This is a genomic window from Pseudarthrobacter sulfonivorans (assembly GCF_014712225.1).
Classification (GTDB): domain Bacteria; phylum Actinomycetota; class Actinomycetes; order Actinomycetales; family Micrococcaceae; genus Arthrobacter; species Arthrobacter sulfonivorans.
The window spans coordinates 173,014-286,958 of the sequence record NZ_JACXBW010000004.1; the positions used below are offsets into that span (position 1 = coordinate 173,014).

The window sequence follows — 113,945 nt, forward strand, 5'->3', positions numbered from 1 at the left end:
ATCGCCGTTGAGGAGGTCAGCCGGGCAGTCGCCGTCGCCATGAAGCGTGAAGGCAGCGGGGCACCCGCGTCGCCGGGAACCCCGTCCGGTGCTTCCGCTCCGGTGCGTGGCACCCAACCCGGCGGACCCGGTGTGGCCGCCGGACCGGCGTCGGGCGCCGTCCCTTCCTACCACCGCCCCGATCCGCGCGACCCGGTGGCGTCCATGGAGCGGCAGGCGCTGGAGGTGGCGCTGCAGGAGCCCGCATTCCTGGGCGGCGGCATCTGGGAGCGTTTCTCGGCTGCGCGGTTCGTGACGCCCGCATTCCAGGCCGTTCACGACGCCATGCGCGCCTCGGGTCCGGGACTGATCGGCGAGCCGGTGCGCTGGGTGGAGCAGGTCATGAACGAAGTCCCCGAACCCCTGCGTCCGCTGGTATCCGAACTCGCCGTGGTGCCGCTGCCGGCCAGCACCGCCGAAGCCGTCCAGAAGTACTGCAAGGACATCCTGGCCCGGCTGTTCGAGCTCCAGATCACTCGGGTGAAGGCGGACAAGATGGGCCAGCTCCAGCGGCTGGACCCTGCAGCCAATCCAGAGGACTTCCAACGGCTTAACCGCGAGCTGATGATGCTGGAAATGGAGCGCCGGGCGTTGCGCTCGGACGCCTAGCTTCCACGCTTCCGATCCCCGATTTCAGTTCTGATTTCGCTTCCAGCCGGGGTGTTTGCTAGGCTGATACCCGCTTCATTCCTCCTTAGCTCAATTGGCAGAGCATTCGACTGTTAATCGAAGGGTTGCTGGTTCAAGTCCAGCAGGAGGAGCGCGCAATCCCCGTTCCGGTTCTCCGGAACGGGGATTTTTCTTATACCAGGGGAGGGTATTCCAACCCATCCGGGAGCCGATTTCACATTGTCGGGAATCCTTTGCTAATGTCGTACCTGCTTCATTCCTCCTTAGCTCAATTGGCAGAGCATTCGACTGTTAATCGAAGGGTTGCTGGTTCAAGTCCAGCAGGAGGAGCCAACACCAAAAAAGTCCCGTCCTCCGTGTGAGGGCGGGACTTTTTTTGTCTTTCAGACGAAGTCCATTTCCACCTGCAGGAAACGTTCGGCCTCCGCGATCGCGGCCAGGAAGGCCTCCTGCTCGGTGGGGGACTTGCGGGGTTCGCGCGGGTGCCATTCGTGGGGCGCTGAGTGGACGCGGGCGAAGCCGGCGCCCGGCGGCGCGTAGAAGATCCCGAAGCGCTGCACCGGCCATTCAGGGGAGGTTTCCGGGGCCACCAGGAGGGCCGCGCTGAAGCCGGGGTTGAACCACTGGGCGATGGGCCGGCGTCGGTCTTCGGTAAAGAGCCCGGCCGCATAGAGGGCCGCGGATTGCTGGCCGGTCTGCGCGCACAGCCGGTCCCACCACAGTGGCAGGATGCCGGAGTCGCAACGTTGCCATGTGGCCGGGAGCGGCGAGGAGTACTGCCAGCTGGGCACGGAATTATTTTATCGCGGGAGCGTGCCTCACGGCAGGTGCCGGCACCCTACAGCGCCGTCACGACTGTTACCGGCGGTTCCAGGGACCCGGATTGACGCGGTACAGCAGGGCAGCGCCCGCCAGCGCGCCAACGATGATGCCCAGGGCAGCGCCGCCGAATATCCGGCCAACGAAGTAGCCGGCGACGGCGCCCAGCACCGCCCCGAGGAACAGACCCCGGGGGTTGCGGTGCGGTTTGCCTTTCACTGGATCGCCGGTACGGTCCGCGGCCTGACGATCAGCCAGAGACCGGCGATCGCCACCAGGATGCATGCTGCCTGGACGGCGCCCATGGGTGAGGCGCTGGTGATTCCCAGCCAGCCCACCACCGGCGAGATCAGGCCCGCCGTCATGAAGGTCGCGGCACCCAGGAGGGACGCCGCCGTCCCGGCCTGTGCGCCGTGGCTGGACAGCGCCAGGACCTGCACGCAGGGGAAGGTAAAGCCGGTGCCCATGATGTAGAACCAGAGCGGCACCAGCACGCCCCAGAGGCCAAAGCCGGCCTGGTCGAAAATGACGATCAACGAAGCCATCAGGAACATCCAGGCTGTCGAGCCGGCAAGGATCCACTGCGGCGGGACGCGCCTGATGAGCCTGGAACTGATCTGGACGCCGGCCACAATGCCCAGGGAGTTGATGCCGAAGAGCAGGCCGTACTCCTGCGCGGAAAAACCGAAAATGTCCTGGAACAGGAACGGCGAGGCCGACAGATAGGTGAAGAGGCCGGCGAAGTTCATACCGCCCACCACCAACAGGCCCACGAATATCCGGTCCGTGAAGAGGGCCTTGTAGCGCTGGCCTGCGGTCATGCCGGACTGGCCGCGCTTCTCCGGGGGCAGGGTTTCCTGGACCAGGACGAGCGATGCAACGATCACCAGGGCCCCGTAGCAGGCCAGGAACACAAAGATGCCCGGCCACGGCATCACCAGGAGAAGCTGGGATCCGATGACGGGAGCCAGGATCGGCGCCAGTCCATTCACCAGGGCCATGCGGGAGAACATCTTCACCATGGCGTAGCCGGAGAACAGGTCCCGCACCATCGCCATGGCCACCACGCCGCCGCCGGCGGCGCCCACCCCCATCAGGACACGGAAGAATCCCAGCGTGGCGATGTCGGTGGACAGCGCCGCCCCGACGGAGGAAGCGATGTGAACGGCGGTGGCCAGGATCAGCGGGAGCCGCCGGCCAAACTTGTCGCTGAAGGGACCCACTATCAGCTGTCCCAGGGCAAAACCGATGGTGGTGCCCGCCAATGTCAGCTGGACCTGCGCCTCGGAGACTCCAAGGCTGGCCTCAAGGGCAGGGAAGGCAGGCAGGTAGAGGTCGATCGTGAAGGGTCCCAAAGCGGTGAGCGCACCGAGCAAGAGGATGTACAGCAGTTTCCGTCGGCGGCTCAGGGCGTCGCCCGGATTGGAGTGAATGGTCACGGAGACCAATCCTAGGCCCGGCCCGGTCCGTCTTTGCGGTGTGACGGGCGCGCCGTGAGGCCACCCGGAAGTTTGGCCTGAGCCTGAATGATAGTTTTGGGGACGGGACCATGCTGGCGCACGCTCCCCCAGAACACGGCAGCCGAATCGACCAACCAACATGTAAGGCGGGAACCGATGAGCGGACGACACACCGGGCGCACCAGCCAGGGACTGCGCATCACCGCGCTGCCCAGAACGCTGAAACTACTTTTTCGCCTCGCGCCCCGCCAACTCAACGACGAAATCGCCTTCGCCAAGGTAGAGCTCAAGCGCAAGGGCATCCAGGTAGGGGTAGCAGCAGCGTTCCTCGCCGTCGCCCTCGTTTTCGTGGCCTTCCTGGTAGTCGGCCTCATCGTGGCTGCCATCATGGGCCTTGCCACCATCATGCCGGCCTGGCTCGCGGCCCTGCTGGTCTGTGCGGTGTTCCTGATCATCGCCCTCATCGGGGCCCTGATCGGCATGCGCAAACTTAAGAAGGCCATGCCCCTGATGCCGGAAGAGACCATCCGGGGCATCAAATACGATCTGGGGATCGCCAAGGAAGGCACGGGCTTCAACGCTGCCCTGCTTGACCCGGCGACCCCCGAGGCCAAGGCCGCAAAGGCCGCCAAGGATGAGGCCGCTGCGAAGGCCAAGGCGGAAAAGGAAGCCAAAGCCGAGGCGCAGAAGGTGGAATTCCCGCATGCATCCGAGCCCGAGCTTCACCGCAGGCTGGAGCAGCGGCGGCGGCACATCGCGGAGGTCCGGGACGAACTGGACACCGAGTTGGACGTCAAACCCCAGGTCAGGTTCCTGGTTGGCGCCGCCAAGGAAAAGCTTGGAGAGGGCAAAGCCGTTTTGGAACAGGGCAAAGCCGTTGCCGCCCAGAAGTTCGCCGCGTTGTCTGAGTCCACGGAAGGTGCCAGCCTTCGCTGGAAACCTCTGGCGGCCCTCGCGGCTTCAGCCGCTATCTTCGTGGTATTGCTGCGCAGGCTGCTCCGGAATCCGTAACGGACCGCCACGTTCACGCTTTGCTTTAGTTCCACGTTCACGCTGTGCTTTAGGAGGAGGAGGGGAGCGGAGTGAGGTTCATCGGCGCTGGTGCGCGTTCCGACCGCCCCCAGATCGACCACGACCGCGTCTTCACCGTCCCCAACGCCCTGACGGTGCTGCGCTTCATGGGTGTGCCGCTCTTCATCTGGCTGGTCCTCGCGCAGAAGGAATACGGCGTCGCCGTGGTTGTCCTGGCCGTCATGGCGGGCTCCGACTGGATAGACGGTTATGTCGCACGCCGCTTCGACCAGGCGTCCAAACTGGGCCGAGTCATGGACCCCCTTGCTGACCGGCTTGCCCTGATCACGGTGGCAGTCACCCTGGTGATCGCCGGCGTCCTCCATTGGCTTTATCTGGCTGCACTCCTGGTGCCCGACGCCGTGCTCCTGGCCATAACACTCTTCTTTTTCCGCGGCCATCCTGATCTCCCCGTGAGCAGGGTCGGCAAAGTCCGCACCGGGCTTCTGCTGCTCGGCACACCCCTGCTGGTCCTGTCACGGCTGGATTCCCCGTTCGGCGGGCCGCTGTTCCTGGCTGCCTGGATTGTCCTGGGCCTCGGCCTCGTCGGCCACTGGATTGCCGCCTACAACTACTTCTGGGCCATTCTGCGGAAGGGCAGAATGCAGTCACATCAGGACGCGGCGGGGCACGACGCCGCGGGGCACGACCGCGCGCGTCGCGGCGGCGAAAATAAAGACGGCGGCACCGCCTGATGGTGTGGGTCGCGGTCCTGCTGGCGGTGCTTGGGGCGTTCTGCCTTGCCTTGGGTGCCCAGAAGCAGGGCAGTGCGGTCAAGGCCGATACCGGGGGTCTGGCGCTGAGTTCAAACGGCTTCCTCCGCCTGCTGCGGAATCCCCGGTGGGTGATCGGGCTGCTCCTGCTGTGCCTGGGGATGGCAATGAACGCGGTGGCGCTGGTCTCCGCGCCGCTGACCGTGGTGCAGCCGATCGGGGCCATCGCGCTGGTCATCACCACCGTGGTGAATGCGCGCGACCAGGACATCACCATCAACCGGGCCACCATGGTGTCCATTGCGGCCTGCGTCACCGGTTCGGCGCTGTTTGTCCTCCTTGCGGTGAACGTGACCCAGGAGAACCACCATGTGAATCAGGAGGACGAGCTCACCATAGTGCTGCTGCTTGCCCTGGCAGTCGGGGTGTTCGGCACCCTGGCGGTGATGTTCCGGCACCGGATGAGTGCGTTTGTCTACATCCTTGGCGCCGGTGTTCTTTTCGGCTTTGTGGCTGTCCTGACGAGGATCATCGGCAAACACCTGCTGGATCCGAACGGGTTGTTCCTGCTCAATGTCCAGTGGTACTCGGTGGTGGCCATTGCGGCAGCGGGCGGCCTCGGTTCCTGGTTTGTCCAAAGCGCCTACTCGGGCGGGCCGCCGGACCTGGTCATCGCCGGCCTGACGGTCGTCGATCCGATCGTGGGAATCGCCATCGGCATCGTGATCCTGGGTGAATTGCGCCCTGACGTCCACGCCGTGATGGCGATTGCCATGGCTGCGGCAGCTTCCCTTGCTATCGTGGGGGTGATCGCTCTTTCCAGGCACCACCCCGAGGTCACCAAGCGCAAGAAAGATGCGCGCAAGGCGGCGGGCAGGGCATCCCACTAGCCTGCTGGCCTGACCAGTCCATTTCCATCACAAGACATTTCCATCCGCAGACTTTCCACCCAGCCGATTTCACCCAGCCGATTCTAAGAGGCCCCGCGCCACCGCGCCGGCGGCCACCCGGTGTTTTCAGCGTCAGCTGCGCACCGTGACCTTCAGGAGCTCTCCACGTGACAACGCCCGCCGACCAGCGTCCCCTGACCATCCTGATAGCCGCGGATACGTATCCGCCCCACGTCAACGGCGCCGCCCAGTTCAGCTACCGCCTGGCGAAGGGCATGACCGGCCGCGGCCACAACGTGAATGTGCTGGCCTGCCGCGCGGACAATGGCGCGAGCTTCACCGAATTCCGTTCAGAGGCCACTGTCCACAGGCTCCGCTCGCACGGCGTCTTCACGCACGAGTACTTCCGCATCTGCTTCCCGTGGGAGATCAAAAAGGAGATCAGCCTCCTCTTCGACCGGGTCAAGCCTGACGTGGTGCACATCCAGAGCCACTACATGATCGGCGAACACGTCCTGTATGAAGCTGTGAAGCGTGGCGTCAGGATTGTGGCCACCAACCACTTCATGCCGGAGAATCTGAACCCCTTCCTGCCGTTCCCGCAGTGGTTCAAGGACATCATCGGCAAGATCTCCTGGAAGGACATGGGCAAAGTCATGGGCCAGGCCGATGTCGTCACCACGCCCACACCCCTGGCGGCCAAGGCCATGCACCAGCACGCCTTCCTCCGCAAGGTGCTGCCCCTGTCCAACGGCATTGATTCGGCCGCCTATGAATTGCAGCCCGGTGAAGTCATCGAACCGCATGCCAACCCGACGGTGGTTTTTGTGGGCCGGTTGGCAGAGGAGAAGCACGTTGACGTCCTCATCAACGCGGTATCCAAGACCCCGGCAGAGCTGAATGTCCATCTGGAGATCGTAGGCGGCGGGGAAGTCCGCCCAGCCCTCGAGGCGCAGGCCAAACGGCTGGGCCTCGAGGACCGGGTAAGGTTCCTGGGCCTGGCCAGTGACGAAGACCTCCGGGAGACCTACATCAAAGCGGACCTGTTCTGCATGCCGGGCACCGCCGAGCTGCAGTCCCTGGTAACCCTCGAAGCCATGTCCGCCTCGACGCCCGTCCTCCTCGCGGATGCCATGGCACTCCCGCACCTGGTGCGCGACGGCGAGAACGGTTACCTGTTCATCCCCAACGACAGTGACGACCTCGCGAAGAAAATCACCCGCATCCTGGAGCTGTCCGTCGAAGAGCGCGCAGCGATGGGCCAGGCCAGCAGGCGGCTGGTGGAACAGCACAGCATCGAGGGCACCCTGCAGACCTTTGAGGACCTGTACCGCGGTGCAAGCTACGAAGACAAAGTGGTCTGAGGCCGGCAGGAAGTCGGCGCCCCGGCACCCGCCGCGACCTGACCAGCACCAGCCGTGGTCTGAGGAAGCGCCCCGGTTTGCTAGAGTGTTTTTGCCCTGCTGAAACCAAAGTCCTCATCGGACCGGGCAGGCAGCGGGCATGGGGCTATAGCTCAGCTGGTTAGAGCGCGGGACTCATAATCCTAAGGTCCTCGGTTCAAGTCCGAGTAGCCCTACCGTGCGGATGCCCTCCGGCCTGCGGGAACGCAGTCCGGAGGGCATCCGTGTCAGAACGATGCCGTTTCAAGAATCCCAGCCGTGAGCCTCTGGCGGATCACCTGTTCTTCTCCGCTCCCGGTAGTCGGTAGGCGCAGGAGCGGAATGCCATGCGTGCGGCAGATCGCGTTCTTGAGGCCGTCCCGGACGCTTTGCCGAGCATCGGCCTCGTGGAAGGCAAAACCGTCGACTTCCACAGCGAGGACAGGCATGTTGGTAATGCGGTTGTAAACGACGAAGTCGACCGTGGCCCGGTTCCTCACATAGGAGACCTGCTCTGGTGTGAGCCTGGAAAGGTCGGGGAGCAGATTGCGCAAAACGACCTGCTGGACAGCGGCAAAATCCTTGTAGGCTTCCTCGGCAAGCATTTCGACGAGCAGCGTCCACACGATGTTTTCCGAAGCAAACCTGGACGTGTTCTGCAGGCGGGATGCCAAGGGCGTGAGCAGCGCAGAGTATTCCTTGTAGAGGAGATCAAATACGGATAGGACTGTGCTTTCAAAGACGCCGTTTCCGGGGTCCTGGTACTGGATAAATTGGACCAGATCGCGAAGGTGACGGCTGGCTGGCAGCATGTCGTGATTGGTCACCAGAACAAACCGTTTCACCGCGCGGGAGACGGCCACGTTGACCAACTGCGGGTTATCCACGAATTCAACCCCGGAACGCCCGTTTCTGGTCTCGTCCAGGACCGTGCTCATGATGATGATTTCCTTCTCACGGCCTTGGAACTTATGGACTGTGTCAGCCTCGATATTGTTCTTGAGAGCTTCCGCGACTTTATCGACCTGCCGACGGTACGGCGTGACCACGCCAATGTCTTCGTGTCGTGCGCCGGAGCAGTAGAGTTCCAGCACCTCCTTCGCAATGACGTCCGCTTCCCGCTGGTTCGTGCGGCCGCCAGCGTGCTGCCGCATATGGTTTCCCTGGACAGTGCGGACGACCGCGAGCGCCCTATTTCCCGGGTCGCGGACGGTGTAAGGGACGAGTTGCCCACCATAAAACTTCCTGTTGCAGAAGTCGATGATTGCAGGATCGCAGCGGTAGTGTTCGCGGAGCATTGTGCGGGGGAGTCCAGCGCCGAAGCGCTCGATGATTGAGGACAGGATGTTGTGCTGCCCGTAGTCGTAACTGGGGGCAGGCGCCGGCCGGGCGCGCGCAGCAGCGCTCCTCTCCGGGATGTGCGGGAGTTGCATTAGATCGCCTACGACGATCACGTTCCGTGCGCAGGAGAGCGCCAGACCCGCAGCCAGCAGATCTACCTGGGAAGCTTCATCGATGATCAGGTAGTCCAGCATGAAGCCCGTTGGGATGCTTCGCCGAAGCGAGTGGCAGGTACTCAGAACCACTGGGTAATCGTTGGTAAACGACTTGAAGTGCCGGAAATAGGTGGCGTCCGAATAACTTGGCGACCGGGCGCCGGCATAGCGTTGAGACAAACTTGCTTTCAGTGCCTGCCGTGACACCTGCTGCAGTTCGTCCTCCAGAGCTGGATAGTTGCCCTGGTCGAGCTGCCCCTCGGCTTTCTCGATCTGCTGTTCCAATTCCGCGATTTTGTTGTCGTAGTAGGCAGCCTGAAGACGAAGGACGACGTCGGTGTCGTAGGGGTCTACGTTCCTCGTTGATCCATATCGGAAACGGCCTTTGAACCGTCGGAAAAGTCTTTTTAGGGGACGTTCGTTGGCGGGGACGGCCGCCGTCTCGGCTAAGTACTCGAGGATACGGCTGGATGGCAGCTTCAGGAGGGGCAAAGCCCGGAACGCTGGCAGCCCGTGACCATCGACGTGGCGGCTGAAGTGACGCCGTTCCAGACTGTAAGCATCCAGTTCCTGCCGCCGCAGGGCCAGTTCCCTGGCCACCGCCTGCAGGTGCTGAAGACGCTCGTCGAGGGCCGAAATCAGGCCGACTGGCGGCATCGGAACAGGGGAGCTTCCGACCCGGCGCTGCACCTCGACGTTTCCGGCGTGCTGTCCCGCGAAAAACTCACGTCGCAAGTCGCTCTTCCTCAAGTCTGCAACGACGTGGCCGAACCCTTCCCCGGCGAGCTTGTCCCGAACGTTCTCTACCGCAGCGTTGTTGAAAGAGACAATGCCCACGGTCTTCCCCTGTGAACGGATGATGTTGGCAACCAGGTTGAGTATTGTTTGCGTCTTTCCTGTGCCAGGCGGCCCATCGATGACGGAGACGCGGTGGGTGAACCCTTTCTTGAGGGCTTCGCGCTGGCTGAGGTTGGACGGGAACGGAAAGATGAGTTCTTCGACCCCGGCCGAGGCCTCCGGGGCTTCCCCGCGAAGATAGAGATCGAGGACGCTCCCGTGGGGGACTGTCTGAAAGTTCTTGTACAACGAGCGCAACGGATCGTTCTGCCCAAGATGGGACACAACGTCTTGCCAGTAGTTGAGGACTTCATAAGCCTCGGTTGGGAGCTCAGCTGCCCGGACGATGCTGAACTCGTCCTGCCCGCATGTTTGATAACTCTCGCGCCCGCCGGCTGAAGAGAAAACTCGCCACCACGTCTGGCCGTGCCCGTCGAAGCGCCACACCTCCGTCACGCCTTGCACGGGTTGGCCGTGAATGCTGACAGTGTCCATGTCGCCTATGGGTGCCTGCACTGGATTACGGAGGATCCGGACTTTCCGGGCCGAGTACCCGTACTTCTTCGGGCCGCCGGAAAGCTGGAAAGTTAAGTGGGTGAAGTCTGCGCCTTCCACGTATTCCAAGACTTCCGAGGTTTTGTCGTCAAAACCCGACTGATCCTGGCGTCGGATGAGAACGGCCTCGCGGCGCGGGTCAGTCATTGCGGTTCCCCCAACCAAAAGAGTGCATCCTTGCACCCCGACCATACCGAAAGGTTCGTCGCACGCCTGCCGTCTGCAGCGTTGAGGTCCAGCGTCCTTCCATCGCCGCCGTTGCAGAGGGTATGGCCAATGCAGTAAGTTACTCACCAGTAACTTTAGTGGGTTTCGGGATCTCCATCCCTTGGAACCCTTCGCCAGCACCGATCCCCAGCGAGGAACCCATGTCCACGAAATCCATTGACATCAACGACCTGCCGTACGCCGACGGTGACTTTTTTGCCTTTGAACAGTTGCTGACCGGCAAGGAGCAGGACCGGCTGGCCGAGATCCGGGGCTTCCTGTCCCGCGAAGTCCGGCCGATTGCCGTGGACTGCTGGAACCGCGGCGAATTCCCCATGGACCTCATCCCGAAGCTGGCCGAAATCGACTTGGTAAGCCCCGTGCGTCGCCAGGGCTATTCGAACGTGTTTGCCGGGCTGGTCCACGCCGAGGCCACCCGGGCCGACGCCTCCATTGCAACGTTCCTGGGCGTCCACGACGGTCTCTTTACCGGCTCAATCGAGGCCCTTGCCTCCCAGGAACAGCAGGAAGCCTGGTTGCCGGACATCTATTCGCTGAAGAAGATCGGCGCCTTCGGCCTCACGGAACCACTTGGGGGCTCAGACGTGGCCGGCGGCACCCGCACCACGGCACAGCGCGATGGCGACACCTGGGTCCTCAACGGCGCCAAGCGGTGGATCGGCAACGCGACCTTCTCCGACTGGGTGGTCATCTACGCCCGCGACATTGCAGACAATCAGGTCAAGGGCTTCCTGGTGGACACGGCGCTTCCCGGCTTCCGCGCCACAAAGATTGAAAACAAGATCTCACTCCGGACCGTCCAGAACGCCGACATTGTCCTGGACGACGTGGTGGTTCCGGACTTCTTCAAGCTCGCCGGTGCCAACAGCTTCCGCGACGCCAACAAGGTCCTCAAGGTGACCCGGCTCGCTGTCGCCTGGCAGGCGGTGGGCCAGCAGCTCGCTGCCTTCGATGTAGCGCGCCGGTACGCCGTGGAGCGCCACCAGTTCGGCCGTCCGCTGGCGTCCTTCCAGCTTGTCCAGAGCCAGCTGGTCCAGATCCTGGGCAACGCAGTCAGCTCCATGGGCATGATGGTCAGGCTTTCCCAGTTGGAGGACGCCGGCCAGGCCAAGGACGAACAGTCTGCACTGGCGAAGGCATTCACCACCGCCCGGATGCGCGAAAGCGTGGCAATCGGCCGCGGCCTCCTGGGTGGCAACGGAATCGTGACCGACTTTGAAATGGCCAAGATCTTCGCTGATGCAGAGGCTATCTACTCTTACGAGGGAACCCATGAGGTCAACACGCTGGTGACCGGCCGCGCCATCACGGGGATCTCAGCCATCGTCTAGCCGGTGATCACCGGTGCCGCGTCCACCCAGGTGACCGAATGACCGCTCACCGGGCCTGCCCGGATGACCGGCAGCAGGATGGACGGGCGCAGGTCCGTCACGAACTCCAGCGGATTGACGTAGTTATCGGCCCGCCTGACGCCCCAGTGCACGCATGGCACCGCTCCGCAGTGACCCGGCTGGAGGGTTCCAATGACATCGCCCTTCGCCACCAGGGATCCGGCTGTCAGCGGGCTTACAACGGGCTCAAAGCTGCTTCGCAGTCCGTCCCCGTGATCGATGGTGATCACGGGACGGTCAACCACCACGCCCACGAAGCTCACGGTGCCGGACGCCGGTGAGGTGACCGGGACGCCGTCGTGCGCTGCTCCAAGATCCACGCCGCGGTGCCCGCTCATCCACGGTTTGTCCGGCGGGTCGAAAGCGCGCAGGACTGCCGGTTTGGGGGAGAGCGGCCAATCCCAGTCAGGGCGCGGGGCTGCCGGCGGCGAGGCCGCGGCCACCGGCAGCAGAAGGGCGGCGGCAAGGACAAGTATCGCTTTCATCTGCCCAGCTTTCCGTGCCGGGTCTGCCGCCGCGAGTGTCCTGCGCCGCCATGTGGAAAACGCTGGCCGAAGGCCTGAATGTCCGGTGGATATCGGTGCCTGTAGTACACTTGGTGGAGCAGTTTGCTGTGCCCTCAACGCATTTGCGTCGGCACGCCTCATTCAGGAATGCGGGGGAGCAGCAACTGACTACGCGCATCCAGACCTCTAATTCCAAAGCCCCGGCTTTGTTTGAGGAGGATTGTGCCTCTTGCGGTCAGGGCCCCGGTCCTGATGAGAGTCGCAATGGGTGCCAGGAGCACGGCCCGCCTTGGGCCACGCTAATCAACCGTCAACTATTGGCAGGGTAAGAGGGCCGCGAGGCTTTCTCATGAATGACCTGCCGGAAGGAGCGTCGGCATGCCCGTCGTAACTATGCGCCAGCTGCTTGACAGCGGCGTCCACTTTGGACACCAGACCCGCCGTTGGAACCCGAAGATGAAGCGATTCATCTTTACGGAGCGCAACGGCATCTACATCATTGACCTTCAGCAGTCGCTGTCCTACATCGACCGCGCCTACGAGTTCGTGAAGGCCACCGTTGCACACGGCGGCACCGTTCTGTTCGTCGGCACCAAGAAGCAGGCCCAGGAAGCAATTGCTGAGCAGGCCACCCGCGTTGGCCAGCCCTACGTGAACCAGCGCTGGCTCGGCGGCATGCTGACCAACTTCCAGACCGTTTCCAAGCGCATCCAGCGCATGAAGGAACTGGAAGAGATCGACTTCGACGACGTCGCCGGTTCCGCGTACACCAAGAAGGAACTGCTGCTCCTTCGCCGTGAACTCACCAAGTTGGAAACCAACCTCGGCGGTATCCGCAACCTGACCAAGGCACCTTCCGTGCTCTGGATCGTGGACACCAAGAAGGAACACCTGGCTGTTGACGAAGCCAAGAAGCTGAACATCCCGGTTGTGGCCATCCTGGACACCAACTGCGATCCTGACGAAGTCGACTTCCCGATCCCGGGCAACGACGACGCCATCCGCTCCGTAAACCTGCTGACCCGCGTTGTCGCCGACGCCGTTGCCGAGGGCCTCATCGCCCGCAACCAGCGTGCAACCGGCACCACCGAAGCTCCGGAAGAGCCGCTGGCTGAGTGGGAGCGCGAGCTCCTCGAAGGCAGCAAGACCGAAGCTGCCGCTGCAGCTCCGGCAGCAGAAGAAGCCGCTCCGGCTGCAGAAGAAGCTGCCGCTCCGGCTGCAGAGGAAGCCCCGGCCGCTGCCGAGGCTCCCGCCGCCGACGCGGACAAGTAAGACAAGTAAATCCGGATTCTCCGACGCTGTCCGCAGCGCCGGATCACTGACAGGATGGCGGCTCACGCGGTGAGCCGCTGTCCTGTCGGTCCGTACACCACATAAATTTTCTAGACAGAGGGGTTCACATGGCGAACTACACTGCCGCTGATATCAAAGCTCTGCGCGAGCGCACCGGCGCCGGCATGATGGATGTCAAGAAGGCTCTCGACGAGGCCAACGGCGACGCCGAGAAGGCCATCGAGATCATCCGCATCAAGGGCCTCAAGGGCGCTACGAAGCGCGAAGGCCGCTCCACCGCTGAAGGCCTGGTTGCTGCCAAGGTCAGCAACGGCGTCGGCGTCATGATCGAGGTCAACTGCGAGACGGACTTCGTTGCCAAGGCTGACAAGTTCATCCAGCTGGCCGACAAGGTCCTGACCGTGGCTGTGGAGTCCGGCGCTGCCGACCTCGACACCCTCCTGGCCACCGAAGTTGACGGCAAGCCGCTGTCCGAGGTTGTCGTCGAAGAGGGCGCAATCCTGGGCGAAAAAGTTGTTGTCCGCAGGATCTCCCGCATTGAGGGCGGCACTGTTGACGCTTACCTGCACAAGACCTCCAAGGATCTCCCGGCGCAGGTCGGCGTCCTGTTCGCTGTCGACGGTGAAGGCGAAGCCGCCGCCACCGCCGCACACGATGTTGCAGTCCACATCGCCGCGATGTCCCCGAACTACCTGACCCGCGAAGACGTTCCGTCTGACCTGGTCGAGTCCGAGCGTCGCATCGCCGAAGAGACTGCCAAGGCTGAAGGCAAGCCCGAAGCCGCCATGACCAAGATTGTCGAAGGCCGTGTCACGGGCTTCTACAAGGGCGAGGTCCTCGTTGACCAGGCATTCGCCAAGGACGCCAAGAAGTCTGTGGCGCAGGTCCTCGAAGAGGCCGGCGTCAAGGGCACGTCCTTCGCACGCTTCCGCGTCGGCTCCTAGTCGAATCCGCAAAGGGGTGGCCACTTCGGTGGCCGCCCCTTTTGCATGCACCGGGCCAGGGCCGGATGAGACCTTTGACCGCCCGGCACGATAACCTTTTTCAGAGTTAACCAACGGGAAGGCACCCATGGAAGCCGTCAATACTTCAAGCCAGGCAGAAAAGAACCGGCGCCGCGTCCTCCTGAAGCTCTCAGGTGAGGTCTTCGGCGGCGGAAAGCTGGGCGTTGATCCTGACACTGTCCGCGGCGTCGCCAAGCAAATCGCTGCAGCAGTTCCCGACGTCGAAGTTGCCATCGTTGTTGGTGGCGGAAACTTCTTCCGCGGGGCGGAACTGTCCCAGAGCGGCATGGACCGTTCACGCGCAGACTACATGGGCATGCTCGGCACGGTCATGAACTGCCTGGCACTCCAGGACTTTTTGGAGCAGGCCGGCGTTGAGACCCGGGTCCAGAGCGCCATCACCATGGGGCAGGTTGCCGAGGCGTACATTCCGCGCCGGGCCATCCGGCACATGGAAAAAGGCCGTGTCGTGATCTTCGGTGCAGGCGCCGGACTGCCATATTTCTCCACAGACACTGTCGCCGCCCAGCGTGCACTGGAAGTCCATGCGGACGTTGTCCTGATGGCCAAGAGCGGCGTGGACGCCGTCTACACCGCTGATCCCAAGAAGGATCCCGGTGCCGAGCGCCTGGACACCCTGAGCTACGACGACGCCCTGCGCCGCGACATCCGTGTGATGGACCAAACCGCGATGACCATGTGCAAGGACAACAACCTGTCCATGGTGGTCTTCGGGATGGAAGGTGAAGGGAACGTTACCCGCGCCATCCGAGGCGAAAAGCTGGGTACCCTGGTGACCCCCTAGCTACGGCTAGGATGATTTCAGGACGGTTCCATCCCCGCTGGCGGGACCAGCGATGGAACCAGGAACACTGAACCAAGATTGTGCAGCCGGCATGCGTGCTGCACTGATTTCTGAGGAGAGACCGTGATCGAAGAAACCTTGCTCGAAGCCGAAGAGAAGATGGACAAGGCTGTCGAGGTAGCCAAGGAAGACTTCGCCTCGATCCGCACCGGACGGGCAAATCCCGGCCTTTACAACAAGGTGCTGGTGGACTACTACGGCTCACCCACCCCGCTGCAGCAGCTCGCATCTTTCGCCATCCCGGATGCCCGCACCATCCTCATCACGCCGTTCGACAAGACCGCGCTGCGCGACATCGAACGCGCCCTCAGTGACTCCGAGGTGGGTGCCAACCCCTCCAACGACGGCAACGTCATCAGGATCACCATTCCGGACCTGACCCAGGAGCGCCGCAAGGAATACGTGAAGATCGTCAAGACCAAGGGCGAGGACGCGAAGATCTCCATCCGCAACATCCGCCGCAAGGCGAAGGAAACGCTGGACAAACTCGTCAAGGACGGCGAAGCGGGCGAAGACGAAGGCAGCCGTGCCGAGAAGGAACTGGATGCCCTGACCAAGTCACACGTTGACGGCATCGATGAGCTGCTTAAGCGCAAGGAAGCAGAGCTGCTCGAAGTCTGATGAGCCAGGCAGAGCAGGCCCCCGCACAGAGGGCGCGCACAAAGGGGAAGCAGCCGCGGAACAACCCGACGCCCAAGGCGGGCCGGAATCTTCCGGCGGCTATTGTGGTGGGGTTGGCCATGCTCATCGGCGTGCTCGGGGGCCTGCTCTTTCTCCCGCTCGGATTCGTTGCCGTCACCACGGGGTTCGCTGTTTTCGGCGTCTGGGAGATTTTTCGCGCCCTCGAGGCCAACGGAACACGGATGCCAATCGTCCCGGTCATGGTGGGCACTATCGCCATGCCGTTCGCAGCATACTTTGGTGGCATGGAAAGCCTGCTCTTTGCCATGCTCCTGAGCTGCGTGGCGGTGCTGCTGTGGCGGTCGGTGGAAAGCCCCGCCGGATCGGCGAACAGCATCTTCGCCGGAGTTTTCACACTCGGCTGGGTGCCGTTCTTCATCAGCTTCGCGGCACTGCCGCTGCACGCCGTCGGTGTGGCCACCCCGGTGGGACTCTGGCCGGGCGGGACTATTCCTCCGGGAGCGTGGCAGGTGGCAGTCATGCTGCTGCTGGTGGTCTCTAACGATACATTCGGCTATCTGGTGGGCGCTTCCCTGGGCAAGCATCCCATGGCGCCGAAGATCAGCCCCAAAAAATCCTGGGAAGGCTTCGCCGGATCAATCGCCGGCGCCATGCTGATCGGAATCCTGGCCTGCATCTTCATTTTGGACAAACCCTGGTGGGTGGGCGTGATCCTGGCCGTGGGCCTCGTCGCGGCGTCCACCGCGGGAGATCTCGCCGAGTCGATGGTCAAACGTGAACTCGGCATCAAGGACATGAGCAGCATTCTGCCGGGACATGGCGGTGTCATGGACCGGCTGGACTCCATCGTTTTTGCCTCACCCGTGGCGTTTGTCCTCTTCTCCACAGTCTCGGGTGCCTGAACCAGCCCGCACCCACCTGATCACGCCCGCCTACCTCGCCGGACATCGGCGGCACCAATAGACTGGTGCCCAACCCGACCCAGCTGAAAAGCAACAAAGGAACAACAGTGGCATTGGATTTTCAACGGAAAATTCCCGCGTCGTTTGAGCGCGTGCGGGGCAACGAGTTTGGTTACAACGCCAAGCAGGTGGACCAGTTCCTGCAGCGGGCCAAGGTGGCGCTCGAGACACCCAAGGCCGCCATCCATGCTGTCAGCAGCTCCGATGTCCGCAGCGTCTCCTTTGACCCGGTCAAGGGGGGCTACTCCGCCGCCGTTGTGGACGCGGCATTGGACCGCCTTGAAGATGCCTTTGCGCGCCGCGAACGGGACGAATTGATCGCTGCGCGGGGCGAGGATGCCTGGCTCCGCGAGATCGGCAACCTGTCCGGGATCCTTCGTGGCCGCCTGCACCGGCCGGACGGGGAACGCTTCCGGCGCCCCGCCAAGAAGAAGGCCCGCAGCTACAACATCCTGGACGTCGACAAGCTTTGCTATGACCTGATCGGCTACCTCGAGGAGGACAAGCCACTCAGCGTTGACAGCGTACGCCGGGCCGTCTTCCGCCCCGCATCGGGCCATGAAGGCTACGAGGAAACCCAGGTTGACGCCTTCCTGGACCGCGTGGTCGAACTCATGGCAGCCATCGACTGACAGGTCTCGGGCCCGCGTCTTACCCAGGGGCCGGCCGCCGTCCCGCCCAGGGGCCCAGCGGCCTTGCGCAGGGCCGGCGGCCTTCCGAGGACGGGGGAGACACCCGGCGGGCTGGCGGCACATGGCGTCCCCGCTCAGCGTTCGGTGACCAGTGGCCGTTCCGGCGTGTGGAGCCGCGTCATGACCCGTGTCATGGTTTTGGGAATCCGGTCTTTTGTCCGGCGTGAGGCGAACACCATCACGGCGAACGCGGCCGGCACGGTCCACGCCGCCGGCTGGGCAAGCCAGAACGGGGTCTCGGCGCCCAGGACGGCACCGCACACCATGGCGCCGCCACAGAGGACCGCGCCGGTCACCATTCCGGCGATGGCGCCGGTGTCCGTGAGTCCGCGCCACCAGATGCCCAGCAGGAGGACCGGGCACACCGTGGAAGCGGTGAACGCGAACACGAGCCCCACACTGCCGGCGAGGGCCATGGAATCGGTGGTTACGGCGAAGCCCAACGGGACGATGGCGGAAACGACAGCCGCGAGCCGAAAACCGCGGATGCCGCCGCCAAGCACGTCCTGGCTGATAACGCCGGCCAGCGAAACCACCAGCCCCGACGTGGTGGATAGGAAGGCGGCAAACGCGCCGGCAACCACCAACGCCGAGAGCAGGTCGCCGGCAGTACCGCCAATCAGCTGTCCCGGCAGGAGCAGAACCACCGCGTCCGCCCGCCCTGACCGGGCGAGCTCCGGTGCGAACATCCTGCCCGCCAGCCCGTACGCGGTCGGAAAGAGGTAGAACACCGACAGCAGGCCAAGCACGATCAGGGTGGTTCGCCGCGCCGAGCTGCCGTCGGGGTTTGTGTAGAACCGCACCAGGACGTGGGGGAGTCCCAAGGTGCCGAACAGCAGTGCCACCAGCAGTGAGACGTTCTGGTACGCGCCGGCGGGAGCCATTGCAGTGGGGTTCACGGCTGCGGGGGCCACGGCAGCGGTCCCGTTGCCGGCCAGAGTGAAAACAATAAACAGGACGGGAACAGCCAGGGCAGTGAGCTTCAGCCAGTACTGGAACGCCTGCACAAAGGTGATGGAACGCATGCCGCCTGCCACTACAGTCAGGCACACCACGATCACCACGGCCGCTGAGCCCACCCACGGCGGCAAACCGGTGGTGATGCGGATGGTGAGGGCGGCGCCGTGGAGCTGCGGCACGATGTACAGCCAGCCGACCACCACCACCACCAGGCTGGTCACCCGCCGCACGGCTCGGGAATCCAGCCTGGCCTCCGTGAAGTCAGGGATGGTGTACGCCCCGGACCGGCGCAGCGGGGCTGCCACAAAAAGCAGCAACATCAGGTACCCGGCGGTGTATCCGACAGGGAACCACAGCGCGTCCGTTCCCGAGAGCAGGATCAGCCCGGCCACACCCAGGAAGCTGGCCGCGGACAGGTACTCGCCACCGATGGCCGAAGCGTTCCACCACGGCCGGACCGTCCGGGAGGCAACATAGAAATCGCCGGTGGTGCGGGAAATCCGCAGTCCGTAGAAGCCGATCACGGCCGTGGCCACCGAGACGACAACTAGGGCCACCACACCGACCGCAGGATTCATCGGGAGATCACTTGTCCCCGGCCAGATCGCGGTACCTGGCCTCATTCCGGGCGGCGGTGCGGATAAAGAGCCAGGCGCTGAGTCCAATGATCGGGTAAATCCCCGCACCCAGCAGCAGCCAGTCGAAGGGGATGCCCCAAATCCGGGTGTCGGCCAGGCCGGGCACTGCTGCCAGCAACACCGGGAAGGCGCCCAGGATCAGCATGAAGCCGACGGCCACCACCAGGGCAAGCCGAAGCTGGGAACGGATCAGGGACCGGACGAAAACCTGTCCCACCTCTGATTCCTCGGCAGCTTCGCGTGTTTCGCCGGCCGGGCGGGGCACCGAGCGCGGTGCGGTAACGCGGACGCGGGTCATGCCTGCGGCCGGATGCGGGTGGCTTCCAGCTTTTCCCTGACCGTGGGAAGGTGGCGGCGGCTGATGGGAAGGCTGGCGCCGGCCACCGAGACGCTGGGCCTGTCGGCAGCCAGCTTCATGGACGAGACGTGCTTCAGTGCCACCAGGTAGGACCGGTGTGTCCTGATGAAGCCCGCGTCCGCCCATTGCTGCTCCAAATCGGCCAGCGGCACCCGGATCAGGAAACTGGCGTCGGCAGTGTGCAGCCGGGCGTAGTCTCCTTGCGCCTGGACGTACGTGACGTCGTCGCGCCGGATCATCCTGGTGGTGCCGCCCTGGTCGACGGTGATCATCTCAGGTGCGGCGCCGCCGTCGCGCAGCAGCTCACTGATCCTGCCCACCGAGCGGGCCAGCCGCTCAGCCCGGATGGGCTTGAGCAGGTAGTCCACGGCGGCGAGTTCGAAGGCTTCCAGGGCGCAGTCCTCGTCCGCGGTGACAAACACGACGGCCGGCTTCTTGGTGCTGCGGGAGATGGCGCGGGCAACATCAAGGCCGGACACGGCAGGCATGTGGATGTCCAGGAAAACGGCGTCCACGGATTCGCTGGTGAGGGCCCGCAGCGCCTCGGAACCGGAGGAGGCCCGGTGAATGGTGCCGATGCGGTCGTCCCTGCCCAGCAGATAGGCCAGTTCCTCGACGGCGGGTAGCTCGTCGTCGGCGACGAGGACATTAATCATGGTCCTACATTATCTGCCGGAGGCGGTTGGAAGCAGGCGGCTGGATCAGGGCGCCGGATTCAGGCATCATGGCCGGGCTGGGACTTCGGTACGCGCAGGGTGATCAGCGTCCCTTCACCCGGTGCGGTCTCTATCACCAGTCCGTGCTGGTCCCCGTAAACCTGGCGGAGCCGGGCGTCCACGTTGCGCAGCCCCACGTGGTCCCCGTCCCGGTGCCCCGCGAGCATGGACTGGAGTTCGGCGGGATCCATCCCCACGCCGTCGTCCTCGATCGTTACCTCCGCGAAGGCACCCGAATCGTTGGCAGTGATGGTGATGTGGCCGGCGCCCTCCTTGGCCTCAAGGCCGTGCCGCACCGCGTTTTCCACCAGCGGCTGCAGGCTCAGGAACGGGATGACCGTGCCCAGCACCTCGGGCGCGATCCGCAGGCTGACCTGCACGCGCTCCCCGAACCGGGCCCGCTCCAGCAGAAGGTACCGGTCGATGCAGCGCAGTTCCTCGGCGAGGGTGGTGAAGTCACCGTGCCGCCGGAAGGAGTACCTTGTGAAGTCCGCGAACTCCACCACGAGTTCCCGGGCCCGCTCGGGGTCCGTGTTGATGAACGAGGCAATGGCGTTGAGCGAGTTGTAGATGAAATGCGGGCTGATCTGGGCCCGCAAAGCCCGAACTTCGGCCTCCATCAGCAGCGTCCGGGACGCGTCCAGCTCCGCGAGCTCCACCTGGACGGCCACCCAGTCGGCCACTTCGCTGGTGGCCCGCACCAGTCCGGCACCTGCCGAGGGGGCAAACGCCGCCACCGCGCCCACCACTCGTGAGCCGGCGCGCACCGGTGCGATGACGGCGGCCAGGGCGCCGGAGGCAGGCTCCGCACCCAGCTCCCTGGCCTGGAGCACAGTGGTGCGTCCACCAGTCAGGACGTCAGCGGCCAGGCCCATTAGCAGCGGCTTCAGCTCCTCGGCCGCCCCATCCCAGGCGAGCACGCCCGCTGTGTCTGTGATGGCCAGCGCATCGCAGCCCAGCAAGGCGCGCAGCTGCTTGCTCGCCTTCGCAGCGCCCGTCGGATTGAGTCCTGTGCGCAGGTGCTGCCCCGCCCGGGACGCCGCGTGGAGGGTCTTGTAGGTAGCCTGCTCGGCGTCGGTGCCCAGCTCGCGGAAAGACCGCAACAGCTTGATTCCCAGACCAACGACGACGGCGATCGCCAGGGTGATCACTGCAACTGCGGCGGCAGTCAGGAGGGGGGAGTCCGGCATGCTGCCAGCGTAGCGTCGGCTGCCGTTAGGCGCAGCATCGTGACCGTTGGGCGACCGTTCAGGCCGTCGCTATGGAATGCAGCCCCTGCGCGCGCGCACAGTGATTGCAGTCACATTGGCGGCACCCCTGTATGCAGGAGTGGCTGGCTGGTGGACCAGTCAACTCTCAACGAGGAGGAACGATGGGTAATGATGCCCGGATTCCGGACGCAGCGGCGCCCGTGGACTTCGAAGAAGTCCAGTCGACCGCGCGGTTCCAGGAATTGCGCAAACGTCACCGCAGTTTTGTATTCCCGATGGCCGTAGCGTTCCTGCTGTGGTATTTCGCGTACGTCCTGCTGGCGGACTACGCAGTCGGTTTTATGTCCACAAAGGTGTGGGGCAATATCAACATCGGCCTGATCCTGGGCCTCCTGCAGTTTGTGTCCACGTTCGCCATCACCGGCTGGTATGTCAGCTACTCCAACCGGAAACTTGACCCCATTGCGGCGGAGATCCGCCACGAGATCGAAGGCCATGAATTTGATAAAGACGGCAACCGCGTGACCGGAGTGAACAAATGATCGGGATTGCCACGTCAGTTGACGTCGCCCAGCTCAAGGAAACCACGCTCCTCAATATGGGGATCTTCGGCCTGTTTGTTGCCGTCACCATGGTGATCGTGCTGCGGGCAAGCCGGAACAACAAAACGGCCGCGGACTACTACGCGGCCGGCCGTTCGTTCACGGGCTCCCAGAACGGAACCGCCATTGCAGGCGACTACCTGTCCGCCGCCTCATTCCTGGGCATCACCGGGGCCATTGCCGTCAACGGCTATGACGGCTTTATGTACTCCATCGGTTTCCTGGTGGCCTGGCTCGTGGCTCTGCTGCTCGTGGCGGAACTGCTGCGGAACACCGGCAAATTCACCATGGCCGATGTCCTCTCGTTCCGGCTCAAGCAGCGGCCGGTCCGCATCGCGGCCGCCATTTCCACCCTGGCCGTCTGCTTTTTCTACCTGCTCGCGCAGATGGCCGGAGCCGGCAGCCTGATCTCGCTGCTGCTGGGCATCAGCGACTGGGGCGGCCAGGCTCTGGTGATTATCGTGGTGGGTGCGCTCATGATCATGTACGTCCTGATCGGCGGCATGAAGGGCACCACCTGGGTCCAGATCATCAAGGCGATCCTGCTCATTGCCGGTGCAGCCGTGATGACGCTGTGGGTGCTGGCCATCTACGGCTTCAACCTCTCCAGCCTCCTCGGCGCAGCCGTTGAAACCTCGGGCAACCCGGCCGTGCTGAACCCGGGCCTGCAGTACGGCAAGAGCGAAACGTCCAAGCTGGACTTCATGTCCCTGGGCCTCGCGCTGGTCCTCGGCACGGCTGCCCTGCCCCACGTCCTGATGCGCTTCTACACCGTCCCGACGGCCAAGGAAGCCCGCAAGTCCGTGGTGTGGTCGATCTGGCTGATCGGGCTCTTCTACCTCTTCACCCTGGTGCTCGGTTACGGTGCAGCCGCACTGGTTGGTGCGGAGACCATCAAGACGGCCCCGGGCGGCGTGAACGCGGCAGCACCGCTGCTCGCTTTCCACCTGGGCGGCCCGCTGCTGCTGGGCTTCATCTCGGCTGTGGCCTTTGCGACCATCCTCGCGGTAGTTGCCGGCCTCACCATCACCGCGGCCGCATCCTTTGCCCATGACATCTACGCCAACGTGATTTCCAAGGGCAAGGCCGACGCCGACACCGAGGTCAAGGTGGCCCGGCGCACCGTAGTGGTCATCGGCATCCTCGCCATCCTCGGCGGCATCCTCGCCAACGGACAGAACGTGGCCTTCCTGGTGGCCCTTGCCTTTGCCGTGGCGGCATCGGCCAACCTGCCCACCATCGTCTACTCCCTGTTCTGGCGGCGGTTCACCACCCAGGGTGCGGTGTGGAGCATGTACGGCGGTTTGGGCTCGGCCATCCTCCTGATCATCTTCTCGCCCGTCGTCTCCGGCGCCGCGACGTCCATGATCAAGGACGCCCACTTCGCCCTCTTCCCGCTCAGCAACCCGGGCATCGTGTCCATCCCGCTCGCGTTCCTGCTCGGCTGGCTCGGCACCGTGCTGGACAAGAAGCGCGAAGACACCGCCAAGCAGGCTGAAATGGAAGTACGGTCACTCACCGGCGTCGGTGCGGAGAAGGCCGTGGACCACTAACGGCAGGCAAACGAACGACGGCGGCCCGGAAGCCGCCGTCGTTCGCTTGGCAAGGCCCGCAGCCCCTTCGGGGGCCGCGGGCCTTTCCTGTGCCTTGAGTATGCCTTGGGCCCTATGCCTTGGGCTTGATCTTGATGTTGATCATCTTGAGTTCGTCGGTGCCCTCGAAGCGGTAGACGAGGTCGATGTTCTTGCCGTCATTGCACGCGATGAGGCCCGCCACGTCGGCTGCCTTGGCGCCGTTGTCCGTGCTGGCCTTGACCTCGTTGTACGTGGGCTTGCAGGAGTTGTCCATCTCCAGCGTCTTGATGCCGGCAATGAACGCTTCCTTGGATACCTGCTCCTGGAGGGCAGGGTCAAGGTAGTCGTCGTAGGCCCTGGACGTGTCGCCGGCAATCACGAGTTTCGTGAAGTTGTCCGCGAGGCTCCTGGCTTGGTTGGTGGGTCCGGCAACAACATTTGCCAGGATCACCACGCCGAGGATGACCAGCAGCAGGACGCCGCCCGCCACACCCAGGATGGTCCACAGCCGCCGGCGGCCCCGCGCGGGGGGCTGCTCACCGGGGAGCCCGAACGGCCCGTCGGCCGGGGGCTGCTTATCGGGGAGCCCGAACGGCCCGTCGGCCAGGGGTTGTGCGGGAGCGCCGTACTGTGCGGGAGCGCCGTATTGACCCGTGCCGCCGTATTGCCCGGGGGCCGCATACCGTCCGGCCCCAGCGTACTGTCCCGGCGCAGGATATTGACCAGGGGTGCCGTCCTGTCCCGGGGTCTCAGGCTGACCCGCCACTGGCTGTTGCTGCGGCTGCCGGGGCCAGGGCGCCGGCTGGACAGGCTGGTGCGGTTCCTGAGGGTTGCTCACATGGAGCCTTTCCGGCAACGCGGTGGCACTGCCTTTTTGCTGGGGGCCGCTGGGCGGTACCCGCGGATCTACCTGGGACCAGCCTATAGCCCCGTCCACGGGGTGGGCGTCGGCCAAAGTACCGCGGAAACACAATTTTGGGTCAGGTTTTCGGCGCCCTAGCTATCCTGGCCGGATCCCCGGTCCAGGAGTGGCTGGATGCGGAAGGGAATGAGTTCGCCCATCGCCAGCGCAGTATCGGTCCGGTCCACTCCGTCGCACGCCAGGATCTTTCCGTTGATCCGGAAGAGGTCTTCGGCGTCCAAGGCCACCACACGAAGCAGGAGATCGGCGGAGCCCGTCAGGCCATACCCTTCGAGTATCTCCGGTATGCCGGCAAGGTCATGGGCCAACTGTCCCAGCTTCTGCTGCTGGACGTGGACCGAGATGAAGGCCATCAGCGGGTACCCCAGCGATGCCGGGTTGATCCGGCGCTCGAAGGACAGGAAGACGTGTTTCTTCTCCAGCTGGGCCATGCGCGCCTGGACAGTGTTCCGGGACAGTCCCAGCTTCTGGGCAAGTGCCACCACCGTGCGCCGGGGGTCGCCGGCCAAGGCTGAGAGCAGCCGGGTGTCGGTGCCATCCAGAGTGTGCATAATGCGCAACGTTAGCACGGTAAAGCCACCCCAGACAGGGCATACTGCTCAGTATCCGCGGCGGTAGTTGTACCCATTGAACATTGTGAGTAGGGTCACAATTATCCGGGGCAACGGCGCCCGGGCGGCTGGCGGCCGGCGGGACCACAAGTCTCCAAGCTCCGGTCAAACGACGTGAGAAGGTTGCGTGCCATCGTGTCTACAGACGAAACGGGCCAGGGCGGAACGGCGGGGACTCCCGCCGGCAGTGCAGGAAGCCACAGTGGATCCGGCAGGAACCTGATCCAACTGATCACCCCGGAAGGGGAGCGGATCAGCCATCCGGAATTCGACCCCTGGGTCAAAGACATCGGGGACGAGCAGCTGTGCTCCCTCTTTGAAGACCTGACGGTCGTCCGGCGCATCGACGTCGAGGCGACCGCGCTCCAGCGCCAGGGGGAACTCGGTCTTTGGCCGCCGTTGCTGGGCCAGGAAGCTGCGCAGACCGGGTCGGCCCGGGCACTCCGCAGCGATGACTTTGTCTTCTCCAGCTACCGGGAAAACGGTGTGGCCTACTGTCGCGGCGTGGGCCTGACGGACATTTTGCGGGTCTGGCGCGGAAACGCCGCCTCCGGCTGGGACCCGTACACCGTGAACATGGCCACCCCCCAGATCATCATCGGTGCACAGACCCTGCATGCCACCGGGTATGCCATGGGCATCCAGAACGACGGCGCCGACTCAGTGGCGGTAACCTACTTCGGCGACGGTGCCACGAGTGAAGGCGACGTCAACGAGGCCATGGTCTTTGCCGCAAGCTTCCAGGTGCCGGTGGTCTTCTTCTGCTCCAACAACCACTGGGCCATCTCGGAACCGGTGCGGCTGCAGTCCCACGTGCAGCTCGCGGACAGGGCTGCCGGATTCGGAATTCCGAGCCTCCGGGTGGACGGCAACGACGTCCTGGCCGTGATGGCAGCCACGCGCGTGGCCCTGGACCGTGCCCGGCACGGCGGCGGACCCACGTTCATCGAAGCCGTCACCTACCGCATGGGGCCGCACACCACTGCTGACGATCCCACCCGCTACCGCGACGCCAATGAACTCGAAGACTGGGCCGCGAAGGACCCCATCGAGCGGATCAAGACCCTCCTGGACCGGAAGGGCCTGTTCACGGACCAGTTCCAGCAGCACGTCAGGGACAAAGCGGATGAAGTGGCCCGCGAACTGCGTGCCGGCTGCATCGGAATGCCCGAGCCTGAGCCACTGGATGTCTTCAAGCACGTGTACAGCTCACCCAACTCATGGCTTGACCGGCAGCAGGATCACTATGCCCGTTACCTTGCTTCTTTCGGCGACCCCGCAGAAGCCACGTCCCAGGAAGGTGCACGCTGATGACCCAGATGACCTTTGCCCGTGCCATCAATTCCGGCCTGCGCAAATCACTCGAAAATGATCCCAAGGTCGTCCTCCTGGGCGAGGATATTGGCACCCTCGGCGGTGTGTTCCGCGTGACGGACGGTCTGCAGAAGGACTTCGGCACACACCGCGTGGTGGACACACCGCTGGCTGAATCCGCCATCATCGGCACCGCCGTCGGCCTCGCCTACCGCGGCTACCGGCCCGTAGTGGAAATCCAGTTCGACGGATTCATCTATCCTGCCTTCGACCAGATCGTCAGCCAGGTGGCCAAGATGCACTACCGCACCCTGGGTACGGTGAAGATGCCCATCACCATCCGCGTCCCCTTCGGCGGCGGCATCGGTTCGCCCGAACACCACTCCGAGTCGCCCGAGGCGTACTTCACCCACACCTCCGGGCTGAGGGTGGTGACAGTCTCCAATCCGCAGGATGCCTACACAGTGATCCAGCAGGCCATTCGTTCTGATGACCCGGTCCTGTTCTTCGAACCCAAACGCCGTTACCACGATAAAGGCGAAGTGGACGAGGGCCTGGACCTATCGAACGCACTGCCGATGGACACTGCCCGTGTGCTTACCGAAGGCACCGATGTGACCCTCGTCGCCTACGGACCGCTGGTCAAGACTGCCCGGGATGCCGCCACCGCTGCCGCCGACGAAGGGATCTCCATCGAGGTCATCGACCTGCGCTCGCTGGCGCCGGTGGATTACGCCACCGTGGAAGCGTCCGTGCGGAAGACGGGCCGGCTGGTGATAACGCACGAGGCCGGCCAGTCAGGGGGCGTTGGCGCGGAGGTTGCTGCCAGCATCACCGAACGGTGCTTCTACCACCTTGAAGCGGCCCCCGTCCGCGTCACCGGGTTCGATGTTCCCTACCCCTATTCCAAGGTGGAGATGCATCACCTGCCCGGGCTGGACAGGATCCTCGACGGCGTGGACCGTGCACTGGGGCGGCCCAACTCACTCAGCGGGCTGGAAGGATGAGCGCCACCATGATCAAGGAATTCAGGCTCCCGGACCTTGGTGAAGGCCTCACGGAATCCGAAATCGTCAGCTGGAAAGTCGCGGTGGGGGACACTGTGAGCCTGAACCAGGTGATTGCCGAGGTTGAAACGGCCAAGGCTGTGGTGGAGTTGCCGTCTCCTTTCGCCGGCGTGATCGCTGCGCTTCACGAACAGCCCGGCACGGTGGTGGAGGTCGGTAAGCCGATCGTCTCGTTTGAGGTGCCGGACGACGCCGGCGCGTCACCTGCCGGGGCTGCTCCGGCTGAGGCGGAAACCCCCAAGCGGCAACCCAACCTGGTAGGGTACGGCGCCGTCGTCGAAAGTTCCGGCCGTCCGGCGCGGCGGCAGCGCAACTTTGGTACTCCCGCGGTTAAGTCCGTCGGAACCCAGCCTGCCGCCACCCCTGCGGTTGAGCCGGCCGAAACCAAGGCCGCTGAGACCCATTCCTTCGAGCGGCCGCGCTCAACACCGCCGGTACGGAAGCTGGCCAAGGACCTCGGCGTCGAGTTGGCAGCAGTCCCCGGCACGGGAGTCCATGGCCTGATCACCCGGGAGGATGTCCGCAATCACGTTGGCGGCGGAGACGTTCCGGTGGCGGCACGCCATCTGTCCGCCGTATCCGACGCCGCTGCCCCGGCCGGTCGGACCGCTGCCCAGGGCGGCAGGGAAGTCCGCACTCCCATCAAGGGCGTCCGGAAGTTCACTGCGGCCGCGATGGTGGCAAGCGCGTTCACCGCCCCGCATGCCACGGAGTTCCTCACGGTGGATGTCACCCCCACCATGGATCTGCTCGCCAAGCTGAAAACAAGCCGGGCTTTTGCGGACCACAGGCTGACTCCGCTGACCCTTGTGGCCAAGGCAGTGCTGGTCGCGCTCCGGCGGAACCCGTCGCTGAACTCGAGGTGGGACGAGGCCAACCAGGAGATTGTGCAGTTCAATTACGTGAACCTCGGCATTGCCGCAGCGACGCCCCGCGGGCTCACCGTTCCGAACATCAAGGACGCCGAAGCCATGTCGCTGCTGGAACTCTCGGAAGCGCTGACTGCGCTGACCGAAACAGCCCGGGCAGGCAAGACCGCTCCGGCTGAGCTGGCTGACGGGACCATCTCCATCACCAACATCGGGGTCTTCGGGATCGACGCCGGCACGCCCATCCTGAACCCGGGCGAGGCAGCCATCCTGGCCGTCGGCGCGGTCCGGAAGATGCCGTGGGCATTCCAGGACGAAGTGGCTCTTCGCCAGGTCATGACCCTGAGCCTCTCGTTCGACCACCGCCTGGTGGACGGGGAGCAGGGCTCACGGTTCCTTGCCGACGTCGGCGCCATCCTCGCCGACCCCGGCATGGTGCTCACGATGGTCTAAGCGGCAGGTCTACAGCAACGCGAGGTCACTTTCCGCCCGATAATCCGACTTTATGGGCAGGAAGTGACCCCGAGTTGCCGGGTGGAACCACAGGCATTGTCAGGCTGCCGGGCCGTCCACCGTCAGGGCCGCCAGCGCCATGCTTTCCAGCAACGGGCGGGCAGTCCTGGGCGCGATCTTGCGGCCGTGGCTGCGCACCGAGTGGGGCGTGGAGTTGATCAGGCCGAAGGTGGCGTGCGCCCGCATCCGCAGTTCGGCCGCGTCAACGGTGGGGTGCAGCCGGGCCAGGACATCCACCCACAGTTCCACATAGCTTCGCTGCAGCGCCCGGACCTCCGACTGGTCCGCGAGGGTGAGGTTGCTGAAGTCCCTGTCCTGGACGCGGATGACGTCCGGCTTGCCCAGGGCAAAATCGACCTGGAACCCCACAAGCCGACGGAGCGCCGCGAGCGGATCACTGGTTTCGGCGGCCACGCGCCGGCCACCTGCCAGGAGGTCCCGGCTGACCGTCAGCAGCAGGTCGCCCAATACCGCCTGCTTGCCCGGGAAATGGCGATACACGGCCGGGCCACTGACGCCCGCCGCCGCACCGAGATCCTCCAGCGACACGCGGTTGAACCCGTTCACCGCGAAGAGCGATGCTGCGGCAGTCAGCAGTGCCTGGCGTCGGATCTCCTTGGCCTGGCTGCGCTGGGTCCCGGGAACCGGCTGGGCGCCGGGGACCGGTTGCGCAGGTGGGGTGATGGACACGATTCCTCCTCGGACCCGCAAATTTTAGCAACGCGTCCATGTGTTGGACATCACAGTTAATAAAGACTAACCTAAATCTCAGTTACACAACACTAACCGAGTAGTGTTCGCGGCTCCGCAGGGGGACTTGCGGCAGCAGCTCTCACAGAACAGGATCGGACCGCGTCGATGGAGACCCTCATCAGCCGGCTTGACGCCGCAAGTGACGCGTTTGCGGCCAACAGGACAGCGCAGCTGAGCCTCGCCAGTGAACTGCGGGCCAGGCTGGCCGGGGCTGCCCTGGGCGGGCCGGAGAAATCGCGCGAGCGCCATGTGGCCCGCGGGAAGCTCCTGCCGCGCGAACGCATCGACCGGTTGCTGGATGACGGCAGCCCGTTCCTGGAAATCGCACCGCTGGCTGCCAACGGCATGTACAACGATGAGTCGCCGGGTGCCGGGGTTATCGCCGGCATCGGGCTGGTGCACGGCCGGCAGGTGCTGGTGATCTCCAATGACGCCACCGTCAAGGGCGGCACCTATTACCCGATGACGGTCAAGAAGCACCTCCGGGCCCAGGAAATCGCCCTGGAGAACAGGCTGCCGTGCGTCTACCTCGTGGACTCGGGGGGAGCGTTCCTGCCCAAGCAGGACGAGGTGTTCCCCGACAAGGAGCATTTTGGCCGGATCTTTTATAACCAGGCCAGGCTCTCCGCGGCGAAGATTCCGCAGATCGCCTCGGTCATGGGCTCCTGCACGGCCGGCGGCGCGTACGTTCCGGCCATGAGCGACGAGACGGTCATTGTCCGGAACCAGGGCACCATCTTCCTGGGCGGTCCTCCGCTGGTGAAGGCCGCGATCGGCGAAATCGTCACCGCTGAGGAGCTCGGCGGCGGCGACGTCCATTCGAAAATCTCGGGTGTCACGGACCATCTGGCCGAGAACGACGAACACGCCCTGCAGATCATCCGCGACATCGTGGCCACGCTCCCCAGGCCGGCAGCCCCCGCATGGGAGGTGGACGCCGTCGTCGAGCCTGTAGCGGACCCAGCCGAGCTCTACGGTGCGGTGCCCACGGACGTTAACGCGCAGTATGACGTCCGCGAGGTGATTGGCAGGCTGGTGGACGGCAGCAAATTCCACGAGTTCAAGAAGGAGTACGGCACCACTCTGGTCACCGGCTTCGCCAGGCTGCACGGACACCCGGTGGGGATCGTGGCCAACAACGGCGTCCTGTTCAGCGAGTCGTCGCTGAAGGGAGCGCACTTCATCGAACTGTGCGACCAACGCGGCATCCCGCTGGTTTTCCTGCAGAACATCTCCGGATTCATGGTGGGCAAGGCTTCCGAGCAGGGCGGCATCGCCAAGAACGGCGCCAAGATGGTCACCGCGGTGGCCACGGCCCGCGTGCCCAAGCTGACCGTGGTGATCGGCGGGTCCTTCGGGGCAGGCAATTACTCCATGTGCGGCCGGGCTTACTCGCCGCGTTTCCTCTGGATGTGGCCGGCCAGCAGGATCTCGGTCATGGGCGGGAACCAGGCCTCGAGCGTCCTCGCCACCGTCAAACGCGACCAGTACGAGGCCCGGGGTGAGGACTGGTCAGCCGCGGACGAGGACGCTTTCAAGGCCCCGATCAAGCAGCAGTACGAGGACCAGGGCAGCCCGTACTACTCCACCGCCCGCCTCTGGGACGACGGTGTGATCGACCCTGCCGAAACCCGCACCGTCCTGGGACTGGCGCTCGACGTCGTCTCCCGCACCCCCCTGCCGGAGACCTCCTTCGGCCTCTTCCGGATGTGAGCCCGCTGTGACTATGCCTTCACGGACATCTCCCGCACCAGCCAGCACCCCCACACCCGAACAGCCCCTCTTCGGCACAGTCCTCGTGGCCAATCGCGGCGAAATCGCCTGCCGCGTGATCCGCACGCTGCGCGCCCTGGGCATCCGTTCCGTGGCCGTCTACAGCGATGCCGACGCCGGAGCCCGCCACGTGCGCGACGCCGACGCTGCCGTGCGGATCGGCCCGGCCTCCGCCGCGGAGAGTTACCTGAAAATCGAGGCCATCATCCGGGCCTGCCGCGACACCGGCGCCGAGGCCGTCCACCCGGGCTACGGGTTCCTGAGCGAGAACGTCGACTTTGCCCGCGCCCTGGAAAAGGCCGGCATCACCTTCATCGGACCGGGCGTCGAATCCCTGAATGTGATGGGCGACAAGATCCGGTCCAAGAACCACGTGGCGGGCTACGGCGTTCCCGTGGTGCCGGGCGTTGCCGAGCCGGGGATGACGGACGCGCAACTGATGGAATCGGCGGCCGCCGTCGGCTTCCCGTTACTGATCAAACCCTCCGCAGGCGGCGGCGGGAAGGGCATGCACATCGTGGAACGGCCCGAGGAGCTCGGGTCCACGCTGGCCACTGCCCGCCGGGTTGCCGCCAGCGCCTTCGGTGACGACACCCTCTTCCTGGAGCGGCTGGTGCGCACGCCGCGGCACATCGAGGTCCAGGTCCTCGCCGACAACCACGGCAACGTGATTCACCTGGGGGAGCGCGAGTGCTCGCTGCAACGCCGCCACCAGAAAGTCATCGAGGAAGCCCCGTCGCCGCTGCTGGACGGGCTTAACGACGGCGGCGCCACCCGTGCCAGGATCGGCGAGGCTGCCTGCCAGGCGGCACGCAGCGTCCACTACAGCGGTGCCGGCACCGTGGAGTTCCTCGTGTCCGACGAGGCACCGGACGAGTTCTTCTTTATGGAAATGAACACCCGGCTCCAGGTGGAGCACCCCGTCACCGAAATGGTGACGGGCATTGACCTCGTTGAGTGGCAGGTGCGGATCGCCGCCGGCGAGGAACTCACCGTCCGCCAGGCCGACGTCGAACTTAACGGGCACGCCGTTGAAGCCCGCGTCTACGCGGAAATCCCGGAACGGAACTTCCTGCCGTCGGCGGGCGAAGTTGTGCTGCTGGACGAGCGGGGCGCAATCTTCACTGCCATGGACGACCTTGGTTCCTTCACCCCTGCGTCCGCTGATCCGGAAATCCGCATTGATTCCTCGCTGGTTGAGGGTCTCGAAATTTCCAGCGACTACGACCCCATGGTGTCCAAGGTGATTGCCTGGGGCCGGGACCGTACTGCGGCGCTGGACAAGCTGGACACCGCACTCTCGCGCTACACGGTGCTGGGCATCGACACCAACGTCGAATACCTGCGCCTGCTGATCAACGACGCCGACGTCCGCGCCGGCCGGCTCGACACGGGCCTGATCGAGCGGAAGATGCCGGACTTTGCGTTCCGCCGCATCGGAGACGCCGAGCTGATGGCCGCAGCCCTGCAGTTCTGGGTCCTGGCTAAAGGGCCCTTGACCGTGGGATCCCCTTGGGACACCACGCAGGGATGGCGCCTCGGCGCACCGGCGTCCTGGCGGATGAGCTTCGGCGTTCCCGGCGGCGGGATTGCCACCGTGGCCGTCACATGGCTGAGCAACCTCGATCTGGGCCACGCGCTTGTCAGCGTCAATGACGGTCCTGCCCACAAGGTCATTGTGATCGGCCTGTCCAGTAACAACATCTACCTGGAAATCGACGGTCCGGAACTGCGGTTCGCGCTAGGCAGTTTCCGGGACGACTACCCGCCCCAGGGCAATCCGCAAACCGTGTATGTGGGCAACGGCGGGTGGTCCTGCCGGCTGGAAGTACTGAACCGGGAGTCACGGCTTGCCCGGGTACTCGCCGCCATCGAGCGCGAGGAAGGTATTGCCGACCCGGAAGTCCGCTCGCCCATGCCCGGAACGGTGGTATCCGTTGCCGTCAGCAACGGTGACACCGTGGAGGCCGGCCAGGTCCTCCTCTCCGTGGAAGCCATGAAGATGGAGCACCAACTGGTGGCGGAGGTGGCCGGCACGGTGCACACCAGCGTCAAAGCGGGCGATCTGGTGAAGGCAGACCAGATACTGGCCACCATCCACGCATCGACCAACGATGCACTTTCCAACGATGCACTTTCCAACGACGCGTTCGGGGATCCAGCCATGAACGCAATCAACGAACCGACCACCACAGGCGAGGGAGCCTAACCATGCCGGATTTTGAACTCAGCGGGGAATACCAGGACCTCAGCGACACCGTCCGCGACTTCGCGGATAACGTCGTGGCACCGGTGTCCGCCAAGCACGATGAGGAACACAGCTTCCCCTATGAAATCGTGAAGCAGATGGCAGACATGGGCCTCTTCGGGCTGCCGTTCCCGGAGGAACACGGCGGGATGGGCGGTGACTACTTTGCGCTCGCGCTCGCCCTCGAACAGTTGGGCCGGGTGGACCAGTCCGTGGCCATCACGCTGGAGGCCGGCGTCTCGCTGGGCGCCATGCCCGTCTACCGGTTCGGCACCGAGGCGCAGAAAGAGGAGTGGCTGCCGATGCTGGCCTCGGGCCAGGCGCTCGCAGGCTTCGGCCTCACGGAGCCGGAAGCCGGTTCGGACGCCGGTGGCACCAAAACCCACGCCAAACGTGACGGCGGGCAGTGGGTCATCAACGGCAACAAGGAGTTCATCACCAACTCCGGCACAGACATCACCCGTCTGGTCACCGTCACCGCCGTCACCGGCCAGTCAGAGCGCGCGGACGGCAGCATCAAGAAGGAGATCTCCACCATCCTGGTGCCCACCGACACCCCGGGGTTCAAAGCGGAAAAGGCCTATAACAAGGTGGGCTGGAACGCCTCGGACACGCATCCGCTGACGTTGAAGGACGTCCGCGTGCCGGAGGAAAACCTGCTGGGCGAGGAAGGGCGCGGTTACGCAAACTTCCTGTCCATCCTGGACGAGGGCCGGATCGCCATCGCCGCGTTGGGGACGGGGGCAGCGCAGGGCTGCGTGGACCTGTCCGTGAAATACGCGAAGGAACGCAGCGCCTTCGGGCAGAACATCGGCAAGCACCAGGCCATCGCGTTCAAGATCGCCCGCATGCAGGCGCGTGCGCACACCGCCCGCCTGGCGTACTACGATGCCGCAGCCAGAATGCTGGCGGGCAAGCCGTTCAAGTCGCAGGCAGCCATCGCTAAGATGGTCGCAGGTGAGGCAGCCATGGACAACGCGCGGGACGCCACCCAGGTGTTCGGCGGCTATGGTTTCATCAACGAATTCACCGTGGCACGCCACTACCGCGACTCCAAAATCCTGGAGGTGGGGGAAGGCACCACGGAGGTCCAGCTGATGCTGATAGCCCGCGAACTCGGACTGTAGCAAGCCAGCTGGTTCGGGAACGCCACCCGGTGGTCGAGCCTGTCGAGACCCTTGAAAGGACCAACGATGATCAACAAGGTTGTTGCCAGCGCCGAGGAAGCCGTAGCTGACATCCCGGACGGCGCGTCGCTCGCAGTCGGCGGGTTCGGCCTGTGCGGAATCCCCGTGGCCCTGATTGATGCCCTGCACCGGCGTGGAACCAAAGACCTGGAGACGGTGAGCAACAACTGCGGCGTGGACGACTGGGGGCTTGGCGTCCTGCTCCACGACGGCCGCATCCGGCGGACAACCAGCTCCTACGTCGGCGAAAACAAGGAGTTCGCCCGCCAGTACCTGGCCGGTGAGCTGGAAGTCGAGCTAACTCCGCAGGGCACCCTCGCAGAGAAACTCCGCGCGGGCGGAGCCGGGATCCCGGCCTTTTACACCAAAGCGGGGGTGGGCACGCAGGTGTCCGAGGGCGGGCTCCCGCAGAAGTACGACGCCGACGGCGGGGTTGCGATCGCCTCCGCACCTAAGGAGGTGCGGACTTTCAACGGGGTTGACTACGTCCTTGAGGAGTCACTCACGCCCGATTACGGCCTGGTGCACGCGTGGAAGGGTGACCGCCACGGCAACCTGGTCTTCCACGCCACGGCCATGAACTTCAACCCGCTCTGCGCCACGGCAGGCAGGATCACCATCGCCGAAGTGGAGGAGCTGGTGGAACCGGGCGAACTGGATCCGGAGCATGTCCACGTCCCAGGCATCTTCGTCCAGCGCGTGGTGCTGGTCCCCGACGGCGAAAAGCGGATTGAAAAGCGGACCGTGTCCCTGGCTGCGACCCCGGACGCGGTGGGCGGCGCTGAAACCGGCGCGTCGCCAGCAACCCAACAGGCAGGAGCGTAGCCATGGAGTCCACCAGCCCGCAGGGAGCGCCTCCCCGCCCGGAAGCCGTCCGGCCCGAATACCGGCGTGCCGCCGTCGGGCACGCCGATGGCACCAACCCGGACACCAAAGGATGGACCCGCAACGAGCTTGCCGCCCGGGTTGCACGTGAGCTCAGCAACGGCCAGTACGTCAACCTGGGCATCGGCATGCCCACGCTGATCCCCAACTACATCCCGGCCGGGATTGAAGTGGTGCTGCACTCGGAGAACGGCATTTTGGGCGTCGGACCCTACCCGGCCGAGGACGCCGTGGATCCGGACCTGATCAACGCCGGCAAGGAAACTGTCACCGTCAACAAAGGAGCCGCATTCTTCGATTCGGCCTCCTCATTTGGCATGATCCGAGGCGGCCACGTTGACGTGGCCGTGCTGGGCGCCATGGAGGTGGCACAGAACGGGGACCTGGCCAACTGGATGATCCCCGGCAAGATGGTCAAGGGTATGGGCGGGGCCATGGACCTCGTGTTCGGCGCCAAAAAGGTGATCGTGATGATGGAACACGTTGACCGCAACGGCCGCCCCAAGATCGTGGAGAACTGCACCCTGCCGCTGACGGGCAAGGCCTGCGTGGACCGGATCATCACAGACCTCGCCGTGATCGATATTGTCACCGAGGGCGGACGGTCCCGGCTGGTGCTGCGTGAACTGGCACCCAACGTGTCCGTCGAGGAGGTCGCGGCGGCCACGGGCGCCGAGCTCTTCGAAGAGGACCAGGAGCTCACCGTATGACGGACGGGGCAACCACCGAGGGAACAGGCGCAACCGCCGGGGGCGCTGGCGCAAGTGGCCGCACCAGAGTGGTCGAACAGCGGGGCCTGTACTTCGACGAGCTCGAGCAGGACGTTGTGTACGCGCACCGGCCCGGACGCACCGTGACGGAGACGGATAACGTCCTGTTCACCACCCTCACCATGAACACCCAGGCACTGCACCTGGACGCCGCCTGGAGCGCAGCCCAGCCCTTCGGCCAGCGGCTGGTCAACTCCATGTTCACGCTATCCACGCTGGTGGGGCAGTCCGTGTCGCAGCTGACCCAGGGCACCATTATCGCCCAGTTGGGCCTGACAGATGTGTCCTTTCCGCACCCGCTCTACCACGGGGACACGCTCTATACAGAGACCGTCATTACGCAGAAGCGGCTCTCGAAATCACGGCCCGGCCAAGGAATTGTGACCATGCAGCACACCGGCAGGAACCAGGACGGCAGGGTGGTGGCCCTGGCCACCCGGAGCTGCCTGATGTGGACCCGCGAGGCTCACAGCGGCCAGCCGGCAGATCCCAACCGGGGGAGCCAACAGGGGAGTGGCCAAGGCAGCGGACAGGGGAGTCAACAGGGCAGCGAAAAGGGGACAATATCCCTATGACATTTGTAATGGGACCCGCCCTCCTGTTCTGCCCCGCGGACCGCCCGGAGCGTTACCAAAAGGCCTCCGAGCGCGCGGACGCCGTCATCCTGGACCTGGAGGATGCCGTGGCCCCCGCGGACAAGCAGCGGGCCCGCGGCGCCATACTTGCCCAGCTCGGAGCAGCCGGCGACGGGCCCGAGCTGGACCCCAGCCGGACCATCGTCAGAATCAATCCGGCCGGCACCGAGGAGTTCGGGCGGGACCTGCACTGCCTGGCGCACACACCCTACCGGACGGTGATGCTGGCCAAGGCCGAGAACGCGGCCCAGCTCGAAGCACTGGCGGACTTCCACGTCATTGCCCTGTGCGAGACCGCCGCCGGAATCCTCAACGCGCCTGCCATCGCAGCGGCGCCCAACGTGGTGGCCCTCATGTGGGGCGCCGAGGACCTCCTCGCGTCGTTGGGCGGGACCTCCAGCAGAACGGACGACGGCGGCTACCGCGCCGTGGCGCTGCAGGCCAGATCCACCGTGCTGCTCGCCGCCCGCGCCTTCGGAAAGGAAGCCGTGGACGCCGTCTACGTCAACATCCCCGACCTTGACGGACTCGCGGTCGAAGCCGCCGATGCCGTGGCGTCCGGGTTCAGCTCCAAGGCGTGCATCCACCCCACCCAGGCCAACGTGGTCCGTAGCGCCTACGCCCCGTCCGAAGCCGACGTGGCAGCCGCCCAGGAACTGCTGCGGGCCGCCGCCGCGGCCGGGTCAGGCGTCTTTAAGCACAAAGGGAACATGATCGACGGCCCCATCCTCAAGCACGCCGAAGCAACTCTCCGCCGGGCCGGAGCGCAGGCACGGGTCACTGGCTCCTGAAACCGTCCGGCCTGAAACCTGCCGTCCTGAACCGTCCGTCCTCAAACCTGCCGTCCTGAACATTGCCGTCCCTGATTAGCGCCGCCGCCTTTGGGAACCGCGCAGCGACAGCGGCGGAATGGCCTCATACAGCAGTGTCCGCACCCACCGCTCCCCGCTACCCCGGAACTCAGACCGGGTAGCGAAACGGTACAGGTAACTGTTGACGCGCACCCAATGCGGCGGTTCGCCGTCGAACGGGTCCTCACGAAGCAGCCGCAGGGTCCGGGAATCAGCCTCGAGGAGCTTGCCCAGGAAGGCGTAGAACCATTCCTCGTGGACTGTGCGCAGCGGAAGGAACCACATCAGCCAGTCCAGCCGCAGGTGGTAGGGCGCCCACTGCCGCGGCAGTCGGCGGACGTCGCCCGGCTTGCCTTTGAACCCGTACTCGCGCCAGTCCGCAGCGTCGTCCGGTTCCGCGTCCAGTGTGCCTTCAACGACGATCTCGATGCGCTGCTTGGTCACTGTCCCGAACGCACCGTAGGTGTTGACCAGCTGCCAGCGGTTGAAGCTGGCGTTCATGAGCTGACCCTTGGAGATGAGGTTCCGTAGCGGCCAATAACTCAGGACCACCAACAGCAAGGTCGCGGCGAGGAAAATTGCGAGCCAGTAGGGCGGATTTCCGCGCGAGCCCGCCTCGGGGTCCCAGTCCAGGGGCAGGAACGGGAGCACGGCATGGGCCACCGAGTCGCTGACAGCGGCGAATGCCAGCACAATGGCCATCCAGTTCAGCCACGCAAAGTTGCCGCTGGCCACAAGCCACAACTGCGTAAAGACCACAATGCCCGCGGCGATGCTGGCCAGCGGCTGCGGGGCGAAGAGGAAAAACGGGACCACCAGCTGGGCGAAGTGATTCCCGAGCACCTCCAGCCGGTGAAAGGGCTTCGGGAGCAGATGCGCCTGCCGGCTCAAGGGTCCGGGCATCGGCTGGGTTTCGTGGTGATAGTACAGGGCCGTCAGGTCACGCCATTCCCGGCCGCCCCGGATCTTGATCATGCCCGCGCCGAACTCCAGGCGGAACACCAGCCAGGCCACCAAAATCAGGATCGTGCGGGGCGGTTCCGTTTGGTCTGAGCCAAGGAACGCGACCGTGAACCCGGCCTCCAGAAGCAGCATTTCCCAGCCGAAGCCGTAGAACGTCTGGCCAACGTTCGATATCGACATGTACAGCAGCCACAGGGCCAGGAACGCGATCAGCGGCACCCATGGCGGGCCCCGCTGGGGAAGGCCGGCCACCAGCGTCGCCGAGATGGCCAGTCCCGCGGCGCACACCCAGCGCAGCAGCCTGTCCGAGTAGTGCCAGCGGAAGAGGGTGGGACGGCGCAACACGCTGAACCCCTCCAGATAACGGGGAACCGGAAGCAGCCCGTGTTCACCGAGCAGCGCCGGGAACTGGTTCAGGGTGGACAGGAAGGCCACGAAGTACAGCACTGCGATGCCTCGCTGCAGCACCAGCCGAGCGAATTCGTAGTCCGGAGCGTCGAACCAGGAAACCCAGTCCACGCACTCCACGTTACGCCCCCTGCGCGACGCCGGCGCGTTAAAGAACGGCGGCCCGCCTAGCCCGGTGCTTCAATCGGGCAGCTTTTGCGCTCAAGCCTTCATTCTGATTCTTGAGGTCCATGCTGAACCGTCCCAGTATCGCAAAGGTGCCACACCCTGTGGGTCCGGGTAGAAGCCGGGCGAGAGTGCGCCCGCCATGGAGTGGGCTGATGCCGGTTGGGATGGGGCCGGTGGCGCGTCTTCATCGAACGAAAGATCTATGATGGCCGCCTGCAGGACCGGAGCCGCCTCCGCCCGGCGGGCCGTCTGCAGCGCGCGTGCGGCCACCTTTTCTGCCCGCAGTCTTTCTGCCTCGGTGCGCTTCGCTTCCTTGGCGCGCTCGGCTTCCTCGCGTTTCTGTTCCGCTATCCGGGTTTTCTCCCGGGCGGCATCGGCTTTCTCTTGCTCGACTTCTTCTTGCCGACGCTGGATGCGGGTGAGCGCCTCCCGGAGGCCCGGAACGCTGGAGTCCTCCGCCAGGATCTTCTCTAGGTCCGCCGTTGCACGCGCAAATGCGCCCTCAGCCAGACTGATCTCGGAACGAAGGGCCAAGGCCTGAAACCGCAAGCCGCTCCCGTACTTCTTGCTCGCCGTCAGGGCCTTAATGCACTCCTTGGCAGCGACGAGCTCACCCAGTGCCAGGTGCGACTTGGCCCGGAATATGGCCAGCATGGCGGTGAATTCTGAATCAATGCCGACGCCGTTCGTAAGTCGAAGAACCTCGTGCCAGTCCTGCAGGTCGACATAGAGGTCGGCCAGGCTCAACAGAGCCGGATAGCTTGGATCCAAGGCCTCAACGTAGTTCACTGCTGCTTGCGTCTGACCCTGAAGCTGCAGCACTTCGGCAAGCGCGAGGGTCGCCGCATCGTGTGACAGTGGCAACTCCACGGACACATCGCCGGCGATGCCGAGCCTCAGCCAGTAGCCCGAGAGGTATTTTTGGGTAAACGCATGCGATTCCAGTCCGCCCCCAAGAGAGAGTGCCGTGCGGAGGTACTCGGCTGCCGGGTCCATCCGTCCGTGGCTCAAGTGCCTCAAACCCAGCAGAACGTTTCCAAGCTTTGCGTATTGCGGGTGCGCCAGCACCGTCTCGTCGAGGCTTAGCGCCTCCGGCTGCGAGAGAAAGCTATAGAGGGCCTTTTCTTCCTTCGGCGCGAAGATCCCTGGACGCGCCGACGCGATTGCCGGAGCCGGGGCCGGCGTTCTGACAGAAGCGGGCCTTGAAGAAGCCGGGGCCCTTCTTGCCGTAGTCTTGCGGCCGCCCACATAGGTGCTCACGCCGCTTGTGGAGACCCGGACCCGCACTCCCGGCATCACCTTGAAAGATTTGCTTTTCCTGAATCCCACTATTCCCCCTTGGACATCGACATACTGCGCCGAAACTCGGAGGCTTCGGCTTCTTCCTTGAATTCCAGTGTCGTTGCACCGACAATTCTTCGCACCGCTTCACGGACCTCGTGCGGGGTGGCGTAGAAAAACTCCCTACGTAGATTGATCCGGTTGACGCGACGGTCTTCGAATTCCCGGTGCAATTGACTTTCCAAGCCGGAGGCGTCGTCACTGAAGAACAGAACGTGAATGTCGTACAGGAACGGGACCCCCGCTCCGCTGAGTTCACGGATTCTCTCTGTGGGCTCAAGGCGCCTCGTCATGCCTATCTTCACGATCTGGTCGCCGAAGGCACCGAGATTTGAAATGACATAAACATATCCGGCCCTGGCGTTAGCCTCTCGGTTCTCGATGTCGCGAAGGTTGAGTTCGGCTTGGTCGAGCCGAGCCTGCATCGTAGCGATGGCTGACACATCGCCACTGTTGATCGCTATCTGAAGAGCAGACTCGTATTGATCGCGTTCCTTTTCGAATTTTTCTCTGGCCTTCTGGAGTTCGCGTTCAACCTTTTCCTGTTCACGGAGTTCCTCGCGAAGAGCCCTCTGCATCTCGCGCTCTTCGGAGACCTTCAGGTGATAGTCCGCGGTGAGCTGGATTTCAGCAAGGCGTAGTTCGTGGTACTCCTCCGTAATCCGAATGGCCATGCTTCGACCCAGTTTTTGGATCGAGTCTTTTGCCCGGGTCAGCCTCGATCTGGTCGGCTCAAGGTTGTGGCTGCGGACCACACGGATGCAATTGTCAGCCTCGGCATTGTATGCGCGGAGCATTAGCCGGCATTGCTCTCGTACCATCCGTGCGCCATCCGGCAGGCTGCCGTTAACAGCCCAGTTCGCGGCACCTGTCACGGCACGTTCCTTCGCCGTTTCTTTGATCTTGGCGCGCAACTGGTCCAGTCGGCCTTTGTATTGGATGGCATCATCGAGCGGGTGCGCGAATTCGTAGATGCCGAGTTCTTGGAGGAGTTTGATCTCCCGGGTCTCGACAATCAGCGACTGGAGTTCCTTTAGCACTGCTTCTTTCTCACGTATCCGGTGCTCCAAGTCATGGAGATCACTGAGGCGCTGCTGGCCAAGTGCCGGGGGGACGCGACCCGCGGTAGGAGCTGTCGAGACCTCCCCGCCCAGTGTCACTCCGTGCTCAGCGAGAAAGGATTCAAGCCCGCCCGTCCAACCCTGCGATACGCTGCGGACCTTCCAGCCATCGCTCCTGCGGTAGATCTCGCCCATCACTGCCACGTTTTCACTGGACAGATCTGAGGCGGGGACTTCGAAAGAGACGCCGGAAGTTGATTTGATGATCAGGCGCAGGTCTCGCAGCTGGCCAAGGACTTGATCCGAAGAATCCAGGCTGGCTGCTATTGCGATTCGCTGGACGGAGTGAGGGATTCGGGACAGTGAAATCGTGGCTGAGTGTTCCTGGGCGCCAGCCCCCGCAGACTTCCTGCCGACGTATTCAACCGCACCATCGAGATATTGCCGCTGATTATAGAAGACGAGTGCTTCATTGGAAGATACTCGTCCATTGGAATCGACCATGACTAGGAAGAGGTCTACGTCAAAACTCGACGACTGCCACTGAAGGTCAACGGACAGTCTTTCGCCGTTATGCGTTGGCAGGGTCGAATTTCCACCCTTGGACAAGACTGAGTGCGGCATTCACAGACCATATAACAATGAACTGACATGAATATGCGTGGGCCCCTTCCAAGTCTTCAATTGCCTGCTTCAGCACAGGGTGCAACGCCGGCCGCCGACAGGCCGTCGCCTTTGACCTCAAGGCACTGATCAGAACCCGCGTGCGGGATACTTAAGCCATGCAGCCTCGCAGAATCGTCCTCCTCGGATCCACCGGTTCCATCGGCACCCAGGCGATTGACGTCGTCGACGGCGCCCCGCACCTTTTTGAGGTAGTGGCACTCAGCGCGGGCGGCGGGAACCTCGAGCTCCTCGCCCGCCAGGCGGTCCATACCGGCGCTGCCGCCGTCGGCATCGCATCCGGTGATCCGAAGCAGCTGCAGGATCTGATCGCCGCGGCTGCCCGTACGGCAGGACGGCAGGACTACCGCCCGGAAATCATCGCCGGCCCCGATGCCTCGGCGCGCATCGCAGCCGTGGATGCAGACGTGGTGCTCAACGGCATTACCGGCTCCATCGGCCTGGCGCCCACGCTGGCCGCGCTGAAATCCGGGGCAACACTGGCGCTTGCCAATAAGGAATCGCTGATCGTGGGCGGGTCGCTGGTCAAGGCTGCCGCGCGCGAGGGCCAGATCGTTCCGGTAGACTCCGAGCATTCGGCCATCGCCCAGTGCCTGCGCTCCGGCTCGGCGGCCGAGGTGGAGAAACTTATCCTGACAGCATCGGGCGGCCCGTTCCGCGGCCGCACGCGGGAGCAGCTCCACGATGTTTCCCCGCAGGAGGCCCTGGCGCACCCCACCTGGGACATGGGCCTGATGGTCACCACCAATTCAGCCACCCTGGTCAACAAGGGCCTTGAACTCATTGAAGCCCATCTGCTGTTCGACGTGCCGCTGGACCGGATAGACGTTGTGGTCCACCCGCAGTCGGTGGTCCATTCCATGGTCCAGTTCTACGACGGGTCCATCATCGCCCAGGCCTCACCACCGGACATGCGCCTGCCCATCGCCCTGGGGCTCGGCTGGCCGGACCGGGTGCCCCAGGCAGCGTCCCCGTGCGACTGGACCCAGGCCACCAGCTGGACCTTTGAGCCCCTCGACGCCACAGCGTTCCCCGCTGTGGACCTGGCCAAGGATGCCGCCAAGCAGGGGAGCACGTACCCCGCCGTCTTCAACGCGGCCAACGAAGAAGCAGTCCTGGCTTTCCACGCCGGGCGCATCCGCTTCACCGACATCGTGGACACCATCGACGCTGTCCTCAGCGAACACCCAGGATCCTCGGAGCTGACCCTTGAGTCAGTGCTGGATGCTGAAGAATGGGCACGAACACGCGCCCACGAACGTTTGGCAGTAAGCAGTCTCTAGGAAGCAGCAGATCCACGCATGAGCCCCATCCTCCTATTTATCCTCGGCGTCGTCTTTGTGGCGATCGGCATTGCTGTGTCCATCGCGCTGCACGAAGTGGGGCACCTGGTCCCCGCCAAGCTGTTCAAGGTACGCGTCACCAAGTACATGATCGGCTTCGGGCCCACTTTGTGGTCCAAGCGGAAAGGCGAGACCGAATACGGTGTGAAGGCCATCCCGCTGGGCGGCTACGTGTCCATGATCGGCATGTACCCGCCCAACAAGGCCGACGGAACCGTCCGCCCCTCCAGCACCGGCATGTTCCAGACCCTCGCCACCGAAGCCCGCTCGATGGCCCACGAAGAGGTAGGCCCCGAGGACGGGAACCGCGTGTTCTACCGGCTGCCCGTCTGGAAGAAAATCATCGTGATGCTCGGCGGTCCGGCCATGAACCTGCTGATCGGCGTGGTGCTGACCGCCGTGCTGCTGATGGGCTTCGGCGTCGCCACTGCCACCACCACCATCGCCGACGTGTCGAAGTGCCAGGTGGCCGCCGGCCAGACGGTGGACCCCGATTCCGCCGACTGCCGGCTGACCCCCGCCGCGGCCGCCGGGCTCCTGCCGAATGACGTGGTCACCTCCTTCGACGGGAAAGCGGTCACCGGCTGGGACCAGCTGACGGAATGGATTCGTGCGTCCGCCGGCCGGGAAGTCAGCATCACTGTAGAGCGCGACGGCGCCCCGGTCACCACCACTGTCACTCCGGTACTGTCCGCCCGCCCGGTCGTGGGCGTCGACGGACGGCAGGCCAAGGACGACGCCGGCAATCTGCGGTACCAGGACGTGGGCTTCCTCGGCATTGGTGCGCAGACAGAACTGGTACCCCAGCCGGCGTCGTCCGTCCTGCCCATGGCGGGGGAGAACATCCGGCAGGTGGCCGGAGTTGTCCTCAACCTGCCCGCGAGGGTTGTGGGCGTAGCCAAGGCCGCGTTCAGCGAGGAAGAGCGCGATCCGAACGGCCCCATCAGCGTGGTGGGCGTCGGACGCGTGGCGGGGGAAGTCGCGGCCATGGAGGCAGTCCCGGTCCAGTCCCGGCTGGCCGTGCTGGTGGGACTGCTGGCCGGACTGAACTTCGCGCTCGCGGTCTTCAACCTGATCCCGTTGCTTCCACTCGACGGCGGGCACGTGGCCGGAGCGCTGTACGAGGGGGCCCGCCGCCGCGTGGCCAAGCTTTTTGGCAAGCCTGACCCGGGAGCCTTCGACATCGCCAAGCTGCTTCCCGTGACCTACGTGGTGGCCGCCCTGCTCATGGGAATGAGCGTGCTGTTGATCTACGCCGACATCGTGAAGCCGGTGAACCTCTTCGGCTGAGATGCTTCCCGCAGCCTGATGCCGCAGGTGGAGAAAGGTGAACACAAATGGTCCCGCACAAGATCAGCCGCTGGATCCGGGCGGGGCTGTGGGTGCTGGCGGCCGCATGGCTCGTCACTGCCCTCTCCACGCTGGAGCCACAGCCGGACCAGACGAAGGACCCCGAAGCCTGGGCCCGCTTTGTCAGCTCCGACTCCTACCAGTTCCGCCATCTGTTTGGCAGCACTGCGGGCACCATTCTTGCCATTTTCGGGCTGTTCGCCCTGGGCTGCTGCCTGGCCGGCAGCCGGACAGTACGGCTTGCCCTGACAGCGATGGTCACAGCCGTGGCCGGGACGGCGTTGCTGCTGGTGCCGGCCGTGATTTCCACCTTCGCCACGCCGGCCATCGGAAAGGCCTACCTGGCTGGAAACCGGGACGTGATGCAGTTGGAATTCCCGGGATCCATGACCGGGGCGTTCCTGCTTGGCCTCCTGCTCGCCTTCGTCGGCAACGTGCTGCTGGGGCTCGCGGTTTGGCGTTCCGGTGTCCTGCCGCGTTGGGCCGGGGCACTCTGGGCGGCCGGTGCCGTGCTGTTCTTTCTTTTGGGCGTTGTCTTGGGGCAGGCTACGACGGGAAGCAGCCTGCCAACCCAGACTGCCGGGGCGCTACTCATGGCCGGTGCCGCGTCCTGGATCGCATGGGGCGGCCTGCGGCCGGTCTTGAAGGCTGCAGGCCGGAGCCAGAGACACATGAGCTGATTCGGCAATCTCAGCCTATTTCGGCTGATATTGATTAATCAGCTATTTTCGATTGATTATTAATGATCACCTCCGTACGGTTAAGGCATGTACGTACTAACCATCGACCAGCGCGGCAGTACCACCGACGTGGACAGGGTTCCGGGCCTGATAGCAGCACTGCACAGCCTCGCCCCGGACCCGTTTGAGCGCTCCGTTGGTGACGAACTTCAAGGCGTTGTCGAACAGGCAGCGGATGTGGTGGACATCGCCCTCCATGCTCTCCGCGACGGGCACTGGTATGTCGGAATCGGGATCGGCGCTGTTCAGCTCGCTCGCGGTGGAAGTCCGCGGGAGGGAAGCGGGAGCGGTTTTGTGGCAGCGCGAAAGGCGGTGGACATCGCCAAGGGCGCGGCAGCCCAGGTTCCGCTGTCAGTGGTGTCCGGCAGTATGGGACGTGGCCGGGACATCCCGCCCGGTGCCGGGGAAGGAGCCATGAGCAGTGCAAACGCCCAGGCGGTGCTGCGCCTGATCGGGCGCGTGGTGCAGCAGCGCACGCCAGCGCAGTGGCGCGTGGTGGACCTGCTGCGCGTCCTGGACGGCGGCCACGTCCGTCACGGCAGCCAGAAGCAGGTGGCCCGGGAACTGGGAATATCCGAACAATCGGTGAGCCGTGCCGTACTCCGGTCCGGCTGGCAGGAAGAATGGGCCGCCAGGCCGGCGGCAGCCATGCTCCTCGAATACGCCCACGCCCGGGTGCTGGCGCACTCCGACCCCGTCAAAGGAGAACAGTGAACGCACTCTGGATCGCGGTGGCCCTCTTGGTGGCCGGATTTGCCGGCTGGCCGGTGACCTCGCTGGTGTTCCGGCTGGCCAGGACCATTGATGACAAGGCGGACGCAGCGGGGAGGGGCCGGGCAGCCGAGGATGCTTCCGGCCAGGACCCGTCGGCGGATGTCACGGTGGACACCCTGCCGGCTGTCCCGCCCGGCGCCCCGGAGGCGGGGCCGGATCATCCGGAACGCGGGCAAAGCGTGGACGGTGAGCTGACCGCGGACGGCGGGCGGCCGCCGTCGGACATCTCCAACCCGGCACCGGCAGCCGGGGGACAGGCCGCTTCCGGGCAGGCCGGTCCCGGCCAGCGGATCCTGCGCGGCGGGGCGATCATCGGAGTCCTCGAACGCCTGGGCGTTGGTGTGGCCATCCTCACAGGACAGCCGGTGGCCATCGCCTACATCGTGGCGATCAAAGGCCTGGGCAGGTTTGCCGAGCTGAAGGAAACTCCCGTGGCGGCAGAACGGTTCATCATCGGAACACTCACGTCGATGCTGTGGGCGGCAGGCACGGCAGCGATCGTCAAGGTGTACTTCCTGAAGTGAGCACCCGGATCCTGAAGTGCGCTCGCGGATCGGTGTCAGTCCGCCCCGGGGGATAGGCTGTCCTTATGACTGTTTTTGCCGTTGAGTATGTGTACGCCGCCGATTCCGACGCCGCCCGTGATGAGCACCGTCCCGCGCACCGCGCCTGGCTGGCAGGCCTGGCGGACGGCGGCCAGTTGCTGACCAGTGGACCGTACGGTGACGGGGCAGGTGCCCTCTTGATCTTCAAGGTCCAGGACGAAACCCAGCTGAACGACCTGCTGAAGCGAGACCCTTTCGCCACCGCCGGGACCATTGCCGGCATCCGCTCTACGGAATGGACGCCCGTAATCGGCATCCTCGCTCCGCACGCGTCCTGATTCCCGGACCACTTTCCCCTCTGAAACACCTACCCAAGGAGTCCATGTGACCTCGGTCAGCCTGGGAATGCCGTCAGCACCGCCGCCTGTCCTCGCCCCCCGCCGTAAGACCCGCCAGATCAAAGTGGGCTCGGTCGGAGTCGGCTCGGACTCGCCCATCAGCGTGCAGTCCATGACCACCACCCCCACCACAGACATCAACGCCACCCTGCAGCAGATCGCGGAACTGACCGCCTCGGGCTGCGACATTGTGCGCGTCGCCTGCCCCTCGGCCGATGATGCGGAGGCGTTGCCCATCATCGCGCGCAAGTCGCAGATCCCTGTCATCGCGGACATTCATTTCCAGCCCAAGTACGTCTTCGCTGCGATTGAAGCCGGGTGCGCGGCCGTGCGCGTGAACCCGGGCAACATCCGCAAGTTCGATGACCAGGTCAAGGAAATCGCCCGCGCCGCCAAGGACCACGGCACCTCCATCCGCATCGGTGTCAACGCCGGCTCCCTCGAGCCAGGCATCCTCAAGAAATACGGCAAGGCCACGCCCGAAGCGCTCGTTGAGTCGGCAGTTTGGGAAGCGTCGCTGTTCGAGGAGCATGGTTTCCACGACTTCAAGATCTCCGTCAAGCACAACGACCCCGTGATCATGGTGGCTGCCTACGAGATGCTGGCAGAAAAGGGCGACTGGCCGCTGCACCTCGGCGTCACCGAAGCCGGCCCGGCGTTCCAGGGAACCATCAAATCCGCCACTGCCTTCGGAGCCCTCCTGGCCAAGGGAATCGGTGACACCATCCGCGTTTCCCTCTCCGCGCCGCCGGTGGAGGAGATCAAGGTGGGCAACCAGATCCTCCAGTCCCTGAACCTCCGCCCGCGCAAGCTCGAGATCGTTTCGTGCCCGTCCTGCGGCCGTGCCCAGGTGGACGTCTACACCCTTGCCGAGCAGGTCACCGCAGGCCTGGAGGGCATGGAGATTCCGCTGCGCGTCGCCGTGATGGGCTGTGTGGTGAACGGGCCAGGGGAAGCCCGGGAAGCCGACCTCGGCGTGGCCTCCGGCAACGGCAAGGGCCAGATCTTTGTTAAGGGTGAAGTCATTAAGACTGTGCCTGAGAGTGAGATTGTTGAGACACTGATCGAAGAAGCCATGCGCATTGCCGAGGAGATGGGGGAGGCCGATGGCGAAGATGCTGTCAAGGGTAGCCCCGTGGTTAGCGTCTCATAAGGAGGGCGCCGCGCCGGAGGGGATCATCGTCCGTGCCCTTTCCGGCGCGGATACCCCTGCCCTGCGGTGCCTGGCAATGCAGGATCCGGTGGCGAACGTCTTTATGCTCGCGCACCTCAGGGCGGCAGGGTCGGCCGCACCCACCACCGGCGGCGCCGCAGTGTTGGGAGTCTTCGACGACGGCGTCCTGCTGGGTGCGTGCTGGGCGGGAGCCAACCTGGTCCCGGTGGAGCTGGACCCCGGGTTTGCCGGGCTGGTGGCCGAAGCGGCCAGCGCGTCCGGCCGGCGCTTTGCTTCGGCCTTTGGTCCCGCAGCTTCAGTCCTCGCCCTCCACACTGAGCTTGCGGAACTGGGGCATGCAGCCCACGAGGTGCGGGATGAACAGCCACTGATGACCCTTTGCGGGCCCCCGGCAGTGGTGCCGAACGCCGATCTGGAGTTGGGCCGCCTGGCCGATTTCGAGCGGATTCTTCCGGCCTGTGCGGCCATGTTCGAAGAAGAAGTGGGCTACTCACCGTTCCTTGGTGGCAAGGAGTTCTACAGCCGCCGCGTTGAAGGCCTGATCCGGCAGGGCCATTCCCTGGCACACGTCAACGACTCCGGCGAAGTGGTTTTCAAGGCCGAACTCGGGGCTGTCACTGCCGACGTCACACAGATCCAGGGTGTCTGGATGAACCCTGACTACCGCGGCCAGGGTCTGAGTGCCGGCTACATGGCAGCCGTGGTGGAGAAGGCCCGGACCCTGGCGCCGGTGACCAGCCTTTATGTCAACGGCTTTAATCTCCGGGCGCGGTCCACGTACGAGCGGGTGGGCTTCCGGCAGGTGGGCACGTTCGCTACGGTCTTGTTCTAGGGTCCGGCAGCAGACCAGGGAAAGGGTGGCGCCTAGGCCTTCGAATGGAGAAACCCCTTGTCAACGTGGCCGCCATCCCATAGGTTCGACCTAGCTGCGCTGGAGTGGGTGGGCGGTCTCACCAGTCCTCACCAGTACCTAAGCGTCAACGGCCGTAGAGCCACGCCCGGATGCAATGACCAGCCGTTTACGGCCAGGGGCTTTGCACTGCCAGGCGTGGCTCTATTGCGTCCGGCCCTCTGTGGCCTTTGCCCTACCGCCAAGCGGGGCGTGGTTTGCCGGTAGATTAGTACCCAGAAGAATTGCCCGGCTCTGCTTTCCAGCAGCCATTCCCCAGAAACGGATACCCGCCCGTGGTCACAAGACTGTCCCAGCTTTTCCTGCGCACCCTGCGTGAAGATCCCGTTGACGCCGAGGTGGCCAGCCACCGGCTCCTCGTCCGGGCCGGCTACATCCGGCGCGCGGCACCAGGCATCTACACCTGGCTTCCGCTGGGGCTCAGCGTGCTGCGCAAGGTTGAAGCGGTCATCCGCGAGGAAATGGCGGCCATCGGGGCCCAGGAAGTGCATTTCCCGGCCCTGCTGCCGCGGGAACCCTACGAAGTCACCAACCGCTGGACCGAGTATGGCGAAGGCCTGTTCCGGCTCCAGGACCGTAAGGGTGCCGACTACCTGCTGGCCCCCACCCACGAGGAAATGTTCACCCTCCTGGTCAAGGACCTGTACTCCTCGTACAAGGACCTGCCGCTGAGCCTCTACCAGATCCAGAACAAGTACCGTGATGAAGCGCGTCCCCGGGCCGGCCTGCTGCGCGGGCGCGAGTTCATCATGAAGGATTCCTACTCCTTCGACATTGACGACGCCGGCCTGGACGCCAGCTACGCGGCGCACCGCGCAGCCTACATCCGCATCTTCGAGCGGCTGGGCCTGGAGGTCATCCCGGTCGCGGCCACCGCCGGCGCCATGGGCGGCTCCAAGAGCGAGGAATTCCTGCACCCCACCGAGGTCGGCGAAGATACCTTCGTCCGCTCCGCTGGCGGCTACGCAGCCAACGTCGAAGCCGTCACCACCGTGGTGCCCGCGGACATCGACTTCAGCGAAGCCCCCGCCGCCGCGGTCCTGGACACGCCGGACACCCCCACCATCGACACGTTGGTGGCATCCGCCAATGTGCTCGCCCCGCGTACAGAGGCCGACGGCGGCGCCTGGACTGGCGCTGACACGCTCAAGAACGTTGTCCTCGCCGTCACCCTGCCCACCGGGGAACGCCAGCTGGTGGTCATCGGGCTGCCCGGCGACCGTGGCGTTGACCTGAAGCGCGTGGAAGCCAACATGGGCTCCTTCCTGCCCATCGCCGGCGAGATCGGAGTGGAAGCAGCCAACGACGACGACCTCAAGAAGCAGCCCCTCATCGTCAAGGGTTACCTTGGTCCGGGCCTGACCCTGGAGGACCCCCTGCTGGGCAGCGAAAGCTCAACCAAGCTCCTGTATCTCGTGGATCCCCGCGTTGTCAGCGGCACGGCCTGGATCACCGGCGCCAACGATGCCGGAAAGCATGTGTTCGGCCTCGTGGCGGGACGCGACTTCGGCTGGGACGGCGTCATCGAATGCACCGACGTCCACGAAGGCGACCCCGCACCGGACGGCTCCGGCCCGCTGGAAATCGCCCGCGGCATCGAGATGGGCCACATCTTCCAGCTTGGCCGCAAGTACGCCGAGGCCCTGGATTTGAAGGTCCTGGACCAGAACGGCAAGCAGGTGGTGGTCACCATGGGTTCCTATGGCGTCGGCGTGACGCGCGCCGTCGCTGCCCTGGCCGAATCCAACCACGACGACAAGGGCCTGACCTGGCCGCGCGCCGTCGCCCCCGCGGACGTCCATGTGGTGGCCGTGGGCCGCGGCGAGGAAATCTTCGCCGCCGCCGAGCAGCTGGCGCTGGACCTGGAAGCCGCCGGCCTGGATGTCATCTATGACGACCGCCCCAAGGTTTCCCCGGGCGTCAAGTTCGGCGATGCCGAACTGGTGGGTGTCCCCACGATCCTGGCCGTTGGCCGGGGACTGGTGGACGGCGTCGTCGAGATCAAGGACCGTCGGAGCGGCGTAGCGGAGAACGTGGCCGTGGACAAGGCTGTTGACTACGTGGTCACTGCCGTCCGCAGCTGATTTCCGGCGGTGATATCTGGTTTCGAGTCGATCCAGCTCACCACGATCATCCTGATTGTGGTGGCTGGATTTGCCGCCGGCTGGGTGGACGCCGTAGTGGGCGGCGGCGGGCTGCTGCAACTGCCCGCCTTGCTGCTGGTTCCGGGCATCACTCCGGTCCAGGCCTTGGCCACCAACAAGATGGGGTCGATTTTCGGGACCACCACCAGTGCGGTGACGTACTACGGCCGGGTCAAACCCGACCTTCGAACCGCGATCCCCATGGCGGTGATCGCACTGGCGGGCAGCTTCGGCGGCGCTGTGCTGGCCGCCAACCTGCCGGCGAGTGTGTTCAAGCCGATCATCGTAGCGGCACTGGTCGCCGTCGCACTGTTCACCGCACTGAAGCCCAGCGTCGGCGACATCACCCTGCTGCGCCATGACGGGCGCACACACTATGTCGTCGCGTGCCTCATCGGCGCCGTCATCGGTTTCTATGACGGCCTGATCGGGCCGGGCACCGGTTCCTTCCTCATCATCGCGCTGGTATCGGCGATGGGCTATGCCTTCCTCGAAGCCAGCGCGAAGGCCAAGATCGTGAACATGGCCACCAACGCCGGGGCCCTGATCTTCTTCCTGCCCCACGGCTCGCTCCTTTGGGGTGTCGGCCTGGTGCTGGGCCTCGCCAACATGGCCGGCGGCTACCTGGGGGCCAGGACTGCCGTAAAGCAGGGAAGTAGGTTCATCCGTGCGGTGTTCCTCCTCGTGGTGGGGGCCCTGATCATCAAGCTCGGCTTCGACGTCTGGCAGGAAAACTTCGCCTGAGCGGGGTTAGGGCCCCTCGCCGCCCTGGCGTACCATGCAGGTATGTCCGCAGGTGGGGAACCCTATTCGGAAGCATTATCAGTCGCGGCCCGGCGAGCCGCCGAATGGCTGGCGAGCCTGCCGGACCGGCACGTCGGGCCCGCCCAAAGCGCCCACGACCTCGCGGCCGACTTCAACGGACCCCTTCCGGACCGGGGCATGCCCGCCGCAGCGGTGGTCGAATATCTCGCGGACAAGGCCGAGCCCGGACTGATGGCAATGCCCTCCGGGCGCTTCTTCGGCTGGGTGATTGGCGGGACGTTGCCTGCAGCGCTGGCCGCCGACTGGCTGGTGAGCGCCTGGGACCAGAACTCCGGCCTGCGCTACGCCACCCCCGCAATAGCCGCCATCGAAGAGGGTGCCGGCCACTGGCTGCTGGACCTCCTTGGCCTCCCCTCGGAGTCCGACGTCGGCTTCACTACCGGCGCCACCATGGCCAACTTCACCGGCCTGGCCGCTGCCCGGTGGCGGTTGCTGGCCGACGCCGGCTGGGATCTTGACGGCGACGGGCTGGCAGGCGGCCCCCGGATCAGGTGCTTCGTGGGCCAGGAACGCCACGAGACCATTGACCTGGGCCTGCGCTACCTCGGCCTGGGGCTGCCCATTGCGGTACCGGCAGATGCCCAGGGCAGGTTGATTCCCGCAGAGTTGGACCGGCTGTTGGCCGAGGGATCCGGGCCGGCGCTTGTCTGCCTCCAAGCCGGAAATCTTCACTCCGGCGCCTTCGACCCCTTCGACGCTGCCATCGAGGTTGCCCGCAGGCATGGTGCCTGGGTCCACGTGGACGGAGCGTTTGGGCTGTGGGCAGCGGCGGTCCCCGAACTCGCCCATCTCACGCAAGGCATGGCCCTGGCCGATTCGTGGGGGACCGATGCCCACAAGACCCTCAATGTCCCATACGACTGCGGCATCGCCGTCGTCAAGGACACCACCGCCCTGCGGAGCGCCATGGGCCTGCACACCAGTTACCTCATCCCGGATGCCGAGGGTCCCGGGGACCCGTTCGAGAAAGTGCCTGAACTGTCCCGCCGCGGCCGCGGCGTGCCGGTGTGGGCCGCCCTCCGGTCGCTGGGACGGGACGGTGTGGCCGCCCAGGTGCGCGGACTTGCGGACGCCGCTGCCAGCATCGGCAGCCGCCTGGCAGACGTGGACGGCGTCGAGGTGCTTAACGACGTCGACTACACCCAGGTTTCGCTGGCCTTCGGGGACGACGCCACTACCCGCGCCGTGACAGCCCGGGTGATCGAGGACGGCAAAGTTTGGATGTCCGGGTCACACTGGCGGGGCAGGGACGTCCTGCGGGTCTCGGTCAGTAACTGGAGCACAAACACGGACGACGTCGGTACTGCGGTCGAGGCGGTCAGCTCCGCTCTTGCGGCGGTCCGTGCGGCCGGCTGACAGGCCTGGAGGGCAGGCCTGGAGGACGGTGCCATTGATCTCAGCGGTCCGCCTCGCCCGGTTTGGTACTTCCTGGTTCGGGCAGGTCGTGGGCGATGGGGAGGTCAGCAAGGGTCTGCCCGGCAAGGGTGCTGGCAACCCACAGCGACCTCGCCACATCGCCCTGATGGCCTGGCCGGGCGGCATACCAGAGCGCGTTTTCCACTTCCCGCACCACTGCCCATTGGCGTGCAGTTTCGGCATCAAGACCCGCCGCGGCGCTGAAATCCAGGCAGCGCTGCCTCAGGCCTGCGGCCGGATTGCCCCGCGGTAGGTCGGCCAGGCGGTTCCACAACAGCGGGGCCACAGCGAATTCGGGTTCACCGATCATGGGCTGTGGGTCGATGGCGACGAAGGTTTTACCGCCAGCGCCCTGAACGCCAGCGTCCGGAACGCCAGCGCCCGCAGCACCCGCGGCCTCGGGCCGGGCCAGGATGTTCAGGAAATGGAAGTCAGTGTGCACCAGGACGTCCCGGCCCGAGCGCCGGCCCACCGCACCGCGGGTCTGGCAAACTTCAAGGGCCGCTTCGAGAAGCCAGCGGGGAAAGGGTCGGCCCTGCTGTTCCCAGTCGGCGGGGAGGTCGTCGCTCCATTGTTCTGCTTTGCCTGCTATCTGATCGAATTCCTGCCATACGGGCTCATCGCCGGGCACCAGGCTTAACTGCCGCATGAGCCCGCCCCAGACAACGGCCGCTTCCCCGAGGGGGACAGTCTGTAGTGAGCACCCCGGATCCAGCCGTTCCAGGAGCATGGCGCAGGTTCCGGCGTCGGACTCCAGCAGCCGGACGGCGCCGGAGCCTCCCCAGAGGGAGAGCGCATGCCGTTCAGCCTTGGCTTCGTCGTGGGGAAAGGCGATCTTGAGCGCAGCCGGGCTCCCGTCTTTCCTTCGGACCGGGATCACCATGCCGCCTTGCCCATGCCACGGGAACGCGCCAGTTTGCAGGTCCAGAGCCAGTTCCCAGCGCTCCAGCCGTCCGTGCGTGAGGTCCGGCAGCGAAGAAAGCCAAGCCCGCCCGGCGCTGGTGCGTCCGTAGCGCACGCTCAGCGCCGGCGGTACGGGGACCTCTGTCCGGAGGCTCACATCACGCCGCTTGCCCCGAGCAGGCTGCCGATGGAGAACGTGGCCACGAGGGCCAGTGCGCCGCCCACCACCACGCGCACCGCGGCACGCAGCTTCGATCCTCCGCCGATCCAGGCGCCCAGCGCCCCGGTGGCCGCGAGCGCCACCAGGACGGCAACAAAGGTCAGCGGAATCCTGACGTCTGCAGGCGGCAGGAGGATGGCCAGCATTGGCAGGACGGCGCCGATGAGGAATGCCACGGCGGAGGCAAACGCGGCGTGCCAGGGGCTGACGAGGTCCGTCTCGTCGATGTTGAGCTCAGCAGACAGATGGGCGCTCAGTGCGTCGTGGGCGGTGAGCTCGTGGGCAACGGTCAGGGCAGTCTCCACGCTGAGCCCCTTGGACTGATAGATCGCTGCGAGTTCCGCGAGTTCCTCGTCGGGCTCTTCGAGCAGCTCGCGGCGTTCCTTTTCGATCAGTGCTTGCTGGCTGTCCTTCTGGCTGCTGACGGAAACATACTCGCCCAGGGCCATGGAGATGGCGCCGCCAACTACGCCGGCGGCGCCGGCCACCAGGATCGGACCCGGCTCGTTGGTCACGCCGGCGACACCAACCACGATGGCTGCGACCGAGACGATTCCGTCGTTGGCGCCCAGTACACCGGCACGGAGCCAATTGAGGCGGTGGGCGATGTCATTGTGGTGTGGCTCGTCCTCATGAAGGGCGGGCACCGGTGCATTGTCCATTCCTACAGCAAATCATTAGTGCCGGTGGCTGGCCACTGTTTGAGACCGGGTCATGTACCTTGGGGCGTTCCTGGCCAGGTCACGGCAGATCAGCTCAGGGCACGGAACTGGTTGCAGGAATGCCCGGTGCCTGCGGCGGATACGGCAGCGCCGGGAGCGCTGATGCGTCCAGGACCATGCCCGGTACCGGGCCGGGTGAAGCACCCCAATGAGCTGCCCTCCGCGCCGCGGATTGCAGCGCGGCGAGCGCCCATGACCGCTCGGCTCCGTCGCTGAGGGCGACCAGGTCGCCGTACACCGGGAGCGTGCCGGCCTCCAGCACGCCCAGCGCAGCTGCCGGATCTGCCAGGAAGACTGCGTCCAGGGCATAGCCGGCGGGCGTCGGAGGCAGGGCGGCGCAGCGGGCACCGGCCGCCGCTTCGGCCTCGCGGCTGGCGTCTTCGTGCTGGGTGAGAAAGTCCGACGCCGGGGCAACGGACGCCGGGGGAAGCCGGGTCAGTGCCGCCTGGTAGGCGTACACGAGTTCCAGCTCCGCGCGCGCTACCGAGGTGAAGGAAGAGGCCACGTCGGCACCGCCGCTGGTCGCCGTTGCGGTGCAGCCGGCAGCCGCCGACTCAGCCGAGGACGCTGCGGGGGAAGGCAATGCGGGGGAGGCCGGGGCGGGCGCGGGCACGGTGCGGCCGGGAAGTGAGTCCAGCGCGGTACCCGTCGCCGCCGCCATCTCCTCGGCCGCCAGGAGTTGGGCAGTGCCGGTGCCTGCGAGAAGGCGGGCTATGCCGCCGTCGGCCTTTTCAGCGTCACGGAGCCGCTGGGCACCACTCGCGTGAAGAGCGGTGGCGAGCTCAGCAGCTGAAGACTGCGGCTCCTGCGCTGAAGACGGCGGGGCTGAACTGATGGCCATGGACCTGTCAGTCGGCAGCTTGTCGGCCGGCAGCATCAGCGCCCGCGCCTGCACAGTCAGCAAAGTCACAGCGCGCTGAGACGCGGCGGCCATGGGTTCCTGCCGGGCTGCCTCGGTGGCCTCTCCGCTAGCCAGGGCAAGTGCCCTCAGATCCACGGCATCCGAGAACGCTGCGGCCCGGGCCTGCTCCGAAAACGGCGGCGCGGCGGGGGCATCCGGTTCGCGGGGGATCAGCACAAAACCAAGGCTCAGCACCAGCAACGCGGCCAGGGCGAAAACGGCGTACCGGAAATAGCGTCTGCGCGGGCCGGATTCCATGGTGTCGTCGTTCACAACAGACCATGTTGTCACGGGCAGGGGGCATCCTCGTGCACCACTGCGGCCGGAAAATCGCTAGTCTAGTAGTCACAACATCATCTATTGGAAGGCGGCCGGCATCGTGAGTAATGCAGAAGCCACGACTTCATCAGACCCTACCGGATCGGGTACGGCTGAAGCTGCGCCCGCCTACAATCCGGAAGCTGCACGGCTCCGGGCCCTGCTGGAGCCCGCGGTCCAGGCCAACCGCCTGTACCTGGAGGACGTGTCCATCGTCCCCGGCTCCCACCGCGTGGTCCACGTAGTGGTGGACCTGCCGCAGGAGGAAACCGGCGGCGTGAATCTTGATGTCATTGCCGATATTTCCAGGGTCCTCTCGGACGTCCTGGACAATGACCCTGCGGACGACGGGCGGCCCTACGACCTCGAGGTGTCCTCGCCCGGCGTCGGGCGTCCCCTGACGGAACCCAGGCACTGGCACAGGGCCAAGGGCCGCATGGTCAAGGTCAACGTCATCCAGGGCGAAAACGTCACCGGCAGGGTGCAGTCCGTGGACGATACCGGCGTGACCATCGTCCCGGAGATCGCCGCGGTCAAGAAGGGCATGAAGCCCAAGCAGGGCGAGCCCCAGAATCTTCCTTTCGACAGGATCCGTAACGGAAAAGTCGAGATCGAATTCAGCCACCTTGAAGAAGCTGGTCTGGAACCTGAGCACAATGGACCTTCTGAGGAGGCCTGATGGATATTGACATGAGCGCACTGAGGCTTCTGGAGCGTGAGCGCGAAATCCCGCTGGACCTTCTGATCCCCACCATCGAGCAGGCGCTCCTGGTGGCCTACCACAAGTCGCCCGGCGCCTTCGAGAAGGCCCGTGCCGAGCTTGACCGCAAGAGCGGCCACGTGACGATTTGGGCTGTGGAGATCGACGACGACGGCGCCCCCATCGGCGAGTTCGAGGACACGCCTGCCGGGTTCGGCCGGATCGCGGCAAGCACCGCCCGCCAGATCATCCTGCAGCGCCTGCGCGACGTCGAGGACGACAACATCCTCGGTGAGTTCAAGGGCCGTGAGGGCGAACTGGTGGCCGGCCTGATCCAGCAGGGCAACAACCCGCACATGATCCAGGTCAACCTGGGTACGGTGGAGGCACTGCTGCCGCCGCCCGAACAGGTACCGGGGGAGAAGTACACCCACGGCAACCGGCTCCGCGCCCTGGTCATTGATGTCCACCGCGGCACCAAGGGCCCGTCCGTCACGCTGTCCCGGTCGCACCCCGGCCTGGTACGGAAGCTCTTCGAACTGGAGGTCCCGGAGATCGCGGACCGCTCGGTGGAGATCGTCGCCCTGGCCCGCGAGGCCGGCCACCGGACCAAGATCGCCGTCAAGGCCAACACCCAGGGCATCAACGCCAAGGGTGCGTGCATTGGCGAAATGGGTTCACGCGTCCGCGCAGTCATGACCGAACTGAACGACGAAAAGATCGACATCGTCGACTTCAGCGAGGACCCGGCTACCTTTATCGCCAGCGCACTGTCCCCGTCCCGCGTGAATTCGGTCACGATCATTGACGAGGCCACCCGCTCCGCCCGTGTGGTGGTTCCGGACTACCAGCTCTCCCTGGCCATCGGCAAGGAGGGCCAGAACGCCCGCCTGGCGGCCAAGCTCACTGGTTGGCGGATCGATATCGTCTCGGACGCCGTCGCACCAACGCAAAGCTGAGCCGTCTCCACCGCAGCGGCCGGCTCAGGATGATGCCGGCCGATGCGCCGGTTTCGGGCAGAACGGCCCCGAGGGGCTAGAATAGACAATGACCGCGCCTAACGGCCGGTATTCGTGTGCCCTGAGTGTTTCCGTTCCGCTGACTGGCGGAGGGAACCCCGGGGCCGGCAGTTATGAACGTCAGGAAGATGCTCACCGTGGCAGAAGTGCTTCACAGCGCGAATCAGCACAGCGAGGATCAACCGCAGCGTACCTGCATCGGATGCCGGAAGAAGGCTTCGCGGTCTGAGTTACTCCGGCTCGTCGCCGAAGGCAGCGGTTCCACCGCAGTGCTGGTAGACGAACGACGCCGGATGGCTGGCAGGGGTGCATGGCTGCACCCCAGCGAAACCTGCCTGGCCCTGGCGGTCAAACGGCGAGCATTCGGAAGGGCCCTCAACGGCGCAACCGGGGCCACCGCCGTCGAACGCTGGATCCTGGCAGGTAAGCAGGCCGCCGGCCCGCTGCAGAAGTCTTCGGTCACTGCAGCAAAAACCGTCCAACCTGAAAGCGGGTCAGAAAACTGATGGAAACCCGATGAGTTCCCAGCGATGAGTGCGCAACGATGACAACTTTGTTGCGCTCTGCAATGGGCCCTTCAGCTGCAACCGCGGCTGGGGCCCGCAGTAAGAAGTAGACGGTTCGTACCTGGCTCGGTGCGGACCGAGACAGGAGAAATGTGGCCAAGGTCCGCGTACACGAGCTCGCCAAAGAGCTCGGTATTACTTCCAAAGATGCAGTGACAAAACTGCAGGAACTGGGCGAATTCGTTCGCTCCGCCTCTTCAACGATTGAGGCCCCGGTGGTGCGGAAGCTCCGCAACGCCTACCCCGACGCCGCGGCCAAGGCCGCAGCTCCGGCAGCAGCACCCAAGGCGGCTGCCCCGGCGGCAGAATCACGTCCCGCAGCACCCGCTCCGGGTCCCGCAGCTCCCAAAGCCCCGGCAGCACCTGCTGCTGCGGCTCCCGCTGCCGCCGCTCCTTCAGCGCCGGCCGCCCCTGCTGCCGCAGCTCCCGTTGCGCCCGCAGCACCCGCTGCACCAGCCCCGGCCGCAAGTGCCCCGTCCACCGGCGCCAAGCCCGGCGCCCGGCCCGCACCCAAGGCCGAAACTCCGTCGGCACCCACCCGCTCCGGCGGGTCGGGCTCGCAGGGCGGCTCTGCACCGCGCCCCGGCGGTCCCCGCCCGGGCAACAACCCGTTCGCCACGTCACAGGGCATGCCCCGCGGCCGCGGTGGCGACGGAGAACGTGCTCCGCGTCCGGGTAACAACCCGTTCGCTCCCTCGCAGGGTATGCCCCGCGCCGGTGGCCGTCCCGACGGCGACCGTCCCGGTGGTCCGCGTCCCGCAGCCGGTGCAGGTGGCCCCCGTCCGGGTGGTCCGCGTCCCGCAGCCGGTGCAGGCGGGCCCCGTCCCGCTGCTGGCGCAGGTGGACCCCGCCCGGGTGCACCCCGTCCCGCGGGTGCCGGTGGAAACCGTCCTACTCCGGGCATGATGCCCAACCGCACTGAGCGTCCCGCACCGGCTGGTGCAGGACGTCCCGGTGGCGGAGCCCGTGGACCCGGACGCCCGGGTGGCGCTCCCGGTACTGGCGGCGCTCCCGGTGCCGGTGGCGGCGCTCCGGCCGGCGGCGGCTTCGGCAAGGGTGGCCGCGGTCGCGGTGGCACCCAGGGTGCCTTCGGTAAGGGCGGCGCAGGCCGTGGCAAGCAGCGCAAGTCGAAGCGCGCCAAGCGCCAGGAACTTGAGCAGATGAGTGCCCCGTCGCTGGGTGGCGTGAGCGTACCCCGCGGCGACGGCAACACCGTAGTGCGGCTCCGCCGCGGTTCGTCCATCACGGACTTTGCCGACAAGATCGAGGCAAACCCCGCAGCACTGGTCACCGTCCTGTTCCACCTCGGCGAAATGGCCACGGCCACCCAGTCACTGGATGAGGAAACGTTCGCACTGCTCGGCGAGGAGCTTGGTTACAAGCTCCAGGTCGTGTCGCCGGAGGACGAGGAGCGCGAGCTGCTTTCCGGTTTCGACATTGACTTCGACGCCGAGCTTGAAGCAGAAGGCGACGAAGACCTCGAGGCACGTCCTCCGGTTGTCACCGTCATGGGCCACGTTGACCACGGTAAAACCCGACTGCTCGATGCCATCCGCAAGTCTGACGTTGTGGCGGGCGAGCACGGCGGCATCACGCAGCACATCGGTGCCTACCAGGTCACCCACACCCACGAAGAGCAGGATCGCAAGATCACGTTCATCGATACTCCGGGCCACGAGGCGTTCACCGCCATGCGTGCCCGTGGTGCGAAGGTCACCGACATCGCCATCCTGGTGGTCGCAGCGGACGACGGCGTTATGCCGCAGACCGTTGAGGCCCTCAACCACGCACAGGCAGCAAACGTGCCGATCGTGGTTGCAGTGAACAAGATCGACAAGGAAGGCGCCAACCCGGAAAAGGTCCGCGGCCAGCTGACCGAGTACGGCCTGGTTCCCGAGGAATACGGTGGCGACACCATGTTCGTGGAGGTCTCTGCCCGCCAGAACCTCAACATCGACGAGCTGCTTGAGGCTGTGCTGCTCACCGCAGACGCAGCCCTGGACATGCGCGCCAACCCGAACAAGGACGCCCGCGGTATTGCGATTGAAGCGAACCTGGACAAGGGCCGCGGTGCAGTTGCCACCGTCCTCGTGCAGTCCGGTACGCTGCGTGTCGGTGACACGATCGTGGCAGGCACGGCCCACGGCCGCGTCCGCGCCATGTTCGACGACGACGGCAGTGCACTGACCGAGGCCGGCCCGTCCCGCCCCGTGCAGGTACTGGGTCTGTCCAACGTGCCGCGCGCCGGCGACACCTTCTTTGTGACTGCTGACGAGCGCACCGCCCGCCAGATCGCCGAGAAGCGTGAAGCAGCCGACCGCAACGCCGCACTGGCCAAGCGCCGCAAGCGCATCAGCCTCGAAGACTTCGACCAGGCCGTGGCCGATGGCAAGATCGACACCCTCAACCTCATCCTCAAGGGTGACGTGTCCGGTGCCGTGGAAGCCCTCGAAGACGCCCTGCTCAAGATCGACGTCGGCGAAGGCGTGCAGCTGCGCGTCATCCACCGCGGTGTTGGTGCCATCACGCAGAACGACGTCAACCTGGCGACGGTCGACAGCGCCGTCATCATCGGCTTCAACGTCAAGCCTGCCGAGCGTGTTGCCGAACTGGCAGACCGCGAAGGCGTCGACATGCGCTTCTACTCCGTCATCTACGGAGCGATCGACGACATCGAGATGGCTCTCAAGGGCATGCTCAAGCCGGAGTACGAAGAGGTCCAGCTGGGCACCGCCGAGGTCCGCGAAGTGTTCCGTTCCTCCAAGTTCGGCAACATTGCAGGCTCCATCGTTCGCTCGGGCATCATCCGACGCAACACCAAGGCCCGCGTCAGCCGCGACGGCAAGATCATCGGTGACAACCTCACCGTTGAGACGCTCAAGCGCTTCAAGGACGATGCCACTGAGGTCCGCACGGACTTCGAGTGTGGTATCGGACTTGGTTCGTTCAACGACATCACCGAAGGCGACATCATCGAGACCTTCGAGATGCGCGAAAAGCCGCGCGTCTAAGGTTCGTTGCTTTCGCAGGTGGGGCCGCTGGGATTTTTCCGGCGGCCCCGCCCCTTCGCTGGGTGGCCAACGTCTTACGACGTCGGCCACCCAGCTCCGGAAGGCCCGATGCCACTCCCAGGCCGCCGGAAAAATCCCAACGGCGTCCGTCGTAGACTCGCCGTAGGTGCGTGGCATCAAAACCCAACAGTTGTGCGACAGCCGCTAGCGTGCCGTCGTACATCCCAAATTTTTAGGAGTGGAAATGGCTGATCCCGCACGGGCTGCCAAGTTGGCGCAGCGGATCAAGGTTGTTGTGGCGGAGGCTCTGGGCCGGAAGGTTAAGGATCCCCGGCTCGAAGGCATTACGGTTACTGATGCCCGCGTGACCAATGATCTGCAGCACGCCACGATCTACTACACCGTTTTCGGTGACCAGGCTGTCCAGTTGGATGCCGCCAAGGGCCTGGAGAAGGCCAAGGGTGTGCTCCGCCAGGAAGTGGGCCGGAACGTTACTGTTCGGCTAACCCCCACGCTGGAATTCGTGGCCGATCAGATTCCTGTGGTCGCCTCCAATCTTGAGGAACTCCTTCGGGAGGCCAAGAAGCGCGACGCCGAAGTGGCCGCCCTGGCCGAGAACGCCAAGCACGCCGGCGACGCCGATCCCTACAAGAGCGATATTCCCGCCGATGTGGAGATTGACGAGGACGACTTCGACGAAGAGGACCTTGACCTCACCGACGATGAAGATCTCGACGAAGACGGCAATAAGTAACTGGCTCAAGAAGTAACTGGCACGAGTCGAAGGCCCGGTCCGCACTGTGAACTGCGGACCGGGCCTTCTTTCGTCTGCCGGGCTGTGCTCCCAACAGGATCTATTCGATATGGGCCTTCAGCACGGTTCCAGTCGGCTGTCCGAAGCTGAAGCCCGCTGTGGCGTAGAGGGTGTCCCCGCTCAGTTCAACAGCTGCGGGGCCGTCCACAGCCAGGAACCGGGAAGCCTCACGCGTCCGGGCATCGATCTTCACAATCTCGTTTCCGAACATCGAAGCCGCGTAGACGTCCCCATGGCCGGATACCGCGATGCCGGTGGGGCTCAGGAGGCCATCTGCCCACAGGTGCGTGTGTCCGGTCCACGGGTTGACCCGGAAAACCGCACCACGGGCGCCGAGGGACGCGTCCTCAGGACCGCCGGGGAGCGACGAAACGTAAAGCCACCCGTCAGGGCCGAACTCCACATCTGTTGGCACAGGTTCAAACGCATACTCCTCGCCAACCACGCAGGCAGGGGCCTCAACCGTGCCTCCCGCCATATCGATGGGGATCCTGGCGCCGGCAGGGATGACGGCCGGCCGTGGCGGCAAGACAGCGAGCGTCGAGACGTCGCCGGTGTCCGCGTCGACTTCCAGGATGGCATTCGCACCGGCGTCAGCAACATAAACAGTGGACCCTTTGACCGCGGTGGCATAGGGATGGGAATCCAGTGCCCCGGTGTATCGTGCCGGCGGGAAGGCAGGCCATTGCTGCAGGCAGTCAGCCGGGACATCGGAACCGAAACCATACTCCTGTTCGCCGTCCGGGTTGTTGGTTCGCTCATAGCTGGCTAGGTCGGCAATGGTCTGCACGTCACCCGAGGCGTCGATGGACTTCAGGTAGCCCTCGAGCGCATCCGGATTGCCGCCTCCACCGCCCCCGCTCTCCACGAAGTAGGTAGTCCCACGCCTCGTTTCTACACCTCCGACGTCCCAATCTGCCTTCGTGTAGACGTTGGCGAGCTGGCCGCCATCCTTCACACGGTCCAGGCGGCCGGCAAAATTCTGCGTGACAAGGACGGAGTCATTTTTGTCGACCGCGAGGCTCAACGGCGCGAGCAGCCCCTTGGCTAGCGTCTCCGGCTCTGATGATGAGGATCCGGCTGCGGCCGGGCCCATAGGAATGACTAAAGCCGCTGCGGCAAGACAGGCGACAAAGGGAAACTTCTTCTTCATTGCATCCTCCGGGTTGAGGTGCGCAACCCCGCGACGGGGCCGGGCAATGAGACCAAAGTTGATGTGAACTTAGACAGCCCCCGGGCGCAAGAGTAGTCCTCCGGACAGCCAACGTCGACCGGATTTGCCTCTCCGATGCCCCCTATTTTGCGCGCGGAGCGCCGGGTCATGGCTAGGATCTAGCTATGATCCAGCCGAGCGAGCACCACGATGCCACCCAGTACCTGCAACAGGCTATTCAGCTGGCCATCCGTAACGTTGAAGACGGCGGTGGTCCTTTCGGCGCGCTGGTTGTGACCCCGGATGGCGGCATCCATGAGGGCGTTAACCGGGTCACCCGCGACAACGATCCCACCGCCCATGCTGAAGTGGTTGCCATCCGGACGGCAGCCACCGCCACTGCGAACTTCGATCTCAGCGGTGCAGTGCTTTACACCAGTTGTGAGCCATGCCCGCTCTGCCTGTCAGCCGCCCTGTGGGCACGGATCGACCGTGTCTATTTCGCGGCGGACCGTCACGGCGCGGCCGCCGCCGGTTTCGACGATGCCGTGTTCTACGACTATTTTGAAGGCGGCAGGCCGGAACTGATGCCGGTGGCGCACGAGGCGATTCCGACGTCGGACGCCCCGTTCGAGGCGTGGCGCGCCAATGCGCAACGCACGGAATACTGAGTCCGGAAGGCACCCGTGGAACCTGCACTGATCAACTGTCCGAGTTGTGGCAAGACAAACCGGGTCCCGGCAGCCGCGTCCGGCCGTCCGCGCTGCGGAAACTGCAAGCACGGACTGCCATGGATCACCGCCGCGGGCGACGACGACTTTGCCGTCGTCGCAGAGCAGTCCCCCGTCCCGGTGCTCGTAGACTTCTGGGCCGCCTGGTGTGGACCCTGCAGGATGGTGAGCCCTGTGCTGGATAAGCTGGCCACCGAGCGGGCCGGCAGTATCAAGCTCGTCAAAGTCGATGTTGACCGGGCGCCGCGGCTCTCCAGCCGGTTCGACGTCCAGGCCATTCCCACGTTGATGGTCGTGGCCGGGGGCAGGGTGCTGGCTAAACAGGCAGGGGCAGCGCCGGCTGCCGCCTTACGCTCCTGGCTCGATTCGGCACTGGCCGGCCATTCTTAACCGCGCTGTCTTGTCCTTACCGCGCCGTCTTGTCCCACCGCGCCGTCCCGGGCGCGCTGATTTAACCGCGATGTGCTAGTTGCGTTCCGGTAACCGGCCGAGGCCTTCAACGAGCTGCGGCCGGTCGCCGCACAGTGCGATCCGGACCCAGCCCTCGCCGATGGAGCCGAAGGCTGTGCCCGGGGCCAGTGCCACGCCGGAGTCAGCCAGGAACGTGTGGGTCCAGGCGCGGACGTCGCCGCCACTGGCATGGGAGACGTCGGCCCAGAGGTAAAACGCACCCTGCGCACCCAGGTAGCGAATGCCTTTGGCCGCCAGCACGGCGGAGGCCGCGTCCCTGTTGGCGCGGTAGTGCGCGTGGGCATCACGCACGTAGTCCTGGGGGCCGGTCAGGGCCGCCAAAGCCGCATACTGCGACGGCGAAGCGACGCAGGAGACGATCGCTTCCATCACGTTGTTCATGGTCCGCTCCAGGCCCGGCGGACAGATCAGCGCGCCGATCCTCAGGCCCGTCAGTCCGTACGTCTTGGACAGGGTCAGTGAGGTGAAGACGCGTGCCTCGCCGGGGACATCGCTGTCGAAACGCGCCGGGCTGACATGGGGAACATCGTAGGTGAACGCCTCATAGCACTCGTCAGAAATGATCCAGAGGTCATGCCTGCGGGCCAAGTCCACGAGTTGCCGGGTCAGGTCCTCGCCCAGGACGGCGCCGAGCGGGTTCGACGGCGAGTTTAGGATCAGGACGCGCGTCCGGACGGTGATGAGCTCCTCAAGGTCCTGGATCCGGGGCTGGAAGTCCTGGTCCGGATACAGCGGGTATCCCACCGGCACGGCGCTCAGAAGCCGTGCGGTCATGGCGAATGTGGGGTAGCCGGGGTTGGGGATCAGGACCTCATCGCCGGGGGAGAGGAGGAGGCTCATGGCAAAATGCAGGCCCTGCTGGGCGCCGTCCACCACGTAGGCGCGCTCGGCACCGATCCTGCGCCCGTCCAGACCGGCTCGCTCGCTGAACCTGGCGGCAAAAGCGTCGCGGAGTGCCGGGATGCCGGCGTTGGGTGTGTAGTTGGTCTCGTCCCGGTCCAGGCAGGCCATGCCGGCCTCCAGGACATGGCGGGGAAGCGGGAAGCCCGGTTCGCCGATGCTGAGCACTATTGCACCTGGTGTCCGCCAGGCAGCTTCGGTGATTTCACGGATCTGGTTGACGGGGACGTCGCGGGCGTGTGCGGCAAGCTCAGGCATGCCTGCCATCCTAACCGGCGAGCCATCGCCCGGGCGGTGGCCGCCTGATGCGGGCGGGGCCATCACCTGGGCGGGGACCTGTGCCGGCGCCGATATACTGTGGAGCGTGCTTTCTGGACTGGTGATAGTGGACAAACCGCAGGGATGGACCAGCCATGATGTGGTTGGTCGGATGCGGCGTATTGCCGGAACCCGGAAAGTGGGCCATGCCGGGACCCTGGACCCCATGGCGACGGGCGTGCTGGTGGTGGGGATCAACAAGGCCACGCGCCTGCTGACCTACATCGTTGGCACCTCCAAGACGTATACGGCCACCATCCGGCTGGGCGAGTCCACCATCACGGACGACGCCGAAGGTGACGTTATCGCTACGGCCAGTGCCGCCGCCGTCGTCGACGAGGCAATTCACGACGGCGTCACAGCCCTCACGGGCGCCATCCAGCAGGTGCCCAGCAGCGTAAGCGCCATTAAAGTCAACGGTGAACGCGCCTATGCCCGGGTCCGCTCCGGCGAAGAAGTGAAGCTCGCGGCGCGCCCCGTCACCATTCACCGCTTCGACATCCACGGCATCCGGCGGGAGCGGGGCGGTGACGTCATAGACATCGACGTCACCGTGGAGTGCTCCTCCGGCACATACATCAGGGCGCTCGCCCGGGACCTCGGCGACGGACTCGGAGTAGGCGGGCACCTCACGGCTCTCCGGCGGACCCATGTGGGGCCCTATTCTCTGGACCAGGCCCGCACCCTTGAGGAGTTGGCCGAAGAACTTACTGTCCTGGAAATGTCTCAGGCGGCCCGGGCACTGATGCCTAACCGCGAACTGACTCTTGAGGAAACCACCGAGATCTCCTTCGGCCGCCGGATTGCAGCGGGGGCGCCCGCAGGAAGTCCCGGGGCTGCCACCACGGAACATCCCGCGGCGGCTTTTGCGCCCGACGGGAGCCTGGTGGCGCTGCTGGCCGATGCGGGCAATTTCGCCAAGCCGGTACTGGTGTTCGCGCCCGGCAACGCTTCGTCCGCAAACGTTGCCGGCGGGGACGCGTAGGAATGGACGCCTTTTTCTACATCATTCTTGTGGTGGGCCTGCTCTCGAGTGGAATCTGCCTGGTGGCCGGCATTCTCAAGAAGGCACCCAACGACATCACCATCCTTTCGGTCGCGGCCGTGGAACTGGCACTCATGGTCTATTTGGTGGGTTCCATCGTGAGGGTGATCGCGGGCGAACCGATCGCCGGAGAGGCCTGGGAGTTCTGGGGCTACCTGGCCACGGCAATGCTCCTGCCGCCGGCCGCCGTTTATTGGTCCATCCTCGAACGGACCCGCTGGAGCAACTTTGTCCTGGCCGCCGTCGGCGTCACCGCGCTGGTGATGGCCGCCCGAATGAACCAGATCTGGTACTGACATGGAAGAAGCCCGCAACGTGAATGCTCCTCATCCCGAAGCGAGTCCGGACCACGGATCAGCCTCCGCCAGGGACGCCCGCAGCACCGACACACCCCACGGCGACACAGGCAGCACTGACAGCCGCAGCACCGACACACCCCTCGGCGACACAGGCAGTACCGACCCCCGCAGCACCCGCAATACCGGGCCGGGCCGGCTGCTGATCGCCGTCTATGCGGTGTTTGCCATCTCGGCCACCGCCCGGGCCGGCTACCAGATCCTGACCAAGTTTTCCGATGCCCCGCTCGCGTATCTGCTGTCCGCTTTCGCTGCGGTGGTGTACCTTGTGGCCACCGTTTCCCTGGCCAAGGCAGGCAGCACCTGGTTCAAGGTATCGCTGGTCGCAGTGCTGGTGGAGCTCGTTGGAGTACTTGTGGTGGGCGCACTGAGTATCTTCGATCCGGTGGCCTTCCCGCACGAAACGGTCTGGTCGCTTTTCGGCCGGGGTTATGCGTTCATTCCGTTGCTGCTCCCCATCCTCGGGCTGGTCTGGCTGTACCGTCGCCGGCCGGGCACGCGCCCGTCCGGCGCGCAGAACTAGCCTTTACTTCTTACCGAAAAGGCCGCCAAGAAGGCCGCCCAGCCCGCCGGACTGGTCCTCTTCCTTCGGCGTCTTTTCCCCGCTGGGAAGATCCACTTGGATGGCCTCGGAGGGCTGAACCGAGCGCTCCCCGGGCAGGCGCTGAAGCCCGGGCTCCTGTGCTGCGTCGGGACGCTGACCTGCCGGAGGCTCTTCTGATGTGCCTGTACCGGCGCCGCTGCCAGCGCGAGTCCCGTCGGCGGCGCTCGTGCCCGTGCCAGCGCCCGCGCCAGTCCCGTCGTCAGCGCTTGTGCCCGTACCGGCGCCAGTCCCGCCACCGAGCAGCCCGCCAAGGCCGCCCAGAATGCTGTCCAACACCGAACCCTGCTGCCCCGGTCCAGCGTTTCCTCCGGCACCGGCTCCCGCACCGGCTCCAAGTATTCCGCCCAGAATGCCGCCAAGGTCGAGGCCGCCAGCCTGTCCTGCTCCAACTCCGCCTGCTCCAACTCCGCCGGCTCCAGCTCCGCCGGGCTGCGAAGCCTGACCGCCGCCCTGGCCGCCCTGCCCGAAGAACTTCTTGGCGAGGTAGGACATAACGATGGGCGCCAGGATGGGCAGGGCCTTGCGGATGAGGTCACCGCCCACGCCACCCAGCCCCGCAGTACCGGCCAGTTGCGCGGCCACCTGGTCCTGTTGGCCGCCAAACACGTGACCAACAATCTTTTCGCCGTCGGCCGTGTTCACTTGGCTCACGTCCACGCCGCCGTCGAGCAGGCCGTCCTGGTGCTGGCCAAGCGCCGACTGAAGCGAGGCGGCGCCGTCGGGAGCCTGGGCGTTGGTGTGCATGCCCGCCAGCAGGGTGGGCAGGGCCGCTTCCACGGCGGACTGCGCGGTGGCCGGGTCGGTGCCCAGCAGGGACGCCACCTGGTTGACGTCAATCTGGTTCAGGAGGTCGTGAATCTCGGTCATGAGGTACTCCTTCAGCGCCGCGGCTGTTCGCGGACATGGTTTTTTACGGTACGCGCGGGGTGTCGCAGGAGGACTGCCCTTGAATCGTAGTCCCGGTGCCAGGCCTGCTACTAGGGGATGGGCGCGTACTAGGGGATGGGCGCGTGATTTCGCGTCTGCCGCGCGCCACCGGTCCCCGTCAGGACGGCATGCTTAATGCGGGTAATCTTAGAGAGTTCCGGCGCCGGCGCGTTCGGATAGATGTCAGTGCAGGCAGTAAAAGGCGAGGGTGATGGTCTACATCTGGAACGATCCGTCCGAGGTCCCGGCGGACTTTGGTCCCTCCGTTGTCACTTTCGGCAACTTCGACGGCGTCCATCGCGGCCACCAACAGGTGCTCTCCGAGCTCATCCGGTCCGCCCGCCTCAACGGGACCAAAGCCGTTGCCGTGACCTTTGATCCGCATCCGGCGCTGATCCACCGGCCGGAGACCGCGCCCGAGATGATCATGGGCCTGGAGGACAAGCTGGTGGCCTTGGGGGAGCTGGGCCTGGACGGCATCCTGGTCATGAAGTACTCGCTGAACCTCGCGAGCCTGACGCCCGAGGAATTCGTCGGCCAGGTCCTGGTTGACAGCCTCCACGCCAGCCACGTGGTCATCGGCCATGACGCCCGTTTTGGCCGGGGCAACTCCGGCGACCTCGACACCATGAAGCAGCTGGGCGAGAAGTTCAACTTCGACGTTCAGGTCATCAGCGAGTTCGGCTCCGAAGGCTACCCCCTGCACAAGGACGGCGGCACTGACCGCCGCTGTTCCTCCACCTGGGTGCGGGAAGCGCTGCAGGAAGGCGACGTCGCCACAGCGGCAGAGGTACTGGGCCGTCCACACCGCATGCGTGGCGAAGTGGTGCACGGCGCTGCCCGCGGCCGCGCCCTCGGGTTCCCGACTGCCAACCTCGCCCACGAGGCCAGCGGTTTTGTCCCCGCAGACGGCATCTACGCGGGCTGGCTTGTTGACCAGGCCGGCAAGCGCTGGCCGGCGGCCATCTCGGTGGGGTCCAATCCCACGTTCGACGGCGTCAGCCGCCAGGTCGAAGCCCACGTGATCGACCGCCCGCATGAAGACGTGGGGGACTTCGATCTGTACGGCCAGACAGTAGTTGTGGAATTTGTGGCGCGGCTCCGCGGCATGGTGGCCTACCGTGGGCCTGAGGCTCTCGTTGACCAGATGCGGCTGGACGTCATCCAGGCCCACGATCTCCTGGCGCGGCGCTGACCGGGCCGCCGGTAACCAAAGCGGCCGTCGTGTAGGAGAAAGGCAGCGCAGTGACCGTTGAAAAGAACACCCGCAAACTGGACAAGGGAATCGTCCGCGATTTCAGTTCCCGGATGAGCTACGCGTCCTACCTCCAGCTGCCCACTCTTCTCAGTGCCCAGCAACCGGTCAGCCAGCCCGAGCACCACGACGAAATGCTGTTCATCATCCAGCACCAGACCACGGAGCTGTGGCTGAAGCTGGTCCTGCACGAGCTCCGCAGCGCGGCAGCCTGGCTCCGCGCCGACGATCTTGGCTCCGCGCTCAAGGGCATCGCCCGGGTCAAGCACATCCAGAAAACCCTCACGGAACAGTGGTCAGTCCTGGCCACCCTGACGCCCACGGAGTACTCCCAGTTCCGCGGCTTCCTGGGCAATTCCTCGGGCTTCCAGTCCAGCCAGTACCGGGCCGTGGAGTTTGTCCTGGGGAACAAGAACCGCAAGATGCTTCCCGTGTTCGAATCGGATCCCGCTGCACACGCCATGCTGGACGAGCTGCTGAACGCCCACAGCATCTACGACGAGTTCCTGGCCTACCTTGCCCGGCAGGGCTACGATGTGCCCCAAACCGTGCTGGATCGGGACGTCACCCGCGCCCACGAATTCTGCCCGGAGCTGGTGCCGCTGTTCAAGCACATCTACGAAAACGCGGCAGACAACTGGGGAGCCTACGAGGCGTGCGAGGAACTTGTCGACCTTGAAGACAACTTCCAGCTGTGGCGGTTCCGGCACCTGCGCACCGTGCAGCGGACCATCGGCATGAAATCAGGAACCGGCGGATCCAGCGGCGCCGCGTTCCTGCAGAAGGCCCTGGAACTCACCTTTTTCCCGGAGCTTTTCGCGGTACGGACGGAGATCGGCCAATGAGCAGCGACACGGACGCACAGATGGAAGATCACGACGCCGCCGCCCTCCTGGAGCGGGCTGGGCACCTTGACGCGGCGGACCCGTTGGCGCGCTGCCGCGATCATTTCATCGGCACGGACACCGACCTGTCCTACCTCGACGGCAACTCCCTGGGCCGGCCGCTGAAAAGAACCGTGACCGACATCAGCGCCTTCATCCAGGACGGCTGGGGCGGGCGGCTGATCCGCGGCTGGGATGAGGAGTGGCTGGACCTGCCGCAGGACATCGGCGACCAGCTTGGCCGTGCCGTCCTCGGCGCTGCCCCGGGCCAGACCATCATCGCCGACTCCACCACGGTGGTGCTCTACAAACTGATCCGTGCGGCCCTGGCCGCCGTGGGCGACGCCGCCCGGACCGAGATTGTCCTGGACACCGACAACTTTCCCACCGACCGGTACCTCGTCGAGGGAATCGCCCGGGAGGAAGGACTGACCCTCAACTGGATCGACGCCGATCCGGCAACGGGGGTGACCCCTGACCAGGTGCGGGACGCAACCGGACCAGCCACCGCCGTCGTACTTTTAAGCCACGTGGCGTACCGCTCGGGGTTCCTCGCCGATCTGCGGACCATCACCGAAGTTGCGCACAACGCGGGGGCGCTGGTGGTGTGGGATCTCTGCCATTCCGCAGGTTCCGTGGAGCTGGACCTCGACGGCGCAGGCGTGGATTTTGCCGCCGGCTGCACGTACAAGTACCTCAACGGCGGACCTGGCTCGCCTGCCTTCGCCTACGTCAACGCCCGCCACCTGCCCGGCCTCCGGCAGCCCATCTGGGGCTGGATGGGCCGCAAGGACGCGTTCGAGATGGCCGCCGGCTACGAACCGGCGCCCGGCATCCGGAGTTTCCTCAGCGGCACACCAGCCATTTTCGGGATGCTGGCGATGCGCGGGACCCTGGACCTCATCGAGGAAACCGGCATGGCGGCCATCAGAGACAAGTCGCTGAAACTTACCGCCTACGCCGCCGAGCTGTACGAGGCGTGGCTCGCGCCGCTGGGGGTGGAGCTGGCGTCACCGCGGGATCCCGAACGCCGGGGGAGCCACATCACCCTGGACCATCCGGCCTTCCGGAACGTCACCGCGGCGCTGTGGGAACAGGATGTCATCCCGGACTTCCGGGCGCCCCAGGGTATCCGGATCGGACTGTCGCCGCTGAGCACCAGCTTCGCCGAAGTGCACCGGGGAATGGCCGCAATCCGGGACCTCCTGCAGCGGTAACTGCCCGCTCGCGGTGTCCCTGCTTCCTCGCGGCGGAGCGGCTGTTTCGACAGTTCACGGCGCTGCCGGTAAACTGAACGTTGGATCTGGCTGCAGTCCGTGGCGGCTGGTTCCTGCCATGCGTGGAAAGCCCCTGAAAATTCAGGGAATTCCTGCGCGGGCAGACCCGGCAGTGAAGTACTGATTCGGGCCTCACGGCACATCTCTAGGAGTTATTGTGGCACTTGACGCCGCTGTAAAGCAGTCCATCATCAAGGATTTCGCAACGTCCGAGGGCGATACCGGTTCGCCGGAGGTCCAGGTTGCAGTCCTGACCCAGCGGATCAAGGATCTGACTGAGCACATGAAGGAGCACAAGCACGATTACCACACCCAGCGCGGTCTGCTGGCCATGGTTGGTCGTCGTAAGCGCATGCTTGGTTACCTCAAGAACACTGACATCACCCGCTACCGTGCGCTCATTGAGCGTCTCGGCCTGCGCCGCTAGTCAGGCTTAAGGGGCGGCCCTTTCCTTGTGGATCGGGCCGCCTTCTTCAGAAGAAAAATTAAACAGGAGGATCAACCGCATCACGCATTCGCGGTCCTCGGTAGTGATCCCCGGGAACGGCTTCCACGATGGAAGCCCCGGCCCGTGGGTCTCGATCGATGACCGGGTGCAGTGCAGGCCAGTAGACAGATGCTGGCCTGGGTTGATGCGGCTGGGCTCCGTTAATCATGAAACGGAGGTGACTCTCTTGGAGGGTCCCGAAATCCAGTTCTCAGAAGCAGTCATTGACAATGGCCGCTTTGGTAAGCGTGTAATCCGCTTTGAAACCGGCCGTCTTGCTAAGCAGGCCGCCGGCGCAGCCATGGTGTACATCGACGAAGACACCGCGCTGCTGTCCGCCACCACCGCAGGCAAGCACCCGCGCGAAGGCTTCGACTTCTTCCCGCTGACGGTTGACGTTGAAGAGCGCATGTACGCCGCCGGCCGCATCCCGGGTTCGTTCTTCCGCCGTGAAGGCCGCCCGTCCACCGAGGCCATCCTGGCCTGCCGCCTGATGGACCGCCCGCTGCGTCCCGCCTTCGTCAAGGGCCTGCGCAACGAGGTCCAGATCGTGGTGACCGTCTTGGCCATCAACCCGGACGAGCTCTACGACGTGGTGGCCATCAACGCCTCCTCCATGTCCACCCAGCTCTCCGGCCTCCCGTTCTCCGGCCCGATCGGCGGCGTCCGCGTTGCCCTCGTCGCCGACGAAAACGGCTCACAGTGGGTTGCTTTCCCCAAGCACTCCCAGCTTGAGAACTCCGTGTTCAACATGGTTGTAGCCGGCCGCATCGCCGGTGACGACGTCGCCATCATGATGGTTGAGGCCGAAGCGACCGACAACTCCTGGAACCTCATCAAGGAACAGGGCGCCACTGCCCCCACCGAAGAGGTTGTCTCCGAGGGCCTCGAGGCTGCCAAGCCGTTCATCAAGGCACTCTGCGACGCCCAGGCGGACCTGGCTGCCCGCGCCGCCAAGCCCACCGTTGAGTTCCCGGTCTTCCTGGACTACCAGGACGACGTCTACGCAGCTGTTGAGGCCGCCGCCGCTGAGAAGCTCGCCGCTGTCTTCCAGATCGCCGACAAGCAGGACCGCGACGTTGCCACGGACGCGCTGAAGGACGAAGTAACTTCTGCCCTCGCCGGCCAGTTCGAAGGCCGCGACAAGGAACTGTCCGCAGCATTCCGCTCGGTCACCAAGCAGGTTGTGCGCCAGCGCATCCTCAAGGACCAGATCCGCATCGACGGCCGCGGCCTGACGGACATCCGCCAGCTCACCGCCGAGGTTGAGGTTCTGCCCCGCGTGCACGGCTCGGCTATCTTCGAGCGCGGCGAAACCCAGATCATGGGCGTCACCACGCTGAACATGCTCAAGATGGAACAGCAGATCGACTCACTGTCACCCGTCACGCGCAAGCGCTACATGCACAACTACAACTTCCCGCCGTACTCCACCGGTGAGACCGGCCGCGTGGGTTCGCCCAAGCGCCGCGAAATCGGCCACGGTGCCCTGGCGGAGCGGGCACTCGTGCCCGTGCTGCCGTCCCGCGAGGAATTCCCGTACGCCATCCGCCAGGTGTCTGAGGCTCTCAGCTCCAACGGTTCGACGTCGATGGGTTCAGTCTGCGCCTCCACGCTCTCCATGCTCAACGCTGGCGTGCCGCTGAAGGCAGCTGTTGCTGGTATCGCCATGGGCCTGGTCTCCGACCAGGTTGACGGCCAGACCCGCTACGCAGCCCTTACGGACATCCTGGGCGCCGAAGATGCTTTCGGCGACATGGACTTCAAGGTTGCCGGTACGTCCGAGTTCGTCACGGCCATCCAGCTGGACACCAAGCTCGACGGCATTCCCGCCTCCGTGCTGGCTGCAGCACTGAAGCAGGCCCGCGAAGCACGCCTGCACATCCTGGATGTCATCAACTCCGCAATCGACACCCCGGACGAGCTCTCCGAGTTCGCGCCGCGCGTCATCGCGGTCAAGATCCCGGTTGACAAGATCGGCGAGGTCATTGGGCCCAAGGGCAAGATGATCAACCAGATCCAGGAAGACACCGGCGCTGACATCTCCATCGAGGATGACGGCACGGTCTACATTGGCGCCACCAACGGTCCGTCTGCAGACGCAGCACGCTCCGCCATCAACGCCATTGCCAACCCGCAGATTCCGGAAATCGGCGAGCGTTACCTGGGCACGGTCGTCAAGACCACCACCTTCGGTGCCTTCATTTCCCTGACCCCGGGCAAGGACGGCCTGCTGCACATCTCCGAGCTGCGCAAGCTGGCCAACGGCAAGCGCGTGGACAACGTTGATGACGTGGTTTCCGTCGGCCAGAAGATCCAGGTGGAAATCACCAAGATCGATGACCGTGGCAAGCTGTCGCTGTCCCCCGTAGTGGCTGAAGAAGAAGGCGCCGGCGACAGCGTTGACGCTTCCGCTGCAGAGGGCGCTGCCGAAGCGGAGTAGTCCACTGACGCGGAGGAACATCCTCCTGCATCACAGCATGAATCGGCGGGGCCGGTGGATGATCCACCGGCCCCGCCGCTGTTACGATGGCAGCCAGATCCGGCTGCCGCTCCTGAAAGGCTTCAATTGACTGTTGTACCTCTGCCGCTTGAGCAGAACCAGCCCGGCGATACCCTGGTCCACGGCTCCGACGGCGGCTCCGTGGTCCGGCGTTCAGTGCTGCCCGGTGGCGTGCGGGTGCTCACCGAGGCGATGCCGGGCCAGCGCTCGGCAACCATCGGGTTCTGGGTAGGGGTAGGCTCGCGCGACGAGGCCCCGGGCCAGCACGGCTCCACGCATTTCCTGGAGCACCTCCTGTTCAAGGGGACCAAGCGCCGCACGGCCCTGGAAATCGCCTCGGCTTTCGATGAGGTGGGCGGCGAGTCCAATGCGGCCACGGCCAAGGAGAGCACCTGCTACTTTGCCCGGGTGCTGGACACGGATCTGCCCATGGCCATTGACGTCATTGCGGACATGATCACTGGTGCCGTCCTGGACCCGGCCGAAATGGAGCAGGAGCGCGACGTCATCCTGGAAGAAATCGCCATGGACAGCGACGATCCTACAGACGTGGCACACGAAAACTTTGTCGCGGCCGTGCTGGGCACGCACCCGCTGGGCCGGCCCATCGGAGGCACCCCGGCGGCTATCCGAGCGGTCGCGCGGGACTCCGTCTGGGATCACTACCGGCGCTACTACCGCCCGGACGAGCTGGTTATCACCGCCGCCGGAGGCCTGGAGCACGACGTCGTCTGCAGCCTTGTGGTGGATGCCCTGCACTCTGCCGGTTGGTCACTTGAGTCCGACGCCGCCCCTGTTGACCGCCGCTCCACCGTGCGTGCCGAGATCGTCGGCACTGCCGGCCTGCACGTGGTCAAGCGTGCGGTGGAGCAGGCCAACATCATCATGGGCTGCCCCACGATCGTGGCCACGGATGACCGCCGTTATGTCATGAGTGTCCTCAACGCCGTCCTGGGCGGCGGGATGTCCTCGCGGCTGTTCCAGGAAATCCGCGAGAAGCGTGGCCTCGTGTACTCCACCTACTCGTTTGCTTCTTCCTACGCCGATGCCGGCTACTTCGGGATGTACGCCGGGTGTACGCCGTCCAAAGTACGCCAGGTGCTGGACCTGCTCGGGCGGGAGCTGGACAAGCTCGCCGAAGGCGGGATCTCCGATGACGAGCTCCGCAAAGCCGTGGGGCAACTCTGCGGCGGTATTGTCCTGGCCCTTGAGGACACTGGTTCCAGGATGTCGCGCCTGGGCCGGGCCGAGCTAGTCTCGGGCGAATACCAGGACATCGACGAAACGTTGCGGCTCATCAAGTCGGTCACAGTCCAGGAGGTCCAGGACCTTGCCCGCGAATTGGCTGCCGCGCCACGGACCGTCACGGTGGTGGGTCCGTTCGAGGAGTCTGAGACGTTCGGCCTCTGACGGGCGTCTTCCCGGGGCCGGGTCTCCCCGTCCCGGGTCATCGAGCCTAGAATCTCATCGTCCCGGATCGCCCTGTCGAGGACCTTGCTGTCCGGCGATAATGAAGCCATGAACCCTTCGCAGCCTGGCACCGTGCACGCCGTGCTGGAAGACTTCCTGGGGCATTGGCGCGGAACCACACGCCTTGCACCGTCAGCGTGGGGGCCTGCACGCTCAGCCGCGGCGGAAATCAGCTTCACCCGGGCGGCCGGAGGGTTCGCCGTCGTACAGAGCTACCGGCACACTGAAGCAAACGGCACTCATTTCGACGGCCACGGTGTGTTCACTGTCGACCCCGACCACCACGATGTCCTCTGGTATTACGTCGACAGCACGGGCCTGCCCCCCGGAACACCGCTCCGCTGCACATGGGTGGATGCGGTCCTGCGGGTGGAGCGTCACAGTGACAGGGGGACCGCACGCCACACGTTCCAGGTTGCCGACGGCGTACTGACCTACTCCGCCGAGCTGCGCCTCGGCGAGGGCCAGAACTTTGTCCCGTTCATGACCTCCGAGTGCCGCCGCGCGTAAGCAGTCCGGCGGGTTTCCCCGGCTAATGTCACGCTATGCCAGCCTCTGGACCGGTGCGCGGCACTGAGATTTCAGTCATTGGTCCTCAGGGAGGCGATTTCGCCGAACCTCGCCATCCACGGAACCTCGCCATCCACGGAACCTCGCCATCCACGGAACCTCGCCATCCACGGAACCTCGCCATCCACGGAACCTCGCCATCCACGGAACCTCGCCATCCACGGAACCTCGTCATCCACGGAACCTCGTCATCCACCGGACTCAGTCGTCCACCGGTGGCGCCGTCAGGGAATGTGAGCCGTCAGGCACGTGATCCTTCAGGCACCCGGGGACGGTGGTTAGGCGGGCGTGCATCATCCGCCTCGATGCCATTGATCGCGCCACTGTCACTGAGCGCATCACTGTCACTGAGCGCATCACGGTCGCTGGGCGCATCACTGTCACTGAGCGCATCAGTGCCGTTGAGCGCATCACTGTCACTGAGCGCATCAGTGCCGTTGATACTGACTCCGCCTGGCCAATGGGGTGGTTCCCAGTCGGGGTGTTCGCTTCGGTAGTGGCGGCCGGTGGGTGAGATCCAGCCGGGTGGTTCGGTTTTGGTGGCTTCGGTGGGTTTCCAGGGTGTGGTGTGTTTGAGTCGGTGGTGTTTGGGGCAGGGTTGGCCGAGGTTGGAGATTCCGGTGGTTCCGCCGTGGTGCCAGGCGAGGAGGTGGTCGGCTTCGTTGTCCAGGGACTGGTTGGAACAGCCCGGGAAGGGGCATTTGCCGTCCCGCATCCGAAGCCATTGGCGCAGGGCGGTGGGGATCCGGTAGCTGTCCCGGCCGATTTCCAGGGGTGCTCCGTTGCGGGGGTCGGTCAGGACGCGGTGGAAGGATGCGGCGCCGTCGGCGACGAGGGTGCGGGCCATGGACGGCGGGATGGGCCCGTACCCGTCCAGGGTGGCGGGTTCTTCGGTCAGGCCCATGAGCGCGAACACCGGCACGGTGACGAGGACTTGGGCTTTCGGTGAGGGGATCAGGTCAGCACTCCCGCCGAGGAGCCAGGCTGCGGCGGTGTCGGCGCGGAGTTGGGTGAGGGTCCTGGTCTCGGTGGGGCCTTGGAGGGCCCGGGCGGCGGTGGTGGCGCGGTCCCAGATCCCGGTGGCCTGATCGGCCGGGAGGTAGGTCGAAATCCAGGCCATGCCGTCCCGGTCCGGGGAGTACTCGACGCGCCGGTCCGCGGCGGAGCGGGTGTGGCGTTTTTCGATGCTCTCGGGGTGGTGGCGTTCGCGCCAGGTGCGCGCTTTGGCGCGGAACCGGGACGGGATCATTTCCCCGGCGGCGCCCCGGGCCGGGTTGGGGGCGGCGGGGTCCAGGAAGTGGGCTTCCAGGGCTGCCGCGCCGGCCGGTTCGAGGTTGAGGGTTTCGTCCACCATGATCCGGGCGTGCTGCCACGAAATCGCACCTGCTTCCAGAGCGGCCAGGGTCAGCGGCAGAGCAGTACGTAAGCGGTGTGCTTCGCCCAGCAGCGCGCTGCCGGTACGTTCGCTCACGGTCAGGGCGCAGGCGACCTCGGCCACGATGCTCATCTCCTGACCGGTGTGGTCCTCCGGCGACACAGGAGGTTCCAACAAGGCCTCCGCTGCGCCGACGTACCCGCCAGCCAGATGGATTCGCACGGCGGCCACTTGGGCATCAATCCGGCTGGTCTGAGCTAGCCCGTCCAGGAAATCATCCGCTGACAGCCGCAGCGGATCCGCATTACCGGAGCCGAGCGATTCTTCAGCCCGCAATGAGGCAACCAGCGCGGCGGCAGAGGCCGCTAGAGCCTCTGCCGCCTTCACCGCCGCTCTGCGTTCCATACCTCAAGCATCACAGAGGGGTCCGACAAAAACCGCGGAGCTAAGCGGCTATGTGGATAACCTGAAAAATCGATTAACCTCCGGCGAAGGGCGGCAATACGTCAACTACGTCGCCCGGATTTAGCACAGTGGCGCGGTCCCGCACGGCCACCTCGTTGAGGAGGAAACTGCTCCGGGAGAGGATGCGCTGAAGGGGAGGGGTGCCGTCCGGCGGAGCAGCACGGTCCATTGCCAGGACTGCCTGCAGCAGGTCGGCCACGGTGGAACCGGAGGGAAGGTCGTAGGCTTCCTCTTCCACGCCGGCGGCGGCGCGTGCGGCAGCGAAGTATCGTACGTTCAAGAAATTCAGCCTCCGATGGCGCTCATGCTGCGGTCCGGCTGGACGAAGTCCGCGGCGCCAAGACCCGTGTGGTCCATTCCGTGCGCCTTGGGCTTGACCCACATGGCGTCCTGCCAGCGTTCGGCCAAGGCTTCATCGCTGGCCCCTTGGCGGAGAAGGCCCAGCAGATCAAACTCCTCCCGCGAGAACAAGCAGCTCATGATCTTGCCCTCGGCCGTTATCCGCGTGCGCCGACAATCCGCGCAGAATGGCTCGGTGACTGAGGCGATGATCCCCACGGTACCCAGCACCGGCCCCGCAGCGCCCAGCGCAGACCCGGACGAGCCGAGCGCAGACCCGGAGGTACCCACAGACCCGGCCACCCGCCGTCGTACTTCAAAGCGTTCTGCCGGGGCGCCGTCGCGGGCGCGAGGGTCCGGGCTCAGGACATAGTCCACAGAAAGCAGCGAACGGATTTCGGCCGCCGTGATCATGTTCCGGCGCGTCCAGCCATGGTCGGCGTCCAGCGGCATCTGCTCGATGAACCGCAGCTCGTAGCCACGGTCCAACGCCCAGGCGAGCAGCGAGGGCGATTCGGCGTCATTGATGCCGCGCATCAGCACAGCGTTGAGTTTGACGGGGCCCAGCCCGGCCGCCCAGGCGGCGTCGACCCCGGCGAGCACGCGGTCCAGGAACGGGCGACGGGTGAGCTTGGTGAACGTCTCTTCGTGCAGCGAATCCAGGGAAACATTGATGCGGGTCAGGCCGGCAGCCTTGAGTGCGGCGGCCTTTTTGTCCAGCCCAACCCCGTTGGTGGTCATGGAGATCGGCAGCTCGGGATGATTGCTGCGGAGCGCAGCGATGATGTCCACCAGGTCGGCTCTCACCAAGGGCTCGCCGCCCGTCAGGCGAAGTTCCCGCACACCCAGCAGTTCCACGCCGATGCGGACAATCCGTACGATTTCGTCCGCAGTCATCACTGCCTGCTTGGCGAGCCACTCAAGCCCTTCGGCAGGCATGCAGTAAGTGCAACGCAGATTGCACTTGTCCGTCAGGGAGAGCCGCATGTCGGTGGCGCGGCGGCCAAACCGGTCGGCCAGCCCCGCCGGCGCGTCCGCCGGCCGGGCAGGCGGCAGGCCGGGACCAGCACCGTCCCGGGGTTGCGGCATGCCTAGCTGAACGCTCATGGATTCAGGCTACGCCACGTTTGCCCCGGGCATCGCGCCCGTGACGCGCAGCAGCCCGTGACACGCAGTATCGGACACAACATCCGGCAACCCACCTTCCCGCGGATAAGCGGCCGAAGCCGGTGCCGCCAGCCTGCGGCGAGCCTATGCTGGAGGTGTGAACAGGTCCCAGCGCGTGGAGGAAACCGCCGACGACGGCGCGAGCTCCGGAATGCGGCCAGCAACCTCGCGTGCCGCTCACGGCAGCCGCCGCTGGGCCGCTGCGTCGGGGATGGTTTCCGCGGTCGCGGCCGTGGTGGCCGGAGAGCTGCTCGCCGGACTGCTGAGCCCCTCCCTGTCACCGCTGACGGCCGTGGGCGGGGCCTTGATCGACGCTCTTCCGCCCGGCGTGAAGGAGTGGGCCGTCAGCCTGTTCGGCACCGCAGACAAGGCAGTATTCGTTACCGGCATGCTGATCGTCATCGCGGCCGTTGGGGGTCTCGCCGGAATCCTGGAACAGCGGAGACGCTTTGCCGGCGCGGCCGTGATTGCCGTTTTTGGGCTCGTGGGGCTCGCCGCCGTCCTGACCCGCGCCCAGATGACTCCGGGCGCCGTTCCGGTGCCGCTGGCCGCAGCGGTTGCCGGCGCGCTCCTGTTGCGGTTCCTGATCCGCCGGCTGAGGGAAAACACTCCAGCCGCGCCGGCCCCAGAGGGAAAACGCGGTACTGGGCGGCGCACGTTCCTACAGGTCCTGGCAACGAGTGCCGCGGTGACGGCTGTGGGCGGGATCATTGCCGGAGTCTGGCGGGGCGCGGCCGCGGGCATCAGCACCGCCCGCGAAAAGCTGAGGCTGCCCGCCGCGGCTTCTGAGGCACCTGCGATTCCGGCGGGCGCAGAAGTAAGCCTGGACGGCATGCAGCCGCTGGTCACGCCGAAGAGGGATTTCTACCGGATCGACACGGCCCTGATCGTCCCGGTCATCGACCCCGATACCTGGACACTCCGGGTGACGGGGATGGTGGAGCAGGAGATCGAACTTAACCTGGCCGACCTGCTGGCCAAGCCGCTCATCGAACGCCACGTCACCATCGCCTGCGTGTCCAACGAAGTGGGCGGTGACCTGATTGGCAATGCGCGCTGGCTTGGGTGGCCGGTGCGGGAGTTGCTCGCCTTGGTGCGCCCGCAGGCCGGTGCAGACATGGTGCTGTCGCGAAGCTCCGACGGCTGGACCGCAGGCACACCGCTGGAGGTCCTCACCGATACCAGGGACGCCATTTTGGCCGTGGGAATGAACGGCGAACCGCTGCCGCTTGAACACGGCTTTCCCGTCCGGATGATTGTGCCCGGCCTCTACGGCTACGTTTCCGCCACCAAGTGGCTGACCGAGCTCCGCCTCACCAAATTCGCCGACGACGAAGGCTACTGGACGCCACGAGGCTGGTCCGAGCGCGGTCCCATCAAGACGGCGTCCCGGATCGATGTCCCGCGTACGGGCAGGCGCGTCGGCGCCGGCACCGTGAAGTTCGGCGGAGTGGCCTGGTCCCAGCACACCGGCATCGGCAAGGTGGAGCTGCGGGTCAACCGCGGTCCGTGGCAGCAGGCTGACCTGGCGCCCGGGATCTCGCGGGACACGTGGTACCAGTGGCAGCTGGGCATCGAGCTGACGCCGGGCCAATACGAAGTGCAGGTCCGCGCCACAGACCTCAGCGGCAAACCGCAGGCTGAGGAACGCCGGCCCGTTGCGCCGGACGGAGCCACGGGCTTCCACACCATTAGAGTGGACGTGAATCCATGACGGCGTACACCGAAGGCAGGACCATGCACAGCTCCCCGCACGAGCACGGCGGCGCCCTGCACCAGCACGGCGGCGCCCCGCACGGGGCGCGGTCCGTAGCCCGGCACCGCGCCGCCGTCGCCGAACTGCTGGCTCCGCTGCTGACTGAAGCACGGGCGGAAACGCTGGCGCTGCGGGACGCTCTGGGGAAGGGCCTGGCCCATGACATTGCGGCGCCCCTGAGCCTCCCGCCGTTCGCGAACTCCCAAATGGACGGCTTCGCCATCAACAGTGCACACGTGCCCGACGGCGGTGCGGAGCTGCGGACCGTCGACCCGGTTCCCGCAGGTGCCACGCCCGCGGCCCTCGAGCGAGGCTGCGCCGCCCCCATCATGACCGGGGCCATGATTCCTGACGGTGCCGACGCCGTCGTACCCGTGGAGCAGGCCGTCCCGGACAGGTTTCCAGCCCCCGGAGTGGCTGGCACTGTGTGGCTGCCGGCGACGGCGGCAGGCACCTTTGTGCGAGCAGCCGGCAGCGACATTCGTGCGGGAGAGCGGGCGCTGGCAGCCGGAACGTTCCTCGGCCCGGCACAGCTGGGTTTGCTCGCTGCCCTGGGCATCGGGGAGGTGACCGTGCACCGGACCGTGACGGTTCTGCTGGCCACCACCGGGGACGAAGTGGTTGAGCCCGGCCGGCCGCTGCCGGCCGGCAAGATCTACGACTCCAACGGAACCCTTTTGGAGAGTGCCCTGCGCCAGGCCGGCCTGGCTGTGGTGCGCACTGCCATCGCCTCTGACCGGCCCGAAGAACTCCGGGCACTGCTGCGCAGCCACGCCGGCTCCGTGGACCTGATTGTCACCACCGGCGGGGTCAGCAAGGGAGCCTATGAAGTGGTTCGGCAGGCGATGGACGGGCAGGCCGCCGAGTTCGTGCACGTGGCAATGCAGCCTGGCGGTCCGCAGGGTATCGGGACGTTCGACGGCGTGCCCTTCCTGGGGTTTCCCGGCAACCCCGTGAGCTGCCTGGTGTCCTTCGAAATGTTCCTGCGGCCGGTGCTGGCCGGGATGTTCGGCTCGCCCGCTCCGCGGACCGCCGTTCCCGCGCGGCTGGCCCACAGCCTGACATCTCCGGAACACAAACACCAGGTCCGCCGCGGAAGCTACCAGGCTGACGGCACGGTCCGCCTTGAAGGGGGCGACAGCTCCCACCTCATGCATGCACTGGCCGGCTCCAACGCGCTTGTTCATGTCCCGGCCGGGGTCTCGGCGCTCGCCGAGGGCGACGAGGTGGAAGTATGGATGCTGTGAATCCAGAACAAACCCCGCCGGTGCTGACCCACCTGCGCCAGGACGGCAGTGCCCAGATGGTGGACGTGTCGAACAAGGCCGAAACCACCCGGGAAGCCACCGCCACAGCCACCGTCCGCACAACGAGCGAAGTGCTGGGCCTGCTCGGCTCCGGCGGACTGCCCAAGGGCGACGCCCTGGCGGTGGCGCGCATCGCAGGGATCATGGCGGCCAAAAAGACGCCGGAACTCATCCCGCTGTGCCATCCGTTGCCGCTCTCCAAAGTCACCGTCGACTTTGAGTTGGGGGCGGCGTCCGTGGACATCCTTGCCACCGTTAAGACCCGCGGTGTTACCGGAGTCGAAATGGAGGCCCTTACGGCGGCGTCCGTGGCGGCCCTCAGCGTTTACGACATGATCAAGGCCGTCGACAAGCACGCGGTACTGACCGACATCAAAGTGCTGGCGAAAAGCGGCGGCAAGAGCGGGGACTGGACACTATGAGCGGAACCACCGAAGACACCTTCCTGCCAGAACCGGATACGTCTGAGCCGCATACGTCTGAGCCGCACCCGCCAGAGCCGCACCCGCACGAGAACCACACACACGGCGAGGTGCAGGGCCGGAAAGCCGGGGTCGTCATAGCCTCCACCCGGGCCGCGGCCGGCATTTACGAGGATGAGACCGGCCCCGTGATCATCGACTGGCTCACCGAACACGGCTTCGATGCCTATCCCGCCATGGTGGTCCCCGACGGTGAGCCCGTTGGCGCTGCCATCCGCGCGCTCCTGACCCAGCGCCCCGCCGTCGTCATCACCAGCGGCGGGACCGGGCTCAGCCCGGACGACCGGACCCCGGACGTGACACTGCCCCTGCTGGACCGGGAAATCCCCGGCATCATGGAGGCCATCCGGCGTGCCGGGGCGGCCAAAACGCCGCTCGCAGCGCTGAGCCGCGGCTACGCCGGGGCCGCCGGGCGGACCTTCATTGTCAACCTGCCCGGTTCGCCGAAGGGCGTCATGGACGGGCTCTCCGTCCTGGACCCAGTGATCGGGCACCTATGCGACCAGTTGGAGGGCCGGAATGGGCACTGAAACAGTTTTTGAAGTTGTCCACGCGGTATTGAGTGCAGAGCCGATCTCCGTGGAACAGGCCATCGCCGCCGTCGAGTCGGACACCGCCGGCGCCGTTGTCAGCTTCAGCGGGGTGGTAAGAAATCACGACGGCGGCAAAGCAGTCGAGCGACTCAGTTACAGTGCGCACCCCACGGCGCACCAGGTGATGGCCGACGTCGTCGCCGCCCTTGTCGCAGAGCATTCCGAGGGTTCGTCCGGGGCGCAGCCTGTCCGGATCTGGGCTGCCCACCGCATCGGCATGCTGGAAATCGGTGATCCCGCACTGGTCTGCGCCGTCTCTGCCGCCCACCGGGGCCAGGCCTTTGCGGTGTGCTCCGAGCTGGTGGACCGGATCAAAGACCAGGTTCCCATTTGGAAGGAACAGTTCTTCGCCGACGGCACCGTTGAATGGGTGGGCGCCGGCAGCTGACTGCAGCGGCAACTTGCTGTCGGTCCTGGCTGCCGGCGCTCACCGCGGGTGGTTCCGCCGACCCCAGGCATGCGAGGTAACGCACGTCCGCAGGTTCCGTCCCGTGCCCGGCCCGACGGTAGGGTTAAAGGCATGACCGAACAACACCCCGATCCCAGCCGTGTGGCTGTCCTTGGCGCCAACGGGCGCATGGGCGCCGAAGCCGTCAAGGCTATTGAAGCCGCCGCCGATATGACGCTTGTAGCCGCCCTGGGGCGCGGCGATTCGCTCGATCAGTTGGCCGCCTCCGGAGCCGAATTCGTCGTCGATCTCACCGTTCCCGAGAGCACCGAAGCGAACGTACGGTACGCCGTCGAGCACGGCATGCACGCCGTGGTGGGTACCACAGGGTGGGATGCCACCCGGCTCGCCGCCCTCGAAGCCCTACTCGCGGAGCACCCCGAAACCGGCGTGCTGATCGCCCCCAACTTCGCCCTCGGTTCGGTGCTGGCCTCGGCGTTCGCCGCCAAGGCCGCCCAGTACTTTGAATCCGTGGAAATCATAGAACTGCACCACCCGGACAAGGTGGACGCACCCTCCGGAACCGCCGTCCGTACCGCCCAGCTCATCGCCGCGGAACGGGCAGCGGCAAACGTGCCGGCCAGCCCTGACGCTACCACCAGCGAACTCGCCGGCGCCCGGGGCTGCGACGTGGACGGAGTGCGCATCCACAGCGTCAGGCTTCGCGGACTCGTGGCACACCAGGAAGTCCTGCTCGGCGGCCCGGGGGAGCAGCTGACCTTCCGGCACGACTCCTTTGACCGCGCTTCCTTCATGCCCGGTGTGCTGCTGGGCGTCCGCAAGGTCGCGGCGAACCCCGGGCTGACCGTCGGCCTCGACGGCTACCTGGACCTGGGGCTCTAGGCCGTGGACACATTCCTCGCCGCGTTCCGGAAGAACCGCACCAAGATCTGGGTGGGTGCCGTTACGCTGCTGCTGGTCTTCTATCTCGTAGTGTCCTTCCAGCGTTCGATTTTGCTGCTCACGGACAACAATCTTGCGGCCAAGGCCATAGGGGCCGCGTATCTGGTGCTGCCGATCGTCGGCGCCTGGGCCCTCATCCGGGAACTGATGTTCGGGGCCCGCACGGAAAAGATGGCCCGGATCCTGGAAGCCGAGGGCGGGCTGCCCGTGGACGACCTCCCGCGGACTCCCGCGGGCCGGATCATCCGGGCAGCGGCTGACCAGGAATTCGAGAAGTACAGGGCCGAGGCTGAAGCGGCTCCCGAGGACTGGCGCTCCTGGTTCCGGCTGAGCTGCGCCTACGACGCCGCCGGGGACCGCAAGCGCGCCCGCGCCTCCATGCGGGACGCCGGCCGCCTCTTCCGCGGCAACGTTCCCGCCAGCTGAGGGCGCAGCGCACTGGCTTTCCAACTGGACTCCAGCTGACGTCTTCCTCCAACTAACCCCTGCCTGCTAACCGGGACCGACCCGTCCGCTGCGGCCAAGCTGATTGGCTCCGTGGCCCAGGTACTCCAGCGGCCCACGCCATTTCAACAGCACAAACACCGTCCCTACGATGATGGCTATGGCGGCCTGCGCAAAGTACATACCGTCCTCCGTCCAGCCGGCCGGCAGGGGCTTGAGGTAGAACCCCGACACCACCCAGACGTGCGCCGAGTAGAGCGTCAGCGTCATGGCGCCCGCCCCGCGCAGCGGCAGCAACAGGTCAAGGTCCAGCCAGTCCGCCAGCCTGCCGAGCAGGAGGCACGCACCAATCACCGCCGCGGCCACCCCTGAGGTGTGCGCCAGGTCCAGGGATGTGGCGGAATGCGGTGCAGCGGACGCCAGCCACCACCACGATCCTTCCTGCCGGATTCCGGTGAGGTTGACCTGGAGCACGCTATCCAGCGGGTAGCCCGGGGCGTTGAGCACCTGCTCCAGCGCTGCCCGGCCACCCCAGTTCTCCATGGCGGCCGTCCCCAAGGCCTTTGCCAGTGCGGCCACCGCTGTGCCGCCGGTCAGCAACAGGACCGGAACCATCGCCTTGGTGAGTGGCAGCCGGCCTATCACCAGGCCAACCAGCAGATACGCCAACCATTGGAAGGCAGGGTAGTAGCCGGTCAGGAACAGGTCGCCCAGTAGGGGGAGGGGCGTCGACAGGTCCTCCCAGGACGGGTTGTGGCCCAGGTGCAGGGGCGGGTCCGCTGCCATCAGCCAAGGCCGCAGCAGGTAGGCGAGCACCGGTGAAAGCACGGTCCAGCCCACGGCCCACGCGCAGAGCGCTTTCAGCTTCAGTCCCAGGAACGGCAGGACGCACAGAAACAGCAGGGCGTAGTGGACCAGGATGATCGCAAGGTTCACTTCCAGCCCGCCAAGCGAGAGTCCGACGGCGGCAATCACCAGTGCGCGCAGGGCGACACCGCGGCGGGCAGCGTTGAGGGCAGTTCCTTCCGGCGGCACCTGCTTGCCGGTGGAAAGCGCCAGCCCGACGCCCGCCAGCACGGCGAACAGGGCGGCCGCCCGGCCCGAAAACGTCAGGCCGATCCAGGTTGGAGTCAGGTCTGCATTGGCCTCGAACGTCGGCAGCAGGTGCGTGGCCATCATGCCCAGGAGCGCCAGCCCCCTGGCCGCGTCGATTCCACGGAGACGGCTGGCGGGGGAAGAGGCTCGGGGCGCCCGCGAGGGTCTCGCTGTGGCTCGGGACGTCATGAGGCGATGGTCTCATACTGACCCGCCCGGCCCCAGTCAACATGTCACCAAAGAGGCTCCCCGGTGGAAACCCGCTGGTAGGAAAACTGCTCACTCGCACTTGTATTCGAATATATGTTCGAATAACATGAGCGTTATGCACACTCCATTCGAGCCGCAGCAGTCCCCGGAACCTCCAGCCGCGGGTGGCCATGGGCGGCCCGCGCCTGGCGCCAGCGCCGCGGGGCAGCCGACGGGGCTGATGAGGGCCATGAGCCCGGGCGTAGTGGACTTCCTCTTCCGCCAGCTTGTGGCGGGACGGTCCGCGGAGGACATCCAGTGGCAGCAGGAAGGCATTGCCCTGACGGCCCAGCCGCCGGGAGCCGAACTGGCACGCCGTTTAGCCGAGACCGACGTCGACGCTCTCACGCCCACCGAGCTGTTCCACTATGTGCGGTCCGCCCAGCGGCTGGCGGCCTGGGCTGAAGGATTGCGGGAGGCCGCGGTCCAGAGATACTGCCATCCGGCCGAGGCGCAAGACGCCGGGGTGCAGGATGCAAAACTGCCTGGTGCGCGGCTGCAGGGTGGTTGCCTAGGATGAAGGGGTGACCGAGGCCCTGACAGTATCCGCCATCCAGTACCAGGCGCTGGACGGCGGGATCATGCCGAATGTCGAGGAACACGTCCGGCTGATCGAAGACGCCGAATCCCACGGCGCGAGGCTGGTGATCTTCCCGGAACTGTCTTTGACCGGTTACAACTTGGCATTGCTGTCTGCCGATGACGCCTGGCTTCGCCCGGATGATCCGCGGCTGGGTGACCTCCACGAAATCTGCCGCAGGACCGGGATCACCGCCGTGGCAGGGGCTGCCTACCGGGAGCCTGACGGCACGCCGCGGCTGGCGTGCGTTGCCATCCACCCGGGCGGCTCCATCGATTTCGGGTTCAAGACCCACCTTCGCGGGCCGGAAAAGGATCTCTTCACCGCAGGCGACGGTGCCCTCCTCCTCAACCTGGACGGCTGGCAGGTAGCACTGGCCATCTGCGCCGATGCTTCCGTTCCCGCCCACTCCACCGAGGCCGCGCTGGCAGGCGCAGACATCTATGCGGTGTCGGCGGTCTACACGGTGGAGGAGGAGCGCCGGCTTGCCCTGCACCTCGGGGCCACGGCCATGGACAACCGGATGTTTGGCGTCCTGGCGAACCTCGGCGGAACCACACCGTTGGGTCCTTCCTGCGGGCTGAGCGGGTTTTGGGGGCCTGATGGCCGCCGGATGCGACACGCGGCCGGAACCGGCACCGAGGTTATCACCGCGGTCCTCCAGCGAGGTGCCTTGCGCAAATTCCACTGACGGGGGCAGCTATTTGACGCTTATCACCCCTCCGCCATTGTCCTAACCGGTGGCGGACAGGGTAACGTTTTTTCCATGCCTCACAAATCCGCCACCATTCCTGCCCTTGGTACCCTCCTCACCGCCATGGTCACGCCCTTCACCAAGGACGGCGCCGTGGACTACCGGCAGGCGGCGGAGCTGGCCACCAAGCTCGTGGACGAGGGCTGCGACGGCCTCGTGGTCACCGGCACCACCGGCGAAACGTCCACCCTTGCGGACGAAGAAAACCTTGGCATGTTCCGTGCCGTCAAGGAGGCTGTGGGGGACCGCGCCGCCATTATTGCCGGCACCGGAACCAACGACACCGCGCACTCCGTGCACCTCTCCCAGCAGGCGGCCGCCCTCGGCGTCGATGGCCTGCTGCTCGTCACGCCGTACTACAACAAACCGAGCCAGGCCGGCGTCCGTGCACACTTCGAAACTGTCGCGTCTTCCACCGATGTGCCGGTCATGCTTTACGACATCCCGGGCCGCTCCTCCATTGCGATCGAGCCCGAAACCATGATTCGCCTGGCCCAGCACCCGAACATTGTCGCGGTCAAGGATGCCAAAGCCGATTTCATGGCGGCCAGCCGCGTGATGGCAGAGACGGACCTGTACTTCTACTCGGGAGATGACGGGCTGACCCTGCCTTGGATGTCCCTGGGTGCCGTCGGACTGGTGGGCGTGACAACCCACATCGCTACCCGTCGCTTCCGTGAACTGATCGATGCCGTCAACGCGAACGATCTGGAAACCGCCCGCAAGATCAACTTCGAGCTGCTGCCCGTGGTCCGGGCTACGATGACCCGCGTCCAGGGAGCCGTTGCAGCCAAACAAATTCTTAAATGGCAGGGAGTCCTGCCCAACTCGATTGTCCGTTTGCCCCTCGTGGAGCCGGACGAAGCCGAGATCGAAACCATCCGCGAGGACTTGGCGGAAGCGGGGCTGGTCTTTTCCTGAGGGCTAAGACCGGCACCCTTCCGCCTGGAAAGTAGTGCACTATGACCCAAACCGCCCTTCCCGGCCTTGTCACGCCCCCACGCCTGCCGCAAGGCACCCTCCGCATTGTTCCGCTCGGCGGGCTGGGGGAGATCGGCCGGAACATGGCTGTCTTCGAGATCGACGGCAAGCTGCTGATCGTCGACTGCGGTGTCCTCTTCCCGGAGGAAACCCAGCCCGGCGTTGACCTTATCCTGCCCGATTTCTCCTACATCGAGGACCGGCTGGACGACATCGTGGCCGTTGTTCTTACCCACGGCCACGAGGACCACATCGGCGCCGTTCCTTATCTCCTGCGGCTGCGCGCCGACATCCCCCTGGTGGGCTCACAGCTGACGCTGGCCCTCATCGAGGCCAAGCTGCAGGAACACCGGATCCGTCCGTACACGATGACCGTTGAAGAGGGCCAGGTCGAAAAGTTTGGCCCCTTCGAATGCGAGTTTGTCGCCGTCAACCACTCCATCCCCGACGCTTTGGCCGTGTTCATCCGCACGGCCGGTGGCACCGTCCTGCACACGGGCGACTTCAAGATGGACCAGCTGCCCCTGGACGGCCGGATCACCGACCTCCGGCACTTCGCCAAACTGGGTGAAGAGGGCGTTGACCTCTTTATGTCCGACTCCACCAACGCCGACGTCCCGGGCTTCACCACCGCCGAGAAGGAAATCGGCCCAACGCTGGAACGGCTCTTCGGCCAGGCCAGCAAGCGCATCATCGTGGCGTCCTTCTCCTCGCACGTCCACCGCGTCCAGCAAGTCCTTGACGCAGCTGCCAAGCACAACCGCAAGGTGGCCTTTGTGGGCCGCTCCATGGTCCGCAACATGGCCATTGCCGCAAAACTCGGTTACCTCGACGTCCCCGAGGGCCTCCTCGTGGACATCAAGAACATCGACAACCTGCCTGATAACCGCGTTGTGCTGATGTCCACCGGATCGCAGGGCGAACCGATGGCCGCGCTTTCCCGCATGGCCAACGGGGACCACCGCGTGGTGGTTGGCGACGGCGATACCGTGATCCTGGCGTCCAGCCTGATCCCGGGTAACGAGAACGCCGTGTTCCGGATCATCAACGGCCTGCTGAAACTGGGCGCGGACGTCATCCACAAGGGCAACGCCAAGGTCCACGTCTCGGGACACGCAGCTGCCGGCGAACTGCTCTACTGCTACAACATCCTTGAGCCGCTCAATGCCATGCCGGTACACGGCGAGACCCGGCACCTGATCGCCAACGGCAAGATCGCCATCGAGTCCGGCGTTCCCACGGCCAGCGTCATCCTTGCCGACAACGGCACCGTCATCGACCTCAAGGACCACCGCGCCGACGTGGTGGGCCAGGTCGAAGTGGGCTTTGTCTATGTCGACGGCTCCAGCGTCGGTGAGGTCACCGAAGCTGACCTCAAGGACCGCCAGACGCTCGGTGACGAAGGCTTCATCTCCATCATCACGGTCATCCACCGCGCCACCGGCAAGGTGGTATCGGGACCGGAGATCCACGCCCGAGGCGTGGCCGAGGACGATTCGGTCTTCGACGAGATCATCCCGAAGATCAACGCCGCCCTGGAAGAAGCCGTGCTTAACCGCACGGACCACACCACGCACCAGCTCCAGCAGGTTGTCCGGCGTGTGGTGGGCACGTGGGTCAACCGCAAGCTGCGCCGCAAGCCCATGATCATCCCGGTGGTCCTGGAGGCGTAGCCAGTCTCATCATCGACTGCTCCCCACCGGCACCCTCGCCTCGCAAGCTCGGCCAGGGAACCCTGCCGGCGTGGGCCCAGCGCGGTTTTGGCGTCGTAAAAGGGCCGTTACGGAGCAATCGATGAAGGCCCTGTTCAGAGGGGAGCCCAAAGGCCCGGTTCTTCGGAACCGGGCCTTTGGCTGTGCCGGGACGGGGTGGAGCGGGCGCTGATGGGCAACATGGAAGCCTCGAATCAGGCGGAAATTCGCGGAATACCGGACCAGTTCCGGTACCGTGGCAAGTATGGCCACTCGTACTACCCCCGCGCCCAAAGGCACCGCCCGAGGCACGAACACCGCCAAATCCGGCAGCTCCGCGGGCCGCGGCGCAGGGTCGGCAGCGTCCAGAGGCGGCGGCGCCAGCGGACGGGCGGGATCCCCGGCCGGTGCCGCGCGCACCCGGCAGCTTCCCGCCGTCGAACAGCGGCAGCCCTGGCTCCTGCGCGTGGTCGGTGGCGCATGGCTGGGTGTAGGGCACCTGGTGGGCGGGGGAGTCCGCAGGATCGGTTCCGACGTCAGCGACCTGCCGGCGGAGGACCGCCGCGACGGCGCAGCCCTGTTCAACCTCGCGCTGGGCGTCTTCATCGCCACGTTCGCGTGGTGGGGGCTGACGGGCTGGTTCCCGGACGCCGTCTACAGCGTGGTCAACGGCACCTTCGGGTGGGTGTCACTGCTCCTGCCGCTGATGCTCTTTGCCTGCGCTTTCCGGCTCTTCCGGCAGCCCGACGACGGCCGCGGCAACAACCGGGTGGGCATCGGATTCCTCATCATGACCTTCGCAGGCTGCGGCCTCGCGCACGTGCTGGGCGGTCAGCCCACCGTCGCCGATGGCTTCGACGGCCTCCGCCAGGCGGGCGGCATGCTCGGCTTCCTCGCGGCATCACCGCTTGCCGCCATCCACGCCGTGGTGCCCCTTGTGCTGTATGGCGTCCTGGCCTTCATCTCACTGCTGATCATCACAGCCACACCCTTCGGGGCCATTCCCCGCCGGCTGCACTCGGCCTACGAACACCTGATGGGCATCGACCTGCAGGAGCCAGGCGACGCCAGTGACCGTCACGACCGCAGCTACCTTGAGGAAACGCGAGCCGCCGCGGCCCCGAAGAAGAAGAAGAAGCGGCGCCTCTTCGGCAAGGACGAAGACTCCGACGCCGGGCTGGAAGGCTATGTCGGTGACGAGGCCTTCGAGCATGCGGTCATCGATGACGAGGATGCCGAAGGCGGAAAAACAGGCCGCGGATCCCGCCCTGCCCCCGGGGTGCGGCGTCCCACGCAGGCGGAAATCGCCGTCGAAAAGATCAAGGCCGCCCAGGGCCTCGGAAGTACAGGGCACAGCCCGGCGGACAACGCCACCGAGGCCATTCCGCTTGTCACCCCCGGCATGGTGGCCGCAGGCTCGCTCAACCCTGTCCCCGCCGCCGCCCCGCAGGTGCCGGCCAAACCCGTCACCCCCGTACCGCTGCCCACGCCCATCCCGCAGCGGACCGAGCAGCTCTCGCTGGCGGGCGACGTCACCTACACCCTGCCGTCGTCGGACGTTCTCACCCCCGGTTCCATCCCCAAGGAACGCACCGAGGCCAACGACGCCGTCGTCGCCGCCCTCACCGACACCCTCCAGCAGTTCAATGTGGACGCCACGGTCACAGGCTTCAGCCGGGGCCCCACCGTCACCCGCTACGAGATCGAACTGGCATCGGGGACCAAGGTGGAACGGGTCACTGCCCTGTCCAAGAATATTTCCTACGCGGTGGCTTCCAGTGATGTCCGCATCCTCAGCCCGATTCCGGGCAAATCCGCCATCGGCATCGAGATCCCCAACACAGACCGTGAGACGGTCTCCCTCGGCGACGTCCTCCGCAGCCAGAACGCGCGAAGGACCGAGCACCCGATGGTGATGGGCGTGGGCAAGGACGTCGAAGGCGGCTACGTCGTAGCCAACCTCGCGAAGATGCCCCACCTGCTCGTCGCCGGTGCCACCGGTGCGGGCAAGTCCTCCTTCGTGAACTCCATGATCACGTCCATCCTGATGCGGGCCACCCCCGATGAGGTCCGCATGGTCATGGTGGACCCCAAGCGCGTGGAGCTGACCGCCTACGAGGGTGTCCCGCACCTCATCACCCCGATCATCACGAACCCCAAAAAGGCCGCCGAGGCCCTGCAGTGGGTGGTCCGGGAAATGGACGCCCGCTACGATGACCTCGCCAACTATGGCTTCAAGCACATTGACGACTTCAACAAGGCCGTCCGGGCCGGCAAGGTCATCCCGCCCGAAGGTTCCAAGCGCGTCGTGCGGCCGTACCCTTATCTGCTGGTGATCGTTGACGAGCTCGCCGACCTGATGATGGTGGCCCCGCGCGACGTCGAGGACTCCATTGTCCGCATCACCCAGCTGGCCCGTGCGGCAGGTATCCACCTGGTCCTCGCCACGCAGCGGCCCTCAGTGGACGTCGTCACCGGCCTGATCAAGGCCAACGTGCCCTCCCGCATGGCGTTTGCCACCTCCTCCGTCACCGACTCCCGGGTGGTCCTTGACCAGCCCGGCGCCGAGAAGCTCATCGGCCAGGGTGATGCCCTGTTCCTGCCGATGGGCGCCTCCAAGGCCATGCGCGTCCAGGGCGCCTGGGTCACCGAGTCCGAAATCCATAAGGTGGTGGAACACGTCAAGGGCCAGCTGAAGGCCGTCTACCGCGATGACGTGGCACCCGAGGCGCAGAAGAAGCAGATCGACGACGACATCGGGGACGATCTCGACGTACTGCTGCAGGCCACCGAACTCGTGGTCACCACGCAGTTCGGGTCGACCTCGATGCTCCAGCGCAAGCTCCGCGTCGGTTTCGCCAAGGCCGGCCGGCTCATGGACCTGCTGGAGTCCAGGGGAGTGGTTGGCCCGTCGGAAGGTTCCAAGGCACGCGACGTCCTGGTCAAACCGGACGATCTGGCCGCCGTGCTGGCAGCCATGAAGGGGCAGGACGCGCCGGCTGTTGCGGATACCCACACCGCCGCCCTCAGCGACAACGCCAATGCCAACATCGCCCAGGGCGGTTACGCTGAGGACCTCGTCCAAGCCGACCTGGACCAGCGAAGCCAGAGCGTCGAATACTTCGACGGAGCAGACACGAGCTCCAATGGCGACGACGAAGACGGGTCCGAAGACGCCTGGTCACTCACCGGACGGTAGCCTAGAAGGGTGACTAGCACCGAAGCAACTGCCGCCGGCTCCAGCAGCCCCGGGATCTGGAATCTGCCAAACATCCTGACCATGCTGCGTATCGCCCTCGTGCCGTTCTTCGTCTGGTTCCTCCTCCTCGATGCCCCCGGGCTGCGGAGTGAGTCAGGTCCCTGGCGATGGGCGGCGGTGGTGGCGTTCGCCGTCGCGATCTACACGGACAAGCTCGACGGCGACATCGCCAGGAGCCGCGGGCTCGTCACCAATTTCGGCAAGATCGCCGATCCCATCGCCGACAAGCTCCTGATCGGCTCCGCGCTCGTTATGTTGTGCGTGCTCGGTGAGCTGCCCTGGTGGGTCACCATCGTGATCCTTGTCCGGGAATGGGGCATCACGGCGCTTCGCTTCTTTGTCATCCGCTACGGCGTCATCCCGGCGTCGCGCGGCGGCAAGCTCAAGACCGTCGTGCAGACTGCCGCGATCTTCCTGTACCTGCTGCCGCTGGGCGCGCTGGCACCCTGGCTGGTCTGGGTGGCTTTCGCAGTCATGATGGTCGCCGTACTCATCACGGTATGGACCGGCGTCGAATACGTGGTGGAAGCCCTGCGTCTGCGGGCGCAGGGAAAACAGTCCCGAAACACAACGCCCGGCACCTAGGAGCTGACGTGACAAATCTTCACCATCTGGCGGAACAGGCAGTCAGGAATGCCTTGGACACCGGCCGCACCGTTGCTGCCGCGGAGTCACTTACTGCGGGGATGGTCACCGCCGTCCTGGCCGATACTGCCGGGGCCTCGGGCATGCTGCAAGGCGGGGTGGTGGCGTACCAGAACTCCGTCAAAGTTGACGTCCTGGGTGTTTCGGCTGAACTGCTGGCCGCCGTCGGCTCGGTGGACGGGGACGTCGCCGCGGCCATGGCCACGGGTGTCCGGTCTGCGCTGGGCGCGGACGTTGGCCTCGCCACCACAGGCGTGGCCGGCCCCGAGGAACACGACGGAAAAGCGGTGGGAACGGTCTTCATCGGTGTTGCAACCGCCGAAGGCGCTTCGGCCTTCCAATACAGTTTCACCGGGAACCGCGCCGATATCCGCGGGCAAGCATGCGGCGCAGCACTGGAAAGGCTGCTCACAGTTCTGTCTCCCTAAGGCTCTGTCCCCCCGAAGCTACCGGGCGTAAAGTTGCCGGGAACAAATCTCCGAACCTATTAGTTATTACATTGTGTCGCTTTGGCAGAGCTGAGGCGCCTAGGATAAATAACAACTCCGGTTTCCCATGGTGAGCCGGACTGATGAAGGAGCAAGGCGATACAGATGGTAAAGCAGCCCGTATCCGTAAACGGCGTTGTCCGCTGGAAGGATGTGGGCCTCGCCGATCAGGCAAAGAGCGAACAGAAGGAGCGCAAAATGGTTGTACTTCGCCACGAAATCGGTGATGTCCTGCGCGATGTCCGCCAGCGCCAGGGGCGTACGCTCCGCGAAGTCTCGCACAGTGCCCGAGTATCCCTGGGCTACCTCAGCGAAGTGGAGCGGGGACAGAAGGAAGCCTCGTCAGAGCTCCTGTCGTCGATCTGCTCGGCCTTGGACGTGCCGTTGTCCATCATGCTCCGTGAAGTCAGCGACCGCGTAGCCGTCGCTGAGGGCGTTGCCGTTCCAGACACCGTTCCCCAGGAATTCTCACAGCGCTACGGCCGCGATCTTGACCGCGACCTGAATGCTGAACTCACCAACGAACTCTCCACAGGCCTCCTTTCCGGCGCACGGTAAGCGGGCCCGCAGGGGTCTTACGCATAAAAGGCGAAGCCTCCGGCCAGCGGCCGGAGGCTTCGTTGTGTGCGGTTACCTGGCGGTGCTGGCCGACCGGTTGGTGGTGCCGCCACGGGCGGCTGCGTCTTTGCCGAGGACGTCCAGGTCGAAGATCGCGTTGAGCTTGGCCATGTATTCGGCGAGCGTCTGCAGTTCCTCCACCGGCCATTCCCCCAAGCGCTCACGGAAGTCCTGCCGGCGTGCGTCCTGGACCTGGTGCATCTTCTCCTCACCCTTTTCCGTAAGGCGGATCGACTGCGCCCGCCCGTCCAGGGGATCAGCTTCCTTGGAGACCAGCCCGATGCTTTCCAGGAACGCGATTTGGCGGCTGACCGACGGCTTGCCCACGCCGATGTTCTGGGCCAGGTCGGTCAAACGGATGGGACCCTCACGCCGGATGACCGCCAGCAGTCCGTAGGCGGCCGGTTCCATGTCCGGATGAACCTGGCGCGAGAGTTGCTGGGATACCGAACGCGCACGCCGCCAAAAAAGACTGATCTGGTGTTCGACCGTGTTGAGCGTGTCGTCGAGGGTGTCCCCGCGGGCACCCGTATCAGGAGCGGCTGCATCAGCAGGTGCTTCCATTGGAGGGCCATCGGCTGGGTTGCTCATGGCAACAATTCTAGGGTCCGGGATCATGAGAGACTCTATTGGTGCGGATCAGTGACTATTGGCGGCTTATGGACGACGAATTCGGGGCAGGCTACTCCCGGGTCCTCAGCAGCACCCTGGTTCTCGCCGGGGTCGGAGGACGCACGGCTGACCAGGCCCTCAGCGCCGGCGTGAGCCCCCGGAACGTCTGGCTCGCCATGTGCGAGGTCCAGGACGTTCCGCCGGACCGGCGCCTGGGCCGCGACGTCAAGCCCCGCGACTGACCTCTTCCTGCTGACCCACTGCACCTCTCTGCGGCTGACACGCCGTCGGATCTGTTCGAATATCTGTTCGGGTAAAGCTATGCTTTTTGTAGTGGGTTATCCACATACGCGATGTCGCCCGGCTTGAATGTCGGAGGGTGCCATTAGCGTCAGAGATGACCAATAAAGGCCCCTGAGGCCACTCCAAAGCGAGAAAGCATTAGAGGTGTGAACCATGGCGGCAGCCCCGGATCGTGCAAAAGCGTTGGAAGCAGCGCTGGCCCAGATTGATAAGCAGTTCGGCAAAGGATCGGTCATGCGCCTGGGGGACGAAGTCCGTGCCCCCATCGAGGTCATTCCCACCGGCTCCATCGCACTGGACGTGGCCCTGGGAATTGGTGGCCTGCCCCGCGGACGCGTCGTAGAGATCTATGGCCCGGAGTCCTCCGGTAAAACCACAGTGGCCCTGCACGCCGTCGCAAACGCCCAGCGTCTGGGCGGCATCGCCGCGTTCATCGACGCCGAGCACGCGCTGGACCCGGAATACGCTGCCAAACTGGGTGTCGACACCGACGCCCTCCTGGTCTCCCAGCCTGACACCGGTGAGCAGGCCCTGGAAATCATGGACATGCTGATCGGTTCCGGCTCGCTGGACGTTATCGTCATCGACTCCGTTGCCGCCCTGGTGCCGCGCGCGGAAATCGAGGGTGACATGGGTGACAGCCACGTTGGCCTGCAGGCCCGCCTCATGAGCCAGGCGCTGCGTAAGATCACCGGCCGCCTGAGCCAGACCAAGACCACTGCCATCTTCATCAACCAGCTCCGTGAAAAGATCGGCGTGTTCTTCGGCTCCCCGGAGACCACCACCGGCGGCAAGGCCCTGAAGTTCTACGCCTCCATCCGCATCGACGTCCGCCGGATCCAGACCCTTAAGGAAGGTGCCGACTCCGTCGGTAACCGCACCAAAGCCAAGATCGTCAAGAACAAGATGGCGCCGCCCTTCAAGATCGCCGAGTTCGACATCATCTATGGCCAGGGCATTTCCCGCGAGGGCGGCATCATCGACATGGGCGTTGAACACGGCATCATCAAGAAGTCCGGTTCATGGTTCACGTATGACGGCGACCAGCTGGGGCAGGGCATGGAGAACTCCCGCCGTTTCCTGCGCGACAACCCCGAACTGGCCGCTGAGCTGGAACGCCTCATCAAGGAGAAGCTGGGCGTGGGCGTCAAGCCCGCTGCGGACGAGTCCAAGGATTCGCCCAAGCTCAAGGCCGTTGACGGCTTCTAAAGTCCACGGCTTCCAAGGTTGACGGGTTACAGGGCCGTGCGTTCGAAGGCAGCGCGGATTTATGGGTGAAGGGGACTCCGGGGCAGGACGCGGGCGGCGCAGGAGCGCGGGCGGCTGGCGCGGCGCCGGCGCGGACGGGCCTGATCCGGAGTCGTCCGTCGCTGCCGACGCCGAGCCTGACCCCGCCTCCGTCGCCCGCGCCATCGTCCTGCGGCAGCTGACCAGTTCGGCGAAAAGCCGACTCCAGCTGGCCCGCAAGCTTGCGGAACGGAACATCCCCGAGGACGTGGCCGAAGCCGTCCTGGACCGGTTCCAGGAAGTCCGCCTGATTGACGACGCCGACTTCGCCGACATGTGGGTACGCAGCCGGTCCCAGTCACGGAAGCTGGCTAAGGGGGCCCTCCGCCGCGAGTTGTCGGACAAGGGCATCGACGCGGACACGGCCGCTGCCGCGCTGGAGCAAGTCTCCGACGCGGACGAGGAAGAGGCCGCCCGCGTACTGGTGGAACGTAAGCTCCGGCCCGGCACGGACCTGTCGGACAGGGCCGAGCGGGACAAGATGACGCGGCGCCTCGCTTCCATGCTCGCCCGGAAGGGCTACCAGCCCGCCCAGGCTTTCAGGGTGGTCGGTGAGGTCATAGACGCCCGGCTGGACGGCCGCCAGGCCAGCCGCGACGGCTACGAGCCGGAGCTGTAGGCCGGCGGGGCGGCGCCTCCGCTGAGCCGGTACCCTTAACAGGTGAGTTTGACCATTCCTTCCCCCGCATCCGGCACAGTCCCTTCCGCAGCCTCCGGCGCACTGCAAGCTACAGGTGCACCGCAGCCCCGCACCTATCAGGTGCGCACTTTCGGCTGCCAGATGAACGTCCATGATTCGGAGCGGATGGCCGGCATGCTTGAGGCCGCAGGCTACGTACCGGCCCAAAGTGAGCAGGCCGACGTTGTGGTGTTCAACACCTGCGCCGTCAGGGAGAACGCGGACAACAAGCTCTACGGCAACCTGGGCATGCTGGCGCCCGTGAAGGCCGCCAACCCGGGAATGCAGATCGCCGTGGGCGGCTGCCTGGCCCAAAAAGACCGGGAAGCCATCCTCAAGAAGGCGCCCTGGGTGGACGCCGTGTTCGGCACCCACAACGTCGGTGCGCTTCCGGCGCTGCTGGACCGGGCCCGGCACAACAACGAGGCCCAGTTGGAGATCCTCGAATCCCTCGACGTTTTCCCCTCCACGCTGCCCACCAAGCGGGATTCGGTTTACTCAGGATGGGTCTCCATTTCGGTGGGCTGCAACAACACCTGCACGTTCTGTATCGTCCCGGCCCTGCGCGGCAAGGAGAAAGACCGCCGGCCCGGTGACATCCTCGCCGAAATCCAGGCGCTCGTGGACGACGGCGCGATCGAAGTCACCCTCCTCGGGCAGAACGTCAACTCCTATGGCGTGGAATTCGGCGACCGGCAGGCCTTTTCAAAACTCCTGCGCGCCTGCGGTGAAATTCAGGGCCTGGAAAGGGTCAGGTTCACCAGCCCGCACCCCGCCGCCTTCACGGACGACGTCATTGACGCGATGGCCGAGACTCCTAATGTCATGCCACAGCTGCACATGCCGCTGCAGTCCGGATCGGACAAGGTGCTGAAGGACATGAAGCGGTCCTACCGGTCCGCCAAGTTCCTGGGCATCCTGGACAAGGTCCGGGACAGGATCCCGCACGCCGCCATTTCCACCGATATCATCGTGGGTTTCCCCGGTGAAACGGAGGAGGACTTCCAGGCCACCCTCGACGTCGTGGAGAAATCGCGCTTCGCCACCGCCTTCACGTTCCAGTACTCCAAGCGGCCGGGCACCCCCGCGGCGGACCTGCCGGAGCAGCTGCCCAAGGCCGTAGTCCAGGAGCGCTTCGAACGCCTGACCGCCCTGCAGGACCGGGTTGCCGCCGAGGAAAACGCCAAGCAGCTCGGCCGGCGGGTGGAGGTCATGGTCACCGCCCAGTCGGGACGGAAGTCTGAAGAAACACACCGGCTCTCCGGCCGGTCCCGGGACCAGCGGCTGGTGCACTTCTCGGTACCGGAGGGCGCCGAGTCACCCCGGCCCGGTGACCTGGTCACTGTCACCATCACCGAGGCCGCAGCCTTCCACCTCGTCGCGGACCCTGCACTGCAGGACTACAGCCTGCGCCGGTCCCGTGCGGGGGACGCCTGGGACAGGTCGCAGGCTGACTCCTGCGGCGCTCCCGCACCAGGAACCGCAGGCAGCGGCGCAGGTGGCGGTGGCCGGACCGGGGTCTCGCTGGGCATGCCCGCGCTGCCGGCCCGGAGCCGCTGACCGGTGGCCCAGCCTCCGGTCATCGCGGTCGTTGGTCCCACCGGCTCAGGCAAGTCCGATCTTGCGGTCAGCCTTGCACTTGAGCTGGATGGCGAGGTGATCAATGCCGATTCCATGCAGTTCTACCGGGGCATGGACATCGGTACCGCCAAGATCACCCCGGCCGAACGGCGCGGCGTGCCCCACCACCTCCTGGACACCCTGGACGTCACCCAGGAAGCGAGCGTTTCCGACTTCCAGCAGGAGGCCCGGGAGCTCATCAGCGGCATCCACGCCCGCGGCAAACGCGCCATCCTGGCGGGCGGATCCGGTCTCTACGTGCGGGCCGCCCTGGACGTTCTTGAGTTCCCGGGCACCGACCCCGCAGTCCGCCGCAGCCTGGAGGGCGAGCTCGAGCAAGCCGGGCCGGAGGCGCTGCTCGCCCGGCTCCGGGACGTGGATCCCGTCTCCGCCGGCCGGGTCAGTGATGCCCGGCGCATCATCAGGGCCCTGGAGGTGCACCAGCTCACCGGCCGGCCCTTCAGTTCCTATATGCCCCAGCGGGAGTACTACCAGCCGACAGTGCAGGTCGGGCTGTCCGTGGACCGCGAGGCCCTCCGTGAACGCCTGGCCCTGCGTGTGCACAGGATGGTGGACCAGGGCCTGCTGGCGGAAGTCCGCCGACTGGACGCGGCAGGACTGCGCAGCGGCAAAACCGCGCCCCGGGCACTGGGCTATGCCCAGTTCCTGAGGGTGCTCGACGGCGTCGCAACCGTCGCGGAGGCAACCGAGGACACCATCGTGGCCACCCGCCAGTTCGCCCGACGCCAGCTCACCTGGTTCCGGGCGGATCCCCGCATCAGCTGGCTGGACTGGCAGGCACCGGACCTGACTGCCCAGGCCGCGGCAGTGTGTGTAAATGACGCCGGGTAACGTGCGCGGCCCGACCCAGGTGGTGTAACTGAGGCAGCAGCGAACGTGGCACAACCCGCATGGCGGGGCAGCCGCCGTCGGCCGTTTTAGCCGATCAATGCCCGGCCGGTAACCTAGGAGCATGGACGCCACCCCCGCAGAGACCACCGAGCCCGCCTTCCGTTCGCTGGGCGGACTTCGCTTCTCCAAGGGCCACGGTACGGGCAACGACTTTGTGTTGATCGCCGATCCTGACGGCGTCCACACCATCGACGCCGGGCAGGTCGCCGCCCTGTGCGACCGGCACCGCGGCATCGGCGGGGACGGACTGATCAGGGCCGTTCCGTCCCGCTACCTGTCCGAAGGCCGCGAACTCCTGCAAACCCGCCCGGAGGCGGAATGGTTCATGGACTACCGCAACGGTGACGGGTCCCTCTCGGAAATGTGCGGAAACGGTGTCCGCGTTTTTGTGCACTTCCTGCGCGCCGAAGGTTTGGTTGACCTGCCCGACGGCGGATCGCTCACCGTCGGAACGCGCGGGGGCCCCAAGGCAGTTGTCCGGACAGGCGACAGCTACGCCGTGGATATGGGGCCGTGGGAGTTCATTTTCCCCGGGGAAGCAACTGCCAAAGCCATGGATTCCCTCGTGACCGCGGACGGCCTGGAAGTTCCCAGGCCGGCGCTGTCCGTCAGTATGGGCAATCCGCACACTGTGGTGGCACTGGCCGAACTGTCGGAACTGGAAGCCACCAGGCTGTTCACCGCACCGCTGGTGGATCCGCTGCCCGCCAACGGCACCAATGTTGAGTTCGTGGTGCCCGCCGAACCGCTGATTCATAACGGTGTCGCCACCGTCACCATGCGTGTTCACGAACGGGGTGTCGGGGAAACCCAGTCCTGCGGCACCGGCGCCTGCGCTGCAGCGGTGGCCACCCGGCACTGGGCCGGGGCCGAGGCGCCGGACTCCTGGCTGGTCAACGTGCCGGGCGGCGTAGTCGGGGTCAAGTTCTTCGCGGGGGCAGCAGGCCACGAGCACGTCGAACTCAGCGGCCCGGCCGTCATTGTGGCTAGTGGGACGCTTTCCTGACCCGCAGGATCCGGAAGGACTTTGCGGTGCTTTCGCGGGTGACGGTGAACGAGTCGTCCAGCTCGGCGGTGAGCCAGCGCTGAAGCGAGTCCGAACCCAGGTTCTTCTGCACCACCAGCCACGCTGAGCCGCCGGGTGCCAGCCGGGGGAGCCACAGCGTGAGCAGGCCGTGCAGTTCGTCCTTGCCGATCCGGATGGGCGGATTGGACCAGATGGTATCGAAGCGCAGGTCGGGGTCCACCGCGTCAGGGGTGCTGGCCACCACGTTCCCCAGCCCCAGCAGGGCCGCGTTTTCGTTAGTCAGCGTGATGCAGCGTTCATTGACATCCACGGCGTACACCCGGGCATGTGGCGCGCGCAGGGCAAGGGTCAGGGCTATGGGTCCCCAGCCGCAGCCGATGTCCAGGAGGTTCCCGCCGGGGGACGGCGCCGGGACTTCGTGCAGGAGGACCGCTGTACCCTTGTCGATGCCGTCAGGGCTGAAGATCCCCGAAGAAGTCTGGAGGGTGCGCGTTTCGCCGGCCAGTTCCACTGTCAGGGGCTTGCGGGTGAACGGCCCTGCGGGCGATGCGCTGAAATAGTGTGCGGACTCCATAACTGGCCAGATTAGTTGGCCGAACAGGACAATGCGAAACGGCCCGTGCGAATCGAAGGGTCCGGTTCTGCTAATCTTGAACCCATGTTCTTGATCTTCGAGTAGCCGGACCGGGGCTGCGCCTTCCGCAGCTCGCCGTCCCGAAGCCCGTGCCCCACAGCGATGCAGGTATCAACCTTCCGTCTGTGCGCCACAGGGCAGGTCTTCAGCACCTGTCCTGCCGCAGGGCCAGACTCGAGCGATCAGCCCCAGCGCCGGTCCCTTTTCTGACATTGCCTGCGCCACCTCCATCACTCCATGCATCAGCTGTGATGCGACCCACCCTGCGCGACACCGCTGTGACCGGACCGCAGAGCAGACCAGGAGGCCAGGATGACCGCAAGCCGTCAGCCCAGCGCGAATACTTCACCAGACACCAATAAACGGCACTATTCTGAAATTGCCGACCCTTCAAAGGAGAACATGACCAGCCAGCCCAACACCGGTTCCGATCCAGCAGCCCAGGACATGAGTCCCGAGGAGATCCAAGCTGTCATCGACCGGATCCTCGCCAAGGACGTCCCTGCCAGGAACGTCAAAGCTGCCGACGGCGAGAAGGCCGTGCTTGGCAGGGCACAGGCCATTTCCCGCCAGGAAGACGAACACACAAGCTACGACGGCGACCAGCAGGACCTCGACGAACGTCGGGCGCTGCGGCGCGTGGCCGGCCTCTCCACGGAACTCGAAGACGTCACCGAAGTCGAATACCGGCAGTTGCGGCTCGAACGGGTGGTGCTGGCAGGTCTCTGGTCCGAGGGCACCCTCGCGGACGCTGAGAACTCCCTCCGTGAGCTCGCAGCCCTCGCCGAGACGGCAGGCTCGGAAGTCCTGGACGGGCTGGTACAGCGCCGTGCCAAACCGGACCCGGGCACATTCCTTGGCTCCGGCAAGGCACAGGAGCTCAAGGAAATCGTCACGGCTACGGGCGCGGACACCGTGGTGGTCGATGCCGAACTGGCGCCATCCCAGCGCCGTAGCCTCGAGGACATCGTCAAGGTCAAGGTCATTGACCGGACGGCCCTGATCCTGGACATCTTTGCCCAACATGCCAAGAGCCGTGAAGGCAAGGCCCAGGTTGAGCTGGCGCAGCTGGAATACCTCCTGCCACGCCTGCGTGGCTGGGGTGAATCGATGTCCCGGCAGGCCGGCGGCCAGGTGGGCGGCGCCGGCGCCGGCATGGGTTCGCGTGGACCCGGTGAGACGAAGATCGAACTGGACCGCCGCCGGATCCGTACGCGCATGGCCAAGCTGCGGCGGGAGATCGCCGCGATGAAGCCGGCACGGGAAACAAAGCGGGCCAGCCGCCGTCGTAATTCAGTGCCGTCGGTGGCAATCGCCGGGTACACGAACGCCGGAAAGTCCTCTTTGCTCAACCGGCTCACCGACGCCGGGGTGCTGGTGGAGAACGCCCTGTTCGCCACCTTGGATCCCACTGTCCGCAAGGCAGAGACCTCCGACGGCCTGGGGTACACGCTGGCGGATACCGTGGGTTTCGTCCGTTCCCTGCCCACCCAGTTGGTGGAAGCGTTCCGCTCCACGCTGGAGGAAGTGGCTGACTCCGATCTGATCCTGCATGTGGTGGATGTTTCGCATCCGGACCCTGAAGGCCAGATCGCTGCCGTCCGCAAGGTGTTCAGCGAGGTGGACGCACGCAACGTGCCCGAGATCATCGTCCTCAACAAGGCTGATGCCGCGGACCCGTTTGTGGTGGAGCGCCTCAAGCAGCGTGAGCCCCGCCATGTGGTGGTGTCGGCCCGGACCGGCCAGGGAATCGCCGAACTCCTCAAAGCCATCAGCGACGGCATTCCGCGGCCCAGCGTCAAACTCGAGCTGCTGATCCCGTACGACCGCGGTGACCTGATCAGTAAGCTGCACGAGACCGATGCCGAGATCCTCAGCCTGGAGCACGGTGAACACGGCACCCGCGTTGTGGTCATGGTCCGGGAGGGCCTCGCGGCTGAACTGGAATCCTTCGTCAGCAATGACTGACCTGGTGGCAGGGGAGGTCTCCGAGACGGCCGGCGAGGAGTTCGTGATTGAACTGCTCGACCGTGCCGTCGCCGGGATGGGCGGCCAAAGCCGGGCCGGCCAGCACGAAATGGCCCGGCAGGTGGCGAAAGCCATCGAAACCGGCGACCATCTCCTGGTCCAGGCCGGGACCGGCACCGGCAAGTCACTCGCCTACCTCATCCCGCTCATCGCGCATTCCCTGGTGAGCGACAAGCCCACCCTCGTTTCCACGGCAACCCTTGCGCTGCAGACCCAGATCGTGGGCCGGGACCTTCCCCGGCTGCTCAAGACCATCACCCCTGCACTGGACCGCCCGGTCAAGGTGGCTCTGGTCAAGGGCCGTTCCAACTATGTGTGCAGGCACAAGCTCGAAGGCGGGTTCCCGTCCGAGGAGCCCGCGGAGGGCCAGCTCTTCTCTCTCGGCGAGGACACCAGCGTTCCGCACTTCGCCGCCGCCGTCGGCGGCCCGTCGTCGCAGCTGGGCAAGGAAGTGGTGCGGCTGCGTGAGTGGGCGGAAAAAACCGCCACGGGAGACCGCGACGAGCTCCTTCCCGGGGTCACCGACCGCGCCTGGCGGCAGGTCTCGGTGACGTCGCTGGAATGCCTGGGGGCGCAGAAGTGCCCGATGGCGGCCGAATGCTTCAGCGAACTGGCGCGCCACGATGCGGCCGAAGCTGACGTTGTGGTGACGAACCATGCCATGCTGGCCGTCAGCGCGTTTGAGGGCCTTGCCGTGCTGCCCGAATACGACGTTGTGGTGGTGGACGAGGCCCACGAACTCCAGGACCGGGTCACCGGCGCGGTCTCCGGGCAGCTTTCCGTGGCCATGGTCCACGCGGCGGCGGCCGGCGCCCGTAAGCACACCGCCATCACCGTTGACGCCCTTAACGCGGCCGCCGCCAACCTCGAACTCGCCCTGGCCGGAGTGCCGAACGGGCTGCTGCCCAACGGGCTCAATGACGAACAGCTGGACTGCGTGGATCAGTTGCGGGAGGCCTGCCGGGCTGCCCTTTCAGATTCAAAGGGGGACGGCAGCCAAACGGCCGACGGCGGGCGGCAGCTCGCCCGCTCGCGGCTGATGCTGATCCTGGAACTGTGTGAACGCCTCATCGTCGCGCGTGAGAACCGCGAAGTCGTCTGGTTTTCCCGGGCCAGCTCCTTCGACCCGCAGCAGGGCTACTCGCAGCCGGACGAGACAGCTCCCGCGCTGATCAACATTGCGCCGCTCAGTGTTGCCGGTAAGTTGCGTGAGGGCCTGTTCGCCGGCCACACGGTGGTGCTGACCTCGGCTACCCTGGCCATCGGCTCAGCGTTCGAACCGGCCGCCGGAGGCCTGGGGCTGGTAGGGGAGGGCGCGCCGAGTTGGACTGGCATCGACGTCGGCTCGCCGTTCGACTACCCCAAGCAGGGGATCCTCTATGTCGCCGGGCACCTGCCCAAACCCGGGCGCGGAGCGTCACCGGAGGCCCTGGACGAGCTGGAGGCGCTGATCCGGGCCTCCGGCGGCGGTGCGTTGTGCCTCTTTTCATCGCGCCGTGCGGCAGAAGAAGCGGCTGAGGCGATGCGACCACGGCTCGGGCTCAGCATTCTTTGCCAGGGCGACTCCACCATGACGGCGCTGGTGAAGCAGTTCGCCGACGAGCCCGATACCTGCCTGTTCGGCACCATGTCGCTGTGGCAGGGTGTTGACGTTCCCGGCGGATCATGCCGGCTGGTGGTGATCGACCGCATCCCGTTCCCGCGGCCCGATGATCCGCTCATGACCGCCCGCTCCCGCGCCGTGGCGCAGGCCGGCGGCAACGGCTTCATGGCAGTTTCCGCCACGCACGCGGCCATCCGCCTGGCCCAGGGGGCAGGCCGGCTGATCCGTTCGACGGGGGACAAAGGAGTGGTGGCCGTACTCGATTCACGTCTTGCCACGGAGCGTTACGCCGGCTTCCTTCGCGCTGCGCTCCCGCCGTTCTGGCCCACCACGGACCGCAAGACGGCATTTGCGGCACTCGAAAGGCTGGCCGGGAAGGGCGCCTGAGGTCTGCCTGGCGTCCGTGACTCGCCTGCGCCGGCCGGTGCCGGCGAGTCACAGTGCTAGAGCGACAGGTGGTCCAGGGCTACAGCGACCGAAGAACCGAGACGACCTTCCCCATGATCGTGGCGTGATCACCGAGGATCGGCTCGTACTGGGTGTTCTGGGGCAGCAGCCAGGTGTGGCCGTCGCGCTGGCGGAAGGTTTTGACGGTGGCTTCGTCGTCCAACAGGGCCGCAACGATATCGCCGTTGGCGGCGTCCGCCTGCCGGCGGACCACGACCCAGTCGCCGTCGCAGATGGCGGCGTCCACCATGGAGTCGCCGGCGACGCGCAGCATAAACAGTTCACCCTGCCCCACAAGTTGGCGGGGCAGCGGCATCACGTCCTCCACCACCTGGTCGGCAAGGATCGGTCCGCCTGCCGCGATGCGCCCGACCAGCGGCACCATGGCAGTGTCCATGGCAGTGGGAAGTTCGGTGACAGCACCGCCGACGCTGTGCAGGACCGCCGGCTTGGCCGAGGCGCCGTTTTTGCCGGTCCCGCCGTCCAGTGTTAAGGGCATGAGGACCTCCATGGCGCGGGGCCGTTTCGGGTCCCGGCGGAGGTAACCCAGCTTTTCCAGCTGGGAGAGCTGATGGGTGACGCTCGAAAGGCTGGCCAGGCCGACAGTGTCGCCGATTTCCCGCATGGAGGGCGGGTAGCCGTTGTCATTGACGGAACGCTGGATGGTTTCGAGGATCTTCTTCTGGCGGGCAGTGAGCCCCTTGGGGGTCCTCTGGGGCTGGCGGCCCTGCGGAGTCGCCTTGCCCTCGGCGGCTGGTGCTGCCATGTTCGCCAATGCCTTTCGGTTGCGCCGGATCCGGTCCGGCCGTTCGTTGCCGGAATGTCCGGGCTGCTGTGAATGTCAGACCCTGCTGATCAACTACACGAGTGGTTGATCCTTGATCCAAACGTAGGCCAGCCACATGGCTTTTTCAAACATTTGTTCTAGCGAGTCTCGACAATGTTCGTTGATAAGTGCTAAAACTAAGGAAGCAAAGTTCGAATATGTGTTCTACTCGTTGCCAGCGGATTCGAATATCCGCCCGATGCGGAGGCGTGAGCCTCAGGGCATTGGCGACGGGGAGGCAACGCCGGGCAGCACAGTATGGTCCAGGAGGGCTCATCTCATGTCAGCTATATCTGCTTCACAGGATTCCCAGCCGCAGTTCGTTTCCGTCGAGCACCTGACGTCACAGCAGCACAGGGAATCCCTGCCGCCGCTCCGTCTTACCCGCAGGGGCCGGGTTGTCCTCATCGGCATCCCGCTGGTGCTCCTGGCAGCGCTCCTTCTCTCGCTGGCCGGTTTTCTCACTTCTCCGGCTAAGGCGGCCGATTCCGCAGCTGATCTCACCGTCACGCCCACCATCACGGTGACCGTCCAAGCGGGGCAGTCCCTCTGGGCCATTGCGGGCGCAGTAGCACCCCAACGTGACGCCCGGGACGTCATTGCGGATATTGTTCAACTGAACAACCTCACCGGCGGCGGCGTGGTGCCGGGCCAGCAGCTCTTTGTCCCCACCCGGTAGGCACCGGCATGGGCCCGTTGAGGCAGGGGCAGGTCCACTGGTGGCCGTCACATTTTCCGGCCGTCTCCTTCGGAACTAAACTGTTCAGGTGAATGACCAGCTAGAGCGTCTGAACCGACTTCCCCTCCGGACCAACCTTCGCGGGCTTACCCCCTACGGTGCCCCGCAGTTGGATGTTCCCATCCTGCTGAATGTCAACGAGAATACCCATGGCGTTCCGGCGGATGTGCAGGCCGCCATCGCAGCAGCCGTAACGGAAGCGGCAACCGGGCTCAACCGCTACCCGGACCGTGAGTTCACCGAGCTCCGGAAAGCGCTGGCCGAATACCTCGGCCACGGACTCGATGCCACAAACATCTGGGCCGCCAATGGATCCAACGAGGTCCTTCAGCAGATATTGCAGGCATTTGGCGGCCCGGGTCGCAAGGCCCTGGGGTTCCCGCCCACGTATTCCATGTACCCCTTGCTGGCAAGCGGCACCGACACCGAATACATCGTGGGTCAGCGCGCGGAAGGGTACGGACTCAGCGCCGAATCGGCCGCGTTGCAGGTCAAGGAACTTCAGCCGAACGTCGTTTTCCTGTGTTCGCCCAACAACCCCACCGGTACAGGCCTTGGCCTGGACGTCGTGGAAGCCGTGTACGCTGCCGGCGAGGCCAGCCAGACCATCGTGATCGTCGACGAGGCATACCACGAGTTTGCCCATGACGGCACGCCCAGCGCCCTTACCCTGCTGCCGGGCCGGGAACGCCTGATTGTTTCCCGCACCATGAGCAAGGCGTTTGCCCTTGCCGGAGCGCGCCTCGGCTACATGGCGGCGGCGCCGGAGGTGACCGATGCCCTCCGCCTGGTCCGGCTGCCCTACCACCTCTCCGCGATCACCCAGGCGGCGGCCCTGGCCGCCCTCCAGCACCGGACAGCCCTGATGGCGGACGTCCAGGACATCAAGGAACAGCGGGACCGCATAGTCACGGAATTGACGCGGATGGGCCTCAAGCCGGCGGCCTCGGATTCGAACTATGTCTTCTTCGGCGGCCTGGACAGCCCGCACGAGGTCTGGCAGCAATTGCTGGACGCGGGCGTGCTGGTTCGCGACGTCGGGATTCCCGGCCACCTGCGGGTCACTGCAGGAACTGAGAGGGAGACCACAGCCTTCCTGACCTCCCTGGAGGGCATCCTGGCCAGCCAAGCGAAGCTCCCCGCCTAGACTTGAAGTACCGGCGCCTCAGCGCGCCCTACCACTCCTGCGTTATAAGGACCAGATGATCATGAGTTCCACCGGATCGAACGCTGCCGAGCCCCGGACCGCACGCATGGAGCGTGCCACCAGCGAATCGTCAGTGCTCGTGGAGATCAACCTCGACGGCACGGGCGTATCGGACATCGACACGTCCGTCCCGTTCTACGACCACATGCTGACGGCGCTGTGCAAGCACTCGCTCATTGACATGACGGTCAAGGCCACCGGTGACACGCACATTGACGTCCACCACACCGTGGAGGACGTCGCCATCACCTTCGGTGAGGTCCTGCGCACCGCGCTGGGCAACAAGGCCGGCATCCGCAGGTTCGGAGAGGCCACTGTGCCCCTCGACGAAGCCCTGGCGAACGCCGTCGTGGATGTCTCCGGACGGCCGTACCTCGTACACGGCGGGGAGCCCGCCGGGCAGGAATACCACCTGATTGGCGGCCACTTCACCGGGTCGCTGACCCGTCACGTCTTTGAGGCCATCACACTGCACGCGGGCATCTGCCTGCACATGAACGTCATTGCCGGCCGGGACCCGCACCACATCGTGGAAGCACAGTTCAAAGCCTTCGCCCGCGCCCTGCGTGCCGCCGTCGAACCCGACCCCCGCGTTGAGGGGATTCCGTCCACCAAGGGTGCCCTGTGACCGGCCAGATCCTTCGTGATGGCGCGGTGATCGACCCGGCCGCGGGTAAAAAGCCCGTGTCGCCCGAGGGTAAACCCACAGTCACCGTTCTCGACTATGGCTCCGGCAACGTCCGCTCGGCCGTGCGCGCGCTTGAACGGGCCGGCGCCGAGGTCATCCTGAGCTCCAAGCCTGAGGACGTGCTTAATGCCGACGGCCTGGTGGTGCCTGGCGTGGGTGCCTTTGAAACCGTGATGCGCGAACTCAAGGCCGTGGACGGCATCCGGCTGATCGGCCGGCGCGTGGCCGGCGGCCGGCCGGTCCTGGCCATCTGCGTGGGCCTGCAAGTGATGTTTGAAGCCGGGGTCGAGCACGGGACCGAAGCCGAGGGCATGGGAGAGTGGCCCGGAAAGGTGGAGCTCCTTCCCGCGGAGGTTGTGCCGCACATGGGCTGGAATACCGTGCAGGTACCCGAAGGCTCAAAGCTCTTCGCCGGCGTTGAGAACGAGCGGTTCTACTTCGTCCACTCCTACGGTGTCCAGGACTGGAACTTCGATGTGATCCAGCCCCGGATGACGGCGCCGCTGGTGACCTGGTCCGAGCACGGCGCCCGCTTCATCGCGGCGGTGGAGAACGGCCCGCTCTGCGCTACCCAGTTCCACCCGGAAAAGTCCGGCGATGCCGGAGCCCGGCTGCTGCGCAACTGGGTGGACGGCCTTCGCAAGCCGGCCCCCACGGATGCAGCCTAGATGTGGTCCATCGTCCTGATGGGCCTGGCGGGCCTCCTGGTAGGCGGGGCCTTGTCCTTCCGGCAGCAGCGCAAACCGCTGTGGACGCAGATCAGTTTTTATGTCTTGGCGGGAATGTCGCTCTTGGCCGCCTACCTGCTGACGCTTCCCGGCAACTAGACTCCCGCCACACCACCAGACTCCGCACCAGCATCACAACATTGAAGAGGATTTGAGATGACCACCGCAACCGACCTGCCGGTTCTTGAACTGCTGCCCGCCGTCGACGTCGTAAACGGCCAGGCCGTTCGGCTGGTCCAGGGGGAAGCCGGCAGTGAGACGAGCTACGGCACACCGCTGGACGCGGCCCTTAACTGGCAGCAGCAGGGCGCCGAGTGGGTGCACCTGGTGGACCTGGACGCAGCGTTCGGCCGCGGCTCCAACGCAGAACTGCTCCGCGAAGTCGTAGGCCGGCTTGACATCAAGGTGGAGCTTTCCGGTGGCCTCCGGGACGACGAATCCCTCGAAGCGGCGCTTGATCTTGGCGTGGCCCGCGTCAACCTCGGTACGGCGGCGTTGGAGAACCCGGAATGGACCCGCAAAGCCATCGAACGCTTCGGCGACAAGATCGCCGTCGGCCTTGACGTCCGCGGAACAACGCTGGCGGGCCGGGGCTGGACCAAGGAAGGCGGCGACCTCTGGGAGGTTCTGGGCCGCCTGGAAGAGGCCGGCTGCGCCAGGTACGT

Annotated in this window: 109 protein-coding genes and 3 tRNA genes (2 of these 112 only partly in view); 84 read left to right on the forward strand and 28 right to left on the reverse strand. The window is 65.4% G+C overall.

Annotated features, from left to right (window positions below; genetic code table 11):
• The 3 genes from dnaG to IAQ70_RS07060 form a co-directional block, all read left to right on the forward strand.
• Positions 1–648: the final stretch of a DNA primase gene (dnaG, locus tag IAQ70_RS07050; protein ID WP_190988605.1), read on the forward strand. Its footprint begins 1,278 nt before the window's first position; only the last 648 of its 1,926 coding nucleotides appear in the window; its start codon lies beyond the left edge, outside the window; the stop codon is at positions 646–648.
• A 79-nt stretch (positions 649–727) separates the two neighbouring features.
• Positions 728–800, forward strand: a tRNA-Asn gene (locus IAQ70_RS07055).
• Between the two features lie 126 nt (positions 801–926).
• Positions 927–1,002, forward strand: a tRNA-Asn gene (locus IAQ70_RS07060).
• Positions 1,003–1,052: 50 nt separating this feature from the next.
• Here IAQ70_RS07060 and IAQ70_RS07065 read toward each other — a convergent pair.
• The 3 genes from IAQ70_RS07065 to IAQ70_RS07075 form a co-directional block, all read right to left on the reverse strand.
• Complete coding sequence (locus tag IAQ70_RS07065) at positions 1,053–1,460, reverse strand: hypothetical protein (RefSeq protein ID WP_190988606.1); 408 nt, start codon at positions 1,458–1,460, stop codon at positions 1,053–1,055.
• A 67-nt stretch (positions 1,461–1,527) separates the two neighbouring features.
• Positions 1,528–1,707 (reverse strand): hypothetical protein, encoded by a 180-nt coding sequence (locus IAQ70_RS07070; RefSeq protein WP_190988607.1) that lies wholly within the window; start codon positions 1,705–1,707, stop codon positions 1,528–1,530.
• Complete coding sequence (locus IAQ70_RS07075) at positions 1,704–2,927, reverse strand: multidrug effflux MFS transporter (RefSeq protein ID WP_317983604.1); 1,224 nt, start codon at positions 2,925–2,927, stop codon at positions 1,704–1,706. The genes IAQ70_RS07070 and IAQ70_RS07075 overlap by 4 nt, the downstream gene beginning before the upstream one ends.
• A gap of 177 nt (positions 2,928–3,104) precedes the next feature.
• Between IAQ70_RS07075 and IAQ70_RS07080 the strand changes: the two genes are divergently transcribed.
• The 5 genes from IAQ70_RS07080 (at position 3,105) to IAQ70_RS07100 (ending at position 7,201) form a co-directional block, all read left to right on the forward strand.
• On the forward strand, positions 3,105–3,959 hold the full coding sequence (locus IAQ70_RS07080) for a phage holin family protein (protein WP_190988609.1): 855 nt from the start codon (positions 3,105–3,107) through the stop codon (positions 3,957–3,959).
• A 71-nt stretch (positions 3,960–4,030) separates the two neighbouring features.
• Positions 4,031–4,714 (forward strand): CDP-alcohol phosphatidyltransferase family protein, encoded by a 684-nt coding sequence (locus tag IAQ70_RS07085; protein ID WP_190988610.1) that lies wholly within the window; start codon positions 4,031–4,033, stop codon positions 4,712–4,714.
• Entirely contained in the window at positions 4,714–5,622 is a 909-nt protein-coding gene (locus tag IAQ70_RS07090) for a DMT family transporter (protein WP_190988611.1), read from the forward strand. The genes IAQ70_RS07085 and IAQ70_RS07090 overlap by 1 nt, the downstream gene beginning before the upstream one ends.
• Positions 5,623–5,789: 167 nt before the next feature.
• On the forward strand, positions 5,790–6,986 hold the full coding sequence (locus IAQ70_RS07095; RefSeq protein ID WP_190988612.1) for a glycosyltransferase: 1,197 nt from the start codon (positions 5,790–5,792) through the stop codon (positions 6,984–6,986).
• Positions 6,987–7,127: 141 nt separating this feature from the next.
• Positions 7,128–7,201 (forward strand) — tRNA-Ile (locus IAQ70_RS07100).
• Between the two features lie 51 nt (positions 7,202–7,252).
• On the opposite strand, the gene IAQ70_RS07105 is transcribed toward IAQ70_RS07100, so the two are convergent.
• The gene (locus IAQ70_RS07105) at positions 7,253–10,039 is read right to left on the reverse strand and encodes an AAA domain-containing protein (protein ID WP_190988613.1); all 2,787 of its coding nucleotides are present in this window, start codon (positions 10,037–10,039) and stop codon (positions 7,253–7,255) included.
• A 221-nt stretch (positions 10,040–10,260) separates the two neighbouring features.
• Here IAQ70_RS07105 and IAQ70_RS07110 point away from each other — a divergent pair, with 221 nt between their 5' ends.
• Positions 10,261–11,451, forward strand: coding sequence for an acyl-CoA dehydrogenase family protein (locus IAQ70_RS07110; protein WP_190988614.1), 1,191 nt, complete (start codon positions 10,261–10,263; stop codon positions 11,449–11,451).
• On the opposite strand, the gene IAQ70_RS07115 is transcribed toward IAQ70_RS07110, so the two are convergent.
• Complete coding sequence (locus IAQ70_RS07115; RefSeq protein WP_190988615.1) at positions 11,448–11,996, reverse strand: M23 family metallopeptidase; 549 nt, start codon at positions 11,994–11,996, stop codon at positions 11,448–11,450. The two genes, IAQ70_RS07110 and IAQ70_RS07115, sit on opposite strands and share 4 nt — an antisense overlap.
• 399 nt (positions 11,997–12,395) lie before the next feature.
• Between IAQ70_RS07115 and rpsB the strand changes: the two genes are divergently transcribed.
• The 6 genes from rpsB (at position 12,396) to IAQ70_RS07145 (ending at position 17,415) form a co-directional block, all read left to right on the forward strand.
• Positions 12,396–13,289 carry a 30S ribosomal protein S2 gene (gene rpsB, locus IAQ70_RS07120; RefSeq protein WP_190988616.1) on the forward strand — a complete coding sequence of 298 codons (894 nt, stop codon included), beginning with the start codon at positions 12,396–12,398 and terminating at the stop codon, positions 13,287–13,289.
• 128 nt (positions 13,290–13,417) lie between these two features.
• A complete protein-coding gene (gene tsf / locus IAQ70_RS07125; protein ID WP_190988617.1) occupies positions 13,418–14,254 on the forward strand; it encodes a translation elongation factor Ts in 837 nt (278 codons plus the stop codon).
• 127 nt (positions 14,255–14,381) lie between these two features.
• Entirely contained in the window at positions 14,382–15,119 is a 738-nt protein-coding gene (gene pyrH, locus IAQ70_RS07130) for a UMP kinase (protein WP_190988618.1), read from the forward strand.
• 123 nt (positions 15,120–15,242) lie between these two features.
• The gene (gene frr, locus IAQ70_RS07135) at positions 15,243–15,800 is read left to right on the forward strand and encodes a ribosome recycling factor (RefSeq protein WP_190988619.1); all 558 of its coding nucleotides are present in this window, start codon (positions 15,243–15,245) and stop codon (positions 15,798–15,800) included.
• Positions 15,800–16,723 carry a phosphatidate cytidylyltransferase gene (locus IAQ70_RS07140; protein WP_190988620.1) on the forward strand — a complete coding sequence of 308 codons (924 nt, stop codon included), beginning with the start codon at positions 15,800–15,802 and terminating at the stop codon, positions 16,721–16,723. The genes frr and IAQ70_RS07140 overlap by 1 nt, the downstream gene beginning before the upstream one ends.
• A gap of 107 nt (positions 16,724–16,830) precedes the next feature.
• Positions 16,831–17,415, forward strand: coding sequence for a DivIVA domain-containing protein (locus IAQ70_RS07145; protein ID WP_190988621.1), 585 nt, complete (start codon positions 16,831–16,833; stop codon positions 17,413–17,415).
• Between the two features lie 134 nt (positions 17,416–17,549).
• Here the strand turns inward: IAQ70_RS07145 and IAQ70_RS07150 are convergent, their stop codons facing one another.
• Genes IAQ70_RS07150 through IAQ70_RS07165 form a run of 4 tightly spaced genes read right to left on the reverse strand, consistent with a single transcriptional unit; the run spans position 17,550 to position 21,337 of the window.
• Positions 17,550–19,013: a sodium/solute symporter gene (locus IAQ70_RS07150; RefSeq protein WP_190988622.1), complete on the reverse strand. Its 1,464-nt coding sequence runs from the start codon at positions 19,011–19,013 to the stop codon at positions 17,550–17,552.
• A gap of 7 nt (positions 19,014–19,020) precedes the next feature.
• Positions 19,021–19,371, reverse strand: coding sequence for a DUF485 domain-containing protein (locus IAQ70_RS07155; protein WP_190988623.1), 351 nt, complete (start codon positions 19,369–19,371; stop codon positions 19,021–19,023).
• Positions 19,368–20,087 (reverse strand): LytR/AlgR family response regulator transcription factor, encoded by a 720-nt coding sequence (locus tag IAQ70_RS07160; RefSeq protein ID WP_190988624.1) that lies wholly within the window; start codon positions 20,085–20,087, stop codon positions 19,368–19,370. Before IAQ70_RS07160 ends, IAQ70_RS07155 begins: the two co-directional genes overlap by 4 nt.
• Before the next feature lie 59 nt (positions 20,088–20,146).
• Positions 20,147–21,337: a sensor histidine kinase gene (locus IAQ70_RS07165; RefSeq protein WP_190988625.1), complete on the reverse strand. Its 1,191-nt coding sequence runs from the start codon at positions 21,335–21,337 to the stop codon at positions 20,147–20,149.
• Positions 21,338–21,519: 182 nt separating this feature from the next.
• Here IAQ70_RS07165 and IAQ70_RS07170 point away from each other — a divergent pair, with 182 nt between their 5' ends.
• Positions 21,520–21,900 carry a DUF485 domain-containing protein gene (locus tag IAQ70_RS07170; protein WP_190988626.1) on the forward strand — a complete coding sequence of 127 codons (381 nt, stop codon included), beginning with the start codon at positions 21,520–21,522 and terminating at the stop codon, positions 21,898–21,900.
• Positions 21,897–23,513, forward strand: a complete 1,617-nt coding sequence (locus IAQ70_RS07175) for a solute symporter family protein (protein ID WP_190988627.1) — start codon at positions 21,897–21,899, stop codon at positions 23,511–23,513. The genes IAQ70_RS07170 and IAQ70_RS07175 overlap by 4 nt, the downstream gene beginning before the upstream one ends.
• A gap of 112 nt (positions 23,514–23,625) precedes the next feature.
• Here IAQ70_RS07175 and IAQ70_RS07180 read toward each other — a convergent pair whose 3' ends face one another.
• Both IAQ70_RS07180 and IAQ70_RS07185 read right to left on the reverse strand, forming a co-directional pair.
• Positions 23,626–24,372 carry a hypothetical protein gene (locus IAQ70_RS07180; RefSeq protein WP_223859307.1) on the reverse strand — a complete coding sequence of 249 codons (747 nt, stop codon included), beginning with the start codon at positions 24,370–24,372 and terminating at the stop codon, positions 23,626–23,628.
• Positions 24,373–24,530: 158 nt separating this feature from the next.
• Complete coding sequence (locus IAQ70_RS07185; protein WP_190988628.1) at positions 24,531–25,007, reverse strand: Lrp/AsnC family transcriptional regulator; 477 nt, start codon at positions 25,005–25,007, stop codon at positions 24,531–24,533.
• 195 nt (positions 25,008–25,202) lie between these two features.
• Between IAQ70_RS07185 and pdhA the strand changes: the two genes are divergently transcribed.
• Genes pdhA through IAQ70_RS07200 form a run of 3 tightly spaced genes read left to right on the forward strand, consistent with a single transcriptional unit; the run spans position 25,203 to position 28,770 of the window.
• Complete coding sequence (gene pdhA, locus IAQ70_RS07190; protein ID WP_190988629.1) at positions 25,203–26,378, forward strand: pyruvate dehydrogenase (acetyl-transferring) E1 component subunit alpha; 1,176 nt, start codon at positions 25,203–25,205, stop codon at positions 26,376–26,378.
• Complete coding sequence (locus tag IAQ70_RS07195) at positions 26,378–27,388, forward strand: alpha-ketoacid dehydrogenase subunit beta (protein WP_190988630.1); 1,011 nt, start codon at positions 26,378–26,380, stop codon at positions 27,386–27,388. The genes pdhA and IAQ70_RS07195 overlap by 1 nt, the downstream gene beginning before the upstream one ends.
• An 8-nt stretch (positions 27,389–27,396) precedes the next feature.
• Positions 27,397–28,770: a dihydrolipoamide acetyltransferase family protein gene (locus IAQ70_RS07200; RefSeq protein ID WP_190988631.1), complete on the forward strand. Its 1,374-nt coding sequence runs from the start codon at positions 27,397–27,399 to the stop codon at positions 28,768–28,770.
• Between the two features lie 99 nt (positions 28,771–28,869).
• Here IAQ70_RS07200 and IAQ70_RS07205 read toward each other — a convergent pair whose 3' ends face one another.
• A complete protein-coding gene (locus tag IAQ70_RS07205) occupies positions 28,870–29,514 on the reverse strand; it encodes an SACE_7040 family transcriptional regulator (protein WP_190988742.1) in 645 nt (214 codons plus the stop codon).
• Between the two features lie 174 nt (positions 29,515–29,688).
• On the opposite strand from IAQ70_RS07205, the gene IAQ70_RS07210 reads away from it, so the two are divergent.
• From IAQ70_RS07210 to IAQ70_RS07240, 7 genes are all read left to right on the forward strand, one after another.
• The gene (locus IAQ70_RS07210) at positions 29,689–31,296 is read left to right on the forward strand and encodes a carboxyl transferase domain-containing protein (protein WP_190988632.1); all 1,608 of its coding nucleotides are present in this window, start codon (positions 29,689–29,691) and stop codon (positions 31,294–31,296) included.
• A gap of 13 nt (positions 31,297–31,309) precedes the next feature.
• Positions 31,310–33,565 (forward strand): acetyl/propionyl/methylcrotonyl-CoA carboxylase subunit alpha, encoded by a 2,256-nt coding sequence (locus tag IAQ70_RS07215; protein WP_190988743.1) that lies wholly within the window; start codon positions 31,310–31,312, stop codon positions 33,563–33,565.
• A gap of 2 nt (positions 33,566–33,567) precedes the next feature.
• Complete coding sequence (locus IAQ70_RS07220; RefSeq protein ID WP_190988633.1) at positions 33,568–34,731, forward strand: acyl-CoA dehydrogenase family protein; 1,164 nt, start codon at positions 33,568–33,570, stop codon at positions 34,729–34,731.
• 66 nt (positions 34,732–34,797) lie between these two features.
• The gene (locus tag IAQ70_RS07225) at positions 34,798–35,616 is read left to right on the forward strand and encodes a CoA transferase subunit A (protein ID WP_190988634.1); all 819 of its coding nucleotides are present in this window, start codon (positions 34,798–34,800) and stop codon (positions 35,614–35,616) included.
• Between the two features lie 2 nt (positions 35,617–35,618).
• Entirely contained in the window at positions 35,619–36,386 is a 768-nt protein-coding gene (locus IAQ70_RS07230; protein WP_190988635.1) for a CoA transferase subunit B, read from the forward strand.
• The gene (locus IAQ70_RS07235) at positions 36,383–37,021 is read left to right on the forward strand and encodes a MaoC family dehydratase (protein ID WP_223859311.1); all 639 of its coding nucleotides are present in this window, start codon (positions 36,383–36,385) and stop codon (positions 37,019–37,021) included. Before IAQ70_RS07230 ends, IAQ70_RS07235 begins: the two co-directional genes overlap by 4 nt.
• Positions 37,018–37,872, forward strand: coding sequence for an HpcH/HpaI aldolase/citrate lyase family protein (locus tag IAQ70_RS07240; protein WP_190988636.1), 855 nt, complete (start codon positions 37,018–37,020; stop codon positions 37,870–37,872). The genes IAQ70_RS07235 and IAQ70_RS07240 overlap by 4 nt, the downstream gene beginning before the upstream one ends.
• 75 nt (positions 37,873–37,947) lie before the next feature.
• Here IAQ70_RS07240 and IAQ70_RS07245 read toward each other — a convergent pair whose 3' ends face one another.
• From IAQ70_RS07245 to IAQ70_RS07255, 3 genes are all read right to left on the reverse strand, one after another.
• Positions 37,948–39,414, reverse strand: coding sequence for a lipase maturation factor family protein (locus IAQ70_RS07245; protein ID WP_190988637.1), 1,467 nt, complete (start codon positions 39,412–39,414; stop codon positions 37,948–37,950).
• Between the two features lie 90 nt (positions 39,415–39,504).
• Positions 39,505–40,719, reverse strand: coding sequence for a DUF2510 domain-containing protein (locus IAQ70_RS23160; RefSeq protein ID WP_190988638.1), 1,215 nt, complete (start codon positions 40,717–40,719; stop codon positions 39,505–39,507).
• An 80-nt stretch (positions 40,720–40,799) separates the two neighbouring features.
• Positions 40,800–42,497, reverse strand: a complete 1,698-nt coding sequence (locus tag IAQ70_RS07255; RefSeq protein WP_190988639.1) for a DUF4041 domain-containing protein — start codon at positions 42,495–42,497, stop codon at positions 40,800–40,802.
• A gap of 158 nt (positions 42,498–42,655) precedes the next feature.
• Between IAQ70_RS07255 and dxr the strand changes: the two genes are divergently transcribed.
• The 11 genes from dxr (at position 42,656) to IAQ70_RS07310 (ending at position 54,116) form a co-directional block, all read left to right on the forward strand.
• Entirely contained in the window at positions 42,656–43,840 is a 1,185-nt protein-coding gene (dxr, locus tag IAQ70_RS07260; protein ID WP_190988640.1) for a 1-deoxy-D-xylulose-5-phosphate reductoisomerase, read from the forward strand.
• 18 nt (positions 43,841–43,858) lie between these two features.
• Positions 43,859–45,190, forward strand: coding sequence for a M50 family metallopeptidase (locus tag IAQ70_RS07265; RefSeq protein ID WP_190988641.1), 1,332 nt, complete (start codon positions 43,859–43,861; stop codon positions 45,188–45,190).
• Positions 45,191–45,237: 47 nt separating this feature from the next.
• Positions 45,238–45,930 (forward strand): hypothetical protein, encoded by a 693-nt coding sequence (locus tag IAQ70_RS07270; RefSeq protein ID WP_190988642.1) that lies wholly within the window; start codon positions 45,238–45,240, stop codon positions 45,928–45,930.
• Positions 45,931–46,017: 87 nt separating this feature from the next.
• Positions 46,018–46,704 (forward strand): helix-turn-helix domain-containing protein, encoded by a 687-nt coding sequence (locus tag IAQ70_RS07275; RefSeq protein ID WP_190988643.1) that lies wholly within the window; start codon positions 46,018–46,020, stop codon positions 46,702–46,704.
• Positions 46,701–47,288 carry a hypothetical protein gene (locus IAQ70_RS07280; RefSeq protein WP_190988644.1) on the forward strand — a complete coding sequence of 196 codons (588 nt, stop codon included), beginning with the start codon at positions 46,701–46,703 and terminating at the stop codon, positions 47,286–47,288. The genes IAQ70_RS07275 and IAQ70_RS07280 overlap by 4 nt, the downstream gene beginning before the upstream one ends.
• 65 nt (positions 47,289–47,353) lie before the next feature.
• The gene (locus IAQ70_RS07285; RefSeq protein ID WP_190988645.1) at positions 47,354–47,647 is read left to right on the forward strand and encodes a YciI family protein; all 294 of its coding nucleotides are present in this window, start codon (positions 47,354–47,356) and stop codon (positions 47,645–47,647) included.
• Positions 47,648–47,693: 46 nt separating this feature from the next.
• Entirely contained in the window at positions 47,694–48,860 is a 1,167-nt protein-coding gene (gene ispG / locus IAQ70_RS07290; RefSeq protein ID WP_190988646.1) for a flavodoxin-dependent (E)-4-hydroxy-3-methylbut-2-enyl-diphosphate synthase, read from the forward strand.
• Positions 48,823–49,713: a GNAT family N-acetyltransferase gene (locus IAQ70_RS07295; RefSeq protein WP_190988745.1), complete on the forward strand. Its 891-nt coding sequence runs from the start codon at positions 48,823–48,825 to the stop codon at positions 49,711–49,713. Before ispG ends, IAQ70_RS07295 begins: the two co-directional genes overlap by 38 nt.
• A gap of 353 nt (positions 49,714–50,066) precedes the next feature.
• Positions 50,067–51,875 (forward strand): proline--tRNA ligase, encoded by a 1,809-nt coding sequence (locus IAQ70_RS07300; protein WP_190988647.1) that lies wholly within the window; start codon positions 50,067–50,069, stop codon positions 51,873–51,875.
• 9 nt (positions 51,876–51,884) lie between these two features.
• Entirely contained in the window at positions 51,885–52,679 is a 795-nt protein-coding gene (locus tag IAQ70_RS07305) for a sulfite exporter TauE/SafE family protein (protein ID WP_190988648.1), read from the forward strand.
• A gap of 42 nt (positions 52,680–52,721) precedes the next feature.
• Complete coding sequence (locus IAQ70_RS07310) at positions 52,722–54,116, forward strand: pyridoxal phosphate-dependent decarboxylase family protein (RefSeq protein ID WP_190988649.1); 1,395 nt, start codon at positions 52,722–52,724, stop codon at positions 54,114–54,116.
• A gap of 40 nt (positions 54,117–54,156) precedes the next feature.
• Here the strand turns inward: IAQ70_RS07310 and IAQ70_RS07315 are convergent, their stop codons facing one another.
• The 3 genes from IAQ70_RS07315 to IAQ70_RS07325 all read right to left on the reverse strand — a co-directional run bounded on the left by IAQ70_RS07315 (position 54,157) and on the right by IAQ70_RS07325 (position 57,213).
• Positions 54,157–55,236: an aminoglycoside phosphotransferase family protein gene (locus IAQ70_RS07315; RefSeq protein ID WP_190988650.1), complete on the reverse strand. Its 1,080-nt coding sequence runs from the start codon at positions 55,234–55,236 to the stop codon at positions 54,157–54,159.
• Entirely contained in the window at positions 55,233–55,961 is a 729-nt protein-coding gene (locus IAQ70_RS07320) for a VIT1/CCC1 transporter family protein (protein WP_190988651.1), read from the reverse strand. Before IAQ70_RS07320 ends, IAQ70_RS07315 begins: the two co-directional genes overlap by 4 nt.
• A 94-nt stretch (positions 55,962–56,055) precedes the next feature.
• A complete protein-coding gene (locus IAQ70_RS07325) occupies positions 56,056–57,213 on the reverse strand; it encodes a DUF4439 domain-containing protein (RefSeq protein WP_317983605.1) in 1,158 nt (385 codons plus the stop codon).
• An 88-nt stretch (positions 57,214–57,301) separates the two neighbouring features.
• On the opposite strand from IAQ70_RS07325, the gene IAQ70_RS07330 reads away from it, so the two are divergent.
• From IAQ70_RS07330 to rbfA, 5 genes are all read left to right on the forward strand, one after another.
• A complete protein-coding gene (locus tag IAQ70_RS07330; protein ID WP_190988652.1) occupies positions 57,302–57,919 on the forward strand; it encodes a ribosome maturation factor RimP in 618 nt (205 codons plus the stop codon).
• Entirely contained in the window at positions 57,919–58,899 is a 981-nt protein-coding gene (nusA, locus tag IAQ70_RS07335; protein ID WP_190988653.1) for a transcription termination factor NusA, read from the forward strand. Before IAQ70_RS07330 ends, nusA begins: the two co-directional genes overlap by 1 nt.
• Before the next feature lie 188 nt (positions 58,900–59,087).
• The gene (locus IAQ70_RS07340) at positions 59,088–59,465 is read left to right on the forward strand and encodes a YlxR family protein (protein WP_190988747.1); all 378 of its coding nucleotides are present in this window, start codon (positions 59,088–59,090) and stop codon (positions 59,463–59,465) included.
• Positions 59,466–59,617: 152 nt separating this feature from the next.
• Positions 59,618–62,536: a translation initiation factor IF-2 gene (infB, locus tag IAQ70_RS07345; RefSeq protein ID WP_190988654.1), complete on the forward strand. Its 2,919-nt coding sequence runs from the start codon at positions 59,618–59,620 to the stop codon at positions 62,534–62,536.
• Positions 62,537–62,780: 244 nt separating this feature from the next.
• A complete protein-coding gene (rbfA, locus tag IAQ70_RS07350; protein ID WP_190988655.1) occupies positions 62,781–63,290 on the forward strand; it encodes a 30S ribosome-binding factor RbfA in 510 nt (169 codons plus the stop codon).
• Positions 63,291–63,390: 100 nt separating this feature from the next.
• Here the strand turns inward: rbfA and IAQ70_RS07355 are convergent, their stop codons facing one another.
• Complete coding sequence (locus tag IAQ70_RS07355; RefSeq protein ID WP_190988656.1) at positions 63,391–64,503, reverse strand: ScyD/ScyE family protein; 1,113 nt, start codon at positions 64,501–64,503, stop codon at positions 63,391–63,393.
• Positions 64,504–64,688: 185 nt separating this feature from the next.
• Between IAQ70_RS07355 and IAQ70_RS07360 the strand changes: the two genes are divergently transcribed.
• Together IAQ70_RS07360 and trxA are read left to right on the forward strand one after the other, a co-directional pair.
• Complete coding sequence (locus tag IAQ70_RS07360; protein WP_190988657.1) at positions 64,689–65,174, forward strand: nucleoside deaminase; 486 nt, start codon at positions 64,689–64,691, stop codon at positions 65,172–65,174.
• A gap of 15 nt (positions 65,175–65,189) precedes the next feature.
• Positions 65,190–65,624, forward strand: a complete 435-nt coding sequence (trxA, locus tag IAQ70_RS07365) for a thioredoxin (protein ID WP_190988658.1) — start codon at positions 65,190–65,192, stop codon at positions 65,622–65,624.
• A gap of 75 nt (positions 65,625–65,699) precedes the next feature.
• Here trxA and IAQ70_RS07370 read toward each other — a convergent pair whose 3' ends face one another.
• Complete coding sequence (locus IAQ70_RS07370; RefSeq protein ID WP_190988659.1) at positions 65,700–66,863, reverse strand: pyridoxal phosphate-dependent aminotransferase; 1,164 nt, start codon at positions 66,861–66,863, stop codon at positions 65,700–65,702.
• Between the two features lie 106 nt (positions 66,864–66,969).
• Between IAQ70_RS07370 and truB the strand changes: the two genes are divergently transcribed.
• The 3 genes from truB to IAQ70_RS07385 are packed head-to-tail and all read left to right on the forward strand — an operon-like array spanning position 66,970 to position 68,847.
• The gene (gene truB, locus IAQ70_RS07375; RefSeq protein WP_190988748.1) at positions 66,970–67,908 is read left to right on the forward strand and encodes a tRNA pseudouridine(55) synthase TruB; all 939 of its coding nucleotides are present in this window, start codon (positions 66,970–66,972) and stop codon (positions 67,906–67,908) included.
• 2 nt (positions 67,909–67,910) lie between these two features.
• Positions 67,911–68,264 carry a hypothetical protein gene (locus IAQ70_RS07380; protein WP_190988660.1) on the forward strand — a complete coding sequence of 118 codons (354 nt, stop codon included), beginning with the start codon at positions 67,911–67,913 and terminating at the stop codon, positions 68,262–68,264.
• Between the two features lie 19 nt (positions 68,265–68,283).
• A complete protein-coding gene (locus IAQ70_RS07385; protein WP_317983606.1) occupies positions 68,284–68,847 on the forward strand; it encodes a hypothetical protein in 564 nt (187 codons plus the stop codon).
• A 3-nt stretch (positions 68,848–68,850) separates the two neighbouring features.
• On the opposite strand, the gene IAQ70_RS07390 is transcribed toward IAQ70_RS07385, so the two are convergent.
• On the reverse strand, positions 68,851–69,795 hold the full coding sequence (locus IAQ70_RS07390) for a DUF937 domain-containing protein (protein ID WP_190988662.1): 945 nt from the start codon (positions 69,793–69,795) through the stop codon (positions 68,851–68,853).
• Between the two features lie 271 nt (positions 69,796–70,066).
• Between IAQ70_RS07390 and IAQ70_RS07395 the strand changes: the two genes are divergently transcribed.
• The 7 genes from IAQ70_RS07395 (at position 70,067) to IAQ70_RS07425 (ending at position 78,241) form a co-directional block, all read left to right on the forward strand.
• The gene (locus IAQ70_RS07395; protein WP_190988663.1) at positions 70,067–71,050 is read left to right on the forward strand and encodes a bifunctional riboflavin kinase/FAD synthetase; all 984 of its coding nucleotides are present in this window, start codon (positions 70,067–70,069) and stop codon (positions 71,048–71,050) included.
• 50 nt (positions 71,051–71,100) lie between these two features.
• Entirely contained in the window at positions 71,101–71,955 is an 855-nt protein-coding gene (gene kynA / locus IAQ70_RS07400; protein WP_190988664.1) for a tryptophan 2,3-dioxygenase, read from the forward strand.
• Positions 71,952–73,211 carry a kynureninase gene (kynU, locus tag IAQ70_RS07405; protein WP_223859313.1) on the forward strand — a complete coding sequence of 420 codons (1,260 nt, stop codon included), beginning with the start codon at positions 71,952–71,954 and terminating at the stop codon, positions 73,209–73,211. Before kynA ends, kynU begins: the two co-directional genes overlap by 4 nt.
• A 217-nt stretch (positions 73,212–73,428) precedes the next feature.
• The gene (rpsO, locus tag IAQ70_RS07410; RefSeq protein WP_190988665.1) at positions 73,429–73,698 is read left to right on the forward strand and encodes a 30S ribosomal protein S15; all 270 of its coding nucleotides are present in this window, start codon (positions 73,429–73,431) and stop codon (positions 73,696–73,698) included.
• Between the two features lie 247 nt (positions 73,699–73,945).
• Entirely contained in the window at positions 73,946–76,201 is a 2,256-nt protein-coding gene (locus IAQ70_RS07415; RefSeq protein ID WP_190988750.1) for a polyribonucleotide nucleotidyltransferase, read from the forward strand.
• Positions 76,202–76,327: 126 nt separating this feature from the next.
• Positions 76,328–77,671, forward strand: coding sequence for a M16 family metallopeptidase (locus IAQ70_RS07420; protein ID WP_190988666.1), 1,344 nt, complete (start codon positions 76,328–76,330; stop codon positions 77,669–77,671).
• A 108-nt stretch (positions 77,672–77,779) separates the two neighbouring features.
• Complete coding sequence (locus IAQ70_RS07425) at positions 77,780–78,241, forward strand: DUF1579 family protein (RefSeq protein WP_190988667.1); 462 nt, start codon at positions 77,780–77,782, stop codon at positions 78,239–78,241.
• Positions 78,242–78,542: 301 nt separating this feature from the next.
• Here IAQ70_RS07425 and IAQ70_RS07430 read toward each other — a convergent pair whose 3' ends face one another.
• The 3 genes from IAQ70_RS07430 to moaA all read right to left on the reverse strand — a co-directional run bounded on the left by IAQ70_RS07430 (position 78,543) and on the right by moaA (position 81,587).
• Entirely contained in the window at positions 78,543–80,081 is a 1,539-nt protein-coding gene (locus tag IAQ70_RS07430) for an HNH endonuclease signature motif containing protein (RefSeq protein ID WP_190988668.1), read from the reverse strand.
• Between the two features lie 73 nt (positions 80,082–80,154).
• Positions 80,155–80,421, reverse strand: coding sequence for a MoaD/ThiS family protein (locus tag IAQ70_RS07435; RefSeq protein WP_190988669.1), 267 nt, complete (start codon positions 80,419–80,421; stop codon positions 80,155–80,157).
• Between the two features lie 5 nt (positions 80,422–80,426).
• Complete coding sequence (gene moaA / locus IAQ70_RS07440; RefSeq protein WP_190988670.1) at positions 80,427–81,587, reverse strand: GTP 3',8-cyclase MoaA; 1,161 nt, start codon at positions 81,585–81,587, stop codon at positions 80,427–80,429.
• 211 nt (positions 81,588–81,798) lie between these two features.
• Here moaA and IAQ70_RS07445 point away from each other — a divergent pair, with 211 nt between their 5' ends.
• The 7 genes from IAQ70_RS07445 to IAQ70_RS07475 all read left to right on the forward strand — a co-directional run bounded on the left by IAQ70_RS07445 (position 81,799) and on the right by IAQ70_RS07475 (position 87,562).
• Positions 81,799–83,361 carry a molybdopterin-dependent oxidoreductase gene (locus tag IAQ70_RS07445; protein WP_190988751.1) on the forward strand — a complete coding sequence of 521 codons (1,563 nt, stop codon included), beginning with the start codon at positions 81,799–81,801 and terminating at the stop codon, positions 83,359–83,361.
• The gene (locus IAQ70_RS07450; RefSeq protein WP_223859315.1) at positions 83,358–84,650 is read left to right on the forward strand and encodes a molybdopterin molybdotransferase MoeA; all 1,293 of its coding nucleotides are present in this window, start codon (positions 83,358–83,360) and stop codon (positions 84,648–84,650) included. Before IAQ70_RS07445 ends, IAQ70_RS07450 begins: the two co-directional genes overlap by 4 nt.
• Entirely contained in the window at positions 84,638–85,132 is a 495-nt protein-coding gene (gene moaC / locus IAQ70_RS07455) for a cyclic pyranopterin monophosphate synthase MoaC (RefSeq protein ID WP_190988671.1), read from the forward strand. Before IAQ70_RS07450 ends, moaC begins: the two co-directional genes overlap by 13 nt.
• Positions 85,129–85,722, forward strand: a complete 594-nt coding sequence (locus tag IAQ70_RS07460; protein ID WP_223859317.1) for a MogA/MoaB family molybdenum cofactor biosynthesis protein — start codon at positions 85,129–85,131, stop codon at positions 85,720–85,722. Before moaC ends, IAQ70_RS07460 begins: the two co-directional genes overlap by 4 nt.
• Positions 85,712–86,173 carry a molybdenum cofactor biosynthesis protein MoaE gene (locus IAQ70_RS07465; protein WP_190988672.1) on the forward strand — a complete coding sequence of 154 codons (462 nt, stop codon included), beginning with the start codon at positions 85,712–85,714 and terminating at the stop codon, positions 86,171–86,173. The genes IAQ70_RS07460 and IAQ70_RS07465 overlap by 11 nt, the downstream gene beginning before the upstream one ends.
• A 132-nt stretch (positions 86,174–86,305) precedes the next feature.
• Complete coding sequence (gene dapB / locus IAQ70_RS07470) at positions 86,306–87,076, forward strand: 4-hydroxy-tetrahydrodipicolinate reductase (RefSeq protein ID WP_190988673.1); 771 nt, start codon at positions 86,306–86,308, stop codon at positions 87,074–87,076.
• A 3-nt stretch (positions 87,077–87,079) separates the two neighbouring features.
• Positions 87,080–87,562 carry a hypothetical protein gene (locus IAQ70_RS07475; RefSeq protein WP_190988674.1) on the forward strand — a complete coding sequence of 161 codons (483 nt, stop codon included), beginning with the start codon at positions 87,080–87,082 and terminating at the stop codon, positions 87,560–87,562.
• 66 nt (positions 87,563–87,628) lie between these two features.
• Here IAQ70_RS07475 and IAQ70_RS07480 read toward each other — a convergent pair whose 3' ends face one another.
• Positions 87,629–88,864 carry a heparan-alpha-glucosaminide N-acetyltransferase domain-containing protein gene (locus IAQ70_RS07480; RefSeq protein ID WP_190988675.1) on the reverse strand — a complete coding sequence of 412 codons (1,236 nt, stop codon included), beginning with the start codon at positions 88,862–88,864 and terminating at the stop codon, positions 87,629–87,631.
• A gap of 250 nt (positions 88,865–89,114) precedes the next feature.
• Between IAQ70_RS07480 and IAQ70_RS07485 the strand changes: the two genes are divergently transcribed.
• The 8 genes from IAQ70_RS07485 (at position 89,115) to IAQ70_RS07520 (ending at position 97,880) form a co-directional block, all read left to right on the forward strand.
• Positions 89,115–89,444, forward strand: coding sequence for a hypothetical protein (locus IAQ70_RS07485; protein WP_223859319.1), 330 nt, complete (start codon positions 89,115–89,117; stop codon positions 89,442–89,444).
• A 4-nt stretch (positions 89,445–89,448) separates the two neighbouring features.
• Positions 89,449–90,195, forward strand: a complete 747-nt coding sequence (locus tag IAQ70_RS07490) for a carbon-nitrogen hydrolase family protein (RefSeq protein ID WP_190988676.1) — start codon at positions 89,449–89,451, stop codon at positions 90,193–90,195.
• A 75-nt stretch (positions 90,196–90,270) separates the two neighbouring features.
• Positions 90,271–91,179, forward strand: a complete 909-nt coding sequence (gene dapA, locus IAQ70_RS07495) for a 4-hydroxy-tetrahydrodipicolinate synthase (RefSeq protein WP_190988677.1) — start codon at positions 90,271–90,273, stop codon at positions 91,177–91,179.
• Between the two features lie 41 nt (positions 91,180–91,220).
• Positions 91,221–92,912 (forward strand): ribonuclease J, encoded by a 1,692-nt coding sequence (locus IAQ70_RS07500; RefSeq protein ID WP_190988678.1) that lies wholly within the window; start codon positions 91,221–91,223, stop codon positions 92,910–92,912.
• A 283-nt stretch (positions 92,913–93,195) separates the two neighbouring features.
• Complete coding sequence (locus tag IAQ70_RS07505; protein ID WP_190988679.1) at positions 93,196–96,129, forward strand: FtsK/SpoIIIE family DNA translocase; 2,934 nt, start codon at positions 93,196–93,198, stop codon at positions 96,127–96,129.
• Between the two features lie 9 nt (positions 96,130–96,138).
• Entirely contained in the window at positions 96,139–96,774 is a 636-nt protein-coding gene (pgsA, locus tag IAQ70_RS07510; RefSeq protein WP_190988680.1) for a CDP-diacylglycerol--glycerol-3-phosphate 3-phosphatidyltransferase, read from the forward strand.
• Positions 96,775–96,782: 8 nt separating this feature from the next.
• Entirely contained in the window at positions 96,783–97,262 is a 480-nt protein-coding gene (locus IAQ70_RS07515; protein WP_190988681.1) for a CinA family protein, read from the forward strand.
• Positions 97,263–97,427: 165 nt separating this feature from the next.
• Positions 97,428–97,880, forward strand: a complete 453-nt coding sequence (locus tag IAQ70_RS07520; protein WP_190988682.1) for a helix-turn-helix domain-containing protein — start codon at positions 97,428–97,430, stop codon at positions 97,878–97,880.
• A gap of 72 nt (positions 97,881–97,952) precedes the next feature.
• On the opposite strand, the gene IAQ70_RS07525 is transcribed toward IAQ70_RS07520, so the two are convergent.
• On the reverse strand, positions 97,953–98,531 hold the full coding sequence (locus IAQ70_RS07525) for a MarR family winged helix-turn-helix transcriptional regulator (RefSeq protein ID WP_223859321.1): 579 nt from the start codon (positions 98,529–98,531) through the stop codon (positions 97,953–97,955).
• 41 nt (positions 98,532–98,572) lie between these two features.
• Here IAQ70_RS07525 and IAQ70_RS07530 point away from each other — a divergent pair, with 41 nt between their 5' ends.
• The 6 genes from IAQ70_RS07530 to dapF all read left to right on the forward strand — a co-directional run bounded on the left by IAQ70_RS07530 (position 98,573) and on the right by dapF (position 104,359).
• On the forward strand, positions 98,573–98,794 hold the full coding sequence (locus IAQ70_RS07530) for a DUF3046 domain-containing protein (RefSeq protein ID WP_190988684.1): 222 nt from the start codon (positions 98,573–98,575) through the stop codon (positions 98,792–98,794).
• 214 nt (positions 98,795–99,008) lie between these two features.
• Positions 99,009–100,064 (forward strand): recombinase RecA, encoded by a 1,056-nt coding sequence (gene recA / locus IAQ70_RS07535; RefSeq protein ID WP_190988685.1) that lies wholly within the window; start codon positions 99,009–99,011, stop codon positions 100,062–100,064.
• Positions 100,065–100,125: 61 nt separating this feature from the next.
• Positions 100,126–100,761 carry a regulatory protein RecX gene (locus tag IAQ70_RS07540; protein ID WP_190988686.1) on the forward strand — a complete coding sequence of 212 codons (636 nt, stop codon included), beginning with the start codon at positions 100,126–100,128 and terminating at the stop codon, positions 100,759–100,761.
• A gap of 42 nt (positions 100,762–100,803) precedes the next feature.
• The gene (gene miaB / locus IAQ70_RS07545) at positions 100,804–102,381 is read left to right on the forward strand and encodes a tRNA (N6-isopentenyl adenosine(37)-C2)-methylthiotransferase MiaB (RefSeq protein ID WP_407682566.1); all 1,578 of its coding nucleotides are present in this window, start codon (positions 100,804–100,806) and stop codon (positions 102,379–102,381) included.
• 3 nt (positions 102,382–102,384) lie between these two features.
• Complete coding sequence (gene miaA / locus IAQ70_RS07550; protein WP_190988687.1) at positions 102,385–103,293, forward strand: tRNA (adenosine(37)-N6)-dimethylallyltransferase MiaA; 909 nt, start codon at positions 102,385–102,387, stop codon at positions 103,291–103,293.
• Between the two features lie 121 nt (positions 103,294–103,414).
• Positions 103,415–104,359, forward strand: a complete 945-nt coding sequence (gene dapF, locus IAQ70_RS07555) for a diaminopimelate epimerase (RefSeq protein ID WP_190988688.1) — start codon at positions 103,415–103,417, stop codon at positions 104,357–104,359.
• On the opposite strand, the gene IAQ70_RS07560 is transcribed toward dapF, so the two are convergent.
• Positions 104,340–104,954: a class I SAM-dependent methyltransferase gene (locus IAQ70_RS07560; RefSeq protein ID WP_190988689.1), complete on the reverse strand. Its 615-nt coding sequence runs from the start codon at positions 104,952–104,954 to the stop codon at positions 104,340–104,342. The two genes, dapF and IAQ70_RS07560, sit on opposite strands and share 20 nt — an antisense overlap.
• A 462-nt stretch (positions 104,955–105,416) precedes the next feature.
• Between IAQ70_RS07560 and hflX the strand changes: the two genes are divergently transcribed.
• Both hflX and IAQ70_RS07570 read left to right on the forward strand, forming a co-directional pair.
• Positions 105,417–106,982, forward strand: a complete 1,566-nt coding sequence (gene hflX / locus IAQ70_RS07565) for a GTPase HflX (RefSeq protein ID WP_190988690.1) — start codon at positions 105,417–105,419, stop codon at positions 106,980–106,982.
• Positions 106,975–109,032, forward strand: coding sequence for an ATP-dependent DNA helicase (locus IAQ70_RS07570; protein ID WP_190988691.1), 2,058 nt, complete (start codon positions 106,975–106,977; stop codon positions 109,030–109,032). Before hflX ends, IAQ70_RS07570 begins: the two co-directional genes overlap by 8 nt.
• A gap of 79 nt (positions 109,033–109,111) precedes the next feature.
• On the opposite strand, the gene lexA is transcribed toward IAQ70_RS07570, so the two are convergent.
• Positions 109,112–109,858, reverse strand: coding sequence for a transcriptional repressor LexA (lexA, locus tag IAQ70_RS07575; protein WP_190988692.1), 747 nt, complete (start codon positions 109,856–109,858; stop codon positions 109,112–109,114).
• Positions 109,859–110,198: 340 nt separating this feature from the next.
• Here lexA and IAQ70_RS07580 point away from each other — a divergent pair, with 340 nt between their 5' ends.
• The 6 genes from IAQ70_RS07580 to priA form a co-directional block, all read left to right on the forward strand.
• Complete coding sequence (locus tag IAQ70_RS07580) at positions 110,199–110,597, forward strand: LysM peptidoglycan-binding domain-containing protein (protein ID WP_190988693.1); 399 nt, start codon at positions 110,199–110,201, stop codon at positions 110,595–110,597.
• A gap of 88 nt (positions 110,598–110,685) precedes the next feature.
• Positions 110,686–111,804, forward strand: a complete 1,119-nt coding sequence (locus tag IAQ70_RS07585) for a histidinol-phosphate transaminase (protein WP_190988694.1) — start codon at positions 110,686–110,688, stop codon at positions 111,802–111,804.
• Between the two features lie 61 nt (positions 111,805–111,865).
• Positions 111,866–112,492, forward strand: coding sequence for an imidazoleglycerol-phosphate dehydratase HisB (gene hisB, locus IAQ70_RS07590; RefSeq protein ID WP_190988695.1), 627 nt, complete (start codon positions 111,866–111,868; stop codon positions 112,490–112,492).
• Entirely contained in the window at positions 112,489–113,220 is a 732-nt protein-coding gene (gene hisH / locus IAQ70_RS07595; RefSeq protein ID WP_190988696.1) for an imidazole glycerol phosphate synthase subunit HisH, read from the forward strand. Before hisB ends, hisH begins: the two co-directional genes overlap by 4 nt.
• Positions 113,221–113,379 (forward strand): hypothetical protein, encoded by a 159-nt coding sequence (locus tag IAQ70_RS07600; RefSeq protein WP_190988697.1) that lies wholly within the window; start codon positions 113,221–113,223, stop codon positions 113,377–113,379.
• A 57-nt stretch (positions 113,380–113,436) separates the two neighbouring features.
• Positions 113,437–113,945, forward strand: the 5' portion of a protein-coding gene (gene priA / locus IAQ70_RS07605; protein ID WP_190988698.1) for a bifunctional 1-(5-phosphoribosyl)-5-((5-phosphoribosylamino)methylideneamino)imidazole-4-carboxamide isomerase/phosphoribosylanthranilate isomerase PriA. The gene runs 238 nt beyond the window's last position; only the first 509 of its 747 coding nucleotides appear in the window; its start codon is at positions 113,437–113,439; the stop codon falls past the right edge of the window.

Excerpts from the sequence above, each read along its gene's own strand:
- IAQ70_RS07080 (WP_190988609.1), top strand. The coding sequence starts at position 3,105 with ATGAGCGGACGACACACCGGGCGCACCAGCCAGGGACTGCGCATCACC.
- IAQ70_RS07090 (WP_190988611.1), top strand. The coding sequence starts at position 4,714 with ATGGTGTGGGTCGCGGTCCTGCTGGCGGTGCTTGGGGCGTTCTGCCTT.
- IAQ70_RS07105 (WP_190988613.1), bottom strand. The coding sequence starts at position 10,039 with ATGACTGACCCGCGCCGCGAGGCCGTTCTCATCCGACGCCAGGATCAG.
- IAQ70_RS07110 (WP_190988614.1), top strand. The coding sequence starts at position 10,261 with ATGTCCACGAAATCCATTGACATCAACGACCTGCCGTACGCCGACGGT.
- IAQ70_RS07115 (WP_190988615.1), bottom strand. The coding sequence starts at position 11,996 with ATGAAAGCGATACTTGTCCTTGCCGCCGCCCTTCTGCTGCCGGTGGCC.
- rpsB (WP_190988616.1), top strand. The coding sequence starts at position 12,396 with ATGCCCGTCGTAACTATGCGCCAGCTGCTTGACAGCGGCGTCCACTTT.
- tsf (WP_190988617.1), top strand. The coding sequence starts at position 13,418 with ATGGCGAACTACACTGCCGCTGATATCAAAGCTCTGCGCGAGCGCACC.
- pyrH (WP_190988618.1), top strand. The coding sequence starts at position 14,382 with ATGGAAGCCGTCAATACTTCAAGCCAGGCAGAAAAGAACCGGCGCCGC.
- IAQ70_RS07140 (WP_190988620.1), top strand. The coding sequence starts at position 15,800 with ATGAGCCAGGCAGAGCAGGCCCCCGCACAGAGGGCGCGCACAAAGGGG.
- IAQ70_RS07150 (WP_190988622.1), bottom strand. The coding sequence starts at position 19,013 with ATGAATCCTGCGGTCGGTGTGGTGGCCCTAGTTGTCGTCTCGGTGGCC.
- IAQ70_RS07155 (WP_190988623.1), bottom strand. The coding sequence starts at position 19,371 with ATGACCCGCGTCCGCGTTACCGCACCGCGCTCGGTGCCCCGCCCGGCC.
- IAQ70_RS07160 (WP_190988624.1), bottom strand. The coding sequence starts at position 20,087 with ATGATTAATGTCCTCGTCGCCGACGACGAGCTACCCGCCGTCGAGGAA.
- IAQ70_RS07165 (WP_190988625.1), bottom strand. The coding sequence starts at position 21,337 with ATGCCGGACTCCCCCCTCCTGACTGCCGCCGCAGTTGCAGTGATCACC.
- IAQ70_RS07170 (WP_190988626.1), top strand. The coding sequence starts at position 21,520 with ATGGGTAATGATGCCCGGATTCCGGACGCAGCGGCGCCCGTGGACTTC.
- IAQ70_RS07175 (WP_190988627.1), top strand. The coding sequence starts at position 21,897 with ATGATCGGGATTGCCACGTCAGTTGACGTCGCCCAGCTCAAGGAAACC.
- IAQ70_RS07185 (WP_190988628.1), bottom strand. The coding sequence starts at position 25,007 with ATGCACACTCTGGATGGCACCGACACCCGGCTGCTCTCAGCCTTGGCC.
- IAQ70_RS07195 (WP_190988630.1), top strand. The coding sequence starts at position 26,378 with ATGACCCAGATGACCTTTGCCCGTGCCATCAATTCCGGCCTGCGCAAA.
- IAQ70_RS07200 (WP_190988631.1), top strand. The coding sequence starts at position 27,397 with ATGATCAAGGAATTCAGGCTCCCGGACCTTGGTGAAGGCCTCACGGAA.
- IAQ70_RS07210 (WP_190988632.1), top strand. The coding sequence starts at position 29,689 with ATGGAGACCCTCATCAGCCGGCTTGACGCCGCAAGTGACGCGTTTGCG.
- IAQ70_RS07215 (WP_190988743.1), top strand. The coding sequence starts at position 31,310 with ATGCCTTCACGGACATCTCCCGCACCAGCCAGCACCCCCACACCCGAA.
- IAQ70_RS07220 (WP_190988633.1), top strand. The coding sequence starts at position 33,568 with ATGCCGGATTTTGAACTCAGCGGGGAATACCAGGACCTCAGCGACACC.
- IAQ70_RS07225 (WP_190988634.1), top strand. The coding sequence starts at position 34,798 with ATGATCAACAAGGTTGTTGCCAGCGCCGAGGAAGCCGTAGCTGACATC.
- IAQ70_RS07230 (WP_190988635.1), top strand. The coding sequence starts at position 35,619 with ATGGAGTCCACCAGCCCGCAGGGAGCGCCTCCCCGCCCGGAAGCCGTC.
- IAQ70_RS07235 (WP_223859311.1), top strand. The coding sequence starts at position 36,383 with ATGACGGACGGGGCAACCACCGAGGGAACAGGCGCAACCGCCGGGGGC.
- IAQ70_RS07240 (WP_190988636.1), top strand. The coding sequence starts at position 37,018 with ATGACATTTGTAATGGGACCCGCCCTCCTGTTCTGCCCCGCGGACCGC.
- IAQ70_RS07255 (WP_190988639.1), bottom strand. The coding sequence starts at position 42,497 with ATGCCGCACTCAGTCTTGTCCAAGGGTGGAAATTCGACCCTGCCAACG.
- dxr (WP_190988640.1), top strand. The coding sequence starts at position 42,656 with ATGCAGCCTCGCAGAATCGTCCTCCTCGGATCCACCGGTTCCATCGGC.
- IAQ70_RS07265 (WP_190988641.1), top strand. The coding sequence starts at position 43,859 with ATGAGCCCCATCCTCCTATTTATCCTCGGCGTCGTCTTTGTGGCGATC.
- IAQ70_RS07270 (WP_190988642.1), top strand. The coding sequence starts at position 45,238 with ATGGTCCCGCACAAGATCAGCCGCTGGATCCGGGCGGGGCTGTGGGTG.
- IAQ70_RS07275 (WP_190988643.1), top strand. The coding sequence starts at position 46,018 with ATGTACGTACTAACCATCGACCAGCGCGGCAGTACCACCGACGTGGAC.
- IAQ70_RS07285 (WP_190988645.1), top strand. The coding sequence starts at position 47,354 with ATGACTGTTTTTGCCGTTGAGTATGTGTACGCCGCCGATTCCGACGCC.
- IAQ70_RS07295 (WP_190988745.1), top strand. The coding sequence starts at position 48,823 with ATGCTGTCAAGGGTAGCCCCGTGGTTAGCGTCTCATAAGGAGGGCGCC.
- IAQ70_RS07310 (WP_190988649.1), top strand. The coding sequence starts at position 52,722 with ATGTCCGCAGGTGGGGAACCCTATTCGGAAGCATTATCAGTCGCGGCC.
- IAQ70_RS07320 (WP_190988651.1), bottom strand. The coding sequence starts at position 55,961 with ATGGACAATGCACCGGTGCCCGCCCTTCATGAGGACGAGCCACACCAC.
- nusA (WP_190988653.1), top strand. The coding sequence starts at position 57,919 with ATGGATATTGACATGAGCGCACTGAGGCTTCTGGAGCGTGAGCGCGAA.
- IAQ70_RS07340 (WP_190988747.1), top strand. The coding sequence starts at position 59,088 with ATGCTCACCGTGGCAGAAGTGCTTCACAGCGCGAATCAGCACAGCGAG.
- rbfA (WP_190988655.1), top strand. The coding sequence starts at position 62,781 with ATGGCTGATCCCGCACGGGCTGCCAAGTTGGCGCAGCGGATCAAGGTT.
- IAQ70_RS07355 (WP_190988656.1), bottom strand. The coding sequence starts at position 64,503 with ATGAAGAAGAAGTTTCCCTTTGTCGCCTGTCTTGCCGCAGCGGCTTTA.
- IAQ70_RS07360 (WP_190988657.1), top strand. The coding sequence starts at position 64,689 with ATGATCCAGCCGAGCGAGCACCACGATGCCACCCAGTACCTGCAACAG.
- IAQ70_RS07370 (WP_190988659.1), bottom strand. The coding sequence starts at position 66,863 with ATGCCTGAGCTTGCCGCACACGCCCGCGACGTCCCCGTCAACCAGATC.
- IAQ70_RS07380 (WP_190988660.1), top strand. The coding sequence starts at position 67,911 with ATGGACGCCTTTTTCTACATCATTCTTGTGGTGGGCCTGCTCTCGAGT.
- IAQ70_RS07390 (WP_190988662.1), bottom strand. The coding sequence starts at position 69,795 with ATGACCGAGATTCACGACCTCCTGAACCAGATTGACGTCAACCAGGTG.
- IAQ70_RS07395 (WP_190988663.1), top strand. The coding sequence starts at position 70,067 with ATGGTCTACATCTGGAACGATCCGTCCGAGGTCCCGGCGGACTTTGGT.
- kynU (WP_223859313.1), top strand. The coding sequence starts at position 71,952 with ATGAGCAGCGACACGGACGCACAGATGGAAGATCACGACGCCGCCGCC.
- IAQ70_RS07425 (WP_190988667.1), top strand. The coding sequence starts at position 77,780 with ATGAACCCTTCGCAGCCTGGCACCGTGCACGCCGTGCTGGAAGACTTC.
- IAQ70_RS07430 (WP_190988668.1), bottom strand. The coding sequence starts at position 80,081 with ATGGAACGCAGAGCGGCGGTGAAGGCGGCAGAGGCTCTAGCGGCCTCT.
- moaA (WP_190988670.1), bottom strand. The coding sequence starts at position 81,587 with ATGAGCGTTCAGCTAGGCATGCCGCAACCCCGGGACGGTGCTGGTCCC.
- IAQ70_RS07445 (WP_190988751.1), top strand. The coding sequence starts at position 81,799 with ATGCGGCCAGCAACCTCGCGTGCCGCTCACGGCAGCCGCCGCTGGGCC.
- IAQ70_RS07450 (WP_223859315.1), top strand. The coding sequence starts at position 83,358 with ATGACGGCGTACACCGAAGGCAGGACCATGCACAGCTCCCCGCACGAG.
- moaC (WP_190988671.1), top strand. The coding sequence starts at position 84,638 with ATGGATGCTGTGAATCCAGAACAAACCCCGCCGGTGCTGACCCACCTG.
- IAQ70_RS07460 (WP_223859317.1), top strand. The coding sequence starts at position 85,129 with ATGAGCGGAACCACCGAAGACACCTTCCTGCCAGAACCGGATACGTCT.
- IAQ70_RS07465 (WP_190988672.1), top strand. The coding sequence starts at position 85,712 with ATGGGCACTGAAACAGTTTTTGAAGTTGTCCACGCGGTATTGAGTGCA.
- dapB (WP_190988673.1), top strand. The coding sequence starts at position 86,306 with ATGACCGAACAACACCCCGATCCCAGCCGTGTGGCTGTCCTTGGCGCC.
- IAQ70_RS07480 (WP_190988675.1), bottom strand. The coding sequence starts at position 88,864 with ATGACGTCCCGAGCCACAGCGAGACCCTCGCGGGCGCCCCGAGCCTCT.
- IAQ70_RS07485 (WP_223859319.1), top strand. The coding sequence starts at position 89,115 with ATGAGCCCGGGCGTAGTGGACTTCCTCTTCCGCCAGCTTGTGGCGGGA.
- dapA (WP_190988677.1), top strand. The coding sequence starts at position 90,271 with ATGCCTCACAAATCCGCCACCATTCCTGCCCTTGGTACCCTCCTCACC.
- IAQ70_RS07500 (WP_190988678.1), top strand. The coding sequence starts at position 91,221 with ATGACCCAAACCGCCCTTCCCGGCCTTGTCACGCCCCCACGCCTGCCG.
- IAQ70_RS07505 (WP_190988679.1), top strand. The coding sequence starts at position 93,196 with ATGGCCACTCGTACTACCCCCGCGCCCAAAGGCACCGCCCGAGGCACG.
- IAQ70_RS07520 (WP_190988682.1), top strand. The coding sequence starts at position 97,428 with ATGGTAAAGCAGCCCGTATCCGTAAACGGCGTTGTCCGCTGGAAGGAT.
- IAQ70_RS07525 (WP_223859321.1), bottom strand. The coding sequence starts at position 98,531 with ATGAGCAACCCAGCCGATGGCCCTCCAATGGAAGCACCTGCTGATGCA.
- recA (WP_190988685.1), top strand. The coding sequence starts at position 99,009 with ATGGCGGCAGCCCCGGATCGTGCAAAAGCGTTGGAAGCAGCGCTGGCC.
- IAQ70_RS07540 (WP_190988686.1), top strand. The coding sequence starts at position 100,126 with ATGGGTGAAGGGGACTCCGGGGCAGGACGCGGGCGGCGCAGGAGCGCG.
- dapF (WP_190988688.1), top strand. The coding sequence starts at position 103,415 with ATGGACGCCACCCCCGCAGAGACCACCGAGCCCGCCTTCCGTTCGCTG.
- IAQ70_RS07560 (WP_190988689.1), bottom strand. The coding sequence starts at position 104,954 with ATGGAGTCCGCACACTATTTCAGCGCATCGCCCGCAGGGCCGTTCACC.
- hflX (WP_190988690.1), top strand. The coding sequence starts at position 105,417 with ATGACCAGCCAGCCCAACACCGGTTCCGATCCAGCAGCCCAGGACATG.
- IAQ70_RS07570 (WP_190988691.1), top strand. The coding sequence starts at position 106,975 with ATGACTGACCTGGTGGCAGGGGAGGTCTCCGAGACGGCCGGCGAGGAG.
- lexA (WP_190988692.1), bottom strand. The coding sequence starts at position 109,858 with ATGGCAGCACCAGCCGCCGAGGGCAAGGCGACTCCGCAGGGCCGCCAG.
- IAQ70_RS07580 (WP_190988693.1), top strand. The coding sequence starts at position 110,199 with ATGTCAGCTATATCTGCTTCACAGGATTCCCAGCCGCAGTTCGTTTCC.
- hisB (WP_190988695.1), top strand. The coding sequence starts at position 111,866 with ATGAGTTCCACCGGATCGAACGCTGCCGAGCCCCGGACCGCACGCATG.
- IAQ70_RS07600 (WP_190988697.1), top strand. The coding sequence starts at position 113,221 with ATGTGGTCCATCGTCCTGATGGGCCTGGCGGGCCTCCTGGTAGGCGGG.